Annotated in this window: 103 protein-coding genes and 1 pseudogene (2 of these 104 running past the window's edge); 45 read left to right on the top strand and 59 right to left on the bottom strand. The window is 44.2% G+C overall.

All coding sequences use genetic code 11. From position 1 onward, the window contains the following. On the top strand, positions 1-523 hold the 3' end of the coding sequence (gene rodA, locus VA249_RS21215; RefSeq protein ID WP_221071036.1) for a rod shape-determining protein RodA. Its footprint begins 560 nt before the window's first position; 523 of the gene's 1,083 nt are visible here — the last part of the coding sequence; its start codon lies beyond the left edge, outside the window; its stop codon occupies positions 521-523. Positions 524-605: 82 nt separating this feature from the next. Here the strand turns inward: rodA and VA249_RS21210 are convergent, their stop codons facing one another. The 3 genes from VA249_RS21210 to VA249_RS21200 all read right to left on the bottom strand — a co-directional run bounded on the left by VA249_RS21210 (position 606) and on the right by VA249_RS21200 (position 2,094). Beyond that, positions 606-1,322 carry a YebC/PmpR family DNA-binding transcriptional regulator gene (locus tag VA249_RS21210; RefSeq protein WP_211918280.1) on the bottom strand — a complete coding sequence of 239 codons (717 nt, stop codon included), beginning with the start codon at positions 1,320-1,322 and terminating at the stop codon, positions 606-608. Between the two features lie 137 nt (positions 1,323-1,459). Beyond that, positions 1,460-1,669 (bottom strand): DUF3283 family protein, encoded by a 210-nt coding sequence (locus VA249_RS21205; RefSeq protein ID WP_128812353.1) that lies wholly within the window; start codon positions 1,667-1,669, stop codon positions 1,460-1,462. A 227-nt stretch (positions 1,670-1,896) separates the two neighbouring features. After that, the gene (locus VA249_RS21200) at positions 1,897-2,094 is read right to left on the bottom strand and encodes a PA3496 family putative envelope integrity protein (protein WP_128812352.1); all 198 of its coding nucleotides are present in this window, start codon (positions 2,092-2,094) and stop codon (positions 1,897-1,899) included. 462 nt (positions 2,095-2,556) lie between these two features. Here VA249_RS21200 and VA249_RS21195 point away from each other — a divergent pair, with 462 nt between their 5' ends. Beyond that, the gene (locus VA249_RS21195) at positions 2,557-3,024 is read left to right on the top strand and encodes a transcriptional regulator (RefSeq protein ID WP_221071035.1); all 468 of its coding nucleotides are present in this window, start codon (positions 2,557-2,559) and stop codon (positions 3,022-3,024) included. Positions 3,025-3,346: 322 nt separating this feature from the next. Here the strand turns inward: VA249_RS21195 and VA249_RS21190 are convergent, their stop codons facing one another. Next, entirely contained in the window at positions 3,347-5,317 is a 1,971-nt protein-coding gene (locus VA249_RS21190) for a replication initiator protein RctB domain-containing protein (protein WP_221071033.1), read from the bottom strand. 1,241 nt (positions 5,318-6,558) lie between these two features. Between VA249_RS21190 and VA249_RS21185 the strand changes: the two genes are divergently transcribed. The 4 genes from VA249_RS21185 (at position 6,559) to VA249_RS21170 (ending at position 13,028) form a co-directional block, all read left to right on the top strand. Beyond that, positions 6,559-7,776, top strand: a complete 1,218-nt coding sequence (locus VA249_RS21185; protein WP_128813482.1) for an AAA family ATPase — start codon at positions 6,559-6,561, stop codon at positions 7,774-7,776. 7 nt (positions 7,777-7,783) lie between these two features. Further along, a complete protein-coding gene (locus tag VA249_RS21180; RefSeq protein ID WP_128813481.1) occupies positions 7,784-8,758 on the top strand; it encodes a ParB/RepB/Spo0J family partition protein in 975 nt (324 codons plus the stop codon). A 154-nt stretch (positions 8,759-8,912) separates the two neighbouring features. Continuing rightward, the gene (locus VA249_RS21175) at positions 8,913-10,934 is read left to right on the top strand and encodes a tRNA(Met) cytidine acetyltransferase TmcA (RefSeq protein ID WP_221071031.1); all 2,022 of its coding nucleotides are present in this window, start codon (positions 8,913-8,915) and stop codon (positions 10,932-10,934) included. Positions 10,935-11,351: 417 nt separating this feature from the next. Beyond that, a complete protein-coding gene (locus VA249_RS21170; protein WP_221071029.1) occupies positions 11,352-13,028 on the top strand; it encodes a FapA family protein in 1,677 nt (558 codons plus the stop codon). Between the two features lie 86 nt (positions 13,029-13,114). On the opposite strand, the gene VA249_RS21165 is transcribed toward VA249_RS21170, so the two are convergent. Then, positions 13,115-13,774: a CatB-related O-acetyltransferase gene (locus VA249_RS21165; protein ID WP_221071027.1), complete on the bottom strand. Its 660-nt coding sequence runs from the start codon at positions 13,772-13,774 to the stop codon at positions 13,115-13,117. Positions 13,775-14,044: 270 nt separating this feature from the next. On the opposite strand from VA249_RS21165, the gene VA249_RS21160 reads away from it, so the two are divergent. Next, positions 14,045-15,670, top strand: coding sequence for a peptide ABC transporter substrate-binding protein (locus VA249_RS21160; protein WP_221071025.1), 1,626 nt, complete (start codon positions 14,045-14,047; stop codon positions 15,668-15,670). 64 nt (positions 15,671-15,734) lie between these two features. Here the strand turns inward: VA249_RS21160 and VA249_RS21155 are convergent, their stop codons facing one another. The 7 genes from VA249_RS21155 to VA249_RS21125 all read right to left on the bottom strand — a co-directional run bounded on the left by VA249_RS21155 (position 15,735) and on the right by VA249_RS21125 (position 26,135). Beyond that, positions 15,735-16,334 (bottom strand): mechanosensitive ion channel family protein, encoded by a 600-nt coding sequence (locus tag VA249_RS21155; RefSeq protein WP_128813478.1) that lies wholly within the window; start codon positions 16,332-16,334, stop codon positions 15,735-15,737. Between the two features lie 407 nt (positions 16,335-16,741). Next, complete coding sequence (locus tag VA249_RS21150; protein ID WP_221071023.1) at positions 16,742-18,856, bottom strand: type I secretion system permease/ATPase; 2,115 nt, start codon at positions 18,854-18,856, stop codon at positions 16,742-16,744. A gap of 14 nt (positions 18,857-18,870) precedes the next feature. Beyond that, positions 18,871-20,784, bottom strand: a complete 1,914-nt coding sequence (locus VA249_RS21145; RefSeq protein WP_221071021.1) for a bifunctional diguanylate cyclase/phosphodiesterase — start codon at positions 20,782-20,784, stop codon at positions 18,871-18,873. Positions 20,785-20,789: 5 nt separating this feature from the next. After that, complete coding sequence (locus VA249_RS21140; protein WP_221071019.1) at positions 20,790-21,473, bottom strand: transglutaminase-like cysteine peptidase; 684 nt, start codon at positions 21,471-21,473, stop codon at positions 20,790-20,792. 94 nt (positions 21,474-21,567) lie between these two features. Further along, entirely contained in the window at positions 21,568-22,959 is a 1,392-nt protein-coding gene (locus VA249_RS21135) for an HlyD family type I secretion periplasmic adaptor subunit (RefSeq protein ID WP_128813475.1), read from the bottom strand. Positions 22,960-23,068: 109 nt separating this feature from the next. Then, complete coding sequence (locus VA249_RS21130) at positions 23,069-24,295, bottom strand: sigma-54-dependent transcriptional regulator (protein ID WP_221071016.1); 1,227 nt, start codon at positions 24,293-24,295, stop codon at positions 23,069-23,071. Then, a complete protein-coding gene (locus VA249_RS21125; RefSeq protein WP_225927159.1) occupies positions 24,288-26,135 on the bottom strand; it encodes an ATP-binding protein in 1,848 nt (615 codons plus the stop codon). Before VA249_RS21125 ends, VA249_RS21130 begins: the two co-directional genes overlap by 8 nt. A gap of 167 nt (positions 26,136-26,302) precedes the next feature. Here VA249_RS21125 and pdxH point away from each other — a divergent pair, with 167 nt between their 5' ends. Next, complete coding sequence (pdxH, locus tag VA249_RS21120; RefSeq protein WP_221071014.1) at positions 26,303-26,938, top strand: pyridoxamine 5'-phosphate oxidase; 636 nt, start codon at positions 26,303-26,305, stop codon at positions 26,936-26,938. Positions 26,939-27,024: 86 nt separating this feature from the next. On the opposite strand, the gene VA249_RS21115 is transcribed toward pdxH, so the two are convergent. After that, the gene (locus VA249_RS21115; RefSeq protein ID WP_221071013.1) at positions 27,025-27,744 is read right to left on the bottom strand and encodes a helix-turn-helix transcriptional regulator; all 720 of its coding nucleotides are present in this window, start codon (positions 27,742-27,744) and stop codon (positions 27,025-27,027) included. A gap of 912 nt (positions 27,745-28,656) precedes the next feature. On the opposite strand from VA249_RS21115, the gene VA249_RS21110 reads away from it, so the two are divergent. The 4 genes from VA249_RS21110 (at position 28,657) to putP (ending at position 35,396) form a co-directional block, all read left to right on the top strand. Then, positions 28,657-29,469: a helix-turn-helix transcriptional regulator gene (locus tag VA249_RS21110; RefSeq protein ID WP_221071012.1), complete on the top strand. Its 813-nt coding sequence runs from the start codon at positions 28,657-28,659 to the stop codon at positions 29,467-29,469. Between the two features lie 430 nt (positions 29,470-29,899). Continuing rightward, complete coding sequence (gene putA / locus VA249_RS21105) at positions 29,900-33,046, top strand: bifunctional proline dehydrogenase/L-glutamate gamma-semialdehyde dehydrogenase PutA (RefSeq protein WP_221071011.1); 3,147 nt, start codon at positions 29,900-29,902, stop codon at positions 33,044-33,046. Between the two features lie 11 nt (positions 33,047-33,057). After that, positions 33,058-33,765 (top strand): 1-pyrroline-5-carboxylate dehydrogenase, encoded by a 708-nt coding sequence (locus tag VA249_RS21100; RefSeq protein WP_221071010.1) that lies wholly within the window; start codon positions 33,058-33,060, stop codon positions 33,763-33,765. A gap of 137 nt (positions 33,766-33,902) precedes the next feature. Next, positions 33,903-35,396 (top strand): sodium/proline symporter PutP, encoded by a 1,494-nt coding sequence (gene putP, locus VA249_RS21095; RefSeq protein ID WP_221071009.1) that lies wholly within the window; start codon positions 33,903-33,905, stop codon positions 35,394-35,396. 43 nt (positions 35,397-35,439) lie between these two features. Here putP and VA249_RS21090 read toward each other — a convergent pair whose 3' ends face one another. Next, positions 35,440-35,970 (bottom strand): GNAT family N-acetyltransferase, encoded by a 531-nt coding sequence (locus tag VA249_RS21090; protein WP_221071008.1) that lies wholly within the window; start codon positions 35,968-35,970, stop codon positions 35,440-35,442. A gap of 130 nt (positions 35,971-36,100) precedes the next feature. Here VA249_RS21090 and VA249_RS21085 point away from each other — a divergent pair, with 130 nt between their 5' ends. Further along, positions 36,101-36,340 (top strand): RNA recognition motif domain-containing protein, encoded by a 240-nt coding sequence (locus tag VA249_RS21085; RefSeq protein ID WP_128813466.1) that lies wholly within the window; start codon positions 36,101-36,103, stop codon positions 36,338-36,340. 103 nt (positions 36,341-36,443) lie between these two features. Here VA249_RS21085 and VA249_RS21080 read toward each other — a convergent pair whose 3' ends face one another. After that, on the bottom strand, positions 36,444-36,887 hold the full coding sequence (locus tag VA249_RS21080) for a hypothetical protein (RefSeq protein WP_221071007.1): 444 nt from the start codon (positions 36,885-36,887) through the stop codon (positions 36,444-36,446). Positions 36,888-37,261: 374 nt separating this feature from the next. On the opposite strand from VA249_RS21080, the gene VA249_RS21075 reads away from it, so the two are divergent. Continuing rightward, positions 37,262-37,510 (top strand): hypothetical protein, encoded by a 249-nt coding sequence (locus VA249_RS21075; protein ID WP_128813465.1) that lies wholly within the window; start codon positions 37,262-37,264, stop codon positions 37,508-37,510. Between the two features lie 6 nt (positions 37,511-37,516). Here the strand turns inward: VA249_RS21075 and VA249_RS21070 are convergent, their stop codons facing one another. Further along, a complete protein-coding gene (locus VA249_RS21070; protein ID WP_211918322.1) occupies positions 37,517-37,684 on the bottom strand; it encodes a hypothetical protein in 168 nt (55 codons plus the stop codon). A gap of 321 nt (positions 37,685-38,005) precedes the next feature. On the opposite strand from VA249_RS21070, the gene VA249_RS21065 reads away from it, so the two are divergent. After that, positions 38,006-38,482 (top strand): Lrp/AsnC family transcriptional regulator, encoded by a 477-nt coding sequence (locus VA249_RS21065; protein WP_221071005.1) that lies wholly within the window; start codon positions 38,006-38,008, stop codon positions 38,480-38,482. A 121-nt stretch (positions 38,483-38,603) separates the two neighbouring features. Here VA249_RS21065 and VA249_RS21060 read toward each other — a convergent pair whose 3' ends face one another. Next, positions 38,604-39,311, bottom strand: coding sequence for a DUF445 domain-containing protein (locus tag VA249_RS21060; RefSeq protein WP_221071003.1), 708 nt, complete (start codon positions 39,309-39,311; stop codon positions 38,604-38,606). Between the two features lie 656 nt (positions 39,312-39,967). Further along, complete coding sequence (locus tag VA249_RS21055; protein ID WP_211918329.1) at positions 39,968-41,815, bottom strand: ABC transporter ATP-binding protein; 1,848 nt, start codon at positions 41,813-41,815, stop codon at positions 39,968-39,970. 433 nt (positions 41,816-42,248) lie between these two features. Between VA249_RS21055 and VA249_RS21050 the strand changes: the two genes are divergently transcribed. After that, positions 42,249-43,250 carry an arginine deiminase-related protein gene (locus VA249_RS21050; protein ID WP_221071001.1) on the top strand — a complete coding sequence of 334 codons (1,002 nt, stop codon included), beginning with the start codon at positions 42,249-42,251 and terminating at the stop codon, positions 43,248-43,250. Between the two features lie 114 nt (positions 43,251-43,364). Here VA249_RS21050 and VA249_RS21045 read toward each other — a convergent pair whose 3' ends face one another. Both VA249_RS21045 and VA249_RS21040 read right to left on the bottom strand, forming a co-directional pair. Next, positions 43,365-43,661 carry a hypothetical protein gene (locus VA249_RS21045; protein ID WP_128813460.1) on the bottom strand — a complete coding sequence of 99 codons (297 nt, stop codon included), beginning with the start codon at positions 43,659-43,661 and terminating at the stop codon, positions 43,365-43,367. Between the two features lie 117 nt (positions 43,662-43,778). Beyond that, positions 43,779-45,086 carry an OprD family outer membrane porin gene (locus VA249_RS21040; protein ID WP_221070999.1) on the bottom strand — a complete coding sequence of 436 codons (1,308 nt, stop codon included), beginning with the start codon at positions 45,084-45,086 and terminating at the stop codon, positions 43,779-43,781. 363 nt (positions 45,087-45,449) lie between these two features. Here VA249_RS21040 and VA249_RS21035 point away from each other — a divergent pair, with 363 nt between their 5' ends. Further along, complete coding sequence (locus VA249_RS21035) at positions 45,450-46,256, top strand: FCD domain-containing protein (protein ID WP_225923953.1); 807 nt, start codon at positions 45,450-45,452, stop codon at positions 46,254-46,256. Position 46,257: 1 nt separating this feature from the next. On the opposite strand, the gene VA249_RS21030 is transcribed toward VA249_RS21035, so the two are convergent. Beyond that, on the bottom strand, positions 46,258-46,788 hold the full coding sequence (locus VA249_RS21030; RefSeq protein WP_221070997.1) for a YgjV family protein: 531 nt from the start codon (positions 46,786-46,788) through the stop codon (positions 46,258-46,260). Between the two features lie 243 nt (positions 46,789-47,031). On the opposite strand from VA249_RS21030, the gene uidA reads away from it, so the two are divergent. The 3 genes from uidA to VA249_RS21015 all read left to right on the top strand — a co-directional run bounded on the left by uidA (position 47,032) and on the right by VA249_RS21015 (position 51,186). Further along, complete coding sequence (gene uidA / locus VA249_RS21025) at positions 47,032-48,870, top strand: beta-glucuronidase (protein ID WP_221070995.1); 1,839 nt, start codon at positions 47,032-47,034, stop codon at positions 48,868-48,870. Between the two features lie 453 nt (positions 48,871-49,323). Beyond that, the gene (locus VA249_RS21020) at positions 49,324-50,682 is read left to right on the top strand and encodes an MFS transporter (RefSeq protein ID WP_221070993.1); all 1,359 of its coding nucleotides are present in this window, start codon (positions 49,324-49,326) and stop codon (positions 50,680-50,682) included. 123 nt (positions 50,683-50,805) lie between these two features. Then, positions 50,806-51,186, top strand: a complete 381-nt coding sequence (locus VA249_RS21015) for a hypothetical protein (RefSeq protein ID WP_061896161.1) — start codon at positions 50,806-50,808, stop codon at positions 51,184-51,186. A 114-nt stretch (positions 51,187-51,300) separates the two neighbouring features. Here the strand turns inward: VA249_RS21015 and VA249_RS21010 are convergent, their stop codons facing one another. The 5 genes from VA249_RS21010 to VA249_RS20990 form a co-directional block, all read right to left on the bottom strand. Further along, positions 51,301-51,993 (bottom strand): hypothetical protein, encoded by a 693-nt coding sequence (locus tag VA249_RS21010; RefSeq protein WP_221070985.1) that lies wholly within the window; start codon positions 51,991-51,993, stop codon positions 51,301-51,303. 103 nt (positions 51,994-52,096) lie between these two features. Next, positions 52,097-52,723, bottom strand: a complete 627-nt coding sequence (locus VA249_RS21005; protein ID WP_221070983.1) for a bifunctional 4-hydroxy-2-oxoglutarate aldolase/2-dehydro-3-deoxy-phosphogluconate aldolase — start codon at positions 52,721-52,723, stop codon at positions 52,097-52,099. Between the two features lie 19 nt (positions 52,724-52,742). Continuing rightward, entirely contained in the window at positions 52,743-53,681 is a 939-nt protein-coding gene (locus VA249_RS21000; RefSeq protein WP_221070981.1) for a sugar kinase, read from the bottom strand. Continuing rightward, positions 53,678-55,099, bottom strand: a complete 1,422-nt coding sequence (gene uxaC / locus VA249_RS20995) for a glucuronate isomerase (protein ID WP_221070978.1) — start codon at positions 55,097-55,099, stop codon at positions 53,678-53,680. Before uxaC ends, VA249_RS21000 begins: the two co-directional genes overlap by 4 nt. 50 nt (positions 55,100-55,149) lie before the next feature. After that, complete coding sequence (locus VA249_RS20990) at positions 55,150-56,610, bottom strand: fructuronate reductase (RefSeq protein ID WP_221070976.1); 1,461 nt, start codon at positions 56,608-56,610, stop codon at positions 55,150-55,152. A gap of 424 nt (positions 56,611-57,034) precedes the next feature. On the opposite strand from VA249_RS20990, the gene uxuA reads away from it, so the two are divergent. Continuing rightward, complete coding sequence (uxuA, locus tag VA249_RS20985; RefSeq protein WP_221070974.1) at positions 57,035-58,222, top strand: mannonate dehydratase; 1,188 nt, start codon at positions 57,035-57,037, stop codon at positions 58,220-58,222. Between the two features lie 72 nt (positions 58,223-58,294). On the opposite strand, the gene VA249_RS20980 is transcribed toward uxuA, so the two are convergent. After that, positions 58,295-59,182 (bottom strand): LysR family transcriptional regulator, encoded by an 888-nt coding sequence (locus tag VA249_RS20980; RefSeq protein WP_221070972.1) that lies wholly within the window; start codon positions 59,180-59,182, stop codon positions 58,295-58,297. Between the two features lie 148 nt (positions 59,183-59,330). Between VA249_RS20980 and VA249_RS20975 the strand changes: the two genes are divergently transcribed. The 7 genes from VA249_RS20975 to VA249_RS20950 all read left to right on the top strand — a co-directional run bounded on the left by VA249_RS20975 (position 59,331) and on the right by VA249_RS20950 (position 65,287). Beyond that, positions 59,331-59,867 carry a nuclear transport factor 2 family protein gene (locus VA249_RS20975; protein ID WP_221070969.1) on the top strand — a complete coding sequence of 179 codons (537 nt, stop codon included), beginning with the start codon at positions 59,331-59,333 and terminating at the stop codon, positions 59,865-59,867. 132 nt (positions 59,868-59,999) lie between these two features. Then, the gene (locus VA249_RS20970) at positions 60,000-61,085 is read left to right on the top strand and encodes an alpha/beta hydrolase (RefSeq protein ID WP_221070968.1); all 1,086 of its coding nucleotides are present in this window, start codon (positions 60,000-60,002) and stop codon (positions 61,083-61,085) included. 13 nt (positions 61,086-61,098) lie between these two features. Beyond that, on the top strand, positions 61,099-61,641 hold the full coding sequence (locus VA249_RS20965; protein ID WP_221070966.1) for a peroxiredoxin-like family protein: 543 nt from the start codon (positions 61,099-61,101) through the stop codon (positions 61,639-61,641). Positions 61,642-61,771: 130 nt separating this feature from the next. Next, entirely contained in the window at positions 61,772-63,010 is a 1,239-nt protein-coding gene (locus VA249_RS20960) for a DEAD/DEAH box helicase (RefSeq protein ID WP_221070964.1), read from the top strand. A 149-nt stretch (positions 63,011-63,159) separates the two neighbouring features. Continuing rightward, complete coding sequence (locus tag VA249_RS24165; protein ID WP_225927137.1) at positions 63,160-63,378, top strand: hypothetical protein; 219 nt, start codon at positions 63,160-63,162, stop codon at positions 63,376-63,378. A gap of 69 nt (positions 63,379-63,447) precedes the next feature. After that, complete coding sequence (locus tag VA249_RS24160; RefSeq protein WP_225927136.1) at positions 63,448-63,642, top strand: helix-turn-helix domain-containing protein; 195 nt, start codon at positions 63,448-63,450, stop codon at positions 63,640-63,642. 544 nt (positions 63,643-64,186) lie between these two features. Next, positions 64,187-65,287 (top strand): RNA-guided endonuclease TnpB family protein, encoded by a 1,101-nt coding sequence (locus VA249_RS20950; protein WP_221070962.1) that lies wholly within the window; start codon positions 64,187-64,189, stop codon positions 65,285-65,287. A 115-nt stretch (positions 65,288-65,402) separates the two neighbouring features. Here the strand turns inward: VA249_RS20950 and VA249_RS20945 are convergent, their stop codons facing one another. Continuing rightward, positions 65,403-66,011, bottom strand: coding sequence for a hypothetical protein (locus VA249_RS20945; RefSeq protein ID WP_221070960.1), 609 nt, complete (start codon positions 66,009-66,011; stop codon positions 65,403-65,405). A 231-nt stretch (positions 66,012-66,242) separates the two neighbouring features. Between VA249_RS20945 and VA249_RS20940 the strand changes: the two genes are divergently transcribed. After that, positions 66,243-66,488, top strand: coding sequence for a hypothetical protein (locus VA249_RS20940; protein ID WP_221070958.1), 246 nt, complete (start codon positions 66,243-66,245; stop codon positions 66,486-66,488). Here the strand turns inward: VA249_RS20940 and VA249_RS20935 are convergent, their stop codons facing one another. Next, on the bottom strand, positions 66,489-66,764 hold the full coding sequence (locus VA249_RS20935) for a hypothetical protein (RefSeq protein WP_221070956.1): 276 nt from the start codon (positions 66,762-66,764) through the stop codon (positions 66,489-66,491). Positions 66,765-66,940: 176 nt separating this feature from the next. Here VA249_RS20935 and VA249_RS20930 point away from each other — a divergent pair, with 176 nt between their 5' ends. Then, positions 66,941-67,276, top strand: a complete 336-nt coding sequence (locus VA249_RS20930; protein ID WP_221070955.1) for a hypothetical protein — start codon at positions 66,941-66,943, stop codon at positions 67,274-67,276. Between the two features lie 84 nt (positions 67,277-67,360). After that, the gene (locus VA249_RS24285; RefSeq protein WP_225927158.1) at positions 67,361-67,480 is read left to right on the top strand and encodes an AraC family transcriptional regulator; all 120 of its coding nucleotides are present in this window, start codon (positions 67,361-67,363) and stop codon (positions 67,478-67,480) included. 301 nt (positions 67,481-67,781) lie between these two features. Here VA249_RS24285 and VA249_RS20920 read toward each other — a convergent pair whose 3' ends face one another. After that, entirely contained in the window at positions 67,782-68,954 is a 1,173-nt protein-coding gene (locus tag VA249_RS20920; RefSeq protein WP_221070953.1) for an epoxide hydrolase family protein, read from the bottom strand. A gap of 97 nt (positions 68,955-69,051) precedes the next feature. Between VA249_RS20920 and VA249_RS20915 the strand changes: the two genes are divergently transcribed. Then, the gene (locus VA249_RS20915) at positions 69,052-69,996 is read left to right on the top strand and encodes a helix-turn-helix domain-containing protein (RefSeq protein ID WP_221070951.1); all 945 of its coding nucleotides are present in this window, start codon (positions 69,052-69,054) and stop codon (positions 69,994-69,996) included. Positions 69,997-70,154: 158 nt separating this feature from the next. On the opposite strand, the gene VA249_RS20910 is transcribed toward VA249_RS20915, so the two are convergent. Continuing rightward, complete coding sequence (locus VA249_RS20910) at positions 70,155-70,382, bottom strand: hypothetical protein (RefSeq protein WP_221070949.1); 228 nt, start codon at positions 70,380-70,382, stop codon at positions 70,155-70,157. A gap of 398 nt (positions 70,383-70,780) precedes the next feature. Here VA249_RS20910 and VA249_RS20905 point away from each other — a divergent pair, with 398 nt between their 5' ends. The 6 genes from VA249_RS20905 to cspE all read left to right on the top strand — a co-directional run bounded on the left by VA249_RS20905 (position 70,781) and on the right by cspE (position 76,375). Continuing rightward, positions 70,781-71,101, top strand: coding sequence for a PEP-CTERM sorting domain-containing protein (locus tag VA249_RS20905; protein WP_221070947.1), 321 nt, complete (start codon positions 70,781-70,783; stop codon positions 71,099-71,101). Positions 71,102-71,249: 148 nt separating this feature from the next. Next, the gene (locus VA249_RS20900) at positions 71,250-71,924 is read left to right on the top strand and encodes a tRNA (adenine(22)-N(1))-methyltransferase (protein WP_221070945.1); all 675 of its coding nucleotides are present in this window, start codon (positions 71,250-71,252) and stop codon (positions 71,922-71,924) included. Positions 71,925-72,319: 395 nt separating this feature from the next. After that, positions 72,320-73,507, top strand: a complete 1,188-nt coding sequence (gene doeA, locus VA249_RS20895; RefSeq protein ID WP_128813438.1) for an ectoine hydrolase DoeA — start codon at positions 72,320-72,322, stop codon at positions 73,505-73,507. A gap of 61 nt (positions 73,508-73,568) precedes the next feature. Next, positions 73,569-74,057 carry an Lrp/AsnC family transcriptional regulator gene (locus VA249_RS20890; RefSeq protein WP_221070943.1) on the top strand — a complete coding sequence of 163 codons (489 nt, stop codon included), beginning with the start codon at positions 73,569-73,571 and terminating at the stop codon, positions 74,055-74,057. Between the two features lie 246 nt (positions 74,058-74,303). After that, a complete protein-coding gene (locus tag VA249_RS20885) occupies positions 74,304-75,710 on the top strand; it encodes an aspartate aminotransferase family protein (RefSeq protein WP_221070942.1) in 1,407 nt (468 codons plus the stop codon). Positions 75,711-76,162: 452 nt separating this feature from the next. Then, the gene (gene cspE / locus VA249_RS20880) at positions 76,163-76,375 is read left to right on the top strand and encodes a transcription antiterminator/RNA stability regulator CspE (RefSeq protein WP_128813435.1); all 213 of its coding nucleotides are present in this window, start codon (positions 76,163-76,165) and stop codon (positions 76,373-76,375) included. A gap of 574 nt (positions 76,376-76,949) precedes the next feature. Here cspE and ahpF read toward each other — a convergent pair. The 11 genes from ahpF to VA249_RS20825 form a co-directional block, all read right to left on the bottom strand. Further along, positions 76,950-78,518, bottom strand: a complete 1,569-nt coding sequence (gene ahpF / locus VA249_RS20875; protein ID WP_221070925.1) for an alkyl hydroperoxide reductase subunit F — start codon at positions 78,516-78,518, stop codon at positions 76,950-76,952. 161 nt (positions 78,519-78,679) lie between these two features. After that, positions 78,680-79,237, bottom strand: coding sequence for an alkyl hydroperoxide reductase subunit C (gene ahpC / locus VA249_RS20870; RefSeq protein WP_128813433.1), 558 nt, complete (start codon positions 79,235-79,237; stop codon positions 78,680-78,682). A 272-nt stretch (positions 79,238-79,509) separates the two neighbouring features. Continuing rightward, positions 79,510-79,782 carry a DUF2999 family protein gene (locus VA249_RS20865; RefSeq protein WP_221070921.1) on the bottom strand — a complete coding sequence of 91 codons (273 nt, stop codon included), beginning with the start codon at positions 79,780-79,782 and terminating at the stop codon, positions 79,510-79,512. A gap of 63 nt (positions 79,783-79,845) precedes the next feature. Then, on the bottom strand, positions 79,846-81,198 hold the full coding sequence (locus VA249_RS20860; protein WP_221070920.1) for an MATE family efflux transporter: 1,353 nt from the start codon (positions 81,196-81,198) through the stop codon (positions 79,846-79,848). An 83-nt stretch (positions 81,199-81,281) separates the two neighbouring features. Then, on the bottom strand, positions 81,282-82,145 hold the full coding sequence (locus VA249_RS20855) for a helix-turn-helix domain-containing protein (RefSeq protein WP_221070919.1): 864 nt from the start codon (positions 82,143-82,145) through the stop codon (positions 81,282-81,284). Between the two features lie 96 nt (positions 82,146-82,241). Continuing rightward, entirely contained in the window at positions 82,242-83,366 is a 1,125-nt protein-coding gene (locus VA249_RS20850; RefSeq protein WP_221070918.1) for a lipocalin-like domain-containing protein, read from the bottom strand. Then, positions 83,366-85,897 carry an ABC transporter permease gene (locus VA249_RS20845; protein ID WP_221070917.1) on the bottom strand — a complete coding sequence of 844 codons (2,532 nt, stop codon included), beginning with the start codon at positions 85,895-85,897 and terminating at the stop codon, positions 83,366-83,368. The genes VA249_RS20850 and VA249_RS20845 overlap by 1 nt, the downstream gene beginning before the upstream one ends. Further along, entirely contained in the window at positions 85,884-86,618 is a 735-nt protein-coding gene (locus VA249_RS20840) for an ABC transporter ATP-binding protein (RefSeq protein WP_221070916.1), read from the bottom strand. Before VA249_RS20840 ends, VA249_RS20845 begins: the two co-directional genes overlap by 14 nt. Positions 86,619-86,844: 226 nt before the next feature. Continuing rightward, entirely contained in the window at positions 86,845-87,090 is a 246-nt protein-coding gene (locus VA249_RS20835; RefSeq protein ID WP_128813426.1) for a DUF3297 family protein, read from the bottom strand. A gap of 121 nt (positions 87,091-87,211) precedes the next feature. Beyond that, positions 87,212-87,598, bottom strand: coding sequence for a hypothetical protein (locus VA249_RS20830; protein ID WP_221070915.1), 387 nt, complete (start codon positions 87,596-87,598; stop codon positions 87,212-87,214). A gap of 44 nt (positions 87,599-87,642) precedes the next feature. Further along, a complete protein-coding gene (locus VA249_RS20825) occupies positions 87,643-89,634 on the bottom strand; it encodes a peptidase U32 family protein (protein ID WP_221070914.1) in 1,992 nt (663 codons plus the stop codon). 156 nt (positions 89,635-89,790) lie between these two features. Between VA249_RS20825 and VA249_RS20820 the strand changes: the two genes are divergently transcribed. Then, positions 89,791-90,237 (top strand): DUF302 domain-containing protein, encoded by a 447-nt coding sequence (locus tag VA249_RS20820; RefSeq protein WP_221070912.1) that lies wholly within the window; start codon positions 89,791-89,793, stop codon positions 90,235-90,237. Positions 90,238-90,743: 506 nt separating this feature from the next. Here VA249_RS20820 and VA249_RS20815 read toward each other — a convergent pair. From VA249_RS20815 to VA249_RS20775, 9 genes are all read right to left on the bottom strand, one after another. Further along, positions 90,744-91,991, bottom strand: coding sequence for a cytosine permease (locus VA249_RS20815; protein WP_221070910.1), 1,248 nt, complete (start codon positions 91,989-91,991; stop codon positions 90,744-90,746). A gap of 102 nt (positions 91,992-92,093) precedes the next feature. Next, entirely contained in the window at positions 92,094-92,483 is a 390-nt protein-coding gene (locus VA249_RS20810) for an allophanate hydrolase-related protein (RefSeq protein ID WP_221070907.1), read from the bottom strand. 43 nt (positions 92,484-92,526) lie between these two features. Next, positions 92,527-93,477 carry a carbamate kinase gene (locus tag VA249_RS20805; RefSeq protein ID WP_221070905.1) on the bottom strand — a complete coding sequence of 317 codons (951 nt, stop codon included), beginning with the start codon at positions 93,475-93,477 and terminating at the stop codon, positions 92,527-92,529. Further along, on the bottom strand, positions 93,474-94,901 hold the full coding sequence (locus tag VA249_RS20800; protein WP_221070903.1) for a YlbE family protein: 1,428 nt from the start codon (positions 94,899-94,901) through the stop codon (positions 93,474-93,476). Before VA249_RS20800 ends, VA249_RS20805 begins: the two co-directional genes overlap by 4 nt. 11 nt (positions 94,902-94,912) lie before the next feature. After that, entirely contained in the window at positions 94,913-96,457 is a 1,545-nt protein-coding gene (gene fdrA, locus VA249_RS20795) for an acyl-CoA synthetase FdrA (protein ID WP_225927135.1), read from the bottom strand. Positions 96,458-96,520: 63 nt separating this feature from the next. Next, a complete protein-coding gene (locus VA249_RS20790) occupies positions 96,521-97,393 on the bottom strand; it encodes an oxamate carbamoyltransferase subunit AllH family protein (protein WP_221070899.1) in 873 nt (290 codons plus the stop codon). Positions 97,394-97,407: 14 nt separating this feature from the next. Continuing rightward, complete coding sequence (locus tag VA249_RS20785; RefSeq protein ID WP_065546087.1) at positions 97,408-98,070, bottom strand: cysteine hydrolase family protein; 663 nt, start codon at positions 98,068-98,070, stop codon at positions 97,408-97,410. Positions 98,071-98,414: 344 nt separating this feature from the next. Then, positions 98,415-99,317 (bottom strand): LysR substrate-binding domain-containing protein, encoded by a 903-nt coding sequence (locus tag VA249_RS20780; protein WP_221070897.1) that lies wholly within the window; start codon positions 99,315-99,317, stop codon positions 98,415-98,417. Between the two features lie 612 nt (positions 99,318-99,929). Continuing rightward, the gene (locus tag VA249_RS20775) at positions 99,930-101,438 is read right to left on the bottom strand and encodes a DUF3360 domain-containing protein (protein WP_221070895.1); all 1,509 of its coding nucleotides are present in this window, start codon (positions 101,436-101,438) and stop codon (positions 99,930-99,932) included. A gap of 280 nt (positions 101,439-101,718) precedes the next feature. Here VA249_RS20775 and VA249_RS24155 point away from each other — a divergent pair. Further along, positions 101,719-101,851, top strand: a pseudogene (locus VA249_RS24155) (IS5/IS1182 family transposase); the annotation flags it as partial. Positions 101,852-101,979: 128 nt separating this feature from the next. Here VA249_RS24155 and VA249_RS20770 read toward each other — a convergent pair. Next, on the bottom strand, positions 101,980-102,366 hold the full coding sequence (locus VA249_RS20770; RefSeq protein WP_128813418.1) for a DUF2541 family protein: 387 nt from the start codon (positions 102,364-102,366) through the stop codon (positions 101,980-101,982). A 332-nt stretch (positions 102,367-102,698) separates the two neighbouring features. On the opposite strand from VA249_RS20770, the gene VA249_RS20765 reads away from it, so the two are divergent. Together VA249_RS20765 and VA249_RS20760 are read left to right on the top strand one after the other, a co-directional pair. Then, the gene (locus tag VA249_RS20765; RefSeq protein ID WP_221070893.1) at positions 102,699-103,712 is read left to right on the top strand and encodes an HlyD family secretion protein; all 1,014 of its coding nucleotides are present in this window, start codon (positions 102,699-102,701) and stop codon (positions 103,710-103,712) included. Positions 103,713-103,717: 5 nt separating this feature from the next. Further along, on the top strand, positions 103,718-105,250 hold the full coding sequence (locus tag VA249_RS20760) for an MFS transporter (protein ID WP_221070891.1): 1,533 nt from the start codon (positions 103,718-103,720) through the stop codon (positions 105,248-105,250). A gap of 95 nt (positions 105,251-105,345) precedes the next feature. On the opposite strand, the gene VA249_RS20755 is transcribed toward VA249_RS20760, so the two are convergent. From VA249_RS20755 to VA249_RS20735, 5 genes are all read right to left on the bottom strand, one after another. Beyond that, complete coding sequence (locus VA249_RS20755) at positions 105,346-105,948, bottom strand: TetR/AcrR family transcriptional regulator (RefSeq protein ID WP_221070889.1); 603 nt, start codon at positions 105,946-105,948, stop codon at positions 105,346-105,348. A gap of 161 nt (positions 105,949-106,109) precedes the next feature. Next, complete coding sequence (locus VA249_RS20750; RefSeq protein ID WP_221070887.1) at positions 106,110-106,871, bottom strand: iron ABC transporter ATP-binding protein; 762 nt, start codon at positions 106,869-106,871, stop codon at positions 106,110-106,112. 11 nt (positions 106,872-106,882) lie between these two features. Next, complete coding sequence (locus VA249_RS20745) at positions 106,883-107,833, bottom strand: iron chelate uptake ABC transporter family permease subunit (RefSeq protein ID WP_128813413.1); 951 nt, start codon at positions 107,831-107,833, stop codon at positions 106,883-106,885. Further along, positions 107,826-108,782, bottom strand: a complete 957-nt coding sequence (locus tag VA249_RS20740) for an ABC transporter permease (protein WP_128813412.1) — start codon at positions 108,780-108,782, stop codon at positions 107,826-107,828. Before VA249_RS20740 ends, VA249_RS20745 begins: the two co-directional genes overlap by 8 nt. A gap of 91 nt (positions 108,783-108,873) precedes the next feature. Continuing rightward, the gene (locus VA249_RS20735) at positions 108,874-109,794 is read right to left on the bottom strand and encodes a siderophore ABC transporter substrate-binding protein (protein WP_221070885.1); all 921 of its coding nucleotides are present in this window, start codon (positions 109,792-109,794) and stop codon (positions 108,874-108,876) included. Between the two features lie 234 nt (positions 109,795-110,028). Here VA249_RS20735 and VA249_RS20730 point away from each other — a divergent pair, with 234 nt between their 5' ends. The 3 genes from VA249_RS20730 to VA249_RS20720 all read left to right on the top strand — a co-directional run bounded on the left by VA249_RS20730 (position 110,029) and on the right by VA249_RS20720 (position 113,673). After that, positions 110,029-110,967, top strand: coding sequence for a LysR family transcriptional regulator (locus VA249_RS20730; RefSeq protein ID WP_128813410.1), 939 nt, complete (start codon positions 110,029-110,031; stop codon positions 110,965-110,967). A gap of 137 nt (positions 110,968-111,104) precedes the next feature. Next, complete coding sequence (locus VA249_RS20725) at positions 111,105-113,141, top strand: TonB-dependent receptor domain-containing protein (protein ID WP_221070883.1); 2,037 nt, start codon at positions 111,105-111,107, stop codon at positions 113,139-113,141. A 97-nt stretch (positions 113,142-113,238) separates the two neighbouring features. After that, a complete protein-coding gene (locus VA249_RS20720; protein ID WP_221070880.1) occupies positions 113,239-113,673 on the top strand; it encodes an EamA family transporter in 435 nt (144 codons plus the stop codon). 106 nt (positions 113,674-113,779) lie between these two features. Here the strand turns inward: VA249_RS20720 and VA249_RS20715 are convergent, their stop codons facing one another. Both VA249_RS20715 and VA249_RS20710 read right to left on the bottom strand, forming a co-directional pair. Next, a complete protein-coding gene (locus tag VA249_RS20715) occupies positions 113,780-114,964 on the bottom strand; it encodes a multidrug effflux MFS transporter (protein ID WP_221070879.1) in 1,185 nt (394 codons plus the stop codon). Next, positions 114,961-115,343 carry the 3' portion of a recombinase family protein gene (locus tag VA249_RS20710; RefSeq protein ID WP_221070878.1) on the bottom strand. It continues 247 nt past the right edge of the window, so only the last 383 of its 630 coding nucleotides appear in the window; its start codon lies beyond the right edge, outside the window — the gene reads right to left on this strand; it ends in the stop codon at positions 114,961-114,963. The genes VA249_RS20715 and VA249_RS20710 overlap by 4 nt, the downstream gene beginning before the upstream one ends.

Below are 115,343 nucleotides of genomic sequence, written 5' to 3'. Positions count from 1 at the left end.
TGTACCGATTTTATGGTTTTTTGTGATGGAGTCTTATCAGAAGAGTCGTGTCACCCAATTCTTAAATCCAGAATCAGATCCACTAGGTTCAGGTTACCAGATCATTCAATCACTGATTGCAATTGGTTCCGGTGGTATGAAGGGCAAAGGCTGGATGAATGCCACCCAAGGCACATTAGGCTTTATTCCAGAAAGTCATACTGACTTCATTTTTTCGACGTATGCGGAAGAATGGGGCTTTATTGGTTGTGTAGTGCTATTGGCCCTGTATTTGTTCATTACAGCGCGTGTGATGCTGTTAGCATGCCAATCTGAGCACTTCTTTGGCCGTCTAGTTAGCGGCGCACTCGCAATGAGCTTCTTTTTGTATGCCTTTATCAATACAGGCATGGTCAGCGGTTTGTTGCCAGTAATGGGCAGTCCACTACCGTTCTTTAGCTACGGTGGTACGGCGATGCTGACTCAAGGCATTTGTTTTGGTGTGATCATGTCGCTATGTTATTCCAAGTACCGAAACACCTAAACGCTAGTCACATAAAAAAGACAAACAACACGATCAAAAAAGGCTTCCCTCGGGAAGCCTTTTTTACAACTGGAGAACCGAATTATAGTTCGCCGTTGTGGTATACCTGTTGAACGTCGTCACAGTCATCTAGAAGGTCAAGGAACTTCTGGAATTTTTCTGCGTCTTCGCCTGTTACTGGCGTGTTCGTTTGCGGTACGAATGTGATTTCTTCAACGTCGATCGTTAGATCTGGGAATGCAGCGTTAAGCGCCGTTTTTGTTTTGAAGAACTCAGTGTGAGGTGCGAATACAGTGATAACACCGTCTTCTAGCTCAACGTCAGTAACGTCCACGTCTTCCATCATTAGCGTTTCTAGGATGATTTCATCATCTTCGCCTTTGAACTGGAATACCGCTTGGTGATCGAACATGTGAGAAACAGAACCTTCAACACCAATTTTCGCACCCACTTTAACAAAGCATTGGCGAACGTCTTGGAATGTGCGGTTACCGTTGTCTGTTAGACAGTCTACGATCACGCTTGTGCCGCCAGGGCCAAAGCCTTCGTAACGTGCTGGAGTGTAGTCTTCACCACCGCCGCCGTTCGCTTTGTCGATCGCTTTTTCGATAACGTGTGCTGGTACTTGGTCTTTTTTCGCTTTTGCGATCAGGTGCTTTAGAGACAAGTTCATGTCTGGATCGCCGCCACCGTTTTTCGCACACACGTAAATTTCTTTACCGTATTTGGAATAAACTTTAATTTTCGCGCCTGCTGTTTTCGCCATAGAGGCTTTGCGCACTTCAAAACTTCTTCCCATCGGGATGTCTCTCTAAATTTAATTTTAATGCGAAGGATTTTAGCAAAAAGCGAAACCTTTTCAATTTTCACTTCCGCAAAGGAATGAGGAGGAAACCTCAATCATCGCAATAGTGTTCGCTATTGCGATGGTTCGCTTTACGCGACACCCATTACTCGTTTGTACTTTTCGACTGACTGTTGAAAAACAACTTTTTCATCAGCATCGTTAATCATAGACAACTGTTCTTGGATCGCCTCAGGGCCACATTTAGCCTCTTTGAGTTTCCAAACCAAAAACGACGCTTGTTTATCAAGCTCGATCTTGTTTTTCTCGTTAGGCGGTAACAGGGAAAGATTAAACGACATTCACAGCCTCAAGGTACCTAAAATTACTAGCCGCGCACTATAACACATGGAGTCGAGTTAACAGAAGTGAAACGCACTGATCTTGATCAAAATCGAGCCGTTTCAAGCGAGCAAGCTGCAATTTCCTCCTTTGGAAGTGAACGGTATCTCAAAAATAGTGATGACAACCAACTAAAAAATAAAAAGGGTAGCCAACAGACTACCCAATGTTTTTCTCTCTAGTGAAATTAGTGAATCAAGCCAAGCTCCCTTGCTTCTTCCATACTCAAACCGCTTTCACGGATCTCGCGTAGCGCTTCTATGCGTCTTCTTGCTTCTGCTGATTTCACTGTCTTTTCAGGCTTCACAACGATTTCTTCTTCAGGAAGTTCCCACTTGTGAGCAATGTTAGTCATCTCTTCATGGTTGATAGAATTAATGGACATATTTCCTCCGAACACACCATGTTTTCGATGAGTAATCTATAGCAAACCCTAATTGCGGAAGTAAGCAAAACTGTAGCGAAATGTGACCACTCCCGACCTTTCATCAACTCGTTAATAGATTCATCATTTAAGTTTTGCAAACCCCGTGATGAGCGATTAAATTTGAGAGATTCCCCCTAAAAAAAGTGAGCTGATCCAGCTCTCATTTTTCCATTCACAATTTACTTTTCTCGAACGAAAACTTACTCGTCTCAACCTATTATTTTGCAATCCGTTCTTTTACAGCGACTGATGTCCCCATCACTTTCACCATGATTCATCCACTCGCGAAGCCAATCCACAGTTGAAGATAAAGCTCAACCTTAATTACGTTTAGATAATAACAACCTGTGATTTGGAAACTTAATAAAAAGTGATCCAGACTATTTAAATAACGTCATAACAACGGAATAAGGCTACCTCATGGATTTGATAACATGGCAAGATCGTCTTTCTGGTTGGCATAGCAAGCGGAAGCATGATCAAGTAGAAGAGTTAGAAATGATCTTATATCAGGTTCCATCATCGGTTTTTGGTCCGGATCTTACTGATGCACAAAGTAAAGCCCTAGCGTGTTGGCTTGATGGTTGTCTGCGCCTCTTTCAACAAACAAGGTACCAACACCATCACAAGGCATTTCAAACTCTGCAATACACCTGCGCCAAACTCGAACAAGCCGCCATTCGGCCGACGAACAATTTGCATATTCGAGATTGGTGTTTAAGGCGTTTACAACACTTAACGGTTTTAGCCTTAGAGTTTTGCAGTCAACAAGATGATAAAACCGTTTGGAAGCAACAGGCAACAAAGGTGATCCAATCCCATATCGCGCTCATGCGATCGTTAAACTGGAATGAATCTGGGAAGCATGATCATGGTTTATGCCATTAGTCCGAAAGAATGATCAAGGTAAGGTGCCATCATCCTGAGCAGACTAATTCAAATGACTGGAATTTTAGACAAAAAAAAGCGAGTTCCTTAAGGAGAAACTCGCAAAATCTATTCAGAATGAATGTAACAATATGAGCCAATCTATTTAGTCATCAGAAAGGACAAAAAGGTTGTCTATTCGAGATAAATACTACCGAGCCCCTACCTGTTAAATGTCAGTGATTTGTAAGAGTTAAGTCTGATTTCCATCAGTGCAAACCCTTGTTACATCCTGAATTAATTCGCCACACTTTTCTTTCAAAAACCATTGAAACAATAAATATTAAATTGCCATTTCATCAAGTGCACGAAATACCATTTCATCCATATGCCCTTCAAAGATTTGTCGACACACTTTTCGGCGAACCGCCAAACCCGCGATCAATCGTTCGATTGTCAAATGTTTCACATTATTTTGACCATTAAACAACTCGACTGTCTTACTTAGGGTTTCGTACGGGATAGGATCATCTTCAACTCTTAACCAATCAAGCTTATCAATGAACTCAGAACACTCCTCTTTGATTGAGGCATAGGAATGCCCTGTCATCGCTGATAAAGCCGTTATACTGCGTTCTAGAGCCTCTGGAGAGGTATATTTAGACAAGGTTATGGTTATCTCGTCTGCGTTGATCTCAACCAGGTGTTTTTTCTGTTTAACCCTACGACCCAAATTGCCACGCGGAGACGGTGCTTTGCGTTGAATAGGCTCAAATTCGCCGTCTATGATGCCTGACAGCTCGTCTAACTGTTGTCTGGTGACCAACTCATTACGCAGAGGGTTTGGCAACGTAGGCGCCATATTGCGCTTACCCGCATTGGTTGTACGCGCGCGTGAATAACGAAGAACCTCTTCAACATCACATTTGATATCCACTTGGTAATCCATCACTTTGCCATTTTCGATTATTGTTTCGATCGTCAGGTGATAACCCCACAAATTGACGACGAAAAGATCCTCTGTCCCTTTACCATCCGATAACCGTTTGAGTTCACGGATCAAATCCATAGAAAAACGTCGCCATTCAATGTTTCGGGCTAATTTTTGGTTCAACTCACTTAATAACATGCAATCTGTATGTCTACGAACCATCCGACTTCGGAAATACGAATACAGCTGGAAGACAAGCGTGTGTTGTTTCAAGATTTCTGGAGGAAACAAGAAGAAATAATCACGAGTAAGCAGCTCTTCGTAGAATGATGGCTCCCAAACCAAAATATACAGATTTGGCTTAATACGAATTTCACCATCCGCCCCCTCTACTGGGGCTTCTTCTGAAGCAGTAATGGTGCGCGCAATAAATCGGAACCGATCACTCTTAAATCCCTCAGGCATATTTTCACTTAACCAACGACCTGTCAGCTCGTGCAATTGAAAATCCGTAAATTCGATACGATCAATGCTGTCTCGAATGGAGTCACGTGCCGGGCCACTGTCTTTCTTGCCACGTAATGACAAAATATCCGTGATGTACAGTGGCGTTTTATTTGGTACATGAACAGAATCCATTTGATATTGATCTTTGTGATGATCGTGATATTGAACCGTCAATGTAAACAAGGCAAACAACGTCATGAGATCATCAACCGTCATGATGTTTTTTGACGATCGTGTTTCTATCACCGCTTTGGTGCCAGAGATCGAGACCATGGATTTTTGATAACTTTTACGCGTTCGTGGTGGCGCAAGTGCTTGATCAATGATCCCGGCCCAATTGGTTGGTGAGACAATAAATTGATCCGCTTCATCTTTCATCATTGGCGGCGTATTAAGGCCGTGCTCATTGAGCAAGCGTTTATTCACTTGCGTTTGAGCGAGTGCTTTAGAGCGTTTTTGTTTTTCGCTTTGACGTACTTTTTCGGTGACGAGACTCGTAGCACCAAGAACGGAGATGAGTTGGTTTGGATTGACAAACTTGTGTAGCATGGTTTTTCCCGCCAAGCCCTCTTCGAAGCGAACAGGCGTTTGCGTAAATAACCCGATATTAACCGCTGCTCGTAGCCGTTGTTGCAATGCTGCTCGAGTTAATTGACCATCTGTCGCTCCCACAATTTCAGTGGTTGAAACGAGACCATCTTTGCTACTGAATCCGCGGAGTGAAATTAAATTCAGCAATTCCAAAATGCTTTTAGTGACCCCTTTGAAGTGCTGATATTGTTCTACCCAATCGGCAGAAGATTCACTTACCTCAAAAAGGTGGCCATCCTTATGGCTTCTTGGCGCTTTAATCAGAATTTTTTCATTGCCTGTCATTTTAGATCCAGATCACACTAACCGTAGTTTTGCTATAGTTCCGAAGAATAAAGAAAAACAGATCATAAATAAAGAAAAAATCTTTGTTTTTTAAATAACTGATCTTTTTGATTAAACTGATCTTAATTGATTATATGATCTAATGATCTGGTTGATTTTGTCGGCGTAAGTTGTTGTTTTTATGGTGCATTTTGTGAGCGCCTCTCGGAACCATGATCATGTAAATACTGAAACGATGATCAAATGATTCGAGAAAGCATGATCATAAAACGCCGTAAGCATGATCATTAAGTTCATGAAAAGATGATCAAAACAGCGTTGAAACGATGATCATCATGTTTATACAACTTATCCACAGATATGGATGAGTGAAGTGATAAAACGTTTCGTCATGATCGTGACAGCCTATTATTTTACACCCGGATCGATGATCAAGTGAGAAGAATTTTGGTTTATATTCATGAAATCTGTTCGGAAATTCATCGGGTGGTGAAAGTTTATCCATAATAGGTTGTTTTCACTCACGTCACGCGATGATTTGTAAAGTGGCGGAAGCATGATCATCAATCGACAGATGTCATTTTAATTTTTGATGGTTTCATCGTTCCGATGGCATGCGCTGTTTTCTTCCCTCAATGCCCCAGTCTATCTGCATTCTCCCGTAAGTTACTCATCAAAAAGCATGCTTCCGAGAGATATTATCACTTGATCATTTTTCCGTGAAATGGATCGAGTGGCAATCAACGTTTTGGAGAGTGCTTTTTCATTGTTCTCCCTTGATCATGCTTTCCTATTTTAGTTTTAAGCGGAAGAATGATCAGGGAACGCTCTTGATCATTCTTCCGAGAGTATTATGCCTTTTTTGAGAATATCTTACCGGATGCATGATCATGGTTACTGATTCGCAACTTATATCCTCTTGTCATTTACGCAAGAAATTTATTCTAGATTGAACTCACACTTTCCGTAATTTAGTGATGTTTTATAATCGTTCCGCAAATATTGCTAATTTACATTGTAAATGCGTGACGCTGTAACTCTTAAAATGTGTTTAAGTTTTTGGAGTGTTGTTCAAAGAAAAATGAACTGATTTTGATATGTTTTGACCAATTATTCATAAAACTGGAGTTTGTCGCTGTTTTTTATGTGATGGCTATTCAAAATGTATGTTCACCTTTTTGTTGTTTTAGAATTGCAGTGCTGTACAATTGAAAGTAGATATCCTTCCAACGGAATGTGGCATGAAAAGAGAAAAAACGATTGAAAATCTCCAAGAGTTAGCAGAACTGACACAGCAGGTTCAAGCTGACCGTATCGAGATTGTTTTGGAAGAGCGCAGTGATAACTACTTCCCACCAATGTCTAAAGCAATGATGGAAACCCGCTCTGGATTAACGCGTCGTAAACTCGACGATGCGATTGGCAAGATGGAAGCGCAAGGCCATCAATTTACAAAGAATAACGCCAACCATTATTCGATTACGCTTGAAGAAGCACACATGCTAATGGATGCGGCAGAAGTGCCTAAGTTCCATGAACGTAAGAAAAACTCTGAAAACAAACCGTGGATCATCAACGTACAAAACCAAAAAGGCGGTACGGGAAAATCGATGACTGCAGTACATTTGGCTGCTTGCTTGGCGCTAAATTTGGATAAACGTTACCGCATTTGTTTGATTGACCTTGACCCTCAAGGTTCTTTACGTTTATTCCTAAACCCACAAATCAGTGTAGCAGAACATGACAACATCTATTCAGCGGTTGATATCATGTTGGGCAACGTACCTGATGGTGTAGAGATCGATCGCGAATTCCTACATAAAAATGTATTGCTTCCAACACAATATCCGAACTTGAAGTCGATTTCTGCATTCCCAGAAGACGCAATGTTCAATGCAGAAGCGTGGCAAACATTGTCTGAAGACCCATCGCTTGACATCGTTCGTCTGCTTAAAGAGCAGTTGATTGACAAGATTGCGAATGACTTCGACGTTATTATGATAGATACCGGTCCACACGTAGACCCGCTAGTATGGAATGCCATGTATGCATCTAATGCGTTACTTATTCCTTGTGCTGCGAAGCGTCTAGACTGGGCGTCAACAGTCAACTTCTTCCAGCATCTGCCAACGGTTTACGAGATGTTCCCTGAAGATTGGAATGGTCTTGAATTTGTTCGTCTGATGCCAACCATGTTTGAAGACGATAACAAGAAGCAAGTTTCTGTTCTGACTGAAATGAACTATCTTCTAGGTGACCAAGTTATGATGGCGACCATTCCTCGTAGTCGCGCATTCGAAACCTGTGCTGACACCTACAGCACGGTGTTTGACTTGACAGTTGGCGACTTTGAAGGTGGTAAGAAAACGCTCGCAACTGCACAAGATGCGGTACACAAGAGCGCACTAGAATTAGAGCGCGTATTGCACTCAAACTGGCCGTCATTGAATCAGGGGTAATGAATAAATGGCATTGAAAACGTCTGAATTAAACGCGAAATTATTTGGTAAAACTAATAAGCGTCGTGTTGCGACACCTCAAGAAGCGCAAACGGCAGTAAAAGATAAAGCACAAACCATCGAACTTGCCGTCGCGGGCGAGAACACGGTGCAATTTGAATTGGTTCGTATCCCAGCGGCTAAAGTTGTAACGGACACCACGGTCTTTGCAGAAAATGCTCGCGAACAGTCTTTCCTAAATGAGCACGCCTTATCGGATGTGTTGGTGACGTTGAAAGAACGTGGTCAGCAATATCCAGCAGTGGGTCGCCGCACTGAAGATGGCAAGATTGAAGTGTTAGATGGCAGTCGCCGTCGCATGTCTTGTATCTTAGCCGGACAGGATTTCTTGGTTTATGTTGGTGATGGCATCAACACGAACCATGCAAAGTTCTTGTCTGACGTAGCAAATGCGCATAAACCTTTATCTCTTTATGAGAAAGGTAAAGAGATGCAAGCAAAGCTGGAAAGTGGTGAAGCGGAAGATCAAAAAGCACTAGCAAAAATGTTTCAGTGCAGTGAGGCGCTAGTCAGTGGCGCACTAAAAGCGGCGGCTTTGCCTCTTGAATTGTTACAAGCATACCCGAATGTTGGCGATCTAGGACGTCCAACCATCGTAAAACTGCACAAACAATTTTCATCTTTGAGCGCAGATCACAAACAAAATCTACTGGATAAATGCCGTACTTCTGAGGGCTATTTGTGGCAACGCAGTAACGCGCAAGGGGTAGCTCGTTTAACAAAAGAAGTAACGGAAAGCCTTGAAAGTTGGATTGAAGAACTGGCACCGGCAAAACCCGCGAATAAAGTAGAAAAAGTGGATTTGGTAAAAGGTCGAGCAAGTTACAGCCGTAAAGGGAGCAATCTAGCGTTGAACCTTAAGAAAGTCGACGATGCATTGATGGAAGAAATCCTCGCTTTTGTTGAAAGTAAAATGCACTAATTATCGCATTTTCTATAAACCGCCTCCGGGCGGTTTTTTTATTTGTGATAGCAGGCTATTGAGCGCTTGCCTTATTCAACGATCATTAACCGCTTCAGATAACCTACTTTAGAGATATGGTAATATAGTGTTAGTTCAACATTGGATAGACACAATGCACATACATTCTCAGTTTCTTTCTCAAATCCAAACTCAATCTCAACTAACGTTTCAACGTACAGGGGTCGTTGTGTACGGAGATACGTCTTGGCAAGACACATTGATTTCTGACTTTTATCATAGTCAAACGAAACAAACTTGGTTTTGTGTTGGCGAATGGTCACTAGATAATGCGCATTGTGTGTTGGCCAAACAAGGACATCGTTTGTTAGGTCGTGAGTGTGATGTGTTGCTGTTTGATGCTAGGAAAGACTTCGATGCCAATAGCTTCACCGCCGCACTTGGGGCATTAGTTGGCGGCGGGATCCTTATCGTAGTGGCTGACAAAACCAAACGCAATAACGCAGCAGAACAATGGATGCAGACCCAGTGGCAAAAATTGGTCGTTGTTGAACATAATAAAGCTTTGCCTGAACTTCCCGAATTATCAATTGCCGATAAAAACGCACGATTTTCTGAGCAAAGTGATGCGATTGAACTCATTGAAAAAGTCGTAACTGGTCATCGCAAGCGCCCACTTGTACTCACCGCAGATCGTGGTCGGGGAAAGAGCAGCGCTTTGGGCATTGGGAGTGCACAGTTGATGTTAGATAGACCGTTGCGTATTTTGTTAACTGCACCATCTATAAATGCAGTAGAGCCTGTTTTCCAACACGCATTACGTTTGTTGAGTGACGCACAGCGTGTCAGAAAAGATAGGTTAGATTTAGGGGACGGTTATATTCAATTTATTGCGCCCGACGAATTGCTTTCTTCTCTGCCAACCTGCGATTTGCTGTTGGTTGATGAAGCGGCGGCAATACCGGTTCCTATGCTCAAGCAGATCACTGAGCACTATCACCGTTTGGTATTTGCTAGCACAGTTCACGGTTATGAGGGCTGTGGCCGGGGCTTTACGCTGAAGTTTGTTGAATGGCTGAACAAGCAAAGGCCAGGGATGAAAACATGTCATCTGAAACAACCAATCCGCTGGGGAAATCAGGATAACTTGGAAACGTGGCTGTATGACGCATTTGTATTAAACACAGACCTTGTGGACATTGACTCTATCGAACTCGGTAATGTTACCTTGGTTAAACTTGATAAGTTAGAACTCATTTCTCAGCCGTCTGTTTTGAAATCGTGTTTCTCGTTGCTGGTCAATGCACATTATCAAACTTCGCCTAACGATTTATTACATCTTCTTCAGGACACGAGTAGTGACGTTTATATTGCACAACATAACAATGACATTGTCGGCGTCCTTCTGACAGTCGAAGAGGGGGCGTTAGACGATGGATTGATCAAGGATGTGCAACTTGGCAAGCGTCGTCCTCGGGGACATCTGACCCCAGTTACGATCGTTAGTCAGCTTGGCTTTCCAAACATCGCTAAATTGTCATCGCTACGAATTATGCGAATTGCGGTTCACCCATCAGTGCAGGGGCAGGGGATTGGCCAGAAAATGTTGGAGCAACTTCATCAGTCTGTTGCTCCACAAATTTCTTATTTGTCTACAAGCTTTGGTGCGACAAATGAGCTGGTTCAATTTTGGGGGTATTCAGGGTTCCAATCTATTCGTTTAGGCACCATGCGTGATGCGGCAAGTGGGAGTTATTCCTTGTTGATGGTTCGGCCGTGTGGGATAAACGCCCAACCATGGATAGGTGAGCTGCAATCTTTATTTGAAGAGATGCTCTCCCTTAGCGTCAGTCACGTTTATCCTAAACTTGAACCATCACTCTTACGCACATTGTTACAGCAAGTCAGTGTTACGCGAACGTTCAATCTAGCGAAGCTCGAATTAATAAAGTGTTATTCGCAAGGCGGCTCTAGTTACGAGTCCGTGAGTCTGTGGATTCAACAATGGTTACTAAACATTGGTATGATTGGTGTATCCGACTTCGTGGTGAGTAAAGTGTTCCTTAATTTGAGTTGGAATGAATGCGCTATGCAATATGGTTTCACTGGCCGCAAACAAATCGAAGCTCAACTTAGAAAAGAACTTCAAATGTTAGTCGGCCAATTTACAGTGTAAAGAAAGAATCTAGACACGATTTACACTGTAAAGTGACAGTATTAGAAAGGGATAGTTTACACTGTAAATTCTCCCTTTTTTTTTGGTTCAACGTTTATCAAGCGTGTTGAAATGATTTACCCCAACCAGACAAGCTTTTGATGACGCAATTTACACTGTAAAGGCAAATAATGACTAAATGATAAAAGGTGAACGCATCTGGTTAGAATGGGGCACTGACGGTGCACGACGGTTGTAGCACGAGACAATAGGGCACGCCACGATAAGGATAATCGAGAACGCAAGTGAAGAGTGAGATGTGTCCGGTTGTGAAGCGTTGTTTAGTGATGAGTAGCGGATTCTTAGATTGGTCAGGTTTGTTCAATCGACATCTTTATATAGACTGAGTCAAATGGCGATTATTGAGATGGTCTATATATGTGGAAGTTGTGTCTTGAGTGGTCCGAAGACAAAAAAATGGTCTATGCTCGAATTCCAGGAGATATTGAGCTGGGTGTTGAGCTTGAGGCAAAAGAGCTCTCTGAGCAACTGACGGAAATGAATGCCGAGGACGCATTTGTTGAACAAAGCGAAGTCCTAAGATTCATCAATTGTGCTCGAGACCGAAAAGCTGAAGCATACGAGGGGATAGCGATAGCGCGGATAAAAAATGCGTGCGTTGACGTTGAGCTCTCAGACAATGATATGCTCGCCACCATGCACGTAACGGGAGCCTATGGCGGAAGAGGCGTTCGTGGCCCGGAAATTATTCAAGCTCTTACACAAGCCCGAGTGTCGAAAGGCATCAATAAGTTGGCGTTAAAAAAAGTGCTCGTTGTGAGTTGTCAACTCAAACCTGGTGAAGTTTTTTCTCAACCCGTTGCAATTGGCAAGGCGCCTATTAAAGGTTGTGATGCGATATTCACGCCTTTAGTTAAAGACATCACTAAACGTATCTTAAGGCCCCAAGGTGGGCAGTCACCAAGCGACAAAATTGATCTCCGTAATTTAGGCGAAACTATTGCGGTCAATGTTGGGGACGAACTCATGCGTCGCACTCCTGCTACAAAAGGAATTTCAGGTTATACCGTCCAGGGACGAGTTATCCCTCCTCAGGCAGGTAAAGATAGTGCGCTCAAGGTTGGGAAAGGGACGCAAATTAGTACATCAGATCCAAACCTGCTTGTTGCAGCGCAATCAGGCACGCCGCTCATTAAAGATAAAACAATTGAAGTAGACAATGCGCTGTGTCTGAATAACGTAGGCGTAAATACCGGCCATATCAAATTTAAAGGTAATGTGATTATTGGTGGGAACATTGAGTCGGGTATGGTTGTTAAGGCTACGGGTTCAATTACAGTTGGCGGTTTCATTGAATCAGCCGATGTACAGGCGGAGGGAGATATTCAGGTCGGCAAAGGCATCATCGGCCATACTGTGAGTGATGGTCAACCAAAGAGTTGCCATGTTCGCACTAAAGGAGTTATTCACGCGAGCTACGCTCAATACAGTGAGTTGGTATCTTGCCAAGACATTTTGCTGTCGGTGCATAGCATGAACAACGATATTAAATGTGGTCGAAACTTAATGGTACTTGATGCCAGCGGAAGAAATGGGACACTCAGTGGTGGTGAGGCAAAGGTTGGTGGGAAAGTGATTTGTTCGCAACTTGGCGTGGAGGGCGACACGGCGACAAAAATTGAAGCGTTTAGTCGCTATGCTGCCTACCGACATCGCATTGCAGAGCTAAAAAATGCGTACAAATTAGCGCAAGAAGAGACGATGAGTGTCATCCGTAAAGAGCTAGAATTTAAAAAGCGACCAAAAGAAGAGCGAACGAATGAAGAACAAGCCCAAATTGATTCGCTCAAGCTTCAAAATAACAAGCAGCTAGAAGATGGTAAGCACAAGCTCGAACTCATTGAGAATGAGTTTCAGGTAGCGCTAGAGGAAAACATCGTTGAAGTGAAAGAGCGTATCTATTCTCGTGTTACCGTCCAATTTGCTGACGATTGTATTACGACAAAACGCTCTCATGGTAACTGCACATTTCGCTTTAATCAGTATGAGATTAAGTTTTCTGCTGGACTTGAAGAGAAAGACATTGCTGTTTAGAAGAATCCAGAAATTAAAGCATGGGCATGTGACAGATTGACCACCAGTACACACGAGGTTGCTGGAGGTCGGAGTGTTTGGCGGCCTTAGTTTTTTAAAATGTGGTTCTGGTAGTAATTGCCAAGTGAAGCAATATCACCACTGCACATGATGGAAACCGCTTGTTTTATGTCTTCAAGTGGCCAATCCCACCATTTTATTCTTAATAGCACGTCGATAGACTCTTCATCAAACCGGCGACGGACGATATGGTTATGTCCAACAACGATACAGTACGCAGGGACATCTTTGGTTATAACCGCTCGTGCGCCAATTACCGCCCCATCAGCGATGTTCACGCCTGGCATAATCATTGCTTCTGTACCAATCCAAACATCATTACCAATGACGGTATCACCTGAGCGCTCAAAACCGCTTTTTACGCCCTCACCAAACTGTTCTGGAGAGAAAGGAAACGTCGAGATCCAATCGACCCGATGGCCCTGATTGCCTGCCATCATAAAAGTGGCACCAGATGCGATAGAACAAAATTTTCCTATGATAAGTTTATCGACTTCGCCGAATACGCCACTTTGCCAAGCATCTTGCGTCACGTTATCACCGAGTAAGTAACGAACGGCTTGATCTTCAAAGGACTTACCGTGGTAAAAGCCGGAATAATAGCTGTATTCACCCACTACAATATTTGGGTTAGTCACGTTGTCCTTAATAGTTTGCCCTTCAAGCCAAGTATGAAAAGGATTCATTGGTATTTGCCTTACATTTACTGTTTTTGCAATTGTAACTTGTTTCTATGTTTTGTGTTGGTGAGTTTGGAATGGAGCGCTTAGCTTTTGTCAAATACAGCTTAACTTCATGCATTTTGGTGAGCTATTTACAGTGTAAACCGATGATAAGCAGACGTGGGCGTCATTCATTATGAAAACCAACTGCTATAATCGTCTGATTAAAAAAGATTTGCAGATAAGATTACTTGGCATTGATGCCTTTGTTCATGAAGGAGATCGAAACGTACAATGAATTTGAAAACATACTCAGTGATAGTCTTGGCATCATCCATTACACCCTCTTTATTCTCTCCAATAGTGAACGCAGATACTTTACCTGTTGGTGTTGAGCTCGCAAAAGAGCAGCATTTAGTTAGAGCTAATGATGCTGAGGCCGCAACGCTCGACCCAGCAAAAGCGGAAGGGCTTCCTGAAATGCATGTGATCCGCGATCTTTATGAGGGGCTAGTGATTCAAGACCGAGAGGGCAATATCGTACCGGGTGTTGCTCACTCGTGGGAAACAAAAGACAACCAAACGTTTATTTTTCATCTACGTAAAGATGCCAAATGGTCAAATGGCGATGCCGTTACTGCTGATGATTTTGTTTACTCGCTCCGCAGAGCCATTGATCCTAAACTGGGATCGCCCAATGTTTGGTATTTAAAACTGACAAAGATTAAAAACTTATCTGACGTTGCTAAAGGGAAGTTGCCGGTTGAAGAATTAGGTGTAACGGCAATAGATGCGCATACTCTTCGTTTTGAGCTTGATAGTAAAGTACCTTACTTTGTTGCAATGACGGGACATACGTCGATGATGCCCGTTCACAAAGCAACGCTAGATAATCAAGTTAAACCGTGGAGTGATCCCAAACAATTTGTCGGTAAAGGTGCCTTTGTACTTGAACGATGGGTGGTCAACGAGCGTATTGAACTGGTGAAAAACCCGAACTATTGGAATAACACTAACACCTACCTTAATCACGTGACCTACATACCGTTTGAAAATCAAAATGCGGCCATTCATCGCTATGAATCGGGCGAAGTGGACATGACCTCCGATGTTCCCTCTCACCAGGCGAAAAAACTTAAGACAGCCCATCCACAGGCTTATACATCGGTGCCTTTACTATGTACGTACTACTATGCTTTTAACACGACCCGTGCGCCATTTAATGATGTAAGAGTTCGTCAAGCGGTGTCGTATTCAATGATGCGTGATGTGATTACTAATGGGGTTACAAACGTTGGACACATACCTGCCTATACGTTTGCACATCAATATACCGCAGGATTTGATGCAGAGCGCCCAGAGTATAGCGAATGGACGCAGAAACACCGTGATGAAAAAGCCCGTCAGCTTTTACAGCAAGCAGGTTACGATCAGAGTAATCCGTTGAGTTTCACCTTGCTTTACAATACGAGTGAAGCAAACAAATCGATTGCCGTTGCGATTGCATCCATGTTGAAAAACAATCTGGGCGCAAAAGTGGCGCTTGAAAATCAAGAGTGGAAGTCGTATTTGGTCGCACGTAAACAAGGCGACTTTGACGTGATGCGCGCATCTTGGTGCGGTGATTACAATGAAGCATCAACGTTTTTGAGTTTGCTTCGTTCAGAATCGTCCGGCAACTTTGCGCGTTATCAAAGTGACGCTTACGATGACGTAATGAATCGTGCATTGGCTGCGATAAACCAAGAAGATCGTCAAAGTTTGTACAATAAAGCAGAACAATTGTTAGCGGTAGACATGCCCATTGCTCCAATCTACTACTTCATGCAAGCACGTTTAGTTCGGCCGAATATTGGCGGTTTTGCCAAAAATAATGTGGAAGGTCGAATTTATTCGAAAGATCTTTATATGAAGAAATAAAACACGCAAATAAAAAGCCGATGGTAAGCATCGGCTTTGGTAATGACTATTTTTTCTGCGAGTATTATTTTTTTCTGCGAGTATAGAGTCGCGCTGTCGTTTTGGGTTGTTCAGGTTTGGCTTCTTGTTCTGCTAGTTTTAACACCGCTTTTTGTAGCATCAAGTTGTTTGGGTAAGTGATCAAGTTGCCATTGTCGTGTTTGATCATTACGTGGAACATCCGGATCTCTTGGATTTCACCACTGATGTCTTCGTCTTTATCTACGACTTTAATGCGGTCACCAACACGATATGGGAAGACAAAGAAAATTAAGAAGCTGGCGGTAATGTTGCTTAAAATCGACCACTGAGCAATAAAGGCTACGCCTAATACGGCAAAGATTGACGATAAGAACAGTGATACATCGCCATAGCCAATACCGGTTGTAATCGCGAAAAGAGAGATGAACAAAAATAAAAATGCAACGTTAAAGCAGCGTTGAATAAAACTTAAACGCGCTTTATTCACACCTTTTGACTCCGCCAAATTGAGAATGGCGCGATCAGCGATCTTCTTCAGCATACGATAAGCGATAAAAATGACGATGCCCATCAGCACCTTGTAACCGAATGACCCTGCAGTGAAATATGGACTAATTTGATCTAAGTGGATCCAGTGATTCATGTATTCTACTCAAGAAAACGAAGAGGGCGCGATTTATAGCGGATTTTGAATATAATGCAATAAGATCTTTGACTCACTTCTCAACTACGAACTTGCGCCAGACGAAGTCTGCTCTCCTTGTGACTCTCTCCTGCTAATCTATGATTGGAATGGAAACCAAATGAGAGGGAAGAGATGGAAGAAGATGAAAGAGCCATTATGGGGCTTGTTGCGATCGTGGGCTTTGTATTGTTATGGATATTACTTGAGGAATTCAGCTATTTGGGATTGCTCGAACTCAATAAATAAGCCCCGTAAACAGGTCGTTTAGCGGGGCTTATTTGCTGTAGTGTTAACTGGTTAGTTTGTTTTACAAGATGGAGCCAGTTTTGGTCGACTTGGTTTTGAAAGACTTGGTTTTGACCAACTTAGCTTGCCGCTCTCACTTTCCCTTGCTTCAAGTCTTTTAGCACTTCCACTTTAGGACCATCTGCGATGATGCTGCCTTTTTCCATTACAATCACACGATCAACCACGTCGAGCATGGATGTTTTATGCGTGATAAGTATCAGCGTCTCACTTGGTTTTAATTGCGCTAATTGATGCTTGATTTGCATTTCTGAGCGATTGTCCATAGCACTTGTTGGCTCATCCATCAGGAGAACGGGTGGACGACCTAGAAACGCTCGCGCAATCGATACCGCTTGGCGTTGACCGCCAGATAGCATTGACCCCCCCTCACCAACTTGACGTTCTAGGCCTGCGGGATCCGATTGTGTAAAAGCGGTCACCCCAGCACGGTTTGCCGCATCCATAACATCTCGATCGTCCGTCAGAGGACGACCTAAGGTAATGTTGTCTCGGATAGAGCCAAAGAATAGGCTGGAATCTTGCGGTACACAGCCTATATTGCGCCGTACGTCGACATGATGAAGCTGGTCTATGTCGGTATCATCAACACGAACATGCCCCTCTGTCGGCTTGTATAGACCCATAATGAGACGTTCTAATGTTGTTTTACCCGAACCAATACGGCCAATAATCGCCACTTTTTCACCAGGGTTGATGGTTAAACTTAGATTCCTAATAGAAGCGACTGGTGCGTCTGGGTAGTGGAACGTTACGCGATCAATTTCTACTTTGCCTTGGACGATTGGTCGGTGGATATAGCGCTTACCTTCTTCTTGTTCATCAGGCATCTCCATCACTTGGTTAATGATGGTCATGGAAGATTTCGCTTGGTTGTAACGGGTTGAGAGTAACGAGAGTTGAACTAATGGCCCGATAGCACGTCCACTTAACATGGTTGCCGCGATCAAGCCACCCATGGTGAGATCCCCATTGGCAATTAAGTACACACCAAGAATGATCATCCCAACGTTGCTACTTTGTTGCACGAAGCCTGCTGCGTTTTGAATGCTGTCCGTGATGCGTCGGCTCTTGATGTTCCAGTTTGCCATATGCGCCACCGCCTCTTCCCAACGGTATTGGAATTGGCTTTGTGCACTGAGCATTTTTACAGTTTCAAGCCCAGCCAAGCTTTCGATTAAGTTGGCGTATTTTTGGGAGGCTAAGCGAGAACCCTCTTCGATAGATCGACGTAAAGGGCCTTGTATCAAATAGGAGTGAATCACTAATATCAGCACGCCAACCATTGGAACGAAAACAAGATCGCCAGCCATCAGCCAGATGATGATTAAGAACAAAATAGCGAATGGTAAATCGATCAGTGCACTGACGGTTGCGGAGGTGAAAAATTCGCGTATAGATTCGAATTCTTGCAAGTGACGAGCAAAGGCTCCGACAGAGGGTGGTTTAGACTCCATCCGAATCCCCATCACCTTACTGAAGAGCTTCGATGAGATCAAAATATCGGACTTTTTACCCGCCACATCAATAAAGTAATTGCGCAGAGACTTTAATAAAAAATCAAAAAGAAACACGACAAAAATACCGCTGGCGAGTACCCACAAGGTTTCAAACGCGAGATTCGGTACGACCTTGTCGTAAACCAAGCGAGTGAACATCGGTGCGGCGATGGCAAAGATATTGATTAGGATAGAGGCAATGAGAACGTCACGATAAATGCGTTTCGACTGCCACAAGGTTGACCAGAACCAATGGCCTTCATTCGTCTTGAGCACTTCTGGAGAACGTTCGTCATATCGAAATTGCTTTTTGACTAAAAAGTAACGACCTGTGTATTGCTCCAGTAGATCTTCAAGAGGAATGGATATTGGCACCATTCCGCTCTCAAGTGTGGTGACTTCTGCTTCTTGATTCTCGGTATCAATGCTATTGAGAACACAAGAATCTCCCCCTTTGAGGAGTAAGATTGCCGGCAGAATTAAGCTCGAGATATTCTCCAGATCTGCACGGTTTTCTTTTGCTACCAAGCCCGCTCTTTCTGCGGCCCTTGGTAGTAGAAATGGCGTAAGCTTGCCCTCCGAGAGAGGAAGCCCGTTAATCAGGGCTTCCGGTGAGTTCGCTAACCCGAAATAACGGCTAACGTAAATAAGCGAATTCAGTAAAGGGTCTTTCATCCGTAGTAAACCTTTTAATTCTTGTCAACGATGAAACCTTGGAAAACCTCAACAAAGTGTTCTGTGAGGAAGTCCAACTGAATTTGCGTCTCAACGCGCGATGCAATCGTTGTAACACCAAGGTTATGGGCGGTACGAGATATCGAGGTTAAGGTGAACTTCTGTTTTTCGTCGTGTAAATTGTGGGTGAATAAGTAGTCCAGTTTGACGTAATTCGGGCGGAATTCCTGAATATACTCAAGGGATTGGAAGTTACGTCCGTAGTTGTCTACACCAAACTCTGCACCTGACTGACGCAGAGCATTACATAGCAGTGCGGTATGGTGTGGGTGCTCGATGTAGCACTCTTCTGGGATCTCAAAGTGCAGCATTGGTGCGACTTTCACGTGTTTTTCCAACATGTGTGTCGTCCAGCGAATGAATGAGGGTTGAGCTAAACTGCTTTGGGCAATATTGATCGCAACTGGCTCATTGAGCTCACCACTTTCTAGCATTTTGATCATCGACTCAATGACAAATTGGTCGAAAATATTGGTCGCTTCAAGCTGTTCAAGAGCGAAGAGGTATTGGTTCGCGCGATACGTCTCACCATCTTTTTCAATGCTTGAGAACACCTCGTTGTGGAACACTTTGCCCCAGGTATTCTTCGCAGACTGAAAACGGAATTTTACCCAACCGCTATGAATGGCTTCTTCAACGAGCGCTTTCCATTGCTGTTTACCCATTAAGCTCGATGGGCTGTCACTACCAATAAATCCGTAAGATTTTTCTGGTTGTGCTTTCGCTTTCGACAGGGCGTTGTCTACCAATGACAGCACTTCTGATCGCATTTTTACGTCTTTACTGTGTGCCACACCCAATGCCGCTTTTGGTTTTGCCAACCCTGTTGGGTCCGTATTTAGACCATTCACACAGCTCACAATACTTTCGGCAATGATGCGCAATTCGCTTTCATCCATATGCGGGAATAGTAGACCAAACTCATCACTAGATAGACGCGCGATGGTCACTCCTGGAACATCGACGGTATTTTTAAGGCGCTGAGAAAGCTCTTTTACATGCGCATCTGCGCGTTGGTAGTCTTTCGTTTCGTAAATATCACCAATGTATTCTGCATGGAGCAGGGCAATACCACCTTGGGTTTGTTCTGCTAACCATTGATCGACTTGAGTAATATAGAAAGAGCGGTTACCAAGCCCAGAAATCGGGTCTAAGTAAGCTTGTGCTCGCAGACGCTGCGCTTCTTTCGCTTGTTCTTTAAAAGAGAGCTCAATTTGTGCCGACATCATGTTAATGCCATCGACAACGGCGATAAGGTCTTTGGTTTTTGGACGAGTTAGCGGATCACCAAATTGGTTGTTCGCAATGTCGTGCATTTTCTTCACAATGGCGGCCAATGGCTTGAGCGAACGACGAAGAATGTAGGAAATCGATACTAAACCTGCAATAAAGATGACCCCAAATGCGGTTAGTAAGCGTATGAAGCCTTTCCAAAGTTGCTCATAGGCGGCACCTGGATGGCTAATGATTTCCACTTCAGCTAATTGCATCCAACCACTGGTCACGATACGAGTATCGTGAATAGGTTTGAAAAGATTCAGATCAATAAACCATTGTGGTACATCGCTTGGCTTTACTGGATAAGAGCGTACCACTTGATAGTCAGAATCGAGAGCGGTCAATCGAACGACAGAGTAGGTACTGCCATCAAATAAGGCATTAATCACTGATTCAACCGCCACCTTATCTTTGTCTTTCAAGTAAGGCGCAAGCGCTAAACCGACGGTATTAATGGTGTTGTTGACCTCTGAACGTTGCTGTTGTTCCAAGCTGTTCCGAGTAGTATTGAATTCGATTACGAATACTGATGTCATCAAGAGTATAAAGACCGTAACCATTCCCACTACAAGCTTTTTATATAGGGTCATGTTTTTCACTCGTCATAGTTAATTTTAGGTTTATTTAACTGCAACTTACGTTCGCGCGAGCGTAAGTCATTCCAAAGGCTCAAACGTGATGATTTTCCTGCTAATTCTCCGCTACTAGCCGCGGATTTCATTAACCAGAGGTTTGAACCATTAAAACTGTATATCGGTAGCAAATCGCTACGCTTGGAGGCCAAAACAATCCTCGGATTTAAGTTGTCGAGGATCAGAGGTTCTGAGCTAGGGGTTGGGTAGTAGGCTAAAACCATGTGAAACTGATTAAGCTCAATGGCTTTAACGTAAACTAAGCGCATTTTTGAGTCAGGCACGCCAAGCTCTAATAATGAAAAATACTTGGCAATGGTGAAGTCTTCGCAGTCGCCTCCGTTACTGCCTAAAAACTCCAATGGTGTCGCCCAATAGTCCTTTTTTCCCCACAATTTAATGTCGTCAACGAAATACAACTGATTGAAAAAGTCGTTGACGGCTTTCAGTTTTTCTTGAGATCCAAACGATTGATAGGTGTCAAGGTTTGAGCGCCAAGTCATGACTCGCTTGCCGGCTCGTTCACCGTACACGGATGTGACGGCGTCTACCCATCTCTGTTCATCGCTATTTAACGCACCAATTTGAAACGAAAAGCAACTTAAACATGCAATTAACGTTACTTTACGCTTCAAATCTGAGGGCATATTAGACTCATATCACAACTGTTCTCTTCCATAAGAATTCACCTTGAGAAATGTGTGTTGAATGATTGGCTCAATCAACTTATGACAATGTTCATTACTCTTTTAAAGCGTTAGTTTTTGCACTCAAAATGGGCTTCAATAGATATTCTAGAACGGTTCGTTTACCGGTAATAATATCGACAGATGCAGTCATACCCGGAATGATGGGTAAATCCGCATTTTGACCGAAATTGGTTTTATCGGTTCGTACTCGTACAATGTAAAAACTGTTACCCTCTTCATCTTGAGTAGTGTCGGCACTGATGTGCTCTAATTCACCCTCGAGGCCGCCATATTTGGTGAAGTCATAAGCGGTAAATTTCACAATGGCATGCAAGTGAGGGCGTAAAAACGCGATGTCTTGAGGCGCGATTTTCGCTTCCACTAACAGCGTGTCTTCGGTTGGGACAATCTCGACGATATCCATACCAGGTTGGATTACGCCGCCAACGGTGTTTACATTCAATGTCTTAATTGTACCAGTTACTGGCGAGACCACGACAGTGCGGTTTACGCGGTCCTCTAAGCCAACGGCAGATTCAACTAAAGCAGATAGTTGGTCTTGGGTATTATTAAGCTTTTCTTGTTGCTCTGAGCGGAAATTCAATGCGGCATTGATACGATTAAGCATTGATTCTCGGATAGACGAGCGAATCATTGGGATTTTCAATTCGCTTGAGGTGAGTTCTCGTCGAGTATCGTTTACTTGGCGTTGTAATTTGAGCAATTCGATTCGTGGAACCACACCCTCATCCGCTAACGGTTTTGTTATATCGAGCTCTTTTTGTGCAAATTGATAGCTTTGACGCAAGTTGTTTACACGGGCTTGGATTTCGATTAAATCTTGTTGTTTCTGTTTTACTTGCTGATCCAGTACGGAAAGTTGGTTTCTTAGATTGTCGAGATCTTCGCGGTATTCGGCTTTTTGGCGCAGTGTCAGCCTAGGTTGGTTTTCTTCTAAGCTTGGTGGGAAAGTCAGTTTCCCATAGTCAAGAACCACGCTCTTTTCCCAGTTTTTGTCATCAAAATCTCGATTTACTTCGACGCTGTTGATCGAAGCTGAAAGTTGCAGAACAGAGGCGGTTAAGTTGGCGACTTGCTGTTCGCGTTCGCGATAATCAGAGCGAAATCTTGTGTCATCTATCAATAAAAGTTGTTGATCTTTTTTTACTTGTTGCCCTTCTTTTACCAAGATTTCTTTCACCAATCCCCCCTCGAGGTTTTGCACCACTTGGATTTGTGAAGAGGGAATCACTTTACCTTGCCCTACGGTGACTTTGTCAATTTGTGCCCACGATGCCCAACCGATCGCGGCAATAAAGAACAGAACCATAACCCAGAGCATAATACGGGCATTTGTCGGGGTATTGAGGAGTAAGGCCGCTGTTTTATCATCGACAAAATCCAACTCCTCACTACTTAACTTGTTGTAATTGTTGCGGCTCATTACGTTCCTTGCTTGTTGATTTTAATTATCTTCTTGATTTTATTATTATTAGCTTAGTCTGTCAGCATGCTTTTTGAACAAAATAGGTAAACAATCGCAACATGATGAGTCAGAACATTTTGAACTGTGACTTATCCAATTGATGCTTTTTTAGTTTGTCATAAAGAGTTTTTCTCGATATTTGTAATTCTAGCTGAATCTCTTTTAGTCTACCCTGATGACGCTGGAGTGCATCAAATAATAAACAATACTCAAAATATTCTAAGCGTTGCTGCATGCTCTGTATTTCTAAGCCTTTCTGGCTGTCCCACTCCTGAATATGGAATCCATCTGGTTTTAGTGCTCGCCACTCAGCGAATTGGCGCAATTGTTTGATGTTTTCTGGCCAGCTCATTTGAGTTAAATGTTGGATCTCATCCTGAGTAATATGAGGAGGCTGAATTTGATGTCGACTGGCTGCGTGACGAACAAAGTGTTTGTAAAGTGGCGCAATATCTTCTTTCCGCTGATCTAAGTTAGGCAATGTAATCACGTTAGCACTGAGATCAAACTCTGTCGGCGATTGAGTTAACGATCCAAATACGCGCTGCAATCTGGGGTGTGAAAACAGCAGCATCCACTGTTTTTCTGATAGATTTTCAGCGCTGAAAATATATAAGCTGCATTGTGTTTTCCCCTCGGTTAGATGATGAATAGCGGTGTCTAAAGGGCCTTGTGAAAGTTGGCATAAATCCTCACCAGATACAGCGAGTAATTCACTGTCTGGAGCCGCATGAAGATCATGAGCAAATTGCGCGGCGATTCTTCTTCCTGTGCCATCCTGACCAACAAAAATAAGTGGCTGAGTGGGTGCTGTGCTGATCAGCATTCGGCGCAGTTTAACAATGGCTTGGCTATGCCCGATCATCTTGGGGCCAACATGCGTTTGCATGGCGAGTTCTTTTTTCAGCCAGACATTTTCTTGAAGTAAGGAAAGTCGTTCTTTGGCTTTATTGAGAGACTTTAGTAAACGCTCGGTCGAAAAGGGCTTTTCTAGAAAGTCGTAAGCACCACTTTTCATCGCTTCTACGGCCGTCTTCACATCACCATGTCCCGTTAACACGATAAATTGAAAGTGTTGATTGCTATTGAGCAGTGTTTGCATGAATTCTAAGCCATTCATGACTGGCATATGGATATCAGTGATGATGATTGCGGGGGTATCCGGTTCAATCATTCGTAATGCTTCGACTGCATTTGGGAAACAAATGACATCTATTTCTTCAATGATCAATGCTTGGCTTACCGCATCACGGATGTGGGGGTCATCATCAACAAAGTAAATTGGGCTATGCATGTCGGTTTTCCTCTTTGTTGATGTTAATCGCACAAGGCACCGTCACAATGAAAGTCATGCCCTTTGATTGACTAATGCTATCTATCTCTTTGTTTTGATAAGCCGCCAGTGTGCCTTGGTAACTTTCTAAGATGCGTTTGGAAATGGTCAACCCTAAACCTAATCCCTCGGGTTTAGTGGTAAAAAATGGGTCAAATACTTTCGTAAGGGCGTCATGTGACATCCCTGGACCATTGTCTGAAATCAGAATATCGCATTGTGAACCATGATATTGAACGGTGATGGATATCTGTGGATCAATACCATGCCCCTCCATGGCTTGCGCAGCATTATGGAGTAGGTTGATCAGCACTTGTTCGAGCTCAACATTGTGAATCGCAAGAATGACGTCACGTCCAATCGATGGCACTTTTAATGTCACACCTTGCTTGATCAGCTTATTGCTAAGAATGCTGGAGGCATTGTGCACGGCATCGTGAAGGTGCGAGACTTCATTGTGCTGGTGCTGTCCGCTCTTTCTGGTAAAGACTTTCAAGCGCGCAATGACTTCTGCAATCGTGTCATTGAGAGCAAGCATTTTGTTGAGGTTGTCTTGAACCATTGGATAGCGTTCCTTTGCCATTAAACGCTGTGAATTTTCTGTATAGGTTTTGAGAGCAGCCAGGGGTTGATTTATTTCGTGATTGATACTGGCAGAGAGCTCTCCTAATAGCGCAAGCTTCGCTGCTTGAGTGAGTTCTTGTTGTGTTTGCTTGAGCTCTTGCTGGCTTTGCTCATATTGGCGTACCGTTTGTTGTAACTTGTCATTGGCTTGGCTGAGAATTAAGGTTCTTTCCTGTACCTTTACTTCTAAGTTGGCATTCACATTTGCAAGACGTGCCTTGTTGACCAGCATTTGAAACCACGCCAATGCAATCAAACTTACTAACGCATACAGCAGCAGATACACCATATCGGCTTGCAATACGGCTGTGGAGACTTCTTGTTGATGAATAAATGCAATGACGCGAAAGCCTTTATCAAACATATTTGTTGTGTAGGCGAGGTAGTTGGGCGATACCAATAGCTGATGGTTTTCAAATTGACTAACGCCACTCTGCTTGGTGAGTTCGCCATAATATAAGGGTAGTGTTTCACCATATTGTTGAGTTTGATTAAGCTCTTGCTGTGCTTGTTTAGAAAGCGGGAACAAAGCACGATAACGCCAATCGGGCAAGTTACTCATGAAAACCACATTGTGAACACCAGTTACTAATAAATCCCCATTGTTTTGCGCGAGGCGTTGTTCTAATTGCTCCAAGTTAACTTTTACCGTAACCACACCTTTCACTTTACCATCGACCCAAAGTGGCGAAGAAAAGAAGTAGCCACGTTTGTTAGAACGAACACCAAGTGCGACGTATTGTGCTGTGTGTCCTTTGAGTGCATTTTGAAAATAGGGGCGAAAAGCAAAGTTAGCACCAATGAAACTGTCGTCTTGTTGATAGTTGCTTGAGGCAATGACGACCCCGCTTTTATCATGAACGTAAATGGTATCGGCAAGGCTTTGATCAAGCCAATCAGACAACAAAAGATTAAGCGAATGAGAAGGGGAGCCTACTTTGACGGCTGCAAGCAATCTTGGGTCGTGACTCAGTAGGTTTGGTACTTGTTCAAATTTGGCAAGCTCATACTCAATTTCTTGGCCTGTTTGAATGGCTTGGCTTTTGAGTTTGTCTTGCCATTGATCTTGTTGGTATTGCGTTGCGTAGTGATGAGTCAAAACAAGCCCAAACACACCGATAGCGAACAAGACCGACAAAAAATGGCGTAAAGCGTTAATGTTAAGTAGGTTCACGATTCACTCACTTGTTTTTAACGCTATGTTATCAAAAGGCATTTCACCTTGCTGTGAGGTGCAGCGATAACGTGACAAAATACGGCTTTGTCATTTGTGCTGTCGCGTTCTGGTCTTGTATTTACTATTTATCGGGCGCACAATCGAAAAAAACGAGTGAAGGAGTGAAGATGGAACTTGCTGATATTCGTCGTGAGTACACAAAAGGTGGCCTGCGTCGTAAAGATTTGAAAGCAGATCCGGTTGATCAATTTAATCTTTGGTTGGAGCAAGCGGTGGCGGCGGGGTTGACCGATCCTACGGCAATGACGGTCGCAACGGTGGATGAAAACGGCATGCCGTTTCAACGTATTGTCTTGCTCAAAAACGTGGATAAAGATGGCTTTGTGTTTTACACCAACTTGGGCAGTCGAAAAGCACAGCAACTTGAACACAATAGCAATATCAGCCTACATTTCCCTTGGCACCCGCTTGAGCGTCAGGTTCACATCACGGGCGTGGCCGAAAAGCTTACCGCGATGGAAAACATGAAATATTTCACTTCTCGTCCTAAAGAAAGCCAGCTTGCTGCGATCGCGAGTAAACAAAGCAGTCGTATTTCAGCACGTGGCGTCTTAGAGGGTAAATTTCTGGAGTTGAAGCAGAAGTTTGCCAAAGGTGAGATCCCTGTACCCACGTTTTGGGGTGGCTTTCGAGTTAAAGTGCAGAGTATTGAATTTTGGCAAGGTGGCGAACACCGCCTTCACGATCGTTTCTTATTTTCGAATCAAGACGGCACATGGGATATTGATCGTCTAGCGCCGTAGAGAAACGTCATATTCTAAATTGATAAAGCACCGCCAAGCTCTTTAAGCCAGAGGTTGGCGGTGTTTGTGTTTTGTGGGTAATGCCTTTAACGTTCCCCATTAAGAACAACAGAAAGTTGATGTTTCAACAAACTTCTTGGCACAATAGACCCATAACCGGCTTCCATCGCTTTATCTATTAACTCGTTTTTACTGTTTGCTTCAAACTTAGCTCGCAAGCGAGCGACATGTCCTTCCACGGTTTTTGTGGAAATCCCCATCGCCTGCGCAATGAACTGCGGCTTTTTCCCATAAAGTAATAAAAATAACGTTTCTTGCTCCCGACAGGTGAGTTTGTCTGGTTCTGGTTTGACGTTCGAGAAGCGAAAAATTGATTGTTTATTCGGATTGACGCCTATCGCGCGACACACCCAGTACCCAACTTCGATCACGGCAGTGTCGGTGAGTTCTCTACCATAGAATATGGTGCCGAGAACGTTGCCAGTGTCATCACGCCAAGGTGTTTTGGTAAAGATATGTGCTCGCCAGTGACCGTCTGGGTATGGATGAATATCGAGGATCTTAAGTGACTCGCCGGTTTCAATCACATATTGGTCTTGGCGTTGAAATTCTTGAGCACACTCAATGGTCGGACTGAGCATTTCAAAATCCGTCTTCCCAATGCACTCCTCAGGAGAAGAGTGCCCCATGAGTTCGGCGTATTCCTGATTGACATAGCGGAATACAGACTCTCTATCTTTGCACCCCCAACAACCCGGTAGCTGTCGAAGGAGCGACTGTTCTATGGTATTGACTGGAATATTCAAAAGGGGGCTCACTACTGCTATTTATGGTCTGCGTGATTGCGGATCAATGTCATCCTAATCCAAATCAATACGTTCCGAGATTGGTTTAAGGCGACCTTTTCGGAGCAAAGCGCGCAATTATTCAACAATGATTCAAATTGATATCACTCGCTGGATCCATGGTTGTTCATCGCAAGAGTGCACCTTGATCATGCTTTCGATAATCGTGTCAGGTTGAACTGGAAGATTGGAAGAATGATCAAGGTAACTCAGCGTAATGATTAACGTTAGGATACGTTGAGACAACGCTATGATACCAGTTTATACCATTGTTTTCATTGGGATTAGATAAAAAAAAGGCCAGCCTGAAGACGGGCTGGCAACACAAGATATAATCTTGTCGACGTGTAGAAGAGGTTCTAAATTACATAGCGAGGGTCTGCTAAGTAAGTTAGAGGTATCAAGTAGATACCGTGAGTACTAGGATCGTATGCATCCTAGCGCTCTGGGCTTAATGTATTGAATTTAAGGAATAAAGGTAAGGGGGGAAATCCCTCTATCTTGCTGGATTCTAGATCCTTTTCCTATCGAATGTTAGCGGCTTTTACTTTTCTAACTCTGGATTGAGCTAAATTCCAAGGCCGACAAGCGCTGTGCCTTACATGGCGGTGTGTTTCGATATCAAAGATCGTTTTAAGACGAAAGGTAAAATGGGTTAGATTTCGCTATCTTGCGGTTTTTGTTAATAAAATTGGGTGTACATTGACCGTAGGTTATACGCGCATGATCATCGTTCCGGAACTATGATCATGTGAAGGTTCATGATCATATTGATAGGATCTTGTGCAATTGGAACGGTGATGATTTGCAAGCCAATAGAGAAAGTATATGATGCCAAGGTGTAAGCCTACCGTGTAAAGACAACTGTTCGAAATGAGTACTTCAGATAACCCGAAAGTCCCGCCATATAAAGAGATCATGCTGCCAAAGCCAGCAGAGTTGATCACGCTTCCGTCTTATATGGCTTGTCATGATCATGCATACACACAAATTGTGATTGGTCTAAAGGGACAGGCAGAATTTGAAGTTCGTGGGCAGGGTAATTTGGTTGGGCCAGGACAAGGTTGTGTTGTGACAGCATGCTCTGATCATGCTTTCGGTGGTGTGATTCATCAGTCCGATATTTTGGTGTTAAACTTACCTAAGCCCAGTAATGATGACCCAAATATGTTGCAAAAAATCAACAGTTTGGAGCAGTCTCATCTGTATTTTCAACTCGATGGTCAAATCCAAAAATTGATTCAAATGTTGGTTCAAGAAATGCGTAGTTCTCCTGATGACTTGCTACTCAGTCGAGCGTGCAACGATACCGTGATCGCGCTTATGCAGCGCCATATTTCTGCATTTGAAACCAGTAAGAAAGAATCACGCTTCGATCTTGAGGCGATTGATCGTTATATCGAGCAGCATCTTAGCCACAAAATCAGCGTGGCACAGTTGGCAGGTAGCGTATTCTTGGGTGAGAGCCAATTTCACAGCTTGTTTAAAGATCAAATGGGCATCACTCCACATCAGTATGTACTGGGTAAACGGATCGATATGGCACGTGACTTGATAGAGAAAGGTCATTTAACACTAGGTCAAATTGCCGAGTTTACGGGATTCTCCAGTCAAAGTACGTTCACTCATACTTTTACTCGCTTACAGGGTTTATCGCCATCTCAATATAAGAAACAGGTTGGATAGTCCGGTTTTATTTGCCCAATAACGTTTTCAGTTTTTTGAGATCATGAGTTAAGCCGCGAATCACTCGCGGCTTTTTTGCGCTTGAAATTTGAGCAATCAAACGTGATTCACGCAATTTTTTTGATGGAAATGATTAATATTTAATGCGTTTGGGCTTTCTCTTATTCAAAAAGTAATCTAAATCACTCTTATTTAAGCAAAATATGCCTCATATTTGCTTTGTTTTGTTGTAAAAAAAGGTTGGAGATTAATATTTGCCATACAAAATATTGAGCATTTGCGTGTGACTATGTAGTTATATTGTTATAAAAGCGAGTTTTTGACAAAAAACTCGGAGCTTTTGACAAGTATTCTTCTCGGCCTCAAAATACACTGCTAGCCATTGATGATCCTCGAAGCGGTTTTCGAGGAGAGAGATTGAGGAAAACGCATGTTTACTGCAACAAACGTGTTAACACCGGAATTTATCGAGCAGCCGCTTGATAAGTTGTGGTCACTGATCTCGCCATTGTACATGGTGGACGAGTCTCAATGGTTAGAGCAATTATTGCCGCTAGCAACGCCGACAACGGAAGAAAAATCGGCAATCACGACCCAAACAACCCAGCTTATCGAAGCCATTCGTGCAGATAAAAAATCAATTCAAATGATTGATGCACTGCTGCTGGAATACAGCCTAGATACCCAAGAGGGTATTTTGCTTATGTGTCTAGCAGAAGCCTTGATGCGTATTCCCGATTCAGCAACGGCCGATGCCTTAATTAAAGACAAGTTAAGTGTGGCTGACTGGAAATCTCACCTTAAGAGTTCCGATTCAGTATTCGTTAACGCATCAACTTGGGGATTAATGTTAACGGGTAAAGTGATTGGTCTTGGTGAGCAAGAAACCCAGAGCCCAGGTCAGGCTGTAAACCGTCTGGTAAACAAATTCTCAGAACCTGTGATCCGCAAAGCCATGTATCAGGCAATGAAAGTCATGGGTCATCAGTTTGTTCGTGGCCGTACGATTGAAGAAGCGCAAAAGAACGGTCGTTCAATGCGCGATAAAGGTTTCACTTACTCATTTGATATGTTGGGTGAGGCGGCGCTGACCACGGCAGACGCAAGCAAGTACTTCAAAGACTACTTAATGGCGATTGAAGCTGTTGGTCGTGAAATTACTCTTAGCAAGGATGGGGGTAGTGATACAAGCCCTGCACCCTCTGTTTCTATTAAGCTTTCTGCGCTTCACCCACGTTACGAAGTGGCGAATGAAGAGCGCGTGATGACAGAGCTTTACGACACGTTAACGCAACTGCTTAAACGTGCTATCGAAGTGGATGTTGCCATCACGATTGACGCAGAAGAAGCGGACCGCTTAGAGCTATCGCTAAAACTGTTTGAAAAACTGTACCGAAGTGATCTAGTCAAAGGCTGGGGTAAGTTTGGTTTGGTCGTTCAGGCGTACTCGAAACGTGCACTGCCAGTATTGGTATGGCTAAACGGTCTGGCGAAAGAGCAGGGCGACCTTATCCCGCTTCGACTAGTGAAAGGTGCGTACTGGGACAGCGAAATTAAGTGGTCACAACAAGCAGGTTACGATAACTACCCGGTTTATACGCGCAAAGAAGCGACCGATGTTGCTTATCTCGCGTGCGCGCGTTTCCTATTGAGCGACGGTGTCCGTGGTAATATCTTCCCTCAATTTGCTAGTCACAATGCACACACCGTGACAGCGATTGCGGTGATGGCAGCGCATAGAGATTACGAATTCCAACGTCTGCATGGTATGGGCGATTCACTTTATAACCATGTGATGGAGACTTACGGTCAAACCGTTCGTATTTATGCACCAGTAGGTAGCCATGCGGATCTCCTTCCTTACTTGGTTCGCCGCTTACTAGAAAACGGCGCGAACAGCTCGTTTGTCCACCGTTTAGTGGATGCCCGTTGCCCTATTTCAGAATTGACACATCACCCAGTGGATGTGCTGATGTCCTTTGATACGCTGAACAATCGCCAAATCCCAATGCCAACGAACATCTTCCCTGAGCGCAAAAACTCATACGGTGTGAACGTTGATATCGATAGTGAAGTGAAACCATTTGAAGCGCAGGTTGAAAGCTTTCTAACACAGAAATGGACAGCAGGTCCGATCATCAATGGTGTGAAACATGCCGAAAGCATGATCAAGGGAAATGCTGCAGAGATCATTACCGCACCTTATGATCGTCGTATCGAAGTCGGTCAGGTGGCTTTTGCTAGCCTTGATCATGTTTCCGCTGCGATCGAAGCCGCTGATGCTGCATTCCCTGCGTGGAAAGGCACCGACATTGAGAAAAAAGCCGCATGCTTAGACAGGCTTGCGGATCTGATGGAAGAAAACTTGGCGGAGCTGGTGGCGATTTGTCACCAAGAGGCGGGTAAGACGATTCATGACAGCATCGATGAAGTGCGTGAAGCGGTCGACTTCTGTCGTTACTACGCGAAACAAGCGCAAAATCTTCAGCCGTTTGAGTTGGAAGGTTTTGATGGCGTGAAGCGTATCTCTAGCCGTGAGGGTTTAGGCGTATTCGTTTGTATCAGCCCTTGGAACTTCCCGTTGGCGATCTTCCTCGGTCAGGTAACGGCGGCGTTGGTGGCGGGTAATACGGTTGTGGCCAAGCCAGCAGAGCAAACCAGCTTGATTGCAGCACGTGCGGTTGAATTGATGTTAGAAGCCGGATTCCCAGCGGGTGCGATTCAATTCTTGACTGGTCGCGGAGCTGAAATCGGCCATGCGTTAACATCGCATAATGCGATTGCAGGTGTGGCGTTCACCGGTTCAACCGCTACGGCGCAGCGCATCAACGTGACGCTTGCCGAGCGCAGCGCGAAGCCAGTACCGTTTATCGCTGAAACTGGCGGTCAAAACGCCATGATTGTGGATAGTACCGCACTGCCAGAGCAGGTTGTGCGTGACGTTATTCGTTCTGCTTTCGCTTCGGCTGGTCAACGCTGTTCTGCCTTGCGCGTTCTGTTTGTTCAAGAAGATGTGGCCGATCGCATCATCAACCTTATCCAAGGGGCGATGAATGAACTGCATGTTGGTATTCCTTATCTACACAAAACCGATGTTGGTCCGGTTATCGACAGCAACGCAAAAAACAAGCTCCTTGCTCACCTTGATCACATGGCGAGTACGCAAACCAAAGTCGCGCAGCTGCAACTGGATGAAACGTGTGAGCACGGTGATTTTGTGTCACCGAGTGCATTCGAAATTTCAGGTATTGATGTACTGAAAGAAGAACAATTCGGTCCTATCTTGCACATTGTTCGCTTTAAAGCGTCAGAACTACCAAACGTAGTTGAGCAAATCAACCAAACGGGGTTTGGTCTGACAATGGGTATCCATAGCCGTAATGAGACCACTTATCGTTGGATTGAAAAACACGCTCGAGTGGGTAACTGCTACATCAACCGCGATCAAGTGGGTGCGGTGGTTGGGGTTCAACCATTCGGTGGTCAAGGCTTGTCTGGCACTGGTCCAAAGGCAGGCGGTCCTCACTACCTATACCGCTTTACGAAACATCTTTTCGCTCATGTTGAGAATGCATAAGGAGTCGCATTATGGTTCATCAGATCACCTATTTTAAAGATGCATTCTCTGCATGGGAGCAGTGGAATCTGACCGATTTTGATTATAAATGTGAGCACTTACTTGCATTTAAATCTGCTGCTGAAGAGCAACACGCTGTGGTTGGTAAAGTTATCGCTTACCACTTGCAACAAGCGTCAAGCTTATTAGCAGAGACACATCAGTTAGTGGGACCGACAGGCGAAACTAACGAGTTGTACGCGGCTGGGCGCGGTGTGGCTTTGATCATTTGTGAAAATGATCTAACGAACACTGAGAACGCGTTGTACAGCACTTTTGCAATGATCACTTGTGCCCTAATTGCGGGTAACAGTGTGGTGATTTGCAGTGACAATACAGAGTTTAATCAATTGGTTAATCACGCTGTGGCGTCAGCAACTTTCCCATCTAACCTAGTCCAAGTGGTTGCGTACGATGCGTCTTCCCCGCTGTTAGACAGTGACGTGCGCAGTGTTGGTTATGTTGGGTATTCACAGGTTGAGCATGCGCTTAACTTACAACTGGCTAAACGTGACGGTGCCATCGTCGGTTTAGTGTCTGAAACGGATTTGGAGTCACCGACGGTGGCTCACGATCCTCATTTGTCGTTACGCTTTATTACCGAGCGTACTCGAACGATAAATATTACAGCGGTGGGTGGTAACGCGACTCTACTCGAGTTGGGAAGCGACGCCCACTAACCTGACTTGTGATGCCAACCTAACAACAAAGAGCCGAAGAGCTAACTTGGGTTGGTATCTCTTGTTCTGGTGTATTGCTGAGACGGCAAAATACCAGAAGAAACAAGGAAGGAAATAATTATAACGAGGACTATCTAATGATAGAAAATGGTTTTGCTATCACGACCACATTCGTGGCGTATTTGTTAATTATGGTTGCCATTGGCGTTTATGCGTATAAGAGGACTTCCAATTCATCGGACTACTTTCTAGGTGGTCGTAGCCTTGGCCCTTGGCCAGCGGCACTTTCTGCAGGCGCATCAGACATGAGTGGTTGGTTGCTACTTGGTCTGCCGGGGTATGCGTATGCGGCAGGTATTGAAGCGTTTTGGCTAGCGGGTGGTCTATTGCTGGGTACATGGGCCAACTGGCTAATTAACGCCAAGCGTCTTCGTACGTTCAGCATTCAAACGGATTCGCTAACACTGCCAGAATTTTTATCGCGTCGTTTTAACGATAAGTCGAAACTGATCCAGACAATCTCTGCGTTTTTCATTCTTTTGTTTTTCCTTTTCTACACCAGCTCAGGTTTGGTAGCAGGGGGTAAATTGTTTGAAACCGTATTCGGCTTGGATTACAGCATCGCGGTTGTGATCGGCACAGTATGTGTGGTGTCGTACACACTATTTGGTGGCTTCTTAGCGGTATCTTGGACGGACTTAGTGCAAGGCTTGCTCATGGCGGCGGCATTGATGATTGTACCTGTAGCCGTGATGGATGGTGGATTAGGTCAACTTGCAACTGATATGCGCGAGATTAACCCAGAGTTGCTAACGCTTTGGAACGACGTGAATGGTGAGCCATTATCGGCAATTGCGATTATCTCACTCGCGGCTTGGGGTCTAGGTTACTTTGGTCAGCCACATATTTTAGCCCGTTTCAAAGCATCACGTTCAAATAAAGACCTTACGACTGCACGCCGTATCGCAGTAGGTTGGACCGCACTTTCTATGACTGGTGCGTTGTTGATCGGCTTAGTGGGTTTGGTATGGGTAACAAACCACCCAGGTACGCAGCTCGATGACGGTGAAAAAATCTTTATGCTATTGGTGAACACCGTATTCCACCCTGTGATTGCAGGTATCTTACTTGCGGCCATTCTAGCAGCAGTAATGAGTACCGCGGACTCTCAGCTTCTTGTTTCGTCATCTGCACTTGCAGAAGATTTCTACAAGCAAGTGATTAAACCTAATGCTTCTTCTGAAGAAGTGGTGATGATTGGTCGTGTCGGCGTTATCGTTATTTCTCTGATTGCTCTATTCCTTGCAATGACACCAGATAGCTCAGTATTAGGACTTGTGTCTTACGCGTGGGCTGGTTTTGGTGCTGCATTTGGTCCTGCTGTGGTACTGAGTCTATACTGGAACGGCATGAACCGTAACGGTGCACTAGCAGGTATCTTAGTCGGCGGTATCACTATCGTGGTATGGAAACAACTGACAGGTGGTTGGTTTGATGTGTATGAAATCGTCCCAGGAATCATCTTCTCTACCATCGCTATCGTGCTGGTGAGTAAGATGACTGGCGGTGCAACACAAGATGTGATTGATCAATACAAAGCGTATGAGAAGAAACTGGTAGAACTCGATTAATTCTTCTTACCGTAAACCAAAACCCGCGACCATCGCGGGTTTTTTAGTTGCTGATTTTGGCATAAACCACCGTATTACTGATTTCTCCGGAAGCATTGAGACGTTCGTTTCTCAGCTCACCCTCAAACTCGTATCCACAACGCTCGGCGACTGCTCGGCTTTTGAGGTTGGTGGAGTCCGCCGTGATGGCAATTCGTCTTGCGCCTAAATTCTCAAACGCATGACGTTCTAGTTCGAGTAGGGCTTCAGACGCATAACCTTTTCCTACGGCAGTATCGTCAAGCCAATAGCCAATCTCAAACGAGGGAACTTTCTTATCTCGGATCATGAGACCAATAGCACCAATCATACGATCACTTTGCTTTTCGATAATGAAGTAACGTAGTTCTTCTTCGAAATTCTCAAAGTTGGTGATGGCTTTTTGGGTGCCATCAATCATGGCTTCAAGTGTCAGTGCATATGGGATCCAAGGAAGAAAGACTTCGAGAGTCTTCCGGCTATGCATCACAGCGTGGTGGGCCTCTTCTGCCCGCTCCAAGCATGCAGGTATCAGTTTTAGACGTGTTGTTTCCATACTGTTGCTCCTTGGAGGTAATAAAAACTTATTTAAACAGAAGCGGTTAGTGATTGCGAAAGATTATTCACTTGGTTTGCTAGAGATAACCTGAGAGAATCGAGCCGTTATCCAACCAACTAGGTTTATTATGAAACTTTTAGTAAGAAACTTGGCTCGTGAAACCACTGAGCAAGATCTCCGCGCACTATTCTCAAATTACGGCAAAGTAGAGCTTTGTACCTTGGTTCTTGATCAAGAAACGGGTCTGTCGAAAGGCTTTGGTTTTGTTATTATGCCGGATGAAGCGGAAGCCATTTGTGCGTTGGATGCGTTAAATCTATCCAATGTAGCAAAAAGCAAAATCCGAGTGAAAGTCGCGCAAGACTAATTGCCGCACAAGACTATCTTTGAGAGAAGCCAGCATAGATTGCTGGCTTCTTTGTTTATTGCCAACTTTTTTGTTTATTGATCGTTACTATGTTTATAGATCGCTACTTTGTGCGTGTGTGTATCATTCGGTTTAGTATGCTTATCAGTTTATCTAACTCACGTTGATCAAAATTATCTGAATTGGGTATTTGGTATGAATCAGAGGAAGTAAACAACATTAAGCAGTTACCAGAATAGCTTTCTTTTTGGATACCAACTTGCGTGATTTCCTTGAGTGGTATCCGAAAATAAACGGTCGATTGCTGATGATACGTTATGGTCTGTGACGTTTCGTTAATTGTGATGCTTTTGGGAGTAAAGCGGAGTGTGCCGCGAGGAAAAAACTTGAACAGCATCATGACTAGGAATGCGCTAATAATCGTCAATCCAAGTTCGAATAATTTATCGAGTTTGAATGCAAAAAAAGAAAGAGATAATAAAGAAAACACGACTAAATAGGGACTATTTTGGGGCAATCTCTGCGATTTCTCATGAATGGCGTCCATGTTTTGTCTCCTTGAGTGAGCGTTGATAAACACAAACTTCTCGCTTATGGCCATTCATGTACAACGTTCTATTTTCAACATAATGAAATGGCCTAAGCACGAGCCGCTGCGTGGTTAATTTCGGTTGAACATTCATCTCATTTCCCTGATCTATTCATTCAAATACTGATTCAGAATAATGTGTTTTTTGCATGAATTGAAAGAGTGAGACCCGTATTGGCCCCTGGTCCGACCAACCTCTCATTTTTACGTTGTTTTATTTAGTTTTTTGAATCTAGGACACAAAAAAGCAAGCACACTTTTTAATTACGGAATTATTTTGAACAGAATATGTCAATTGTCAGTAGTACTGTAAGAAATTAGGGAGAGATGTAATGCCGGATATTTATTGCTCAACGTGCAGAAAACCAACGCAACACAAAGTGATCATGAAGCGTAGTGAACCTGAGCAAACGGAAACACTAACTGGCAAGGTAGTGAGTTTTACCCAACTAATGGCGAAATTTGTAACGGGTGAACATTACTATGAAATGGAACCACATTACTTTTGTCGTTGTTGTAATCATCGCGCCATCGGTGAAGTTATTCCACATCCAGCGCGACAAACATCAGCAGTACTGTAGTTTAAATTAAGCTAATTGCTCTTCTTCAATTGAAAAAGGGGAGCCATTGAGCATGACTGGCCAGCCGTAAGACGCGTACTCTGATGCCAGTGATTTTGCGACTTCGTGAGATACTGTCGTATAGGTCCATTCTCCAACACCAAATGGCTTGTACGCCAGTTGAAACGTTATCATTGCTTTCTCCTAATAATTATTTTTCCGTATTATTGCCTTACTGTTTGTCTCAGTACTTTCCTATAAAGCTCAGTTTTTTCTCTGCAAAGGTCATCGCTTCATTTTTTTATGGCCTAAAAAAAGCGAGTTATAAATTACTTGCTTTCAGCATTTAATTTATAAAAGTGTGTTTCTTGGTTAGTCGTTTTACTTGGCATCGCTGTTTTGTTTGGCGAATTAGCTAAATTCATGCGCAATTCACAGCTTGTCGAATTGTGGATTTGCAAACGACTCATTAAAGATTAATGTATTGATTTTTTCGTTGTTTCAGGGATGTAGTGAATGAGTGAACAACTGGATCGGATCGATTTACAAATATTGCGGCTTTTACACTCGAAAGGAAGACTTCCAATTGTCGAATTGGCGAAGCAAGTTAATTTGACCACATCCCCTTGTTCTGAACGTGTAAAGAGGTTGGAGCGTGAGGGGTACATCAATGGTTATCATGCTGAGATAAATGCAGAAAAACTGGGTTTAGACGTTCAAGTGTTTATCCACATTCGCCTTGATCAAACCAGTTTCTCTATTTTCGAAAAATTTGCTCAAGCGGTCGAACTATTGCCAGAAGTTGAGGAGTGTTACTCGCTATCCGGTGATTTCGACACCATGATAAAAGTTCGTGTTAAGAACATGAAAGCGTATCAAGAATTTATGTCGAGTAAGATGGGGACACTACCGGGAGTGATTCAAACTCGCAGTGAAGTCGTCATTGAAGAGCACAAAACGGGATACGGGGTGAACCCAGAATTAATAAGTTAGGGTGGTGACGTTCTAGGACCTGCATCCTGTTATGACAATGACTTAGAACTTGGATTGGCCCACAAAAAAAGGAGCCATATAGGCTCCTCTACATTGACTCTGCAAATGACTTGAGCGCTTACTATGCGCTGACGAAAGTCGTCAATATACCGATTAAACCGCCAAACACACCGCCCCAAACGACGAGCCAGCCTAGGTGTTCTTTAATCATTTTCTGCACGATTTCTTTTACAAGCGCAGGCGTTAGCTCGCTAAGACGCTGATCAATGATGCTCTCAATATTTTGTTTAATTTCATCCATCATTGCCGGAGATTCTAGTTGTTCTTTGAGCGCCTCTTTTATGGTGTCACTCTTGCTCAGTTCAACAATAGATTCTTGCATTTTTTCAACAAAAGGTTGTCGCATTGGTTGTAGTGCTTCAGCACCGCCAAACATTGCGAGCATTGCACCAAACTGCGATGCTTCGATCACTTCGACCAAAGAATCAAACGCCGGATTTAAATCGACTTTCTCAATGACGGGTTGGAGGTTGATGTTCACTCCGCCAGCCATTTCTTTATTTAGGAAACGGTCGATGTTTGCCTCGGTGAAGAATTGCTCCATCATCAAGTTTTTGATCGCAAGTTTGAATTCTTCAAAACGTGCAGGAATAACGCCAGAGCCATATAAGCCAGGGACTTTCTCAAACAACATGTGGATAGCTAGCCAGTTAGTGATTGCACCTGAAAAGGCGAATAGACCCGCGTACCACATATAATCATTGTGGATGTAATATCCCGCTGCCATTAATACGATGGCAAGAATATTCGTCAGCAAACTTTTGTTCATAGTGACCGATTTTGTAATGTGAAAGAATTGAAATAAGTGGGCATGATTTTATACCTAACCAACATCTTGATGCTAGGAGGAGAAAAGTTAGGGGTAATTAAGGGAAATGCTGAAAGTCTATAAAAATGAAAACCCGACATAGACTGCCGGGTCACTGCTTTTTCTTAGAAATTCTAAGGTACTGTAATTTTTATGGTTAGATTTTGCTTTTCTAGACGCGACAGCTAGAAGCGAAAGATCTTACAGCAAAGTTGGCATTTCCAACGTTCTGAGTAGCCGAATAGTTTGTCAGCCCAGCTCGGTTTAACTTGTACGATCTGCATTGAACCACATTTACACATAAGCTAATTACCTTATTATTAGTTTAATTACTCAGCCATTTATTGAGTATAGCTGTTTCTCAAAAAGTGAAGTAACAAATGAATTCAGCTAGAGTTTTTGGCGTTGTGTCCACTGCTTTTAGATACGCAACGGGGTGCTATATTACCAAAATAAGTGTGACTTTCATCACTTTATTTGTTTCATTGTTGAAATTTTTTGTGAGAGTGGTTCAAATAAGACGGCCCGTGAGACGAGGAATAGCGGAAGTGGTTATAGCCAAATGATATAAAAAAACGGCGCATCACGCGCCGTTATTGTTTGAGTTGGAGTGCTGCTTACGTGCTTTTGTCATCGATCTCTTCAGCAATGAAACCACCGGTTTGGTGTGCCCATAGTTGAGCGTAAATGCCATTACTTGCGATGAGTTCTTTGTGTGTACCTTGCTCAACGATACTGCCTTTATCGAGAACAATTAGGCGATCCATCTGAGCAATCGTCGATAAGCGGTGTGCGATGGCAATGACTGTTTTGCCTTGCATTAGCTCATTTAGACTCTCTTGAATTGCCGCTTCGACTTCCGAGTCTAAAGCTGATGTTGCTTCGTCAAGTACCAAAAGAGGGGCATCTTTTAACAATACTCTTGAAATTGCGATGCGTTGACGTTGACCACCGGAGAGCTTCACGCCACGTTCGCCAACTTGTGCATCATAACCGATGTTTCCAAATGGGTCGGTAAGGTTTTCAATAAACTCATGCGCGTGTGCCTGCTGAGTCGCTTTGATCAGCTCATCCTCCGAGGCATCTGGATTTCCGTACAAGATATTGTCACGAATCGAACGGTGGAGTAATGACGTATCTTGAGTGACCATGCCTATTTGGGCGCGCAGAGAGTCTTGGGTAACACGAGAGATCTCCTGACCATCAATTTTGATGCAACCCTCTTCGACATCATGAAATCTAAGTAACAAGTTGACCAGCGTTGATTTACCCGCGCCAGAGCGTCCGACCAATCCCACTTTTTCCCCTGGTTTTATGTTTAGGTTTAGATTGTTGAGTACGCCTTTTTTCTCACCATAATGGAAGCTGACATTGTCGAAGTGGATACCACCATCTGTCACGACAAGTTCTTTTGCATTTGGCTCATCTTTTATATCGATCGGTTTAGAAAGGGTTTTCATCCCATCGACTACCGTGCCCATGTTTTCGAACAATGCGCCGACTTCCCACATTATCCACATCGACATACCATTCACGCGCAAAGCCAAACTGATCGCGATAGCAATCGCACCGACACTGATAGCGCTGTCTAGCCATAGGAAAATAGACAGTGCCGCGACGGAGAACACCAAAAGGTAGTTTGAAATCTCAACAGCGATGTCAAAGCCAGTCACTAGGCGCATTTGGCGATACACAGTATCAAGAAACCCTTTCATGCCTTGTTCTGCGTATTCCGTTTCCCGTTTACTGTGAGAGAAGAGTTTCACTGTTTGGATATTGGTATAACTGTCTACGATACGACCTGTCATGGTTGAGCGGGCATCGGCTTGTTCGGAGGCGACATCCTTGAGTTTCGGGACAAAGTGAATTTGGATGGCGATGTAAGCCAATAGCCAGACAATCATTGGGATCATCAAACGCCAATCGGCAGCGGCTAACATGACGATCATACTGGTAAAGTAAACCGACACGTAAACAAACACATCCATGGTTTTCATGACGGTTTCACGAACAGCCAATGAGGTTTGCATAACCTTGGTCGCAACACGGCCTGCGAAATCGTCTTGGTAGAAGTTGAGACTTTGATTGAGCAAGTAGCGATGGGCTAACCAACGGATTGACATTGGGTAGTTACCAAGCAAGGTTTGATGAATCAATAGAGAATAAACCACGACAAGAATTGGCATGACAACAAGCAGCAATGATCCATAGAAAATCAATTCGGTTTTGTTGTCTTGCAAAAACGTTTCAGGGTTGCTGGTGGAAAGCCAGTCAACGAGTTGGCCCATCGCACCAAATAGAGAAACCTCTACAATGGCAACAATAGTCGACATGATTGACATGATGATCAACGGCTTTTCGAAGCCTTTTGTATAGTGGCGAAGGAAAGCAAAAATCCCAGTAGGGGGTTGATCGGGTTGTGATTTGGGGAACGGTTCAGTAAAACCTTCAAATCGTTTAAACATAACTCATCCTAAAATTAAAACACGTCCATTTCTGTATAGGAATTCGTCAATTCTGACATCCAATTTGCCGGTTTATATACAGATCATGGAAAAAAGAAATAAAGTGGTCTGCTAGCCAGAAAAGCAGACGAGTTCATGCGTGAGGCGAAAAAATAGTCTAACGGATTGCATTTTAAATGTAACCACTAAGTAATTCATATCTTTAATGGTTTATCAAATATGACTCAAATGATTGAGTGGTTGTATGGGGTGTTAAAGCCTCAGGCGTGCCTTATTTACTGAGGCCTCTCTTAGTTGCAATAAAAAGTCGCGACATCCGGATACTAATCAGGAATTATTGCTTCTTGGTGCGCAATTTACTCATGAAAACAGCAAAACTTTTCTTAACATTAATTTTACAATCGTTTCATTCTAGTGAGAAGGAATGTATCGGATGCTATTAAACGAATCAGTGCCTCAGAATGCACAAGGAAAAGAAGAAAGTACGCAAAGTACTCTACGCCATACCGCTAACTGTGTGGTAATGGTTCCGCCCAAAGAATTCCGATTTAATGAGGAAACCGCCCAAGACAATGAGTTTCAACACCATGTGTCGTTAAGTCAGGATGAAATCACTCACCGCACCATGGCTGAGTTTGCCGCAATGGTTCAGTCTTTACGTAAAGAGGGTGTGCAAGTTGTCGAATTTGACTATCCATATACTGAGGTCGCGACACCTGATGCCGTATTTCCCAACAATTGGTTTAGCACCACCCCTGACGGTACGCTGTACACTTTTCCGATGGCGTGTGAAAACCGCCAACATGAAGTACGTCCGAAAGCATTAGCGGCAAGTTTGATTCAGTCTGGTCGTGAAGTGTACCAGCAAGATTCATTGACCGAGTATCTTGACGAGCAAGCGTATCTAGAAAGCACCGGCGTGATGGTGTTTGATCATTTAAACCAAACCGTTTATGCCGCGTTGTCTCAGCGATGTGATCGTTTAGTACTAGAAGATTACGCAAAACGTATAGGGTATGATCGTGTGATTTCTTTTCAAACCCGTTTGCCGTCGGGGGCACCGGTGTATCACACCAACGTTATGATGGCAGTCGGCGAGCAGTTTTGTGTGATATGCGATGAGGTGATCCCAGAGTTTGAGCGTCGTTTTGTTTTGAAATCTCTAGCCAAAGATAAACAAGTCATCTCGATTTCCATTGATCAAATGAACCAGTTTTGCGGCAACATTTTACAACTGGAAACCGTGCGAGGCGATAAGGTCATCGCCATGTCTCAATCGGCTTACGATGCATTCTCTCCAGCACAAAGAAATCAGCTAGCGACACACGGTAAATTACTGCCATTTGATGTTTCGACCATCGAATCTATTGGTGGTGGTTCGGTACGCTGTATGCTTGGAGAGGTATTTTTACCAAGTAGAAAGCCTGTATTGTAAGCTAGCCTAGCCGTTAAATAGAAATGCCACTTTATAGATAAAGTGGCATTGCTTCGAGTTGTAAGATTATAGCGTAGTTGCAAGCCATTAGCGTAGTAGTCGACTCTTGGCGTGTTAGCGGTATTTAATGGCGGTATACATGCTGCTCCACTCTCGCATCATCACTAAATAGTTTGGGTCATTGATGCATTGTTCAGGAGACCCTAAGCCTGTTACGGCCATCTCCCAACCTTTTCTTGCACTACAAATGATGTCTGTTGTCATGTTTTCTGTGTTATCTATGGGATGTTCGCTTGCATAGGATTGCAATTGAGTTACTGAGAATATGGCTTGATCCGCATCCGTTGCATGAGAGACTGAACTGACGGTGAATGCTAGAACTGCGGTACTGACGAGAATGATATTTTTCATAAACCCTCCTTGTTTCATGCTAAATCTTGTTTCTTGCTAAATATAGCAGAGAGGGTTGTAGAAAAAGAAAAAGTGGCAATAGGAGATTGCCACTTGGAGTATATTGAGCAGAGACAGTTAGAACAAACTGAAGTCGTAATGAGCGGTGAGTTTAATGTCGTAGTAATCTAATTTGTCACCAAGCGAGCTACCATCTCTATATTCTTGTGCTTTATTTAAGATTGCCGATGTTTTAAAGCCTTTCATAGGTCCTTCTTGAACGGTATGGCTCAAAATTAGGTTTGCTCCAAGACCTTCAATATTCACATCATGATCTCGGTCTTCATAACCATCGGTCACCACGAGAGCTAAGCCCATATCGAATGATGGTGAAACTTTGTAAAAGCCCCCAAGTTGCCATGAGAACATGTCATAGTGGTTACGGTCGATACTTTGGTCAAATGGGAAACCAATATCAGTATCAATCTCTGGGTTTCCAGGCAGTCTTTTACCGACTTGGCCAAATGATCCCATCACAGTGACGCGTTCTTTGTTCCACAATAATTGTCCCGATACTGCGTATGTATCATCATCAACGTTATTATCTTGAGACCATCCAATTGGTTGCGCATAAAAACCGACATATTCTGCTTTGAAGAAACCTTTTTCAGGGTCGATCCATGTGTGGCTACCACGGCTCATGACTTGCCATGACATTTCTTCTTGATAGCTTGCACCGAGTGATAACATGGTTTTTTCGTTATCCCAAACGCCTGCAATGGCATAGTTTGGTTTTTTATCTACTTCAATTAAGTACTTATCGCCCGATGGTGCCAGTTTAATGTCGGTTCTGAACCCCTCATCTGTCCATTCTTGATAGTAACCGCCCGCATATTTTTGACTGTACATCCCGTATAAATGAAAGTTATCGAATGTCCCCTCGTAGAAAACGCCCTCATTTAGAGATGGCACAGTACGAACTGAAGAGTATTCAATTAAAGGAATTTGGTATTCAAGTGAACCATATCGGTAATCAGTACCAAATTGACCGATCTTAATATTGGCCCAATCACCAAAATCTAAACTGAGGTTGGCGTAGTTAATCGTGAAACTTTCATGGCCATCTAGATAAAAGCGCGATGATTTCTCTGGGTCTGCGCGTAGTTTTTCAATGTGGTATGTACCTGCTTGGATGCTTACGGTATCCATGATCTGACCGGATTCAAAATCAAACAAGAAACCTTGGACCCAAGCATCAATTTTAGGTCCGTAAACCCCATCACTAGCACTTGGTCTTTCTGCATTACGATATTCATTTCTCAATTTAACGTCGAGTGATGAATCTTCGATAAAACTAGCAAATACAGGTGTTGCAAATAATTGGCATCCAAGAGCCACTGCGATGCAATTGGATATTGTCGTTTTTTGGATTAGGCATTTTTTCATTGTTATATTCCGGCGTAGGGTGTTTTTATGTATGCCAATATATAGGCTGACTATTTACGACCCAATATTGGTATGCCATTTTGTTGATCGATAACACATGGAAATAGTTTTCGAGTGACCGAGATCACTTGCATATGCACGATTTTTACGGAATTTTGAACTCAACAAACTTTTAGTAGTTCATTTTGGTATTCCGAATGATAGAATGTTGTCTTAAAGCATGACTACTTTGCGTTGGTGTACAGAACGCCGAGCGTATATGGTTTACCATATCAACCATTCAATAAGGTATGTGTTCAGAATGAACGATATGGATGGTTCTTCGTGAGAAAACGCAAGCGAATGAATAGGATGAAAGTGACAATGTCTAACGAAAATAAAACAACACAAAATAGCCGTCGCTATGTTTCCATTGGTTTGGATTTGCTTAAGCAGCTAGAAAAAGGTGCGTATGCGATAGGTGAAAGGTTACCTACTGAAAGGGAAATTGCTGAGCAATATGACGTAAGCCGTACGGTTATTCGTGAAGCGATTATCATGCTGGAGCTGGAAGGGTTGGTTGAGGTTCGTAAAGGATCTGGCGTCTATGTCGTCGCACTTCCAAACCAGAATCGCTCAGAAGCTTCTGGTTCAGCGCAACCTTTATCATCGGTGCAATGTTTGGATGGTACCGATATTGGTCCGTTCGAAATGTTACAAGGAAGACAGTTGATTGAAAGTAACATTGCCGAATTTGCAGCAACGCAGATCACCAAAGCTGAAATCATGAAGATGCGTAAAGTGCTAAGTCTAGAGAAACAAGCACTTGAATCTGGTGAATACGCAGAAGATCACGATAAAGAATTTCACCTGTTGATCGCAAAAGCGAGTAAGAACACATTCCTGATTGAAGTGTCGGAATTGATGTGGAGAAAGCGTGCTGAAAGTAAAATGTGGGCTCAATTACACAGCCACATTGATACTTCGGAATACCGTTTAAAATGGTTAGAAGATCACGCAAAAATCCTATCAGCTTTGCAACGTAAAGATCCACAAGCTGCAAAGCTGGCGATGTGGCAACATTTAGAAAGTGTGAAGAATACCCTGCTCGATCTTTCAGATGTTGAAGATGAGAGCTTTGATGGCTACCTCTTTGATTCCTACCCTATTTTTAACGCGAGCAATGGATAAGTTAAGCTTCATTACTGCTTGAGATATCGCAAAGGTGTTTGCGGCGATGAGATAAGTACATTGTCGCAATAACCTTTATATTCAATAGAATAAAAAGCCCTTCTGTTATTGTCCCCCCAATTGAACCAATAAGTAAGTTATTGGTAAACCAGCAAGTTGAGTTAACCAGAATTAGCAGTCGCATTTGCATTCCATCACATCGATATAGCGCATATGTACCGATACTTGCACCAATCATAGTGAGGATTTCACTTTGGTATTGAAGTGTGGCTAAACCGGTAACCCAAATTAGGATAATAAATAGTGTTGCGACCGCAGGCGATCGAGTCTTGGTAGAGAAGTAACTCCGCAACGCTGCAATGAATGTGACTGCGGCTGAAGCTAAACTCCCGAGCAGAATAAAGTGAACGAGTATCGCTAATTGAAACCAAGTGAGTCGTCTTTTGAACTTCTCACCATTTGGGTTCCAGAATGCTGTTGCGCCTAAAAACAGAGCGATAAAACCAACCCATTGTGCAAAATCAATCGTCATATATTCACTATTTTAAACGGTATCTACGTTGCGGGCGACCTTATCATAGTTTATTTGGTATACAGGTTAAGGCGGTTTGTTTTGTGATTTGGTGCACCAATTGGTTATAAATCTATACTTGCGTGATCTGTGTCGCGGAATTGTCTGGGTTTGATCTCTATATTGGTATTCCAGTTGCCGAGGAATGTTTTCTCGAACAATATTTACAATAATATAACTCTACTGATAAAGATCGGAGCATTTATGACTGCGTTTTTGTACCCTCAAGAAACAATGACTCGTCGCGTTAAAGATATTAGCGGCATTTGGCGCTTTAAGTTGGATACACGTAACGAAGGTCGCGTTAACGACTGGAAAGATGGTCTAACTGACACAACAGATATGGCAGTGCCGTCAAGCTACAACGACATCTTTACTGAAAAAGAGATGCGCGACCATTGTGGTGATGTGTGGTACGAAACAGAAGTGATGATCCCATCTGAGTGGAAAGACAAAGATGTATTCGTTCGCTTTGGCTCTGCAACCCACCAAGCAATTGTATGGGTAAACGGTGTCGAAGTCGCGAGCCATGTTGGTGGTTACATGCCGTTCGCTGGTCTGCTAAATGATTGCATTAAGTTTGATCAAAAGAACAAAGTTGTTGTGGTTGTGAATAATGAGCTTTCACGTACAACCATTCCATGTGGTCATGTTGCTGAGTACGAAGATGGTGTGCGAGAAGTTAAACCTTGGTTCGACTTCTTTAACTATGCGGGTATTCACCGCCCAGTTAAGCTAATGGCACTACCAAAGCATCGTTTAAGTGATATCACAGTCATTACTGACTTTGAGGGTACGGTTGGTAAAGTTGACTATACGCTAGAAGCGAATCTTCCGGTCGGCGCACAGGTCAGCGTAAAACTTTATGATGCACAAGGCACTCCAGTTGCAGAGCATACTGGTGTAAAAGGTCAATTAAAGGTTGAGAATGTTAACCTGTGGAAACCTGGTGAAGGGTACCTATACACATTAGAAACGTCGATTGAAGTGGATGGTGCGATTGTCGACCAATACCCACTAGAAGTTGGTATTCGTACTGTGAAAGTTGAGGGGACTAAGTTCCTAATTAACAATGAACCTTTCTACTTCAAAGGCTTTGGCAAACACGAAGATTCAGACCATCGCGGTCGTGGTTACGATCCAGTTGTAAACCTACGTGATATGGAACTGATGGATTGGATCAACGCAAACTCCATGCGTACATCGCATTACCCTTACGCTGAAGAGTTCATGCAGTTAGCGAACCGTCGTGGTTTGGTTGTCATTGATGAGACACCAGCAGTTGGTCAATGGGACATGATGATCAGTGGTGGTGGTATTGCAGGTGCTGGCGCGGGTGCTGGTGGCTCTGAAAAACTGAAATTCTTCGACAACGAAGACGTGAAAACAGAAGGTTTAGCGGCTCAAAAACATGCGATTGAAGAGTTGTTTAAGCGTGACAAAAACCATCCATGTGTTGTGATGTGGTCATTATCAAATGAACCGGATACATCACAAGAAAGCTCGAACGAATACTTCCGTCAAGTATTTGAATATGCACGTACTCAAGATCCACAAAATCGCCCACTGACATTCGTAAACTTTATGATGGCTCCGTATGGCAAATGTCATGCACATCAGCATGCCGATGTTATCTGTCTAAACCGTTACTACGGTTGGTACATCATGGGCGGCATTGAGATGCGTGATGCTGGTAAAGCATTTGCGAAAGAGCTAGCAGGTTGGGCTACCGAGGGTAAGCCAATCATCATCACTGAATACGGTGCAGATACGACGGCTGGTGTACACAAACTGCCAAGTGTTCAATGGTCAGAAGAGTACCAAGTTGAATACCTAGACCAACAGCACTTTGCATTTGATAGCTGTGATGCGGTTGTCGGTGAGCAAATGTGGAACTTTGCCGATTTCCAAACATGGGAAGGCATTATTCGTATGGATGGTAACAAGAAAGGCGCATTTACTCGTAACCGTCAACCTAAGATGGCTGCCCACCACTTACGTAAACGCTGGGCAAAAATTCCAGATTTCAAATACAAGAAATAATCGCAGAAAGTCACGTTAACTGACATTCCTTTGTTAAGGGGCCCTTGTGGCCCCTTTTTTGTTATATGGGCACCCACAAGGCATTTTGCCTTAAATGTACTGGCATCGGATTCAATTGGGTAGCGATTAATAAATGGAAGCGGCACACCAATTATTTGAGAGTTAAATAAAATTACTGAACCTTAATCACAAGTACATCACTCCTTTTAGCCATGAACAAAGGGCAGTTTTATACTGCTCTTCGTTGTATTTGTCGTGAGTAGTTGGATTCTTGAAGACAAGTGCGATATTGGGATGTGGTTCACCATTTTTCCATATTTGTCTTTTTGGTATGCAAAGGGTGAGTTTGAGCACTTATTGGTATTCCAATGTTTTGTATAATTAGTCGCATATAAAGCAAGTAGCACTACTACTGCATTAACTCAAAATACAACGTGAACGTAAGGGAATAAGATGAAAACGATATCCGTATCAAACAAAGTTGGCTATGCCCTTGGGGATTTAGCTAACTCACTGACTTTTGGTATGAGCTCCATGTTTTTGCTGGCTTACTATACTGATGTTCTTGGTATTTCGGCCGCTGCGGCTGGTACGCTATTTTTGGTTGCTCGTGTTTGGGATGCGATAAACGATCCTATGATGGGGGCGTTGTGTGACAAATTGTTTGCTAAACGTCGTGGTGAAAAATTCCGTCCTTTCTTACTAAAAGGCAGTTGGCCGGTCATCATTGCCGCCATTCTTGTATTTTGGGCGCCTGAGGGACTGACCGATGTTCAGAAACTGATTTGGGCTTATGTCACTTATATTGTATTTGGTATGGCATATACCTTTATCAATATTCCTTACGGTTCACTTGCTACCGTAATGACTAACGATCCCGCTGAGCGTGCAGGTCTATCGGGTGCTCGCGCGTTTGGAGGCATGATGGGCATGGTTAGCTGTAACATGATTATGCCTTTCTTACTTTCGTTCTTTGCTGATGACTTATCGAAAGCCTATTTGTATGGCGTAACTGCTCTTGGTGTTGTTTCTTTTATTTGTTATTTGCTGGCATACCGCATGACAGAAGAGCACATCAAACATGAGCCGACTGATAATGCAGACTTTGGCTTTAAAGACACCATCAAAACATTAGGCAAAAACGTTCCGTTTCTTTGTGTGAGCGTGGCATCAATGCTGATGTTAACCGCAATGTTGGGCCAAGGCAGTGTGCTTTACTACTACTTATCGCTAAACCTCGATGGTGCACTTTGGTTTATTTCTTTGACGGCGGTTGTACAAGTTGTGACAACCATTGTTGTTGCGCCAAGTGTGGGTAAATTGTCAGCCCGATTTGGAACCAAAAAGCTAATGCTAACGGGCTTTGCTGGTGCCGGTATTGCTTCTATGGTCAGCTTCGTATTACCAACCAGTATCTATGGCGCGATGGTGTTCTATATTGTTGGTATGCCATTTATGCTGCTTCCAAACATTCTTATCTGGGCAAACGTAGCTGACTGTATCGACTACAACTATGAAATTTCTGGTCAGCGTCAAGAGGGTATTATTTACTCCAGTTACTCTTTCATGCGCAAAATGGGTCAAGCAATAGCCGGATTTATTGCTGGTATGGGGTTAAGCATGGTTGGTTACAATGCGGCTTTAGACGTTCAAGCGGACTCTACTCTGATGGGCATTAAAGCATTTATGTTTGCGATGCCAAGTATCGCAATGGCGGGTTGTTTTGTTCTTTACTACTTTTTCTGGAACTTAGAGCCAAAAGCGGAAGAACCTACCGAGAAACCAAAAGAAGCGGATGCGCAAATCGCATAAACGGTCATAAAGGCACTGACTTGCAATTCCAGTCAGTGCCTTTTTTCTTTATGGCATTCGGGAAATTCTAGGTACGAGCGTGGCGAGGTAAGCCTGATGTACCTAGCACTGATGAGACTGAATATGAATACTTACATGAATGTATTAAATTGGACGGATGAACAGATCCCACATCGATTGTGGATTGAGAAACAAGAAGACGATACCACTCGCTTGTGTATGAAGATTGTTAAAGATAGTGAGCCAGAAATGCTCTACCTGAACTTAGACGCAAGCCAAACCTGTATTCTTAATGCATGGCAGGGAAGCGCATTTCCTGTCACTGATGCTTTTGATGATGGCTGTGTCTATAGCCAAGTAAGAAGTTTGCTTAATTTACCTCAAGGTTGCGTTTTATGGTCTTTGACGCACGTATTGCTCCCTGATGGTAAGAAAATATCGACCGATAAATTGGGATTTATTCCCGGAATGCGTCAACATAATGGACATCTTATTTCTGTTTAAATTGCCATTAAGTACACAAGTTTCAGAGAGTACGCTTAATTCGGGATAAGACAACAGAGTAAAAGCCCCTTTATTGTTCGGTTCAATAAAGGGGCTTTTGGTGTCTGTATAATTTTACTTTATATATCTTAATAACGATTGAATACCATCAATAGGGCTAGTAAGAATAGGGATGAATGGGTGACTGAACGTTGCGGCAGGCGCCATGGATGCTTGGGCAAGGATAATGACACTGTTTGAGGGAGCGTTTTCCAATGTGGATTCGATGGCCTTGGATATTGATGTAATATACGCCGAATGGTCACCGTTACTGTAGTGCTGCCATGCGTGAGGCACAATAGTGACATGAATCATCTCGCAGACTGATAATGGCGTTTTCTCTGCACTTTGGCACACCAATTTATAAGTGGGAGACACCGTACTCTCTGCTGCTGCCAAAATATAGAGATGACGAAATCTGACGGCCTTTTCTGCCATTGCTCTATCAATTCGGACAACCTTAGAGGAAAGTCCTGATGTCGTTTCTGCGTATTCCCCGATGCTAGAGCACGTACAAACTATCAGATCAAAGCCTTGCCTTGCGATGTTTTTGATGCAGGCGTGCACCACGCTTTCTATGCTTTGGGCGCATGTTATGTTTTGCGAGTTATTTACGGCTTGCGATGGCGTGCTCTCTATCGCCTGATCCAATAAAGACTCTTCAAGGAAATGAGAGATTTGTATGTTGGAAGTTGGAAGTAAATCGTCGATATAGGGTTGAAATAGAGCGATGTTGCTACGAACGGTATGTAAAAAAGCGATTTTCATGTGTTTTCTTTTACAAGAAAGGCCTCCTGCATGAGGAAGCCTTGGAATTGAAAGGAAAGTATAAAATCAAATAGAACGAGATTAACTTGGTTATCTATGCGGATTAAGCAACTAAATCTGCTGCCTCACGAGTGAGTCGGGCAATCTCATCCCAGCGGCCTTCATTGATCAGCACTTTGTCCACCATCCACGTACCACCACAAGCTACGACACGTTCAAGGCTAAGGTAATCATTGACGTTGTTAGGATTAATCCCGCCTGTAGGCATCACTTGAATTTGCGTGTAAGGCGCTAAAAGCGATTTCAGCATATTGATGCCGCCAGATGCCTCCGCAGGGAAGAACTTAATCGTAGTAAGGCCGAGTTCTAGCGCTGCTTCAACCGCACTTGGGTTGTTTACGCCCGGGACGATGTCAATGCCGATTTCTTGACATGCTTTCACTGTATTTGGGTTTAAACCCGGAGAAACAACAAAAGTCGCGCCTGCTTCTTTGGCTGCAATGGCTTGTTCTTTATTGAGCACGGTACCTGCACCAATTAACATGTCAGGTTGCACCTCTCTGAGTAGGCGAATAGCTTCTGCCGCGGCATCTGAGCGAAAGGTGATTTCTGCCGCAGGTAGGCCATTTTCAGCCAGTGCTTTACCCAGTGGGATGATGTCTTCTGCACGGTCAATGGCAATAACAGGAATCACTTTTATCTCTGCAAGTTGCTCTGCGATGGTTTTCATTGTTTAAATCCTATTAATATCAAAGAGAAAACTGAATATGTTTCATGGTGTCAGTTGGAATAATAGCGCCCTTATGCTGAATCACGAGTCCAGCAAGCAGATGCCCTTGCTTTGAACATATACTTGGTGATTGGTTTAGTAGCCAACCAGCCAAGAAGCCAGCATTAAATGAGTCACCGGCGGACGTCGTATCGACCACTTGTTTCACAGGCTGAGTCGGAATTTCTAACGTTTCATTGGTCTTGAAATTGCAGTAAATATTGCCTTTCGCACCCATTTTAAGAGCGACCTGCTTTACGCCTTGTTGCTTCAATCGTTGTAGTGAAGCATTTTCATCGCTGTCGCCCCAAAGTGCTTGTTCATCGTCGTTTGTGACTAAAGCAAGGTCGGTGATAGCGAAGATTTGGCGATAGAAATATCGAGCCTCTTCCGCATTCTCCCAAAGGGCTGGTCGATAATTGGTGTCAAAGGCGATTTCGATGCCCTGTGACTGAAGTTGAGTCAACAAGCCAATCAAACGAGTGCGATCATCACGTGGTAAAATCGCCAAACTGATGCCACTTAAGTACACCATATCGACGTGAGAGAGTGCTTGCTCAACTTTTGAAAAATCTGGATGTTGGAGTAAGTGTCGAGCCGCCGACTGATTGCGCCAGTAAAGGAAAGTTCTCTCTCCCTTGCTGTCGAGTTGAATCAGGTATAGTCCTGGTTGGCGTTTATCATCACGCAAGACCAAATCAGTATTGATGTTTTCGCTTTTCCAGCGCTCTAGCATTCCTTGACTTACGGCATCCTGTCCAAGTGCTGAAACATATTGAATGTCGATCTGCTTGTTTGTGGTTCGGGCCAAGTAAACGGCAGTGTTGAGTGAGTCTCCGCCGTAGGACTGCAGCATAGAGCCAAATGGTTCACCATTTAACTCGATCATGCACTCTCCTATAATCGCGATGCGTTTCATGCTTGCTCTCCTGGTAACGTAAAGTAACGTTTCGCATTGAAATAACAAACATTTTCAACCATTTGGCTAAGAAGTTGGGCATCGTTTGGCGCTTCGCCTTTTGCGACCCACTGACCAATCATATTACACAGAATACGGCGGAAGTATTCATGGCGCGTGTACGATAAAAATGAACGGGAGTCTGTCAGCATACCAACGAATTGGCTAAGCAATCCTAGTTGAGACAGCTGCTGCATTTGTCTCTCCATGCCGTCTTTTTGATCGTTAAACCACCAGCCAGAGCCAAACTGCACTTTTCCTGCAATGCCACCCCCTTGGAAATTACCAATCATGGTCGCCATCATTTCATTATCGCGTGGGTTTAAGCAGTACAGGATAGTTTTAGGCAGTTCATTAGTTTGATCCATGTCATCGAGAATGTGTGCCAGTTCGAATGCAAAAGGGCGATCACCGATAGAATCAAACCCAGCGTCAGCGCCAAGTAACTGAAACATGCGGGAGCTGTTGTTGCGCTGAGCACCAATGTGTAATTGCATCACCCAGCCGCGTTTTGCGTACTGTTTTCCTAGCCAGACTTGAACGGCAGTTGTGAACTGGTCGACTTCCTGCTCTGTCAGCGTTTGCTCGTTGAGGCGACGGCTCAAAATAGTGTCGAGAGTACTTTCACTAGGAATCGAAGCGTAACGAACCACTTCTATGCCATGATCGGCAGCGCGACAGCCATGATGAGCAAAGTAATCTAGTCGAACTTCAAGTGCTTTCAGTAGATCAGAAAAGCGTTGGATCTCAATATCAGCACTCTCACCTAGTAATGCCATGTATTCATTGAACCCTGCCAATTCAATTTTGAATGCGCGGTCTGGACGCCAACTTGGTGCAACTTCCACGTCAAAGGTCGTATCTGCTGCGATGGCTTTATGGTGCTCCAAGGTATGGATTGGGTCGTCGGTCGTGCCCGCCATGACGACGTTCATTTGCTTCATGATGCCACGAGCTGAGAAGTCAGAGGATTGCAGCAACTCATTACCATGATGCCAAATTGAATCAGCGCTTTCTGGGCCGAACAAAACACCAGAGATGCCAAAAGGACGTCTAAGTTCAAGGTGAGTCCAGTGATATAAAGGGTTACCTAAGGTTTGTGGAACCGTTTTAGCCCATGCTTGAAACTTGTCTAAATCTGACGCATCACCGGTGATCAGAGATTCTGATACACCTGCCGCTCGCATTGCACGCCATTTGTAGTGATCGCCCTCTAACCAAATTTGGCTAAGGTTCTCAAATTGGCGGTTTTCAGCCACATCTTTTGGGTTTAGATGACAATGGTAATCATAAATTGGCAGGTGTTTGGCATGGTTGTGGTAAAGATCACGTGCGACGTCTGTATCTAGTAGAAAGTCTTCACATAAAAAGGTTTTCATATTGGGGCTCCAGGCCAAGCGAAATAAGGCTTCCGCTTGGGCTTATTGAATTAAAGAGAAGCAACGGCAGCACGTGCGCCTTTGGTTAGGATCAGTTGGAACGCTTTGGTAACCTCTTTGACGAAGTTTTCATTTTGAATGAGATCCGTACCGAAGATTGACTCAATAGCCAGAAGCTCTTTTACTGCGCCAGTTTCAATGCCATGCTGTGTGAAAATCGCTTTGAATCTGTCACTCATTGGGTCTCTAACATCGATCTCTTGACCTTTTTCATCGACACCCGCGATGTAACGCATCCATCCTGCTATACCCATTGCAAGCCAGCGATAGTCGCTATGGTTTGCAAGGTGGACACGCAATGAACCGCCCATACGCTGAGGAATTTTTTGGCTCCCGTCCATGGCGATTTGCCAAGTTTGATGTTTTAAACTTGGGTTAGTAAATCGCTCAATCAATAGTTTTGCGTAAGCGGTTAAGTCCGTTCCCTCTGGCATAGATAGTGTCGGTGCTTGTGCTTTTAGCATCATATCGAGCGCCGCTTTGCGATAGTTATCATTGGTCATCGTATCAGAGATATGCTCGTAACCACCTAAGTAGCCTAGATATGCCAAAAACGAATGGCTACCATTAAGCATGCGAAGTTTCATTTCTTCAAAAGGCACGACATCAGTAACGAACTCTGCACCTGCCACGTTCCAAGCTGGACGTCCATTTACAAAATTGTCTTCGATAACCCATTGACGGAACGGCTCACAAGCAATGCCACATGGATCTTCGTGACCAACAAGATGGGCGATTTCTTTGAGGGTTTCTGGCGTAGCCGCAGGAACAATACGGTCTACCATCGTGCATGGAAACGTTACGTTTGCTTCAATCCAGCCTGCTAAGTCTGTATCGATTAGGTAGGCGAAATCTAGGATTGCGGCTCTTGCGACGTGTCCGTTCTCTTGAACGTTATCGCATGACATGACAGTAAATGGTTTGAGCCCTGCTTGCTTGCGCAATCTTAACGCTTCGACGATGTAACCAATTGCTGAACTCGGAGAGTGAGGCGTTTCTAAATCCTGTTGGATGAGGGCATTTGTTTTATCTAATCGACCTGTTGCAGGGTCTGCACAATAACCTTTTTCAGTGATGGTCATTGATACGATAGCAACTTGCTCTTCGACCATTTTATTCAAAACGGCTTCTTTGCCATCAAGTGCCGGGTGTAGGGACTCTGTTACCGCTCCAATCAATTTTACTTCTGTTGATTTTGCGCCTTTTTCTGCAACGGTGTATAGGTGGTCTTGTGCTCTTAGCTGTGTGATGAGGTCTTCACCACCAAATAAGTTGATCTCACAAATCCCCCAATCACTGCCAGTTTTTTCGAGCATTTCATTAGTGAACAGCGCTTGGTGTGCTCGATGGAATGCACCAAAACCTAAATGAACGATACGACTCTTGAGCTGAGAACGTGAGTACGTAGGCTGAGGTAATTGAGTAAAACGGTCGGTAGAAAGCGTGGTCATTGTGTTCTCCATCTAAGCACGGCAAGCAGTTAACGGTGCCAAAGTGCCCTAAATCTGTTTGTTAAGCGCCTTTTTAATAATTGGTTTACCAAAAAATGAGTTGAAACCAGTATCTGTCATTAGGGCTATAAGTAGTGTCATCTTTGATTGTGCAGGTTTTGCGCAACAAAATCAGTCATCGCTATTATAAGTTTAAATTGATTTTGGTATGCGTGATTGTGATCACAAATGCTTTGGTATACCAAAATTGGGGTGTTTTTCGTGATTTTGGTCAATCAATTGTATGTTGGTGTTTGACTCAATGTAGGTCAAGCATCAGTATTTGCTTCATGTTTTGGGGATGTTGTTATTGGTATACCATTATCAACTATGCGGTAGGCATAACTCTTCTCCATGTTGAATAGTAATAAGAAAAGGTATCGATATGGAACAAACTTGGCGTTGGTACGGCCCGAATGACCCTGTGTCGCTAGACGATATTCGTCAAGCTGGCGCAACTGGCATTGTGAATGCTTTGCACCACATTCCAAATGGTGAAGTGTGGTCAAAAGAAGAGATTTTAAAACGTAAAGCCATCATTGAAGAGAAAGGCTTAACGTGGTCAGTGGTTGAAAGTGTTCCTGTTCACGAAGAAATTAAAACTCAGACGGGCAACTTCCAACAATGGATCGATAACTACAAGCAAACGCTACGTAACCTAGCTGAATGTGGTATCGACACAGTATGCTATAACTTTATGCCTGTACTGGACTGGACGCGCACGGACCTAGAATTTGAAATGCCAGATGGTTCACGAGCGCTACGCTTTGACCAAATTGCATTTGCGGCATTTGAGCTACACATTCTCAAGCGCCCTGGCGCACAAGCGGATTACACCGAAGCTGAACAAGCGCAGGCGCTGGAATACTTTAACAACATGACGGCGGAGCAAATCCAGCAGCTGACAAGCAACATTATTGCGGGTTTGCCGGGTGCAGAAGAGGGGTACACGCTAGAAGAGTTCCAAGCGCAACTTGATCGCTACGCTGGTATCAGTAAAGATAAGCTGCGTGAACATATGGCACATTTCTTGGCAGAATTGATGCCAGTGTGTGAAGCGCATGGCTTGAAGTTGGCAGTACACCCAGACGATCCACCGCGTCCAATTCTTGGCTTGCCGCGCATTGTTTCAACCATCGAAGACATCGACTGGTTGACAGAAAAAGTGCCAAGCAAGATGAATGGTTTGACCATGTGTACCGGTTCTTACGGTGTGCGTGGTGATAACGACTTAGTTAAGATGATTAAAAAGCACGGTGACCGTGTTTACTTCACTCACTTGCGTTCGACCAAGCGTGAAGAAAGCAACCCGATGACATTCCACGAAGCGGCGCACCTTGATGGCGATGTGGATATGTACAATGTGGTGATGGCGATTCTGGATGAAGAACAACGCCGCGCAGAAGTAGGTGATCACCGTTTGATCCCAATGCGTCCTGACCATGGTCACCAAATGCTGGATGACTTGAAGAAGAAAACCAACCCAGGTTACTCAGCCATTGGCCGCTTGAAAGGCCTTGCTGAAGTGCGTGGTTTAGAAATGGCACTGAAGCGTGCTTTCTACACCAAGTAACGATTTACAATGTAAAATCTCTTTTAAAAGCGCAGAGTTTCGGCTCTGCGCTTTTTTATGTTAAGAGAGCCGTTAAGTGTTGGGCAGTTTGTCTTTCAGATAATCAATCAAGCTGCGAACCTTAAGAGGCGTATATCGGCTTTGTAAGTACACGGCATTGAAAGGCAAGTTTTGCCCTAAATAATCACTCATGACTTGCTTGAGTCGGCCTGCTTTAATGTGCGATTCCACCATCCAAATTGGTAGTATTACTATACCCATTCCCGTGAGTGCGACTTCTAACAGTACATCGCCGTTGTCACTTTGAAAGTTACCACTAACCGCTACGGAGTGTTCTTTATCTTCTTTTGTAAAACGCCAAATATTGATCTCTTGCATGCCAGAATAGATCAAACAGTTGTGTTGTGTTAGATCATCTGGCTTTTTCGGGGTTCCATTTCTGTCTAAATAACTCGGAGCCGCTAAGGCTAACATCGGGTTATCAAATAAATGGCGTGCAACCAGCGTTGAATCCTCTAATTGTCTTGCTCGAATCGCCACATCAATGCCATCGCTGATCAAGTCGGTGTGTCGATCACTGAGCCGTAAATCCACTTTGATATCAGGATAGCGCTGGAAAAACTCGGCCATAATGGGTGCAAGCAGAATGCGACCAAACGCAACGGGTGCAGAGATACGCACTGTTCCTTGCGGAGAAGCTGTCTCCGATCTTGCCGCAGTTTCGGCTTCATCCAGTTCACCTAAAATATCAACGCAAGTTTGATAATACCTCGCCCCTGCTGGCGTTAAAGCATGATCGCGACTGCTTCGAGCAAGAAGTTTGACGCCGATTTTCTTCTCTAACGCTGCCACTTTTTTGCTGATCGTCGTTTGTGAGGTCTTCATCTCACGGCCCGTGGCAGAAAAGCTGCCCGTTTGTACCACTCGAACAAATGCACGCATTGCGCTTAGTTGATCCATTAGTGTTCTCAATTATTCCAAATACGAATAGATGCTAGTCATTTTAGCTTAGTTTTAGTCGCTTTTGTTTAGTTCTATTATCCCTACCAAGCCGCAAGACAACGCTGCACTAAGAATTACTAAGATTAGATAGCCACTGGAGGCACTCATGGATATGCAACAAAAATTACAACAACTACTTGATAAACAAGATATTACAGAAGTTATTTTTCGTCATGCTCGTTCTTTAGATCGTATGGACGCAGAGCTGATGAAATCCACTTATTGGGAAGATGCCATTGAAGACCATCAAGACCCTATTTTCCCAGACTTATTTTTCTACAACGATAATGCTCACGCTTTTGTAGAACCAGCAATGAAAGGTTTTGAAGCGATTAAGGTCACTCAGCACCGTATCAGCAACGTTCTCATCGAAGTGGATGGTGATACTGCAACAGCAGAGAGCTATGTGTGGGCGTATCACGTGCACGAAGAAGATGGTGTCGACAAAGAGGGCATTTTAGGTGGCCGTCACTTGTACCGCTTTGAACGCCGTGATGGTGTTTGGAAAATGGTGCATCGCTTTACTGTTTTCGATTGGAACCAAAACCAAAATGCGAGCGCAGTATGGTCTCCTGATTTTGAGAACAAATACGTTGGTAAACGTGACGAGGCAGATGAGAGCTATAAGTACATCAGTCGTTGATTTCATCCTATAGCATGTAGACCGCTCAAGCTATGAGCTGATCGCTTATATTTACCCTTGCGTTTAAACGACTTGGCGCAAGGTTTGCCGCTTCAAAATCGATACTAGTTATTGTATCGGGAGGAAACTTCCATGAAATACCAAAATATGATGCTCCCTTTTGTAACCGCATTATTAGGCTTAAGCACCTTAACATCGGGATTTGCATATGCTGATGATGCATCTCAAGGTAGCGCATCGCACCAGACTAACCCTTTGATTGAGAGTCAATCATCAACAGGAATACGTAGTCGGATTGATCCTGCGCTAACCGCACCGTTATCTATGTTACCTCCCCAGTTGAGTGACATTACCCGAGACTCTGTTGACGAAGTTCGAGAACTGATGGCACCAATGCTGAAAGCCAAAGGTGTTGCAGGCGTTACCGTGACAAAACGTCAAATAGAGACAAAAGATGGAAAGGTTAATATTTATATCTATCAACCTGATGGGATACTAAGTACCGCTAAATCTGGCTTGTTTTGGATCCATGGTGGTGGCTTCATCTTTGGTAGTGCTGAAACTGATTTTGCCGGCATGTTTGCTAAAGCAGTCAATGCGACCGTTGTTTCAGTTGAATACCGATTAGCACCTGAGCACCCATTTCCAGCTGGCCATAATGACAGCTACGCGGCTTTCTTATGGATGGTCAGCCACGCACAAGAGTTGGGCGTTGATCCACAACGTATAGCAATTGGAGGCGAGAGCGCTGGCGCTGGCATGGCGGCTAGTTTGGCTTTGCGTAATCGTGATGAACACGGACCAAAAATTGCCCTGCAGCTATTGTTGTACCCGATGCTAGATAACTTGCATGCAACACCATCAGGATCAGTCGAGGACTATCCAGTTTGGAATCGCCAAACCTCTTTTAATGCGTGGGAGATGTATTTAAATGGCACGCCTGGTGAAGATGCCTCTCCGTATGCGGCCGCCGCAAGAGCAAAAGATGTCAGTGGGCTACCAAAAACTTACATTACGGTGGGTACGGTTGACTTGTTCCGTGACGAAGTGATTGACTATGCTCAAAGGCTCATGGATGCAGGTGTGTCGACTGAGCTTGCCGTATTCCCTGGCGTATATCACGGTGGTCAGATGTTTGTGCCAGATGCTTCGGTATCTAAGCAGATGTCTAAAAGTTATATCAATGCCTTACAGAATGCACTTAAAGATGATCGATAGAGCAAAAGGAAAAATGATAATGAACAAATTCAGCGCAGGTGATTTATTTCCGTCTATTTCTTTGCCAACCTTTGATGGCAATACTATTGAGGTGGGTCAGCCATCTGAACCAGCTACTTGGCGATTAGTGGTGGTGTATCGAGGCAAACATTGCCCATTATGTACACGCTACTTGAACGAGTTAGAAGGGCTTAAAGCGAAGTTCTTAGAAATTGGTGTTGATATTGTGGCGGTATCAGCGGACAGCAAAGAGCAGGTCGCGAAACATATGGAGCAGATCTCAGTGAACTTTCCTATTGCTTACGGCTTGAGTGTAGAACAGATGCAAACCCTTGGTCTGTATATCTCAGAGCCGCGTTCAGAAAAAGAAACGGACCATTTGTTTGCTGAGCCGGGTTTGTTTGTGGTTAATGATCAAGGTCGAGTGCAAATTATTGATATCTCGAACGGTCCATTTGTTCGTCCAGATCTAAATGTGCTGCTTTCCGGCATAGCATTCATTCGCGATCCTGAGAACAACTACCCAATCCGAGGTACTTACCAACCATCGAAATAGTGTTTCATGTCGAAGGGGCTGGTATAAAATTGGATGGTTCCTAAAAAGATTGTGGTAAAGTCCGCGCCTGCGATTTACTGCATCTATATTGTTTTACTGCCTCTTCAACCAAAAGCACAAGGTTAAGCTAATGCCATTTTCTACTCTTTCACTGAGTTCAGAGCTGATTCACGCACTGCCAAAAGACTTCAAGAAGCCAACCGATATTCAAGCTTTGGCCATTCCTGAGCTACTCAGTGGTAAAGATGTATTGGCATTAGCGAATACAGGCAGCGGAAAAACCCTTGCTTATGGTTTGCCTTTGTTAGAAAAACTAAGTGTAAATCCAGAGCAAAAAGCGCTGATTCTAGTACCAACGCGCGAGTTGGCGACACAAGTGAGCGAGGCGATTAATCAAGTTGGTCAATCTCTTGGTCTTAACGCGGTGTGTTTGTGTGGTGGCGTTGATAAAGATCTTCAACTACAAGCACTTGCGGCAAATCCTCACATTTTGGTGGCGACAACAGGTCGATTAGTTGATTTGGCAAACAACGGTTTGGAGCTGAGAAATATCCATTACCTTGTGTTGGATGAAGCCGATCGCTTGCTGGATATGGGCTTTTGGCGAGACGTGCAAAATATCGCTGGGCTGATTTCAAACCAGCGTCAAACGGCGATGTTCTCAGCAACGTTTTCAGATGAGTTGAAAAGTAAAGCACAGTTGCTTATGCACGCACCAAAGCAAGTCGCAGCGCATCAAGAAAACAGCACCAATCAAGATATTGCTGAAACGCTGTATCTCGTCAACAAAGGCAGCAAAACCAAAGCGTTGATTGAACTGATCAAGCAAAATACATGGGCGCAGGTACTGGTATTTATTGGCGCGAAAGAGAACGCTGATGGTTTGGCGAAGAAGCTGAATAAAGCGGGTATCACAACCAATGCGCTGCACGGTAATAAGAGCCAAGCAGAGCGAGAAGAAGCATTGGCGCAGTTTAAATCTGGGCAAACACAGGTGCTAATTGCCACCGATCTATTGGCGCGCGGTATTCACATAGAGCAGTTGCCAGTCGTGATTAACTTTGAGTTGCCAATGCACGCAGAGACTTACGTTCATCGAGTTGGACGTACAGCACGAGCGGGTGAACAAGGTGTTGCTATCTCATTGGTATGTCATGGCGAAATAGATGCGCTTACGGCTATTCGCAACCTGACTCAACGTGCATTACCTGTACAAGATCTAGACGGGTTTCCTGTGACGGATAAGCCATCAACAGGCGAAAGCAAACGTGCGCCACGTGATAAAAAAGCGAATCGTCGCACGCAAGGCAAAAACAGTATTAAACAGTTTAAAAGTAAGCCGAAGCATAATACATCACGGTCAAATTGATTTATTGTGGCTGGAACCACATGGTTCTAGCCACAATAGTGATGCATTACTATAGCTGACAAGTCGCGCCATCTTCTGGGACTAAGACAAAGTCCGAAATATTATTCATCATCGATGAATTCGTTTAGCTCAGTTCTGGTCAGCGTTGCATGGCTCGCCGGCTTGAAAGCGACTTCACTAACCGTTTTCCAGCCATCAACGTTGATCACAATGCTCTGTATGTTGAGGAAGATAACATCATCACATCGGCAGGCATTGCGGCAAATATTGACTGTAGCTTACATGTTTTCCGACAATGTTATGGAAGCAAAGAAGCAAATCAATTAGCAAGGAAAATGGTTGTCTCACCGCATAGAGAGGGTGGATAGGCCCAGTTTATTGACTGGCCTGTACCGTTAAACACAGCAGACAGCAGAATCAATGAGCTATTAGATGTTGTGAGAAATAACATCACGGCCTCTTACACATTAGATGAACTTGCCGATTCCGTTATGCTTACCAGACGAACATTTACGCGTAAGTTCAACAAAGCAACGGGAATGTCATTTGGGCAATGGCTTATGACTGAACGTTTACATCAAGCGCAGGAACTACTGGAAGAAACGGACCTTTCTATATTAGCGTTTAAATAATTAAAAAATGGGCTCACGATTCGAACAGGGTGAACTCGTGCAAAAGGCACTTGCTTCACTGTCAAATTAAAAATCAAGGCTACAATTCAGGCTCAATATCGATATTGCAACCAAGCCTTTCTAGACTAGACCTTTCCCTTGAAAACTACACAACAACCCTGAGGACTAACCGAACTGAACCACTCTAACACATAGCATTAGCAGAACCTCCCCACCAGCAGCCAACTATTATCTATCTGTGTTGCTTGAACTTTTATCAGTTACTCACAATTTCAGTGCATAATTTGTTCACAAATTGCACTGGTGAGGCAAGGCCATGAATTTAAAGACAAAGAGAAACAATTTTCTCGCTAACAAAATTTCATACCTCCCATATAGGCCAAAAAAACTGTTCTATTTAAGCTTTAGATTTATCACTTTTGCCGAAAAACCATGTCGTTCAGGGCATGGATGAAAGGCATAGCAACGTGGTCGTAAATGGTGTTAATTAGTCTGCCATCCTTGTTTAATACTGCTATTATATACAGTATTAGAGTGCCTAGAGATGACCATCCAAAGAGCCTACAAATACAGGTTTTACCCGAACAATGAGCAAGCGAGACTGCTTGCTCATACGTTTGGCTGTGTCCGTTTTGCGTTCAACAATGCCTTGGCTTTTTCAAAAGAGCAGTACGAACAAGGCAATAAAACCTACCTCGCAGACTGGAGCAAGCAGTTAACTGCGCTCAAAAAGCAGTCTGAGTTTAGCTGGCTAAAGTCGGTCTCTAGCGTTGCGCTACAGCAATCACTAAGTCACTTGGACAAGGCATTTAAATCGTTCTTTGAGTCGGGGTTTGGATACCCAAGATTCAAGAGCAAGCGTAACAAGCAATCCGCTTGTTTCATGGCGAATGCGTTTAAGTGGGACGCTGACAAGCAAGCATTAACACTCGCCAAGATGAAATCGCCCCTGAACATTAAGTGGTCGAGACCATTCCATGGAACGCCGTCCTCCTGCTATGTCAGTAAAACACCGACAGGTAAATATTTCATTTCCATTCTTGTTGAGGAAGAGGTGGCGGCATTGCCCAATCTCAATAAGAGTGTTGGCGTGGACGTTGGGATTAAATCGCTCGCCGTTTGCTCTGACGGCTTAGTTTTTAAAAATCCGAAATCGACGAAGAAATACGAACGCAAGTTAGCTAAAGCTCAACGTAAACTTTCCAAGAAGACGAAAGGTTCTAATAATTTTAATAAGCAACGCATCATCGTGGCAAAGATCCACGAGAAGATTGCAAACTGTCGTGTTGATTTCACGCATAAAATGACAACGAAACTGATAAACGAAAACCAAGTGATCTGTACCGAGTCATTGCGAGTTAAAAACATGGTGAAAAACAAAAAACTAGCAAAAGCAATTAGTGACGCAAACTTTGGCGAAATCGTCAGGCAGCTAGAATACAAAGCTGCTTGGTATGGTCGAACCGTGTCTAAGATTGACCAGTGGTTCCCAAGCTCTAAATTGTGTGCTTGTTGTGGGGCTGTATATCAGGGCAAATGGTCACTTGCTATTCGTGAATGGCGATGCGACTGCGGTTCTGTAAACGACAGGGATTTGAATGCCGCTAACAATATCCACATAGAGGGGTTACGGTTAGCAGCTTAAGTATTTGTGGTGGTAGGGACTACCAACACGTTAAACGCCTGTAAGAGACAATGTAAGCCGACTCGATTTTAGTAATGGAGCGCAAATGTCGCCGATGACAGGAATCCACACTCCTTTAGGGGTGTGGTAGTTCAATGTTACCTTTACCTTTACGGAAAGCTAAGCCAGCAAGAACTAGCGCCCAGAGACCCAGAACTGAAGACTCAGGAACGTCAACAGATGCAATCGGACTCACGGTAAAGGATGCGTCAAAGTCCCATTCACCACCGCTTCCATTTCGACCGGCATCATAACCAAAAAATAGAACGCCACTAAAGTCTAGAGCATCTTCATCGATAGACTTCGTATAGTCACCACCCTCTAACCAATTTGTGTAATCGAAAATTCCTACACTTAAAAAGCCATCATATAAAATGAAATTACCACTCCAGCTAGTTGTTAAGGGATCACCAGCTAATTCGATATTGGCCCATGAATAAGATACGGATGAAATATAAGTATCTTCTGGTAACATTAATCTCCAAGCGGGATCAAAGCATGACAAGAGGCCTATCCAGCAGGAATCGCCGGTTATAGAATTTTCACCCAGGCCTAGCTCAAAGGTTTGACCTGAAACTATTTGACCGTCTACATCCTCATCATAAATCAACCCTGCACTGGTATTTACAGAGAACAATAGAGCAGAATAAGAAAAAGCCTGAGTTAATTGCTGTTTGAGTTCCATTTTAAGCCCTTTTGATTTTGTGTTAATGGAATTAATAAAAAGGCAAAAATGATACCAATAGAAATAGTTTAATTTATTTAATGAGTTACTGGGAACAACTACACATTTGAACGTATTTTTGTAAATTATTTCGACACTAAACTCAAATCGTGACCTTAAACAGGCTGGTGGCTTTTTGAGCTAGGGCTAATTGGTACAATATCCACATCTCAACAACGATAGGAATTTATCATGCCTAAGCAGGATTTCTTTGGGATTCGAAAAGTAGGTATTTATGAAGAGTTTACCGAAGCTGAAAATTTCGAATCACTGAAAAAACTAATAGACGAACGTGATTACGACCGTTTCGTAGTTAGAATCACCCACAAACGCAATAGACTCGACGTCGTAATGGCCTCAAGCGTTTACTTTAGCGCAGGCATTGGAGGCCATCACCCAAGCCTTGCGAGCATTAAACGCCAGTGCGAGAACGCCTAACTAAGACATAAATGGAATACCAACGCGCATTAGATCTTGCCAAGTGATTGGTTCCCCATTTTGTTTAACAGGCGTCTCAAATACCTCATTAGCAAACTCTGACCAAAACATAGCGCGTTTTTTGCAAAGAAAATCAAGCGCAAGCTCCCCACCAGGACACACAATAAACTCTAAGTGAAACTCTGGATGGGGCTGCTGAGGCCAGGCGTACGCCTCACTCACAATGCCACTCAATCGCATTGCCACCTCTTTCAGGCACAAGATTTCCGTACTCATTGCCACAATCTCCCGTGTAAAAACAGCACCATACTACATCGCCCTGCATGGTCACCTAAGCCATTTTACGTCTTGTCGTTCGATCACAATAATAACCCTACGTCGTAATTATCTCCCCCACTTGACCTACCTCATGCTCAAGTAACTAAGGCCAAAGGCCACTAAGGAGAGCAGCAATGCAAAGACCAATGACTCAAGACCACCTTAAAATGGCACAAAAGCTACAAATCAAAGTAGCACAGGCTATTAATTGGCAAAACAGGGACATCATTGCGCAAGAAAATCGAAGCGCATTGAGCCTACTGACCTTTGACTATGTCAGAAAAAACAAAGGATCACCCTTTGCAAACAAGGTGAGGCAAGCCATTGAAAACTTCGACCTTGAAGTGTCTGGGATCACCCAAGACGCTCAAGAGACGGATGCTAATGGACACGATGTCCATGCGGTTAATCTTCGCATAGGAGATATTCACGCGGAGGTTCAGTTTAGATATGGGCAACTAGACGGCTGAGAGACGCACTCAGAAACGTTTTGGGTGCACGGGAGCGAGACCAACGACGATCTGCGCAAGCTACAACAGGCAGTAAGCCCTGAGATGGCGGCTGAGTCAGTATCCGATCGAGTCGGGTTCAGCTCTGTATTTGTGATGCGAGACAAATTTAAGAAAAAATTCCAAGTGACGCCTAGTGAATGGCGCAAAACGTTTAGGTATTAGGTGGATTATTGAAAAGTACTAACGGTAAATCGAAGTTGCCTAAAACCAAGCACAATGATTGAAGTTGAAAGCCGTGTTTTGAATAGGCTCTACCAATTCTAATTTGTGATTTGTGATTTGTGATTTGTGAAAGTGAGTTATTTCTTATGTTCTCATATAGGTTGCCTCCTCTTTCTTTTGCGTAACAAAGAAGAGGCATAGACCGTTGCTACGGTCATACCTATGTGAGTTACTGTTCACATTGCGTGGGTTTATCGACGTCTAATTGCATTATTCACACTATATGTTTTTTGACTGACGACTATTTACACTCAGGAAGTTCGCGGAAGAAAGCACGAATGTCATCGACGAGCAGTTGTGGTTCTTCGAGTGCAGCAAAATGGCCACCATTTGGCATTTCTGTCCAACGAACAAGGTGATAAGTCGCTTCGACCCAATCACGTTGTGGTGTCCTTATTTCTGATGGGAATAAAGCACAGGCTGTTGGCACGGTAACATTTGGCTTCGGTTTACATTCAGTATGTCTTTGTTCGTAATAGATCCGTGATGAAGATGATGCTGTCTGTGTAAACCAATAAAGTGAAATATTGGTGAGCAATTCATCTTTTGTGAAGCTCTTTTCAATGTAGCCCTCACAGTCACTCCAACTTTGAAACTTTTCAATCATCCATGCTGCTAAGCCTGTCGGTGAATCATTCATGGCGTAATTTACGGTCTGTGGTTTTGTTGACAATAGTCCAAAATACGCACTTCCTTCGCTTGTAAAAGCATTGCTTGCTGCTAAGCGCTTTAATTCAAGTGGAGTTAAGTCCTTAATTTCAGTTGCTGTATTTTGCGCATTCGCTGGTGGAGTCGCCTCACAAAAGTTTAAGTGCAGGCCTGTCACGTGCTCTGAATAATTGGTAGCAATATAGCGACTAACTGTACTTCCCCAATCTCCACCTTGAAGCCCGTAATGTTCATAACCTAATCGATCCATGAGCGATGCAATGGTATCAGCCATGCGTTCAGGAGTGTAACCTCGCTTAGTTGGGCGATCTGAAAACCCAAACCCCGGTAGAGATACCGCGACAATATTAAAGGAGTCTTCAACCTGACCTCCGTAGCGAACAGGGTCGGTTAGGGGACCAATCACTTTTTTAAACTCGACAAAAGAGCCAGGCCAACCATGGATCAGTACGAGGGTTTTTGCGTTTTTGTAGTTTGATTTTTGATGAATAAAGTGTAAATCGAGCCCGTCGATATTTGTCTTATATTGATCGAATTCATTGAGTGCTTTTTCTTCGCTTCGCCAGTCAAAATCGGTCAACCAGTACTGAACTAACTGTTTCAGATAGCCAAGGTTAGTGCCGTAATCCCAGCCAGCATTATCAATTTCATCGGTAAAACGAGTCTGCTCTAGACGTCTTTTCAAATCGGCAATGTCTTCTTCAGGTATATTAATCTCAAATGGTACGATGGCTTCATTTTTCATTTTTTGCGCCTTTATTATTGCTTTGGTAAGTGGTCACTTGTATGAGCACAGTTTCTATTGAATTGTGAGAATACAACAGGTATAAACACGTCAATTAATGGTAAAAAACGGACAAGTTATGAGAGGGATAAATGCCAAAGCTGTTCTTGATGTGACCTTTAATCCCCAGCCTGACTATTTGCTTCCAATTGAAATTTGTCATTTCAGCGACATCAAACAGCGGGGTAAAAAATCACATTTACGGTCGGTCCAGCGACTGGACTTTTATCTTTTGTTGGGAGTCACGCAAGGGAAATGCACACATAACCTAGATTTTGTTTTGCACCAGTGTTGTCCAGGAGACTGGCTGCTTGTTACACCAAGCCAAGTGCAGCAGTTTGATCTGGAATCTAAGTGGGATGCTTGGATAATCATGTTCAGGCCGGAGGTGTTATTGCCAAAATTGGCCAGCAAAGTGATACCTGATTTGAGCAATATGGTTCAGTTAGATGATTTGGGTGAACGTGTATCTTTAGCGGCCGATGAACATGCAGTCTGTGTGGCTCTTGTTGCTCAAATGGAAAATGATGCGAGTCAGGGTAATAAAGAGACACTGGCACTGCTCCAACTGCAATTGCAGACTTTGCTGGTTAGACTGTCCAATTCACGATCGGTATCTCTTCCTGACCTCCCAGTGTCAGCTTCAGCGATAGAGCGAGTTGATAGATTTAAACTTGCTGTTGAGCGCAACTATAAGATGTCTCACCAGTCAAAAATTTATGCTCAGCAACTTGGATATACGGACAAAACCTTATCCCGTGCCACGGCAGAAGTGCTTGGTATTTCGCCGAAACAATACTTGTCGAATCGTCTGGCACTAGAAGCGAAACGGATGCTTGCCCATACAGCAGAGCAGATAACTCGAATTGGTGATGAATTGGGATTTGATGAAACCACTAATTTTGTGAAATTTTTCAAGCGACATACAGGACTCACTCCACGTGAATTTCGACAGCAGTATCGAGGGGGAAGTAGCGTTCTTTCCATGCTATTCATAATTTAAACGTTATAGATTTAAGCAGAACCTTCAGTGTGCCTCATTCAAAAGTATCGCGGGTATGACTCCATCTGGAAGTGCCGCGAAAGTCAATTCATGACCAAATTATCCGACTCATATAAAAAGCCACGCTTTAGAAATAGAGGTGGCTTTTCAATATCGTTCTATCGAGACGATTGCTCTAGTTTGTGATTACGGTTGATGAACTTCATCACTTTGCCTTGCTTCCACATCATCACACCAGTAATGGCAACAAGTGGAACAAGGATAAAGAGCACTAATGTCATGAATGCTTCGTTGGTCTTCAAAGGTGAGTAAAGTGCCGCCCCTACTAATAATGCGCAAAGAATATGTATCCATCTTAAAACTTGTCTCATTAATTGTCCGTTCATTGCCTTTCTCCTATGTATTGATTGCTTTAAAGATTATCGACATCAGTGGGTATTATCCGGACTTTGAGATAAAGCGTCTTATCGCGTTATGAATGGTCGTATAGGCAGATAAAAGGGGTGTAGATATTGCGCTCGATCCAATATCTAGTGCTTTATATGGCGTTTCGGGTAACGGTAATCTCTACGAAATTAATCAGACGGATGCTTCGACAACATTAGTTGGAGACACTAATCGTTTCATTAATGGTCTGACGTTTGGTAGTGATGGCACGTTGTACGGGAGTGGTGGCGGCAACTTATTTAGTATAAATACCTCGAATGCCGCGACGAGTGTGATTGGTTCGGGGAGTTATTCTTCATCTGGGGATATTGCATTTGATGATATGGGGAATTTATTCTTGTCATCAACGACGGGGCCAAACAACAGCTTGTGGTTAATTGATGAAATGACAGGGAGTGGGACTGAGATCGGTGATATTGGTTTTGATAATGTCTATGGCCTCAATTATACCGATGGCACGCTTTATGGTTTCACCTTAGGAGCAGAAACGATCGCCATCGATACGAGTACAGGGGAAGGGTCACTTTTATTCACGAACCAGATCAGAGCCTATGGTGCCGATGGGGCCGGTGGTGTTGAGATTCCCGAGCCGTCGACGTTAGTTTTACTCGGGCTGGGTGTGTTAGGGCTTGGTGCATGGCGACGTAAGCGTAAATAGAAATACTTAAAGGCTTGCACTGCTTCTTAACTACGTTGGGTTACTAAATATTCCAGTCGTCAAGTTTGCGGTTATTTGCCGTTTAGCATTCACAATTTGCGTAAAGTGATTACAATACGCCGGTTTTTATTTTCCGGCGTATACACCCTTGAAACTCAGTAAACGACTACAGCAAATTGTACAATTGGTAGAATCGCACTATACCCACATTTGGGATTGCTGCTGCGATCATGGGTTGCTCGGTACTGCATTACTTGAGGAACAGGCCGCGCCCAATATCCATTTTGTCGATATCGTGGAGCCATTGGTTGTCGCGGTTGAGAGCAAACTACAGCAATTTTATTCGGAATCCATATCGGCTTGGCATGTCCACTGTCTGGATGTCGCTCAGTTACCGCTTGATAAACATGCAGGGAAACACTTAGTGATCATTGCTGGAGTTGGTGGTGATTTGATCGCTGAGTTTGTGCAATCCATTCATGATCAGTTCCCGCAATTAGATATCGACTTCATACTGTGTCCGGTTCACCATCAATTTAAGCTGCGTCAGGTCTTGAATCAGCGTAATTTTGGTTTGAAAGACGAAATATTGGTGAAAGAGAACCATCGCTTTTATGAGGTGATTTTCGTTTCCTCTCAACCTAACCTCAATGCAAAAGTCAGTTTAGTTGGGGAGAAATTATGGCAAGCGGACTCCCCTGAGCAGGCGTTTGTCATTAAAGATTACCTAGATAAAACGCTTAATCATTACAAGCGAATCCAGCAAGGCAATAAAAAAGACGTCACTCAGATTGTCGAGTGCTATCAATCCATCGCATTGTGAATGTTAGCCCACTCGCGTTTGGTGAGTGGGCGAATACTGTATTACTCTTCTCTTTAGCTCTTTAGCTCTTTAGCTCTTTAGCTCTTTAGCTTTTTCACCTCTTCATCTCGTTTATTGGTCGCTCTGCTTTTTTGTTGTTTTTAATATTTGCAAACGAGTTGTATCCCAAGTGTGGGACGATTTTTCTGTCTGTTTCAGTGCAATCTGAAAAAATGCACCATAATTGGAATGAACAGTGTCTTTTGATAGGGCACTTTCCTTTAACTTAGCTTCACGATAGAGCAGTGGTAAGTGACATGAGTAGGATCGGCGGGTTAAACGGCCTAGCCTGAAGGTAGGAATACCTCAACGTCTCCGGGAGCCTCAAGGCGTCGGACTTTTAGTAAGGAGAAAGCATGAGAGGCGTTGCTTTGCATTTTTCACTGGAAGAGTTCCAGGAGCGATTAACGAAAGTTCGATTATCAATGGAAGAGCGAGAGTTGGACGTCCTGATTATTCATGATCCGTCCAATATGGCATGGTTAACAGGGTATGATGGCTGGTCATTTTATGTTCCTCAATGTGTCGTGGTAGGTACAGAGGGGGAACCCGTTTGGTTTGGACGATGCCAAGATGCGAATGGCGCTTATCGCACGGCCTACATGTCAGCAGATAACATCACTTATTACCCCGATCACTATGTAATGAACCCACCATTGCATCCGATGGATTTCCTCGTTGAAAGAGTATTAGAACCAAGGTTATGGGACCGTGGGCGAATTGGCGTAGAGAAAGACAACTATTACTTTAGTGCGACCGCTTATGAATCATTGATGACGCACTTACCGAAAGCGCAATTATTGGATGCAACGGGTTTAGTCAATTGGTGTCGTGCCGTTAAATCGGAACAAGAACTTGCTTATATGTATCGCGCTGCACGAATTGTAGAAAACATGCACCGAGTCGCGTTTGACATGATTGAACCTGGCTTACCCAAGCATCATCTCGTTGCAGAGATAAACCGTCAGGCGGTACTTGGGCATGAGGAGCATTTTGGAGACTACACCGCGATTGTTCCACTTTTACCCTCTGGATCAGATGCCTCAGCGCCTCATCTAACATGGGACGATAGGCCGTTTCAAAAAGGTGAGGGCACGTTTTTTGAGATCGCAGGAGCGCATCGTCGTTATCACTGCCCGCTGTCACGAACGATTTTTCTTGGTGAACCTGACGACAAGTTTAAGCGCGCAGATGAAGCGCTCACTCGTGGTATTGAAGCAGGGTTAGAAATGGCTCGACCGGGTAATACTTGTGCGGATATTGCCAATGCGTTGAATCAAGTATTAGACAACGCAGGGTTCTCTCGTGAGGGGGCTCGCTGTGGTTATCCCATTGGCTTGAGTTATCCTCCGGATTGGGGAGAGCGAACCATGAGCCTACGGGAAAGTGATAAAACGTGTCTTGAAGAGGGCATGACATTCCACTTTATGCCCGGACTCTGGTTTGAGGACTGGGGATTAGAAACCACTGAAAGTATCGTCATTACGAGTAATGGCGCAAAAACCTTGTGTGATTTTCCACGTCACCTGTTTGTAAAACATTGAATTTGAGCGTCGGACGTTTTTTAAAGATAGAAAAAGAAAGAATAACTGAGGGAGGGAAGCCATGCGTCTGGATCGCTACGACGTGAAAATATTACAGATCTTACATAAGAATGGTCGTATTACTAAATCTCACCTTGCTCAGGCGATAAACCTATCGGTAAGCCCTTGTTGGGAGCGCGTTAAAAAGCTGGAAGAAGCGGGAATCATTGAGGGATATGGAGCAAAAGTAAATACAGACATCCTCTTCAAGCGCACATCTGTTTTGGTGGAGATGACACTCAAAGAACACAGTGCTCAGTCATTTCGCCGCTTTGAGAAAATGATCCAGCAAACCCCAGAAGTAACGGACTGTTATGCGACGGGTGGCGGCATCGATTACATCTTAAAAGTTCAGACTGAAGACATTGATCAATACCAAGGATTAATAGATGGTTGGTTAGAGTCTGATCTTGGCATTGAACGCTACTTTACTTACATCGTGACGAAAACCATCAAAAGCCATGTACCCTCTTTAGACATCAATCAAAACTCGATCATTTTTAATGGTTAGCTTTGTGTAAGGGCGTGCAGAAAAAAACACATGTTTAACCCTTTCAAACAGAAAGTTTTGCCCTCCTTTTCAGCATCATCAGAAATATTTGAAATCTCTCCTCCTCTACAGTGTAACTATGTGTCGGATTTTTATGACGTTGAGTCGTCGTTCATATGGGTATAGATACACATAATGATTGACACGTCTGAGTATTTAAAAAGATCGAACGCTCTCACATCCGCGTGAATGCTTAAGGGGAAAATCATGAATGATAAAACGCAACGCTTATTGGACATCGATCGTCAACGTGTATTTCACGCCTCTACGCATCTCAAACAGTATGCTCATGGTGAACTGCCAGGCAGAGTCATTACTGGTGGTCATGGCATCCGTATCATGGATTCAAAGGGCATTGAATTAATTGACGGATTTGCAGGGCTGTATTGCGTCAATATTGGCTATGGGCGCACAGAAATGGCGGATGCAATTTATGAGCAGGCAAAACAACTCGCTTATTATCACACTTACGTTGGGCATACGAATGAAGCGCTGGTGACGCTTTCTGATCGCATTATAAGAATGGCACCAGAGGGGATGAGCAAAGTGTATTATGGGATGTCAGGGAGTGATGCTAATGAAACTCAGTTAAAACTCGTTTGGTATTACAACAATGTCCGCGGTTTACCAGACAAAAAGAAAATCATCTCGCGCGAGCGTGGCTACCACGGCTCAAGTATTGCTTCCGGATCGCTAACGGGCTTGCCGCTGTTTCATGCTCACTTTGATCTTCCACTCGAACGTATTAAACACACTATCGCTCCTTACTATTATCGCCGTGAGGACAGCAGCTTATCTGAGCAGGCATTTTCTCAATATTGCGCCGAACAACTTGAAGCCATGATTCTTGCTGAGGGGCCAGATACAGTTGCAGCCATGATTGCTGAACCTGTGTTAGGGACCGGAGGGATCGTCCCGCCCCCTCAAGGCTATTGGTCAGCCATTCGCAAAGTGTTGGATAAATACGATGTGTTATTGATTGCTGATGAAGTGGTGTGCGGGTTTGGTCGTCTTGGTACTGCGTTTGGCTCGATACTTTACGACATGAAACCCGATTTAATCACAATAGCAAAAGGGCTGACATCGGCGTACCAACCCCTTTCTGGAGTGATCGTCGGAGAGAGAGTATGGAATGTGCTTGAAGACGGTACGGATGATTGGGGACCATTTGGGCATGGATATACCTACTCTGGTCACCCTTTAGGTGCAGCGGCGGCAAACTGTAATCTAGACATCATTGAGCGTGAGGGGTTGGTTCAGAATGCGGCTGAGGTTGGTGGGTATTTACAACAGCGTATGGCGGAAACTTTTTCTGAGCATCCTATAGTAGGGGACACGCGTGGTATCGGTATGCTGCATGCGTTGGAGTTTTCCTCAGATAAAGAACGACGCACTCATTTTGATCCCAACTTGAAAGTGGGGCCACAGATCGCCGCCGCATGTTTAGAGCAAGGTTTAATCGCCCGAGCGATGCCCCATGGGGATATTCTTGGTTTTGCACCGCCACTCATTGCTAAGCGCAGTGATATTGATTTGATGGTGGATAAAGCCCATCAAGCGATCAATAACGTCATGGATAAGTTAGTGACTTCTCATCAATGGCAATCCAAGTAAATGGCAGCCAAAGTGAATGGCAATCTATGTCAATCTCCACCCAAAGTAGAGTTATGATCATGCATTGACAGAAGTCTCAATGTTGAGACTTCTGTGCATAATGATTCTCAGACCGAGATTTTGGATAAATAGTGTACATAATTCTTTATTATTGATTTATAAATGAAATCAAACGCGCCTAATTTGAACGGTATTTAAACAAGTAAAAAAAAACTTAAAAAAAAGTAAGAAAGTTCTGTACAAAAAAACGGCTTCTGGTAGTATGCGGCCCAGTTGTTCAAAGAGTTATTAAATGCAGCACCAAGTACAAGTTAAGCTTCCACTACGAAAATTAGTTTTTTGTAGCTAGACGTTTCCCTTTTATTTTCGCGTATCATGACATAATTCAATACATTAACACTGTCGTTAATGATGAACTTTTACTCAAAAAATAAACACATAAGGGGCATAACATGTCTAACAAAAATACTGGTATCGTAAAATGGTTCAACGAAGAGAAAGGCTTCGGTTTCATCACTCAAGATAACGGCGGCGCGGACGTATTCGTACACTTCCGTTCAATCGTTTCTGAAGGTTTCAAAACACTGAAAGAAGGCCAAAAAGTGTCTTTCGAAGTTGAACAAGGTCAAAAAGGCCCACAAGCTAGCAACGTTACAACTCTTTAATTAGAAGTAACAGCGTAAGCTAAAGATTATATGAAAGGCCGCTCTTAGAGCGGCCTTTTTTGTGCTTGTCATTCACACCTCCCTCTCTTCGCTTTTTTGCCTCTTTGCTTTTTCGCTTAGCCTTTTACCTCCAACATACTTTTCATCACGCAACCTCAACTCAAGTTAAGTAAGTCACCATTTGCTATCAACATGTATGTCGTGTGGACTTCTTTCGTTCGAATTTGTGGTGAATAGATTCCCAGTCTCACTTAGGTTCGCGGGAATGACGGAAAGAGAGAGCTAAATGAACCGCGTCATTCTGAAAGAGCCTAAGCGATTATTCAGAATCTACTTTCAGCGTGTTTTGGTGCTGGTGGTTTGAATTGAATTAACCGCGCTCTCGGAACGAGTTTCTTTCATCCTCTTTCGCCCAAAACCAAAAAAGCCAGCAGTTAATACCTGCTGGCAAAGTCTTTGGGCTTCTAGGATTTTTGATTTTATTCCTTGTTACTCATCGCTGTCACGGTGCCCCGATTGGTTTTCCGGGGAAGAAAACACAGCACCGTGCGCTTTGTGCTCAAGAAATTGGAGATTAACCTTGCTTACGGATTAGGTAGTCAAATGCGCCTAAGCTTGCTTTTGCACCTTCACCCATCGCAATGATGATCTGTTTGTAAGGAACGGTGGTTGCGTCACCGGCTGCGAACACACCTTCTAGGCTGGTTTCGCCACGGCTACCGATTTCAATTTCGCCGCGCTCAGATAGGGCTACTTCTGAATCTTTTAGCCATTCTGTGTTTGGTACTAGACCGATTTGAACAAAGATACCTGACAGTTCAATCTCTTTGATTTCATCTGTGTTGCGATCTTTGTACTTCAAGCTTGTTACGCGAGTACCGTCACCCACGACTTCTGTGGTTTGTGCCATCGTAATGATATCGATATTTGGTAGCGAGTTCGCTTTGTCGATAAGCACTTGGTCTGCGCGAAGTACGTCTGCAAATTCAAGAACGGTCACGTGTTCTACGATACCTGCAAGGTCGATAGCGGCTTCGATGCCTGAGTTACCGCCACCGATAACCGCGGTTTTCTTGCCTTTGAACAGTGGACCGTCACAGTGTGGGCAGTACGCGACGCCTTTGTTGCGGTACTCTTGCTCGCCAGGGACGTTCATTTCACGCCAGCGTGCACCAGGGCTTAGGATGACACTCTTACTCTTCAGCGTTGCGCCGCTTTCAAGTTGAATGTGAATCAAACCATCTTCTGTGTGTGCTGCGCCCATTAGCTTCTCAGCTTGTTGCTCAGTCACGACGTCAACGTCGTATTCTTTTAGATGTTCAGCTAGATCAGTCGCCAGTTTTGGACCTTCAGTGCGTTTTACCGAAATGAAGTTCTCGATTGCCATGGTGTCCATAACCTGACCACCAAAGCGTTTAGCGACAACGCCAGTACGAATACCTTTACGAGCGGCGTATAGAGCAGCTGCGCTACCACCAGGGCCACCACCGACAACAAGAACATCGTATGGGTCTTTTTCGCTCAGTGCTTTTGCTGCTTTCTCGCTCGCGCTGTCATCCACTTTGTTTAGGATTTCAGTCAGAGACATACGGCCTTGACCGAATAGCTCACCGTTCACGAATACGCTTGGTACAGCCATGATGTCGCGTTGTTTCACTTCATCTTGGAACAAACCACCGTCGATCATGGTTGCTTTCACTTTCGGGTTGATCGCTGCCATCATGTTGAACGCTTGAACCACGTCCGGGCAGTTTTGACACGACAGTGAAATGAAAATCTCTACGTCTAGATCTTTGTCTAGTGCGGCGATTTGCTCAATCACTTCTGGTTCTAATTTGATTGGGTGACCGCCAGAGTGAAGCAGTGCCAATACTAGAGAGGTAAATTCGTGACCCATTGGCAAGCCTGCAAAGCGTAGTGCAGTGCCTTTTGCTGGGTTAGTTACCGCCATCACGGGTTTACGTGCGCTTGCGTTGTCGTCACGTTCAACCGTGATGAGGTTGCTCATCTCTGCAATTTGGTTCGCAAGAGACAGAATATCATTAGATGCTTTGCTCTCATCTAGACTAACCACTAATCGAACTTCTTCTTTTACATTAGCCAGATATTGTTTGAGTTGTTGTTGGATTGCTTGGTCTAACATAGTTGTTACTACCTTAATAAAATGGTTACTCTGGATAAAATCTTGGGGGGAGAGCAATCCAAGCCGATGGTCGTCAAGGTATCTAACTTGAATTGCTCTCTCATTCAGTTCTAATCAGAAAAAGGAAATCGGTAACTGATTAGAACTTAAATTTCAGTGGTTTAGATTTTACCAACTAGGTCTAGAGATGGTGCTAGTGTCTCTTCACCCTCTTTCCATTTAGCTGGGCAAACTTCACCTGGGTGCGCTGCTACGTATTGAGCTGCTTTTACTTTGCGTAGTAGGTCTTCTGCGTCACGACCGATACCTTCAGCAGTGATTTCCATTGCTTGGATAGTACCTTGTGGGTCGATTAGGAACGTTGCACGGTCTGCAAGACCTTCACCTTCACGCATTACACCGAAGTTGTTTGTGATGTTGCCAGCTTGGTCGCCAAGCATGTAGTACTGGATTTTGCCGATAGTATCTGAGCTGTCGTGCCATGCTTTGTGAGTGAAGTGTGTATCTGTTGATACTGAGTACACTTCTACGCCGCGTTTTTGTAGTTCTTCATAATGATCTGCTAGGTCACCCAGTTCAGTTGGACAAACAAATGTAAAGTCTGCTGGGTAGAAGAAGAATACTGCCCATTTACCTAGAACGTCTTGCTCTGTAACTTCTACGAATTCGCCGTTTTTGAATGCTGTTGCTGCAAATGGTTTGATTTGAGTATTAATCATAATTTACTTTCCTTTGAATGTTTTAAGCTGAGCTGTTGTTGCTTTCGGAAAGTATATTCTCACCGGACAAGGTTTTAGGAAAATCGCTTGTAGCTATCCTATTGATAGTTACTTCCTATTTCACTTGATAGGTAATTTCGATGTATGGAGAGCCTTTTGAACGGTTTGTCATGTTCTAACACCCAGGTTTAAGATGTTTCGGCGGTAGAATGACAAAGGCCGCGATCACCTTAAACGACGGTGATTGCGGCCTTTACTTAAGGAAGGGAAACTTAGTTGCCTTGGTTTTGGTTTTGGTTTTGAAGTTTCTCTTTTGCTTCTTCAACTTTTGAGAAATCCAATCCTAACTCTTCCACGGCTTCTTTGATTAGCGTAGGGTTTTGCATCACTTGCGCCATCAGCATTTGCAGTTTGTCTTGCGGTAAACCAAGTTGGCTGATTGTTGCCATTGCTGCAAAGGGATTTTGCGTCAGAGTTTGGAAAATCTCATGGATTTTCTCGTCGCTGATATTGTTCTCTTTCAACAGCGCAATAATCGGGTTCATTACATTTCCTTTTTTGTCTCTGGATAATGAGCCAAGTTTATCACTAGGCTCGATTTGGTTGAACTAAGAAGTGTGAACGGCCAAGTTGCCTGGATCTATCGAGCGGCGTCGGTAGGTCAGTAACATACTTAAACTGATTGCTGCAGTGACGGCTTCGGCAAACACAATGCTTGCCCAAATACCATCTTGAGGGAACAGTTTTGGCAATAGCAATACACCAAGAGCGACGAACACGAATCCACGACTTAATGAGATGAATGTCGCTTGCTGTGGTTTCGCAATGGCTTGAAATAAGTTTGCCACCACCATGTTAAAGCCCATCAATGGCACGCCTAAGAAGAAGAAACTCACAGCGGTAGACGCTAATGGAATCAGTTCATTGTTGCTACCAAGGTAAGCGCCGGCAATAGTAGGAGCGAACATCCACACGATCACCAAGAATACAGTGCCACTACCAATGGCCGCTTTTAACCCCAGTTTTAGGATGTCGTTAATGCGTTCAGGACGGTTGGCACCATGGTTGAAGCTAATGATTGGCTGACATGCTTGCGCAATGCCGACCATAACAAACAGTGCTAAGACGCCAACGTTGGTTGTGAGTCCGTAGGCGATGATGTGGCTTTCACCAAACTGTGTGAGCAGTACATAGTTAAACAGTACAATTGTCATTGCAGACGTGATTTCAATGAAGAATGTTGGTGTACCAATACTCAAGATCTCTTTGGTTTTATTTAAACCAATGCCTTTTAAACTCAGCTCTAGTGAGCCTTTTTTATGCGAAAAATGACTCACTAGGATCAGTGCGATCATCACTTGAGAAATAGCCGTTGCCCAAGCAGCTCCTTCCATTCCCATACCCATTTCAAGAATGAAAATGTAATCCAACACAAGGTTGGTTACTGCGCCAATAGACATCGCATAAGTGGCGAGTTTCGGATTAGCATCATTGCGGACAAAACAAGACAGAACCCATGCTAGCGAGTACACAACAAAGAATGGCAGCAGTACGATCAGGTAGTCGTGGGCAAGCTGTGCCATGTTGCCAGACGCCCCCATAAAAGCGATCAATTCTTCTAACCAAATCATGGCGATCACGACCGCAATCGTAGAGAGTATGGTCGTAAGTAACATGGATTGGCTAAACCAAGTTTGACTGCTTTTTGTGTTGCCTTTTCCTATCTCAATCGACATTTTTGCTGCGCCACCGATGCCGACCATCATGGCGATAGCTGTAAAAATGGAAAAAGGTGGAATGATCAATGCGATTGCGCCAAGGCCATCTGGCCCTACACCCATACCAATAAAAAAGGCATCGCCCATGATAAAGAGTGACTTTATCACCATGCCTGTTAGTGCTGGCCACAGATACTGATAAAAGGATTTTGAAATAGGGTCAGTTTTTAGATTGATAGCCATAAGATACAAAAATACCCGAATGAGATGAATTAATGGTCGGGTATTATCAGTACATTCATGTGGGTCTAAAAGGGATTATCCGCCTATAATGTTGCACTATCTACACATCGGAGGCGAAATTCTGCGGGTGACTCCCCCATTTGCTTGCGATAAAATCGACTAAAATAGGCAGGATCTTCAAACCCCAGTTCTAAAGCGATAGTTTTGACGGTTTTGGTGGAAAATATGAGGTCACGATTGGCTTCGAGTATAATGCGATCATGGATTAACTGAGTCACGGTTTTCCCGCGTTCCGCTTTAACGATCTCATTAAGGCGTTTACTGGTTAGGGCCAGTTCTGAAGCATAGAACTCACACTTTTTCTCTTCATGATAGTGTTTGTCGATTAGCTCGATGAGTTGCCCAACTCGGGCGTCGCGTTGCCCTCCCTTGAGCTTGGATGTTTTTGCATATCGTAGCATGTAACGCAAAAAACAATTGATCAGCGACTCCACAAGCCCCCAATCACAATCATCAATGTCACGTTCACACTCTTCTTTGAGCATGGTGAAAATCGAATCGAGGTAATACAGGCCTTCGTCGCTACAATCGATATAAGGGGGACGAACCGCGTGTGTCGAGAACACACTTTCAACCAGCTGGGTACTGCGCTTGTTGGTTTCTACAAAACCAGGTGTAAAGACGAGCAGCCGCACATCTTGGCCCATGTATTCAGATAAATGTACTTGCCCCGGAGCAATGGTGAATAAACGGTTGGCGCGGTTTTCGTATTCGATAAAATCAATGCTCTGACTGCCGGTGTCTTCTTTGCACCACACGATTTCCCAATACTGATGACGATGAGGTTCGATGAACGGTTCTTCTTGCTCGGAAGAAAGCTCAATCGCTCGACAAGGTTGCCCGAGAATGAGTCGAACGTTAGGAATGATCATTTTTGTATCGCTCATAGTGAATACAGTGCTTGGCTCGGTAGCGGATAAACCTGATCATTATGAATCGATTGGCGCAGTTTCTGCACGCGTTTTTTGTTTGCTATGTCCGCGTTAGTACCCGGTTAGTTCCATATACCCCATTCCTGAATGGCTCCCCTCTATAGAGACTGGCCCTTCCCAATAAGGCACGGAGAGTGGCATTTTAGCATTTGGATTAAGTGCAGAAACCGTCAGTTCGATTTGCTGATTAGGAATCGATACTTGCCACTGGGTTGGATAATCGCGACCGTTGATGTCTGTTTGCTTGGTCGCCTCTAACTGAATGTCTGTTTGTGAGATAGCAATACCAGAACCATCTTGCTGCATCAGTTTTGCGTTGGAGTAACTGGCTTGTCCGGTTTTGGAATCTCGCAATTGGAACACCACCAAACTGGTTTCGTCACTCAATCGTAGGGCAAACCAGTCCCAGCCTTGTTGTGAGTCGAGTAAGAACTGCGAACTCCACTCTCGGTCTATCCAACCTTTGCCCGACACTTGATGGGTTTTGCCGTCGATCGTGACTTCACCGGAGACATCAATAAACGGTTGGCTGTAATAATACGAAGCCACCTGACCATCGGCACTTTTGGTGCTGTAACCTTGCTCGCCTTGCTTTTGATAAGGCGCATTGCTGGTAAGCGCCAGCGAATAGCCAAACTGTTCGGAGTTCGCCTTCAATGTGGCAGGGAAGAGGTCGTTGGTTAAAGAAGTCCACTGCCAATTATCGAGGTAAACTCGAAATGGTGAAGTGTCGACGCCAGCGAGAGAGGCTTGATCGCGTGACCATTTTTCATCGGCGTAGTGTTTGTCCGTTGTCGTGACCGCGCTGTGCGCCATGTAGATTTGCTGAGTTTGCCACTCGGTTTTCTTCACGTCATTTTCGCTTGTTGGCGGCGCAGCAGCAAAGCGAAATTGTGTCCATTGAACGCCAAGTGGGTTGCCGTCTTCATCGGTTAAGTTGGCGGTTAAGTACCACCATTCATGACGAAAATTCGGGTGCGCTTGATGATCGGCAGGAAAGGTAAGTTCAACGCCTTTTTCCACAGGTGAGAATGGGTTGCTCTCACTTAGCGTATCTCCACTGCCCAGCAACGTGCCCATATTTTGCGTGCCCATATTTTTTGGTTGGGGATCTTCACAACCGAACAGGAACAAGCTGCTTATGAGTAGAGTAAGTTTGCTTGCTAATCGAACCATCACAACACCTCGCTTTGCAAACTGGACACGACGGGCTTGCTGACCAATCGCCACAGCGGAATCAAGGTTGCAATTACCGCCACCAAGATGGTGATCGCCGCAATACTGAGGGCATCACTCCAATTCCACAGGTAACTTAAGCTCCAACCAAAAGCGCGCAAGGTGACGATGTCTGTCAGTACATAACCCACCATCGCACCGAGGGGCAGGGCGATAACCAGAGTAAAACTGACCAAAGCGACGATCTGTCCGACCATCATGGTCATTAATTTACGACGACTAACACCAAGTGCATACAGCCTTGCAATGGCGGCTTTGCGCGCGTCGAGTAACATGAAACAAGCACTGAACAAACCAATCACGGCGACCATCAAAGTCACGCCGTTGAGCGCGCGTGTAATGGCGAAAGTCTGCGAGAAAATGTCCAACGCGATGGATTTGATTTGCGCCTGATCGTAGAGTTGACTTGGATGCAGATTCAATTGCTCGCGCAGTTCCTCGTAGACGATTTGTGGGTCCCCCGAGACTTTAATGCCAAGGCTTGTCGGCAAGTCGGTAAATCCGCTCTCTTTCCATAACTTTGGTGCTAATAAGACTTCACCATTGGGTGAGCCGTAATCATGAAATATCGCACCCACAAGCAGCTTCTTATTTGGAACAGCATCAAGCGTGAGCTCGCTACCTAGTGATAAACCCAGTTTGACCGCGGTTGGTTCACTGATGGCGACTAACTCACCTTGGTAAAAACGCTGCCAGAAGTTCTCCAAATACGATTTGAACACCATGGTTTGTTCTAAGGTGTCTTTGTCTTTGGTACCAAGCAAAATCGGTAAGCCTTGCAGGTTATCGTCGACGTAGTATTGCTTGTAGACGGTCTCAACCTTGTCGAACTGTCCTAATGCGCGCTCCACATCTGCGATTTCCCCTTGGGCAGGGCTGACGTAAATATCGGCGTGCAGCCTTTGTTCTAACCACTGTTTTAGGGTGGATTCAAAGCTGCCCACTAAGGTGTTCATCCCCATATTGGCTGTAACGGCGAGCAGCAGCGCCATCATGGCGAGAGAAAGCGGAGAAATCAGCTCGCGCAGCTCAGCAAACAGATACTGCAGCAAACCGGAACTGGTGCGCTTCTCACACCAATTGGCTAACACGCTGAGTGTTTTGGGTAGATACAAAGGAATCGACACCACAAGCACGCCGAGCCACGCCATGGTAAATCGGTGGTGCTCACTCAGCCATAACCCTGCAAGTGCGAAAGCCGTCAACGCAGCACCTATCACGAACAATTGATTTTCGTTAGAGGCTTCAGGTGCTTGATAAAAACCACCATGAGAGGAAAGCGGCTGGCGCACTCGCTGTTTAAAGTGCTGCCAACACGCCAATAGGGTGGCGGCTAACGTGAGCAGTAGCGCTTGCGCCCACCATTGCCACTGCCAAGTTCCGGGCAGAAGTGTCGCGCCATAAAGTTGTTCTAAAGTCAGTGCTACAGTCGGATGCAACCAATGGCTAAGCTGCATGCCCAATACAAAACCGAGTGAAGCACCGATGGTAACCAGAATAGTGAGTTCAACTAACAGCGCAGAGAACACAATGCTCGGTGCAACACCCGCCTGTTGGATCTGCACTAACAGTCGATTACGTTTCAGCAAGCTGTACTTAACACCGTTGTAAGCGATGAAAAGCCCGACTAAAAAGGCGAGTAAGCTCATCGCGGTGAGGTTGAGGTGAAAGCTGTCGGTCAGCGAACCAAGATCTGTACTTTGATTATTGGAAATCCATTGTCCTTGCTCACCAATGATGCTTTGCCATTTTGCTTGCGTGTCTTTATTCCCTTTATCACCCGAATGGAAAACCGCAATGTAACTCAGCTGTCCTTGCTTATTGAGCAACTGCTGGGCAAAGCCAATGTCCATCAACATTCGGCTACCTAACTGCCATTCGTCAGGTAGCACCACCACTTGGGTTAGAATGTCGTCCAGAGTTAGGGTTTCCACCTCTCCAAGGCTTTGATGTTGTGATTGACTCATCATCACGATCGGCTTCCCAGCTAAAAGCTCAGGCAAAGGTAAGGCACTGTCGAACAAAGACACGTTCTGTTGGTTACTTGATGGATCTTCCTCTTTATGTGTTGAATAGCGAGAACGTGAGGAGATGGCGGCAATCAACTCGCTACCTTGCACAGACCAGCGACGACCTTGTTCATCTCTCACTCGTCCTTCGATCACCGGTAGTGTTGCACTGAGTCCGTTTTGTCTAAGGGTGAAGTAGAGCGATTCAGGTAGGTAGTTTTGCCCCGCGGGTGGAATAATTAGGTTCTGAGCTTGTGCGCTGAGCTGCTCTGTGGATTCGGCATAGCTGCGCTTGGCATTGAGGTTAATCGCTTGGACAGCCACAAATAACGTCACTGCCAACACGATACCAACCAGAATTGCGGCGGCTTGCAGTGGCGCTTGGCGATAGTGCGCCGCAAACAGATTCAGGGCGAGTCGAGTATGCGTGAATCTGGCGTTTGAGAGCTTAGCTTGCTTCATGATGTTGCTCATTTACACCGCGCTGATTTTGCGTCAGTCCGTTTTGCAAACGATCATCTTTCAAGCGACCATCCTTTAAACGTAGCTGGGTTTGCATAAACTCGGCGCAGTCAGGACTATGGGTCACCAAGAGCACCGCTGTATTACCTTGTGTGGTGATTTCACTGAGCAGTTTCATCACTTCTAAGCCTGCTTTTTGGTCAAGGTTGCCTGTGGGTTCATCGGCAAGCAGAAGTTTGGGTTTGTGAGCCAATGCGCGCGCAATTGCGACCCGTTGTTGTTGACCGCCGGAAAGAGCAGAAACATGCCTGTCGAGAAGCTGGCTGATGCCCAGCGTTTCGACCAAATAATCGCACCAGTCGTTCCATTTCTGCTGATTCAAATGCAGAGGGAAAGCGATGTTTTGCTTTACGTTGAGCGGCGTTAATAGATTGTATTGCTGGAAGATAACACCGAGTTTTTGGTGTCGAAATCGGCTCCATTGTGGGTCTTTCCAAGCCGCCGTGTTATCGCTATCTAACAACAACTCACCACTGGAAAGGGGCTCGAAGCCTGCGATGACATTGAGTAAGGTACTTTTGCCGCTGCCACTTGCGCCCGTCAGCGCGACACTCGCTCCCGTGTTCAGCGTGAAGTCGACGCCTTCCAATACGCGATGTGTCTCTTTGCCATCGACAAAGCTTTTGCTGGCGTTATTGAGTGTGACAAGTGGGCTTTCCATTTCCTCTCCCTGCATTCAAATGGTGTCGTTTCTTTTGGCAATAGTTATTGCAGTAAGTTCTATAGAAACTTTAGACAACAATCAGATAAAAACAGCGATTTACATCGATTTCTTAATAACTTGTACTGGATAGAGGAGGGAATAGATTAATCGGAAAATAGATATGACAGGTATTAAAAAAGCCCGAGTCAAACTCGAGCTTTCAAATACATTCAGCGTGGTCAGCTTACGCGTAGTAAGCTTCTACTTCGCCTTTTAGTTTGATAAGCATTGGGTTACCGAAACGGTCTTTTGCTTTAGGTGAAGCAATTTTTACCCAACCTTCGCTGATGCAGTATTCTTCTACGTCAGTGCGCTCTTTGCCGTTGAAACGGATACCGATTTGGTGATCGAAACATTCTTTGATGAAGAATGGGCTACGTGGGTTACCCGCTAGGCGATCTGGTAGAGCTGGTTTAGCTGTATCTGTCATTTTGTGTGACCTTGAAGTCCGTTAAAAAAAGTGCGCCATTGTAGTCAGTGCAAGGCAAGTGTTCAAGAAGAGTCCGTCGTAGTTTGAGGTTTAAATACCTCATTAACGACAAAAAGGCTCGTTAAGAACGATAAAACTTGCTGTCGTTGAACACATCACGATCGCGTGGATCGTTTGATAGAAACATCCACATCTCTTTCATGCTTTGCTCAAAGAACTCAGGCTCATATACGACCATAGAACAATGTTCCTCAAGTGCAATAGCAAAAGGTTCTAATACCTCAAAACCGATTCTCTCAATATCGCTGATATCAAGGAAGTACAGTTTCTTATCCGTTTTTTGTGTCCGTGGTTCAGGGAGCTTTCCGCTACCAAGTACAGAGAAGTCGAGTTCGACGGTTAAGCCTGTTCGGTTCTGCTTTAGCGCATAAACGTCATCAGTTCGCGAGATAATACTGTAATTCAAATCATCGAAATAGCTCAACGTTTCTTGCTTCATTGGGTGCATAGTTTATCCGTAAATTGTGCTGTGTGGCTTACGTGAAAATCCGCTTATAAGCCTTTCAAGTATTGAGCGTTTGCCGTAGGTTGAATCATCGTATTGAGCGCTTGCTCACCTTGTTCACACGGTTTTTCTAACAATAGCAAAAATGCATCAATCAATTCTGATTTAGTGGCTGATACTTTAGTCTCAGTTTGAATATCGCGTAGGTCAATCAGCACATCGGTAAACAGTTGCGGTAGATCTTGCAGCACTTGCAGGTTCAATACATTGTGTTCGCTGTATATCGAGTTGTGACTGCCTTTTTGCTTTTGCACTACGTATGGGTTGTCTTTCAAATTAATGATGGAAGTACGTTTATCACAGCGCTTCAAACACCCTTTATTAACCTTGATTTTACGGCAGCCCTCCGTTTGTTGGAACAAACATTGACGGCTAGTGAGCAGGGTATTTGGGTGGTAGATACTGTAGTAACTGCGCATGTTTTGCGGACGCTTAATGTGGCGCATCTGCTTCATGTTTAACTCGTTAGAGATAAACGCGCCGCTCGCTGCAAACTCTTCTTGCAAACATTTGAATGAGTATGAGTTGACGGTGTTCATTTGTGGGCCCGCTACCCAACCCAAACCCAGTTGTTGAGCGATGATGCCAACGCCTGAGTTATTGGTGATCGACAAATCCGGCTTCACGGCTTCTAAGAATGTGCGTGCCGCTTGGTAATCGTCCCCAATTAGTATCGCAGGGAACCAAGGTTTCAGTGTCGGATTTGCTTGGAATAGTTCTATCATGGCCGGCAGTTCGCCTGCTAAGCCCATTGGCAGTTGATAGTAGACATCTGCATTAGTGTATTCGCACAGTGACACGTCTTGCATTGCTGAGATCAGTACCGACAGTTTTGGTGCGCCTAAACGTGGTTCTGACGCGGGTAATGCGGGTAGGCTCGGTACATCAATCGCCCCTTTTAAGCTGCTGTTGGACGCATTGGCTGAACTCACATCAAAGGTCTGTGTTTTTTCTGCAACGGTTTCGATAATCGCTGTTTTATCGTCGTACAGTTTCTTCTTCACTGCTTGAACATCATCAACCGACTGACACTGATAGATCTTTGAAAAGTGTTTTACCGCATGGTCACGAGGGTTATCAATGTACATTGCCTTACCGAAATCACCTTGCAAAAATGCGTTAGAAAAATCTCGGTTAAATACGGTGTAAAGTTCAGTGGTGTCGTTGGATAGCTCAACCCCATCACATAAACGGTCAATCTGCTTACGCCAGTTATCGACAACCGTATACACGTAATGCGATTTTTTGATGCGTCCTTCGACTTTGAGCGAGTAAACGCCTGCGTCTGCGAGGGCGGCTAAATCGCCAAACGCGGAGTTGTCTTTCATGTTGAGTGGGTAATTGTTGCCTGTTTTTGTCGTTTCGTATTGTTCACGACAGGGTTGGCTGCAACGGCCACGGTTACCCGATGCTCCGTTACGAGCAGAGCTGATATAGCAAATCCCAGAAAACCCAATACAGTAAGAGCCATGAACGAAGACTTCCATCATGACGTTATGCTCGCGACCAAATTGAGCCAGATGTTTTATCTCGTTGATGTTCAGTTCACGAGAAAGGTTGACGCGACTTGCCGTGAGTTGGTTAAGGAACAGAATTTGCCCCTCATTGTGCGTATTCAACTGGGTTGAGGCGTGCACGTCTAAATCAGGGAAATGGTTCTTGAGAATATAAGCAAGGCCAAGGTCTTGTACGATCACGCCATCTATCGCGGTGGTGTTCAGTTGGCTAAGCAGACGCACAATCGCGGGAATTTCGCTCTCTAAAATCAGTACGTTAAGCGTCAAAAAGATCTTACAGTTGTGCTGATGCGCTAGGGTTAACACCCCATTTAAGTTATCCAATGTTAGGTTGGTTGCACGGTTGCGCGCATTAAAGCGGTCAAGCCCACAATAGATGGCGTCGGCACCTGCAGCAATCGCCGCTTTGATGGAATCTAGATCGCCACCCGGCGCTAATAACTCAAATTGATCGCGTGTCACTCGTTTACTCTTACTCAGCAATAAAATAAGCACGTATTCTATGGGTTTCAAAAATGTGATCTAGCGCTAGTTAACAGTTTATTAATCTGAATCAATTAATCTGAACATCCGGTCTATATTTGAGTGACTAACTGATAACGAAAAAGGAAGGGCTGTATGAGATGGGTGATCGTTGGATTAGCGGTGTTATTGGCTTCGTATACTACGCAGGCTGAAGAGAGTGTCGTGCGTGTTGGTAGTCAGCATTCCGTGACAGATACTGCCGATAAGTTCGTTGAGATTGCCCAAGAGAAAGGGCTGAATGTGTTCGCAAGGGTTAACCATCAAGCCAATGCGGCGAAAGTCGATATGGCGCTCAGACCAACCGAGGTCATTGTTTTTGGCAATCCTAAGGTGGGGACCCCGTTAATGGTTTGCGCACAAGAAGTAGCGATTGATCTTCCACAAAAAGTCTTGGTCTATGAAGATGCCGAGGGTAAAACTTGGTTAGCTTACAATGACCCATCTTACTTAAAAGAGCGCCACGATATAAAGGGATGTGATGGAGTCTTGAATAAAGTCAGCGGCGTGCTGGGAACCTTGGTCAAGGCAGCTGCGCAGTGATAATAGCAGTGGGACGGAAGTAAAAGTGGGATCGACATAATGATCAGTGGTTAATCTTTACTGGCTCGTACTCAGCCTGACAAAGTTGGTGGTTTGTTAATCATAAACACACCACCAAGCTCATTTTTGGACAGAAATGAGTCAATGACTTTTCTAAATTAGAAAATCATGGATAACTAAATGTATGGAAAGCCACTCTACTTGGTATCCAGTATTGATGGTGCGAATCAGGGTGAGATTGCCCAACATCGCTTCATGAGACCTGAGTTAAAAGTATGTGCTGCAGTTAAGGAATTGCTTACATTGATTTTGTAGAGAGAGAATCGTCATCGGCTTTATTCATGTCCTGATGCATTTGTTTTGTGAACAACATCAAATCACGACCAAAGCTATTTTTGTTGAAAAATAAGGAGTTTAGTCTTTGAGTTCCTGTCTATGAATGAAGTTTAAACCACCGCTTTTGGCGGTGGTTAAAAATGAACAATATGAAAATTTGGCAAAATAATTTATTTGCTCAAAACCTCCACTGGCGGTTTTGTTCGACACAATAGCGCGTAACCAAAAGAGGCAACCAGAATTGAATCTACTGAAGGAATACCCGTTAGGGTAAACATATCATTTACAGTCGCAAACCCCACCAATGAGCCAATACCCCAAGCCACGAATGTCATCGGTTTTGCCGCAGCTTCTTTCTCTAGTAATGATTCATCGTAGCCTTGACGGCGATTAATAAAGAAGTCAGCAATGTAAATGCCAGCAATTGGCGGTGTAGCAATACCCAAGAATAATAGGAATGGAATAAACCAACCCATAATGTCCATGCTACCTAGAATCGTCGCTAGAATACCCAGCGCGACGGTGATCTTCCATTTCGCAATGTTAGTAAACAGTGTCGAGACGGCTAACGTACCTTGGAACATGTTACCTGCGTTACCAGTGATACACGCAAAGATCAGCAAAATAGCGGCTGGTAGCGTGGTACCAATTAAAGCCATCGCACCAAGCAATGAACCTTCTGACGTCAGAGAACTAGGAACTGTGCCAACAAAAAACAACACAGGATAAGCCAAACCAAACGTTAATGCGCCAGCAATCATTGCGTGTTTGCGATTGTGCACGAAACTGCCAAAATCAGGAGAGGTTGCCACTAACACTATGATCGTACCTACAACCGATGAAACCGCAGTACCAAATGGCAATTGTTGCAACTTCTCAGTTGAAGCAACATCAGCACCTGTTGCCACAAATAGCACCACAAACATAAGTACCACAATTACAGGCACCGCCATTTTAGACACTTTGCCCAGCATCTCGAAACCAGCTGCGGTAGAAGCGACAAAAATCACACAGCCGATAGCAACTAACACTGGCACAGGAATCGATAAGCCAAAACCAGACAACAAGTCATGGACACTGTGACCAAACATATTTGCCGTAACAGCAATCCAGCCGAAAAGACTGATCGCCATGATCACGTTGATTGCAATCGCGCCTTGCTTACCAAAAGAGAATTTAACAATACCATAGGTAGGTAAACGAGCTTGCTCGCCAATTGAAATGTTGATTACCGCTAGAACGGTAAGAATCAAACTACCGACAGCAATAATCATCGCCGCATTGCCCAGCTCCAGTTGGCTACCTAAACTTGATGAAGCCAAAAGAACCGGAGTAACCAGAATACCAAGGAGGATCATGGCAATCTGAAAACCTGATGCCGTATTCGGTGCATCATTGCTTTTTCTATTATTAGACATAATTCAAACCCTTTATCTCGATTGTTATTATTGTTTCCAGCCATCTCGGTGTAGGGTATAGCAATCAAGCTAATGAGATGACTGGAATAAAAATCTAGAACATTAGCTCAACGCTTCGGTGTATTTACGCCATCCGCCAGTATGAGAGATCTCTTTTTGGCCTTCGACTAAACAAGGCTCACCGAGTACACCAAGTATCTCGCTACCATTAGCCAGCTTAACTTTGCCAATTGAAAGGCCTGCTGGCTCATTGCTTAATACCGTGGCAAATGCAGCCATTGGCAATGCCCATATTTCTAGATCAACAGAGTTGCTCTCTTCAATGGTGCGAATCATCGCTGGGTGATCATCATTGATCGACCATAAGCGGTAGTGCTTGTCTGTCACATCCTCTCGTACAAACTCAGCACCCACATTAATTAAGTTGTGGTTTAATTTAAGGCCGCGCATCAATGTGCCATTCACGGCTAGTAGTGTTGTCTCAGTAGACATAAAACATCTCCAATAACGGCCCAACGAGTGGGCCAAAATAAAATTAATTGCGAATCCAAGTGCCTGTGTTGCCATCAAGTGCTTGTAACAGTGTGTTTGCTTGAGTAATGAGGCCCGCTCCGTTAGGGTTTGCGGCGACAAACTGCAACAAGGCTTCGACTTTCGGTTTCATAGAACCTTCACCAAATTGACCTTCATCGCAAAGTCGCTTCGCCTCAGCTGGCGTGAGATCATCAAGCCATTGCTGATTTGGCTGGCCAAAGTTGATCGCCACTTTCTCTACGCCTGTCGGAATAATTAGCATGTCAGCCTGAAGCTTCTCGGCGAGTAATGCTGATGCAACATCTTTATCAATGACCGCTTCCACACCAATCAAATTGCCTTGTGGATCGCGCTCAACGGGAATACCACCGCCACCACAGGCAATCACCAAAGTGCCGCTAGCAATTAAGTTTTCTATACTCGGTAATTCGACGATTTCTAGAGGCTTAGGGCTCGCTACACAGCGGCGCCAGCCACGACCTGAGTCTTCCATGATGCTCCAACCCAAATTGTCAGCACATTGCTGTGCAACTTCTTGAGTCATAAATGAGCCAATTGGTTTATTTGGTTTCACAAAAGCTTCATCATTTGCATCAACGCAAGTCTGTGTCACCAGTGACACCACAGGTCGAGCAATCGCTCTTCGATTTAACTCATTGGTTAATGCTTTTTGGAACATGTAACCAATTGCGCCTTGAGTATCACCTACTGCGTAATCCACTGGGACAGGTGCAACTTCATGCTCTGCCAACTCTGAACGTCGCAAAATAAAGCCAACTTGAGGACCGTTACCATGAGTAATCACTAAGTCCCAACCACGTTCGATTAGGTCTACTAGGTAGCCAACGTTGTTTTCTACCGTGCGATATTGATCTCGAATTGAGCAATGGTCGTTATCATCAACTAATGCGTTACCACCAAAGGCGACAACGGCGAGTGGACGCTTACTCATGCGATCACCTCACTGCGACGCTGCGCATCAAGTGCGCACAACGCATCAACAAAACACTGCATTGGCGCAGTCGTAATGCCAGCACCAATCTGGCCGACACCCGCTTGTTTATGGGCAATACCCGTATTAATGATGGGTAGCACGCCATTATCAGCCACCTTACGCGCATCAATGCCCGCCGCTGTTGGCGCAAAGTTTAATGCTGGTAACGTGAAGGCCGGGTTACCTCCTAGCGTAATAGTCTGCATTGCACGGCTATTGTTAGTGGCATCATTTGGTGTACCGCCAACAAACTTAACAATCGCTGGAGAAGAAGCCATCGCAAAACCGCCCACGCCGGCTGTTTCTGTAATCGCACTGTCACCAAGATCGGCTGCTGCGTCTTCAACACCATAACCAGGGAAGAACAAGCCATTGACAGGGTTGGCTGGCGCCTGGAACCACTGCTTACCAGTACCAGATAGCTGAATGCCAAAGTTGACACCATTGCGCGCCATCACCGTGACCATAGTGCTATTTTCAACCCCTTCAGCAGCTTTAAGCATGCTCTTACACGCCGCCATAGAAAGGTTCAAAAAGAAGTGATCATTGCCAGTAATAAAGCTGATCACTCGCTTTAGCTGACCTTGCTCTAACTGAGTAGAAAGTAACGCTGGAATTAATTGTTTTAACAATAAACCCGTGGCGGCCGCATTGCGGTTATGAACTTCATCCCCCATATGCAGCGCTTGCGCCATAATTGGTTTCAGCTCCAAGCCATTTATTTCACGCACAGCCGCTTTCATCGCTTGTGCTAGCTCAGTCCCCATCCATTCAAGACGTTCAATCACATCACTATTGTTAGCGCCAAAACGCAGAACTTTCCCTAAACCTTCATTGAAGTTAGAAAAGACACGTTGAACACCAGATGCAGTTTGGTTCTCCACCACCCATACTGGCATTGAACGACTAATAATTCCGGCCATTGGGCCGACCGCATCGTAGTGATGGCAAGGTTCAAACTGCACTTCACCGCAATCAATCATCACTTGCGCTTGTTCAACAGTTTTCGCCCACTTTTCATAAATGATCGCACCAAGAATCGCGCCTTGTACCGGGCCACACATATTTGCCCAAGCAATCGGCGGCCCCGCGTGAAGAATCAGTTTTCGTTCAGCAAGTACAGGGATAGCCTCACCCGCTAACATCACATCAACTAACGTTGGTTGGGCAGCCAAATAACGATTCATTGCAACTTGGTTCGCTTGCTCGATATCCAGCTGGTTGGTCAGATCAGCCAGTGCGATACCACCTTGTTTATCGCCATTGGCTGGCGGCTGCCAATTCATGGCAATCGCACTACCACCCGCACGTTCAATATTGGTTGCAAAACTGGCTAAACCCGCATTTAGAACTGACAGTTTTTGACTAAATAAAGCTTTCATTCTGTAGCTCCTTATCGACTTTGCTGATTAATGATTAGAGCGGCAAACTCAGCAGCTTGTGCATTGCAGTCTGCAACGATGACACCTTGATCACTTAACGCTTGTTTAATGAGATCACGCGACTGAGGGTCATTGTCTGTGCCGCATACATGAGCAATAAACACTGGCAATTGAGCTTGCTCTTGTTTCAACTGCTCTAATACCGCCAGTAGTTCTGCCAAAGGCTGCTCAGATGCACCATAACCAAGCACCACATCAAAGAGAATGACAGCCGTTTGCGGGTCACGCGCATCTTGTAAAATGCGTTGATTACGTAATGTTGGATCAATCATTGGATGAGGACGACCTTGAGTGAAGGCATCATCACCTAGATCAACAATGGTATTTCCTTGGCTTTGCCATACATCATCTAGCATGCTGTAGGTCGAAATTGGCGTATTGGAATAACCCGTAATGCCTGCTTGATGACAAATAAGCTGAGCTTCAAAACAGAATGTACCGCCAGCAAAAACGCCGCGAACGAATTTCTGAGTCGCCACTAACGCGTGTGCATGCTCTAATATTGACGTTGTCATCTCAGCGGTAACCGTTTGAGGTGGCGTGATAGTTTGTCCATTCAACAACGCCACAGCGACTTCGGCTGAATGCGCTAAGCTTGCTGCTGGGTAAATACCTTCACGCTCGATACTGTCAGTCGGCGCACCGAGGAAATGCACGACCACTGGCTTTTCTGTTGATTGCGCCACCTGCAAAATACGCTCTGCGATTTGTTGTGCTGGTGGTTTTGAAATCAACACAATAATTTTGGTTTGCTCATCTTCAATTAAGGCCTCAAGACCCGTCAGCATCGAAATACCACCAATGTTTTGGTGTAAGTCGTGGCCACCGGTTCCTAAAGCTTGTGATATGCCTGCACCTAGTTGATGTACACGACATGTCGCCTCTTGCAGCCCCGTGCCCGACGCCGCCACAATACCAATGTCACCTTGACGAACCACATTGGCAAAACCCAGCGGAATACCATTGATTATCGCGGTGCCGCAATCGGGGCCCATCACCATAAGCTGTTTCGCTTGGGCCAATTGTTTTATTTTTAGTTCATCTTCTAGTGAGACATTATCGCTAAACATCATCACGTTAAGGCCAAGATTCAGTGCTTTCATAGCTTCTGCCGCGGCATACTCACCTGGCACAGAAATCAATGCGAGATTCGCCTCTGGGTGCTGCTCTAAACCCAATGCAAAACTCGTTAATGGCTGTACATAGTCACTCGCTGTACTTGCCTCGCTTTTACGCGACGTTAATTGCTCTTGAGCCAGAGTAATGGCTTGTTCGCACGCTTGTTCTTCCCCTTTCACTGCAATAACCAAATCATTAGGCTTGGCGCAGATATCTGAGCCAAAGCCCGCATCTACCATACGTGTCAGGTTCGCCTCGGTCCCCATTGCGACTGAAGCTTCCTCTATCCCATCAAGTTTATTTAGTTGTGCCGACAACTGCATCAAAGACACAGAGTCCTGATACAAGTTTTCAAATGCTTTATATTTTATTGCCATAGTAAGAACCATTTTTTTGGCATTATTTACAACCGTTAAATTCAATAGATATAACCTTGCAAGTTAATTTATTTCTCGTTGTAAATAATGAGCGCCAAATAATATACCTGAAACGATGTCAATTCCTGAACTAGAACCAATTTCAAGTACGTTGTTAATTATTTCTTCCACTTCATTAAAACAAATGGAATTAAATATTGAATACACCAACCAAGAAACTGGCTGGGAGAAATCACCTGCACATGCCTGCTGTAAATAGTGGCGGCTGACATCCGTCGTCTTATGCCATTGCAAACTACATGCATCGGTTATCCTTGCTTGCACTGCGCGATAAGAGCACAGTGCGGAGCCAGAACATTGAGTCACATAGTTCAGTAGAGCTAATAATCCACAAATAAAATCATCACCAGAAGGAGTAAGACCTTGGCCTCTTCCCAAATTATCAACTATGGATTCAGGCATGCTCACTAAATCAAAATCAACATCAATCGAAATGTAATTTAAATAGTCACTATATGTAGTGATATATAGCTTGGGGTTATTTCGACCATTTACATATTTAATAAAATAGTTTTCTATATGATGAATGTTATTTTTCAATTGACTCAACGAATATTCGTTTACTTGTGGTGGATATTTCCAATTTATTGCTGAACGACTATCTACGCTCAATCTGGCATCCGTCGAAAAACGTAAAATACCACCACGAAGATACACCTTGTCACCTACTTGGCATTGGTTAAATAGCGGCTCACTAGCCAGAGCCAAAGATAAACCACAAGGTGTATTGGGTAGAGAGAGGTCGAGTAAAGAAACCCACGTTTTAGTCATTGGATCATCACTGATGATATTGATGGCATGACTAAAAACGCTATGAATTCGACCATCAAATGCCTGTTCTGGAAATCGGCATCCTTTCTCTACCGCAAGTAACATGGCTCTAGACCCTGTTACTTAATCGCTTCGATAATGTCTTTTGAGTGCGAAACCCAACCAAAAATACCACCTTGAGCTTTAATCATCTCAAGTGCGTATTTTTGAAACTCTGGGAAGTAAGAACCAACACAATCTTCAGGCACGATACACTCATAACCGCGGTCATTTGCTTCACGTACTGTGGTAGTTACACACACTTCCGTCGTCACGCCACATACGATCAGTGTTTTGATATTACGCGTTTGTAGAATTAGGTGTAGATCCGTTTGATAAAAGGCACCTTTACCTGGTTTATCGATAATTGGTTCACCCGCAATTGGGTACAGCTCAGGAATGATGTCATGGCCTTCTTCGCCACGAATAAGGATGCGACCTTTTGGCCCCATCTCACCGATGAACGTTTTGCCGCCACGCGTCAGTTTTGCCGCTGGGCAGTCAGTGAGATCCGCACGATGACCTTCACGGGTATGAATCACAGTAAGACCTGCTTGACGAGCCGCCTCAAGAACGGCAACACAAGGTTCAATAGCAGTGCGTACTAGTGATACATCGTTACCAAGCGCTTCGCCAAAACCACCTGGTTCGACAAAGTCGCGCTGCATATCGATCATAACCAGCGCAGTAGTTGTAGGATCAAATTCTAGGGCAAAGGGTTCAGCATTAAATGACTTAATCATAACTATCATACCTTTTTTGTTATTAGTGTTTGTTGACGCTCTTTAGCGTTCGTTATGGAGTGTAGATCTACGCTAAGTACAAAAAAAGTGAGAAAATTAAGCCTCATTCATCAAAGAATTTGAATTAAGAAAAGATAAACAGGATCGCCATCACAACAATAACCGATTCGTTACTAATAAAAGAGTAAACAATAAAATTTAGTGACAAAATCGCGAACTTTTTGCATGAAAGCATCAAATTTTTGCGCGCTTAAAGTGTAGAAAGTGAGATCTGAACGACCCTATAACAATGCTGCAAGCACATAACTAAAAAAAGCGAGCCTAAAGCTCGCTTTCCAATCCGACTAGTTGTGCCAGTTGAACTTATGTTCATTTTTAATCAAGTAGTTAACGCACCACTCTAAAACCGGACTTTGCCTCTGTGCATGCCATGCATAAAACAGCTGTGTTGGTTGCTTGTGCTCAACAATCGCTTTTTTCAGCACTGTGCCTCGATTCAACTGATCTTTAATACGATGATGAGGAATGTAACCAATGCCAATCCCATGCTCAATCATACGAATTGCGGTCGTCAATTCAGGCGCATAAATCACCTTTTGTCCCGTTAATGACCATGAATCTTGCGGTGAAATATGTTGTGAGGTATCCCGTACTACGATAACTGGATAGCGGCGCAGTTCTTCAGTGGTCAAAATATCAATATGGGCTGCCAGCGGGTGACTTCGGCCAACGATAAAATCCCATTCAACCTTGCCAAGAGTGTGGTAAACAATCCCTTCTAGCTTTGGAGCAGAATGCGGCGCGCCAATCACTAAATCTGCACGACGTGAATAAATAGCATCCCAGCAGCCGTTATAAACTTCTGTTTTAACCGCAATTTGGGTAGAAGGAAACTGCTGGTTAAGTTGACTAACTAACTCGATAACACCATCACGGTTAACGATGTTATTAATCGCAATATCAAAGGAAATATCAACACCGCTACTGATTAGAGTACTGTTGCGAACCAATTCCTCAAACGAGTCTAACATCCAACTGCTTTGCTCAATGAAGTATTGCCCTGCTGGAGTTAACTTAACTTGACGTCCTGAGCGATCAAACAAGTCGAATCCAAGCTCTTCCTCTAACTTCTTAACCGTGTAACTCACCGCAGATGGTACGCGGTTTAATCTTTCTGCTGCGACGGCGAAATTAGCTGAACTCGCAATGATATGTATCGTTTTTAGCGACTCTTTTGATAAAGGCATGGTAATAATCACAACTAGGAAAACGCAAACATAATACCAGATTCATTGGTCATTAGCTCTATTGTCAGTCAGCGGGACCGCATAGGCCTCTGGCCCCTAGTTTTTAATCGCTTGAAGAAAGCCAACGTCAAATACAAATAGAGCCTCAAACACCGATGCATTCATCATGCACCATTTTCGTTATCTCAATCGGCTAGTTAGACACAACATATACCTGTGGCCAAACGCATGAAATACTGATCCGTTACTTGAAATCTAAACTCAAGTTGAAGTAGTGCAACAACATCAAGAGAGCTAAAGATGATACTTCAAGTAGGGCGTCATGTGCTGAATAACTTTCTGAGTAAACAGTTTTCTATCGATTTTCTCTTATCGGCACCACGCCTTGCTGTACATGAAGGGCCGTTCATTAGATATGAGGAAAAGTAAGGAAAATAGAGTACAAACTATCCATGTAGAGCTTGTGTTCTAAATGATTTAGGGGCAAAAACGGTTTAGCTCCACTGAACTAAACCGTTTCTATCAGGTAGCAAAAAATATCTTCAAACCCTAAACTCGTATTACGAGCCTATGAACGTAAGTGCTAGACCGTCTTTGGGGCTGACTTAAAGGTTAACGAAAACTTGGAATAATCGCGGGTATCCCTGGTAGTAGACCCACCAACGCCATTACGCTTGTTAGCACAATAAACATAATGCCAGGCAACACCCAACGGCTCATTTTACTCAGTTCCCCACTACGTTCTTTACAGCCGACCAAGCCTAAATTGTCCAGCAGCATGGTGAGAGACCAACCAAATGCAGGGTTAACGAGCGCTGAAGAAAAGACAACAATCGCTGCCGATTGTGTGGTTTTCCCCTCACGCGTCATTTCCATTCCTGCTTCTAGCAAAGGAACAAATACCCCAACAATGAGCGCAACACAGAGTACAGGCTGCCAGATCGCTAAATCCATTGGATAACCCCAAACTGCGGCGATGATACAGAACAATGCGGTCAGCAACGCGCCGGCCGGAATAGGACGTTTAGCAATAGCCGCCGGAACGATATAAGTCCCCCACGAAGACGTAAAGTTAGTACCACCGAGCAGAGAGCCGAATGTCTGACGAATGGAAGCGGTGGTCATGGTATCGTCAATGTTCATATGGACTTTTTCTGTACGTTTCGGATAGCTGATTTTTTGAAACACTTGATGCCCTAAAAAATCTGGCGACCACATCGCTACGGCCAAAATAGCAAAAGGCAGTACGACCATGAAATGTTCAACCGTCGGTAACCCTAGCATCCAGCCTGTATCTTCCCCCCACCAATACATTGGGTTCATATTGGGTAAACCGGGCTCGGTTTGAAAAGAAAACGGGGCGCCCATGGCAAAAGCTAAACTACCGCCTAGCAAGCAACTAAGAGGGACGGCTAGCCAACGCTTACGAAAATGTTCCAATAAGGCATACAAAATAATGGTGCAAAAGATCACAACAAAAGCAATGTGGCTCATACCAATTCCCTCAGCCCAAGCGAACAGCTTTTTCACTTGCGAGACGGTTCCAACAAAGCCAAGGTAGAGTAATAGACCGCCACACACGCCTTTACTCGTGAGATTTGCCAGCATGCTGCCCCCTTTACTGATGGCCAACAGTATGCCAAAAGCGCCGATCAGCAAACCAAAGGCCATAGGGTGGCCGCCTGCTGCAACGACAATAGGAATTAAAGGGATGAGTGGGCCGTGTGTACCTGCGAGGTTTGCGGTAGGTAATAAAAAGCCTGAGAAAAGAATAATGAAAACAGAGGCGATGAGTAATTCATAACGGACATTTTCTAAAATAAAGCCTTCATTTAACCCTAGTGCCCCAGCAAAGGTTGCTGCAATGGCGCCCACCATTACCACTTTACCAATGGTCGCGGCCATCGCTGGAATGGTATCTTCTATCTCAAATCGATAATCTTTAAATGGCAAATTGGGACGCCAGCGTTTAGGCGCCATAATTTGCAACTCGTGCTCCAAATATTGTTCTCGGGAATCAAATTCCGATCTTGGTTTATGCTGCTGTTCATAAGTGAGTTCATCCTCATTGGCTTGAGGCTTATCTGTTTGTATATGTACGGACTCTAAAGTACTGCTCATTGTGATTCCTTTCGTTCACACTCTAAGGTGTGTTTTTCCAACCAACGTTGTTTGCTCACTAAACGAAGATTAAGCGAGTCGTTGTCTCTATAAGTCTCTGCTACAAGAACTCGATAACTGACGTTTATGAACCCTTTAAATTCAGTTGCTAGTACCTTATACCAAACCAAAAAGCACAAATAGTCTCAGACGGTTAGACATTAGTCGTAGGGTATGGGCTACCAGCATGGGCGTTGTGATGGAATTTGATAGGACTAGCTTCAAGGGCTTTAGCTAAAGCGAATGGGAAGTTAAGAAGCGCGGAACTGACGGGAAGCGTAGCGTCTGGGAGAAAGTTGCATTGGGTGGTGGATACCAATACTCACGTAATAGTTGGAGTAGAGTTGAGTCTTGACAGGTTAAGTCCAGATGAATTTAGTTATAAAAATAGGCGACATATTCGTCGCCCATTTAGCTTGGATTCGTTTTAGCTTAGATTTGTTTAAGCTAGATTCGTTTCGAGTTTCAAACGCTGCCAAAACGAAAACGATAGTTTCGCGAATTAGTCGTTTTTCTCTTTACCGTAAACACGAACGCCTGCTTTAGAGCCTTCTGAGTTACCGTAAACTTCGATGTTTTTCACACAACGGCGGTAACCAAAGTAACGCCAGTCGGTTGTTTTATCTTTCTTAAGATCGCGGTGAAAACGGATCGTTTTTTCTTCACCGTTTTGGAATCTCACCACGACTTTTCTCAATTCTAAGTCTTTCTCTGCTTTTACTTTGATCGCATTCGTGTTGCGGCAAACCACCATTGGGATTTTTGCTGCTAAGTTGCCGTGCTCAAGCAAAATGGTACGACCTAAAGTGAATTTGTCATCTGCGTGTGCAGGCGTTGCAAGTAGTGTTGCAGCAACGGCTGCGCTTAGAAGAGTCGTTAGTAATTTCATTTACGTTTAAAACTAGATTAAGGGGCGCGAATCATAATCGAGGGGAATGAGTTCGCGCTAGTATTATTTTTCGTTGAGAAATAAGTTTTACATCACTCTGACATTGCTCTGAAAAAGGAATACCTGTAAGTGCAAGGTCTTTTCTTCATGCGACTTTGAGCAACCTGAGTTTCTAATGTTCCGGCGAGAAAATAACCAATAAAGAATAGCAAATGGAAACAAGCACTTTAGCCATCCCTAATGATCTTTTTATGCTCAGAGGATCAATTGATCTTTACTAAAACTGTACGGTACAGTACAGTTTGTAAAAGTCATTAAGTCAGGTTTTAAAAATGAAGAAGAAAGTCATCGCATTGGCGCTTATTGTAGGTTCGTTGTTTGCTGCGGGTTGTGCGTTGTACCAACCCAATACAGTTACAACGGATAACGCTTATGTTCACTCGGATGTGACGGCGATTTCCCCAGAAGTCGGTGGGCAGGTAAGCCAACTTTTTGTCGAAGATAATCAGTGGGTAGCCAAAGGCACGCCACTGTTTTCAATTGATGATGAAGACTTTATTGCCAATCAAGAGATCGCAAAAGCAGCGCTAGATGTGGCGAATGCAGGACTGAGTGCAAACCAAACCAAGACGGAAATGCAGTTAGTGAAGATCGAGCAGGCGAAGCAAGGTATTCACAGTGCGAGTGCAAACGCGGAGCACCAAGCAGCAGAATTCAAACGTCTTTCACGCTTGGTGCAAAAGCAGTCGGTGAGTAAAAATCAATTTGAAGCGCAAAGAACGCGCTCTATTGAAGCAAGTAGCAACCTAGAAACGGCCAAGCTTGCACTGACGGCAGAACAGAAGCAACTTGATGCGTTAGTCACAGAAAAGATGCAATTGACCGCGCAACGTAAGCAAGCGGAAGCGAATCTTAGGTTAGTGAATATCGCGCTTGAAAGAACCATCGTTCGCGCGCCATTTGATGGGTATGTGGCAGACAGACAAGTTCAAGTAGGTAAGTTTGTTCAACCGGGCATGGGCTTGATCGTTATGGTGCCAGATTACGTTTGGATTGAAGCCAACTTCAAAGAGACTCAATTGGAGAACGTCCGCCAAGGGCAAGAAGTGGAAGTGGTGCTAGACATGTTCCCGGATCATCCGCTGCACGGTCGAGTGTCTTCCATTACTCCGGCTACAGGGGCGCAATTTAGCTTGCTGCCACCACAAAATGCGACCGGTAACTTCGTGAAAGTCGTGCAGCGTGTTCCCGTGCGTATTGAGTTGGATATCCCTAACGAACTCAAACAGCGCATTTACCCTGGTTTGTCGGCTGAAGTGTCGATTGAGACGGCAACACAAGGTTAACCGCCATGAAAACACGTTCACCATTGCTGATTTTTGCGCTGTTTGCCATTGCGGCTTTTGGGATTAATTCTGTGATGTTTACCGAATTGTCTCATGAGATGGCGGCAGCATCTGGCTTGTCCGGAGATGAAGTCGAATTGGTTAAAATCGGTTTTATGATCACTCAAGTCTTGGGGTTTATGTTTGCCCCACTCTTGGTGCGTAAACTTGGCACCTCATTGCCATTGCATGCCGCTTTGTTAGTGGGGTTGGGGACGAACCTTACGCTGTATTGGACAGATCAGCATGCGCTAGTGTTCACGTTAACTTGGCTTGTGAGTGGATTTTTCATGAGCATGTTATTGGTGGTGGTAAATCTCTATCTACTCAACACATTTGAACAACGATGGTTGCCAGCCATTATTGCGCTAACACTCATTTTTTCGACGCTGCTACCAATGGGTGCTTACCCTTGGCTGGTGGCAGAGATCGTCGAGGTGTTTGATTGGACATTGCTCTGTGCAGCGTCAGCTTGGTTGTATTTCTCTGCCTTGGTGATGGTCAGTTTATATAAACCTCAAGCGGTTAAGATAGAAGCTAAGGCAAAATCGGCGGGTTCGGTGTACCTCGTGCTCGCGTTAACAATGAGTTTGGTGGTGTTCCTCTTGATGCGCGGCAGTTACTACAACTGGTTGGATTCAAACTGGTTCGTACAGGCTTCTTCGGTTGCGGCGGCACTTGTTTTGTTCGCGGTGTACCAGTTGGTGAAAACACGTCACTTGAATACAGCATCAATGCAATTGCATGGCAAACTGAAAACTAACGTGTTTATGTACAACGCGTTTCTGGCAGGGTTCGCCGTGATGGCCAGTACGGTGCTGTTTGCTAACTTCCTAAAAATGGCAATGCACTATAACAGCCTTAATGCGGGTTTTGCGCAATTGCCATCGTTTTACGCCATGTTAGTCGGTATGCTGGTGAGTGTTTTGGTGTATTACTTTCGTCGTCCACTTGCGGATGCGGTGGTGCCCTTTGGCGTGCTGATGATTCTGCTGTCGGTCTACGAGTTCAGCCAACTGCCGAGCTTTGTTGGTACCGAGTCATTACCCATTCCAATGCTACTGCGCGGTTTTGGTGTGGGCTTGTTGAATGTGTCGGTTACGATTGCCGTGTTGATGTATTTCCAAGTGGGGCAGCGTTTAGAGGGCATTGCCAATTTCTATCTGTTCCGAACCATGGGCGGGGTGATTGGTGGTGCATTTTTCTCTCGTGTGATCCAAAACCACAGCGCGCAAGCATCGGGCGAAATCGGGCGTACACTGGATGGTTCTAACCATGTGTTTGCGGCTTACGAACAGGCATTAAGTAACGCCATTCTCACTCACGGACGTTTACCTAATCCGGGTCTAGGTATGAGTCAAATTAGTGCGGTCGTGAAAGAACAGGCGACGACATTAGCACTGAATAATTCGCTATTGATGTTTATTGTTTCTATTTTTGCTTTAGCGCCAATCCTATTGATTGGTAAGAAGCTAGCAGCAAAGCAAGAAGCACACTGATACTACGTAAAACACTCATAATAGCTAAAATAAGCAAGGGAGCCGATGTGCTCCCTTGTTTGTTTTTGTATATTTTGATTCTGTATGTGATGCGTTTATCGTGTGTAAATCTTAAGGAATGCCGCCACCGCCTTTTGGGTGTGCGCTTCTAATTTCTCGTCGCTTAAGAATTCAAAGCCCATTAACGCCATGTTCTGGTAATCCATTTTGATCAACGCGAGTAGCTGATCACACGCTAAATCGGCATCGTCGATGATAAGTTGCTGGCTGATCCTGTCGGTTTTTAGAAACTCTATTAAGTATTGGTGAATGCGCTGTGGTCCGGTTTGCCAAAACTGATTAGGTATCAAATCGTGTTTGTTAAAGTCAGCTGATACGATGCGATAAAGCGATAAGAGCGGATTGGAACAAATGCCGCGTAGATACTTTTTAGCGAAGTCTTCTAAGGTTTCCTTTAACGGCTCATTTTGTTTATCGGCAAGTTGAAAAACCGACTCCAAGCTGGTCTTGGTATTATGTGCGAGTACGGCAATAAAAAGCCCCTCTTTGTTAGAAAAATAGCGATATAAGGTTTGCTTTGAACCACCACAAATCGCAACGATTTGATCGAGAGAGGTGTCCTTGTACCCCTGCTCAATAAACAGTTCGGTAGCGACTTCAATGATCCGAGTTCTTTTCTTTTCTGTCGATGCGCGCATAACTTTATCCACTAAATGATACTGTCCAACTAAGTAATACTGTCCTGTACAGTATCATTATAAAAGATTCGAAAGTTTGATTTTCTGACTTATATTGTGAAATAGCGAAATAAAAACAAAAAAGGCGACACAAGGCCGCCTTTGAAATCAGATTGGGTGATCTAACGTCGGTAGTACAACGAAATACGATTGCCATTAATTTCTTGCACGATGAATGGGATTTCGTAGATGTCGCTCAGTACATCGGCATCAATCACTTCTTCAACGGTGCCTGCTTTGATGACTTCACCGAGCTTCATTGCAACGATGTGATCGGAATAACATGACGCGAAGTTGATGTCGTGAATCACAATCACGATGGCTTTGTTCTTCATCTCGGCGAGCTTGCGCAGCGTGCTCATGATGTCGACTGAGTGTTTGATGTCGAGGTTGTTCAGTGGTTCATCCAAGAAGATGTAGTCAGTATCTTGTGCCACCACCATTGCAATAAACGCCATTTGACGTTGTCCGCCAGACAGTTGGTCGATAAAGCGATCTTTCAAATGGTCGATCTCTAGATGCTGCATTGATTCTTCAATGATGCGATGGTCATCTTCTGTCAGACGACCTTGTGAGTATGGAAAGCGACCAAATGCCACTAAGTCACGCACAGTAAAGCGCATGTTGATGTTGTTCGATTGACGCAGCACCGAGAGGCGTTTTGCCAAATCTTCACTGTTCCATTGGTCAAGAGGCTTGTCACCAATCACCACGGTACCAGCATCACTTTCGGTGAGTCGGCTTGCCATAGATAGTAGGGTACTTTTGCCTGCACCGTTAGGACCGATAATGCTGGTTACTTTACCAAGTGGGAAAAGGGCATCCGCGTTTTTTACCACGTATTTTTCGTTGTATTTTTTGCTAAGACCTTGAATACGGATCATGTGATAAACCCTTAATCGAATTTGTTTTTCATAAGCAGAAGCAAGAAGTAGCCGCCGCCGATAAAGTTAATGATAACGCTGATGGTGGTGTCGAAATCGAACAGGTTTTCTACCACCCATTGACCGCCTGATAGCAGTACAACCGATAACACAGAGCTTGCAACGATCAATAAGCGGTGCTGAAAGCCAGTGAAAATTTGACGAGTCAGTGCGACAACGATCAAACCAAAAAATAGGATTGGGCCAATCAAAGCTGTCGAGATAGACACCATCAAAGTGATGATGAACATGACTTGCATGGTCAGCTTATGCGTATCTACGCCAAGGCTTTTTGCGTTGTCGACACCAAGCCACATGACGTCTAATTTGTGAGCGATACGCATGAGGTATGCACCACACAACAGCATTGGCACCACGCACCAGTACACCAATTCACTGTTGATGTTATTGAAGCTCGCAAACATTGAGCTTTGGATGAAAGTGAATTCATCTGGGTCAGTGATCATGGTGAAAAAACCGGTCACACTGTTGAACAAACTGCTCAGTACGATACCAATCAATAACAGGGTGAAAATGTTACGCTGACGCCCTCGGAAGTAGAAGCTGAACAGCGTCATCGCACACACAATCATGATGCCTGTCGACAGCGCAAAATTGAGTTTGCTATTGATGACAAGTGCACTTAAGCCACCAAATGTTACGACAAGCAGCACTTGAATCATTACGTACATCGAATCAAAACCCAGAATCGATGGAGTTAAAATTCGGTTGTTGGTGATGGTTTGGAAAATCAACGATGACGAAGCTATCGCCATGGCTGCCAACACAATCGCCAGTACTTTCGGAATGCGTCGCGACAAGAAGAACTGGTAATTATCTGGTGTTAAGCCCTTGCCAATAAACACGGCACAAATCAAAACTGCTGCGATTGCGAGCAGAATAACTTTCATAGAATCACGCATTCGATTTGTCTCTCAGAACTAGGTAAATGAAGATTGAACCACCCAAGATGCTGATGATCATCGAAATTGGAATCTCGTAAGGGAAGATGATAAGACGACCTAAGATGTCACAAGCGAGCACCAAAATAACACCGGCGTACGCTGTCCAAGGTAGGTTGCGTCGCATGTTATCTCCGATAAAGAGAGAGACGAGGTTAGGTACGATCAAACCTAGGAATGGAATCATACCGACGATCATCACGACTGATGATGACAGCACGGCCACAAGAATGACGCCGATCAGCACGATACGTTGGTAGTTCAGGCCAATGTTTTTCGCGAAGCTCTCACCCACACTCGCGGCACTAAAGCGGTTAGCGTAAGCGTAAGCCAAAACCGAAACTGGCAGAGCGAGGTACAAGAACTCGTAGTTACCACGCAAAACAGACGCAAAGTTCGCAACCGTCCAAGAGCCAAGAGTTTGTACGAGATCGTATTTGTAGGCGACAAACGTTGTCATGGAGGACACCACGTTGCCGTACATAATGCCTATCAGCGGGACGAGTACCGTGTTCTTAAACTTTAAGCGTTGTAGAAAGCGAACGAAGATGACGGTGCCCAAAACAGAGAAGCCGAAGATAGTCAGTAAGTGTACCCAACTGCTCATGTCAGAAAACAAAATCAGCGCCATGATATAGCCAAACATCGCCCAATCGACCGTACCGGTAGTGGAGGGTGCGGCGAAACGGTTTTGTACAATCTGCTGCATGATCAGACCAGCAATACTCAGCCCTGCACCGGCCAAAATAATGGCAAGTAAACGCGGCAAGCGGCTGACTAATAAGATGTTCAAACTGTGGCTATCACCAGCCAAAATCTGCGAGAGGGAGACGTTCGCGACCCCTACCAGCAAAGAGGCGCTAGCGAGGATGACGAGCAATAAAAAAGCCAAGATATGATGTAATTTCATGGTGTGGTTACAGCTAGATAAAAACAACAATGACCTTTCGCGCCGTGAAGCGGGAAAGGTCATCTTTCAGTATGAGATTGAACCGTGCCTATTAGTTTGCAATGACTTGGTTCAGCTCTTTGATCATGGTTTGTGTCGACTGGTAACCACCAGAGGTTAAGTACCAAGCTGCCGGGTCTATAAACAACATGCGGTTGTTTTTCGCTGCCGGCGTCGATTTCACAAGGTCATTGTCGAATAACGCTTTTGCTTTGCCGTTGCTTTGGCCAATTGCCTGTTCGCGGTCTAGGATTAGCAGGACTTCTGGCTGTGCATCTGCAATGTATTCGAAAGAGATTAAATTGCCATGAGTGCGTGCGACAGATTTTACGTTCTCTGATGTAGAAGTCTTAAAGCCTGCTTCTTCGTAGATGAATGAAAAGCGGCTGTTAGTGCCAAACATCGCTAGGCTATTGCCGCTGTTTGATACGGTCAGTGCGCGTGGTGGCTGTGCTTCCACTTTGGCATGCAGGTGATCAATTTGGTCTTGAACATTTTCAATTAGCTGCTCTGCTTGTTCTTCTTTATCAAAGATATCGCCTAGAGTACGCCAGTGTTCTTGTGTGGTTTTCCAGTAATCTGTGGTGTCGATACGGAACATGTATGTCGGCGCGATGTCACTGAGATCTTTATAGATGTCTGCCATGCGGCCTTCAGCGATGATCAAATCCGGCTTTAATGTGAATAGCGTTTCGAAATTCACTTCTTTCACGCTGCCCGTATTTACAAAGGAGTCGACGTTGAATTTTTCTAGTGACTTTGGAAGCAGTGATTTAGGCATACCAACTGGTGTAATGCCTAATGCATCCACATAATCTAAGCTGCCGTAACCAAGTACAACAACACGCTGTGGTACGCCGTCGATGTCTACTGTGCCTAGGCTGTGTTGGTAGGTTTTAGCCATGGCTCCCATCGGAGCGAGAGTCAGCAGCAAGGTTCCTGTTGCTGCACGAAGAAAAGTTTTACCAAACATAGAAAATTCCAAAAGGTCTTTCGGGAAGTATTACCCATTCGAGAGAATCGTCTCGATAGCTGCGTATTCTTAACTCGCGAAATTGTCTTCAAAAATGATAGAGCGCGAGAATAGTGTGTTGCAGTCTAACTTATTTTGATTGAAATCAAAATAAGAATGATTATTGATTGCAGGCACATTACCAGATACTCTATATGCAGCAACAGAATTTACAGAATAGTGAGTATTCAAAAAATGAATTTAGCTCAAGTCGACTTGAACTTGTTGTTTATCCTTAAACATCTATTGGAAGAAAAACACGTTTCCAATACCGCGGTGTCTCTCGATATGAGTCAGCCGTCCGTCAGCCGCTCTTTGCAGAAGCTAAGAAATTTATTCAACGATGAGCTGTTAGTGAGAACGGCACATGGGTATGAATTGACCCCAAAAGCAGAAGTGATCAAACAAGATTTAAATACGGTTCTTACTGGGCTTGAAAAGTTAATGTACGGGCAATCTTTTGTGCCAGAGAAGAGCAACGGCACCATTCGCTTTTACGGCTTGGTTCCTCAAGTGATCTTCCTACTGCCAAGCATTGTGTCGCGGATACGTGAAGAAGCGCCAAGCATGATCGTCGATATTGATTCAGTACCTAAAAGGCATTTTGATGGGCTAATAGCAGGGGATGTGCATTTTGTGCTCTCAACGGCCGAGCCACCTAGCTCTGAACAAAATTTGTACCGTATGAAAATTGCCAATCGCGACTATCGATTCTTGATGAGTGAGGCACACCCACTTGCGCATGTGGATGAGCTAACGGTGGAAATGCTGCTTGATTGCAACTTTGGTCAAATCTCTTTGCAAGGCGGAAAAACGCTGTCGATTTATCATCGTTTTGTTGAGCTTGGTGTCGTGGATAAAAAACGCCAATTGTCGATCCCTGTTCAACTTTCAAACTTCAATGCAGCGCCGGCGATTGCTGAACAAACGGATGTTATTTTTCATTTACCTACACCGTTCGCTGAGGATGCGTGTCAGGGACGCAAACTGATCACGAAAACCGTGCCTAAAGCAATTCGTATGAATGAGGAGGCGGTGTATTTATATTGGCATAAACGTTATCACAACGATCCAATGTGCAACTGGGTTAAATCACTTTTTAAAGAAATTTATGGTTCAGTTGAGCCTGAATGATCAATAAATCAAGTATTCACTTTTCGTATAGTGGTAATAACGCAAGTGAATGTTTGGTTGCTTGTCTTTACCAGACAAAGAATATTTAATGCGAACCATTATCATTATAAATCACATTAAAGCTTTGTAGGATCTCCATGTCGAAGACAACTCCATTTGCACGCAAACCATTAGCAGTGGTTATCGGTGCGCTATGTACTTCTTTTTCTGTCTTTGCTGATACAGCGCCTATCGAAACCGATGAGCAGCTGGTGGTAACGGCAACTCGTACTCAAATGGAGTTGAAAGACGCTCCAGCTTCAATTTCGGTTATCACAGCTGAAGATATTGAAAATGACCCAGGTATCACGTTGGCCGATATCGTATCGAACGCAACCAGCGTAGAGTCAGATTTCGATAGCACTCGTGCGGGCCGTCAACAAATCTCGATTCGTGGTATGGATTCAAAATACACGCTGATCATGGTGAATGGTCGTCGTATGAGTTCGGCAAGCGCCATCGTACGCGGTAACGATTTCGACCTTTCTGCAATCCCAATGGATTCGATTGAGCGCGTAGAGATCATCCGTGGTCCTATGTCGGCACTTTACGGCTCTGATGGTATGGGCGGTACGATCAACATCATCACTAAGTCACCAAGCAACGATTGGAGCTCGCAACTTAGCTTAGACAACACCACGCCAAACGATGGCAACGGTGGTCAAGAGTATACGGTTGGTTTAACGACCTCTGGTGCGTTGATTGAAGATACGTTATTCGCTCGATTCTCGGCATCACAAACCAGTCGCAACGCGTGGCAACCTTACTCAGGGATTAAGAGTGTAAAAGGTAAGGAGTTTGATCGCTCAGATGTGACGGCGTTAGAGGGCCGCGATAGTTTGGCTTTGTTTGGTAGTCTTTCATGGCATCTTGCTGACAATCAGTTCATCGACTTGGATTTAGGTTATAGCGATGATGAACGTGATACTGCGGCAGAAAGTGCGACGACAGTGCTTTATTCAGAATCGCGTGTAAAACGTAACAGTCAGGCACTTTCTCATACAGGCATGTGGGCTTGGGGTGATACGCAAGTTCGTTACTCACGTGAAAACGTAGAGAACAAAGAAGCTGCAAACAATGGTGCAGATTCGATTGAAGAATTGACTCAAATTATTGAAGCATCTGCGACGACTTACCTTGGCGATAGCCATACCGTCACATTCGGTGTGGATTACCAAACAAGTGAACTTAAAAATCCTGAAAACCTAGCGACAGGAAAAGCCGATGCATATCAAGGCGCGGTATTTGTTCAAGATCAATGGGAAATGACAGATACACTAATGGCAACCATCGGTGGTCGCTTAGATAAGCATGAGCAATTTGGTGAAGAGTTCAGTCCGCGCGTATATTTAGTACACCAAACGACTGATGATTTAGTGCTGAAAGGTGGCGTGGGTAAGGCATTTAAAGCCCCAACGCTAACTCAAAACCGCTCAGACTTTAGTTTAAGTAGTTGTAAAGGTGACTGCGTTATTTTAGGTAACGAAGATCTGGAAGCAGAAACCAGCATTAACTACGAGTTATCTGCCCTATACAGTGGCCGCAACTGGAATATTGAAAGTGCAGTATTCCGTAATGAAATTGAGAATCTAATCGAGCAGACAGAAGTAATTTGCCCAATTCCTGGGCAGACATGGTCTAGCAAAGATAGAACGTGTGTTGATGAAGCTGGGAACGATGTTGCTCAGAGCATTGCTAATCCATACAAAACATACCAAAACGTGTCTAAAGCCGTGATTCAAGGTGTGGAATTATCGGGTAATGTTCAACTTACAGAAGCATGGGAACTATCGGGTAACTATACATTCTTAGATACCGAAGATAAGTCTACCGGTGAAGAGCTTAACGAGCGTTACAAGCACTCTGCGTTTGCACGAGTAAACTGGTATGCGACGCAAGATCTAAATCTATTTGCGAGTGCTCGATACCGTGGTGACCGCAAGATTGATTCTGAACTGACACAAGATGCTTACACGACGATGGATCTTGGTACGGTTTACCATGTGAACGATGCGCTACGTATTCGTGCTGGTATCACGAACTTAACGGATGAACGTGTTTCAAAAGAGCTTGAGAACATTGGTTATGTTGAAGCGCCACGTACGTACTATGTAGGTATGACAGCAGACTTCTAAGTTCTGGTGAGATAGTAATTTGAAAGCTGGCGTTGCAGTGCATTCTGCAACGCCTTTTTTGTTTTTTAAATACCTTTTTAATGAATGAGGAAAGCGCGTGTTACAAACCTCTTGGCTATTTTGGGCACTTCTGTCCGCTATTTTTGCCGCACTAACTGCGGTGTTAACCAAGCTCGGCGTGGCAAACATTAATTCAGATTTGGCAACGTTCATTCGTACTTGTGTTATTTTGGTGTTGGTCGGCTTGATTGCTTATGCGACCAAACAATTTAGCGCAATTGGCGAGATTTCCGGTAAAACGCTCGCATTTTTAGTGCTGTCTGGTTTAGCGACAGGTGCATCATGGCTTTGTTATTTTCGGGCAATGTCTCTTGGGCAAGCGTCTCAAGTTGCGCCTATCGATAAGCTCAGTGTCGTATTAGTCGCCATTTTTAGTGTGGTGTTACTCGGTGAAAAACTCAGTTTGATCAATTGGGCTGGAATAGGGCTAATTACGGTTGGCGTTATTCTTGTGAGCTTACAAAACTCGTAAAACACAGCATAAAAAATGCCCACTAAAATGAGTGGGCATTTTTTTACTCTTTTTTTGGAGAAAATCGAAAAGCTCTGATGATTGAGCGTGTATTCGATAACAAATATTACTGCTCGACGGGTTGCTCCGCAGAAAAACCACGCAGAATATTAGCCAAAGTGACCGCTGCAAAGAGCACGATAACAATAGATAGATGCCATGCTTCACTAAGCCCCAATTGAACCAGCGCCATACTGACCATGGATGAAACCACCATTTGTCCTCCGCCTGACATCGCTGCAGCTGCGCCCGCTTGTTTTTTATAAGGCTGCATGACCATCGCTTGAGCACACGGTAGGGCGATGCCGTTGCCCAATATCATCAGTAATTGTCCTAGCATTAAATACAGTGGTTCAACAGGGCATAAAAACAACCAAATTGCTGCAATCAAGTGTAAAACAGGCGTGACTAACAACATCTTCTTGCTACCGATGATCGGACGTACGCGATTGCAAAGGCTAGTACCTGCTAACATTCCTAGAGCTGGGATGATCGCCCACATTGCGTATTCATCGGACGTCATGCCGATTTGGTTTTGCATGATAAAGGGCATGACGGAAACGGTTGTGATCATCAAGCTGAAGTTAAGCCAACTGATACTGGCAAAGCTCATAAAGTAGCGTGATGTTAGCAAGTCACGATAATGCAGAAGCATTTTTTTAGGCGAAGGGATTGAGCTAGATTGAGCAACCGTTTCTTGAAAGCGCAGAGCAATGATTACCCATGCCAATGAGACGTAGCCCAACAGTGAAATAAACACCATACTCCAGCCAAAATGGAAGTTGATAAAACCACCTAAAACGGGAGCAACAAGCGGAGTAATCGATGCTGCCATCGCAATATAAGACATAGCGATGGGTAGCTCTGGGCCGCTAAAGCGATCTCGAGTAGAAGCCCTAGCCAGTACCGCGCAACAGCCCGTTCCTAAGCCTTGCAGGAATCGTCCCATCACCATGCCAGTAAAAGTTTGGCTGAAAAATATGATCACCAATAAACCCGACATGGCAATTAACAGCCCTGCGAGTAATACTTTTTTACGCCCTAGCGCATCAGACACGGGACCGTAAATAAACTGAGATGGGCCAAATCCAAGTAAGTAAATACTCACTAACAATTGAGCTTGATCCAGTGAAATATGGAAATCTTTGGCTATCCAAGGCAGCGAAGGAAACACCAGTCCCATACTCAGTTGCCCGACGCTGATAATTAAACAAGCCAGCAAAATGGTCTTAAAGTCGATAGGGCGGCTCATGATTTTTCACCTTCACCACGACGGCGTAGGCTTCCCTCATCATCGTATTCATTCAATTTCGTTTTGACTCGCTTAACGGTTGATAGGCTGACGTCGCATTGTTCTGCCACGCTTTTTAACGTGTGTCCTTCAAGAAGCAGTGTGGCGATCCGTTGATGTTTCGTTTTATCTGCAGGTCGACCTCTGAACTTTTTCTGCCACATATTTGGTTGTTCTTTTATGGCTTTTCGGCCTTGCTCCGCCGCGAATAATCGATGTTGGGTTTGTACTTGACCGTAGCCTGATAGCAACGCTAATAGGGTCTGAGTTTGTTCTGAATCGGGCTCAAAAGTGAGTGGTTCACAAACGGTTTTTAGCGTCACGCCTTTGTCTAGTAGGG

The sequence above is a fragment of the Vibrio alfacsensis genome (assembly GCF_019670485.1).
Lineage (GTDB): Bacteria > Pseudomonadota > Gammaproteobacteria > Enterobacterales > Vibrionaceae > Vibrio > Vibrio alfacsensis.
The sequence above is the reverse complement of the archived record's forward strand: the minus strand, read 5'-3'. Positions and strand labels throughout refer to the sequence as shown.

Excerpts from the sequence above, each read along its gene's own strand:
- VA249_RS21085 (WP_128813466.1), top strand. The coding sequence starts at position 36,101 with ATGAAACTTTTAGTAAGAAACTTGGCTCGTGAAACCACTGAGCAAGAT.
- VA249_RS20735 (WP_221070885.1), bottom strand. The coding sequence starts at position 109,794 with ATGTTTGGTAAAACTTTTCTTCGTGCAGCAACAGGAACCTTGCTGCTG.
- VA249_RS21020 (WP_221070993.1), top strand. The coding sequence starts at position 49,324 with ATGAAAACGATATCCGTATCAAACAAAGTTGGCTATGCCCTTGGGGAT.
- VA249_RS21155 (WP_128813478.1), bottom strand. The coding sequence starts at position 16,334 with ATGAATCACTGGATCCACTTAGATCAAATTAGTCCATATTTCACTGCA.
- VA249_RS20745 (WP_128813413.1), bottom strand. The coding sequence starts at position 107,833 with ATGCGTGATTCTATGAAAGTTATTCTGCTCGCAATCGCAGCAGTTTTG.
- VA249_RS21135 (WP_128813475.1), bottom strand. The coding sequence starts at position 22,959 with ATGAGCCGCAACAATTACAACAAGTTAAGTAGTGAGGAGTTGGATTTT.
- VA249_RS21145 (WP_221071021.1), bottom strand. The coding sequence starts at position 20,784 with ATGACCCTATATAAAAAGCTTGTAGTGGGAATGGTTACGGTCTTTATA.
- VA249_RS20845 (WP_221070917.1), bottom strand. The coding sequence starts at position 85,897 with ATGAAGCAAGCTAAGCTCTCAAACGCCAGATTCACGCATACTCGACTC.
- fdrA (WP_225927135.1), bottom strand. The coding sequence starts at position 96,457 with ATGGCAATAAAATATAAAGCATTTGAAAACTTGTATCAGGACTCTGTG.
- VA249_RS20790 (WP_221070899.1), bottom strand. The coding sequence starts at position 97,393 with ATGTTACTTGCGGTAGAGAAAGGATGCCGATTTCCAGAACAGGCATTT.
- VA249_RS20820 (WP_221070912.1), top strand. The coding sequence starts at position 89,791 with ATGAGATGGGTGATCGTTGGATTAGCGGTGTTATTGGCTTCGTATACT.
- putP (WP_221071009.1), top strand. The coding sequence starts at position 33,903 with ATGATAGAAAATGGTTTTGCTATCACGACCACATTCGTGGCGTATTTG.
- VA249_RS21065 (WP_221071005.1), top strand. The coding sequence starts at position 38,006 with ATGAGTGAACAACTGGATCGGATCGATTTACAAATATTGCGGCTTTTA.
- VA249_RS21045 (WP_128813460.1), bottom strand. The coding sequence starts at position 43,661 with ATGAAAAATATCATTCTCGTCAGTACCGCAGTTCTAGCATTCACCGTC.
- VA249_RS21180 (WP_128813481.1), top strand. The coding sequence starts at position 7,784 with ATGGCATTGAAAACGTCTGAATTAAACGCGAAATTATTTGGTAAAACT.
- VA249_RS21160 (WP_221071025.1), top strand. The coding sequence starts at position 14,045 with ATGAATTTGAAAACATACTCAGTGATAGTCTTGGCATCATCCATTACA.
- VA249_RS20770 (WP_128813418.1), bottom strand. The coding sequence starts at position 102,366 with ATGAAATTACTAACGACTCTTCTAAGCGCAGCCGTTGCTGCAACACTA.
- VA249_RS20800 (WP_221070903.1), bottom strand. The coding sequence starts at position 94,901 with ATGAAAGCTTTATTTAGTCAAAAACTGTCAGTTCTAAATGCGGGTTTA.
- cspE (WP_128813435.1), top strand. The coding sequence starts at position 76,163 with ATGTCTAACAAAAATACTGGTATCGTAAAATGGTTCAACGAAGAGAAA.
- VA249_RS20950 (WP_221070962.1), top strand. The coding sequence starts at position 64,187 with ATGACCATCCAAAGAGCCTACAAATACAGGTTTTACCCGAACAATGAG.
- VA249_RS20780 (WP_221070897.1), bottom strand. The coding sequence starts at position 99,317 with ATGCCTTTATCAAAAGAGTCGCTAAAAACGATACATATCATTGCGAGT.
- VA249_RS21150 (WP_221071023.1), bottom strand. The coding sequence starts at position 18,856 with ATGAAAGACCCTTTACTGAATTCGCTTATTTACGTTAGCCGTTATTTC.
- VA249_RS21140 (WP_221071019.1), bottom strand. The coding sequence starts at position 21,473 with ATGCCCTCAGATTTGAAGCGTAAAGTAACGTTAATTGCATGTTTAAGT.
- VA249_RS20750 (WP_221070887.1), bottom strand. The coding sequence starts at position 106,871 with ATGATCCGTATTCAAGGTCTTAGCAAAAAATACAACGAAAAATACGTG.
- VA249_RS21175 (WP_221071031.1), top strand. The coding sequence starts at position 8,913 with ATGCACATACATTCTCAGTTTCTTTCTCAAATCCAAACTCAATCTCAA.
- VA249_RS20830 (WP_221070915.1), bottom strand. The coding sequence starts at position 87,598 with ATGCACCCAATGAAGCAAGAAACGTTGAGCTATTTCGATGATTTGAAT.
- VA249_RS20755 (WP_221070889.1), bottom strand. The coding sequence starts at position 105,948 with ATGCGCGCATCGACAGAAAAGAAAAGAACTCGGATCATTGAAGTCGCT.
- VA249_RS21100 (WP_221071010.1), top strand. The coding sequence starts at position 33,058 with ATGGTTCATCAGATCACCTATTTTAAAGATGCATTCTCTGCATGGGAG.
- VA249_RS20865 (WP_221070921.1), bottom strand. The coding sequence starts at position 79,782 with ATGAACCCGATTATTGCGCTGTTGAAAGAGAACAATATCAGCGACGAG.
- VA249_RS20975 (WP_221070969.1), top strand. The coding sequence starts at position 59,331 with ATGGATATGCAACAAAAATTACAACAACTACTTGATAAACAAGATATT.
- VA249_RS21195 (WP_221071035.1), top strand. The coding sequence starts at position 2,557 with ATGGATTTGATAACATGGCAAGATCGTCTTTCTGGTTGGCATAGCAAG.
- VA249_RS21205 (WP_128812353.1), bottom strand. The coding sequence starts at position 1,669 with ATGTCGTTTAATCTTTCCCTGTTACCGCCTAACGAGAAAAACAAGATC.
- VA249_RS21005 (WP_221070983.1), bottom strand. The coding sequence starts at position 52,723 with ATGAAAACCATCGCAGAGCAACTTGCAGAGATAAAAGTGATTCCTGTT.
- VA249_RS21200 (WP_128812352.1), bottom strand. The coding sequence starts at position 2,094 with ATGTCCATTAATTCTATCAACCATGAAGAGATGACTAACATTGCTCAC.
- VA249_RS20990 (WP_221070976.1), bottom strand. The coding sequence starts at position 56,610 with ATGACCACGCTTTCTACCGACCGTTTTACTCAATTACCTCAGCCTACG.
- VA249_RS20775 (WP_221070895.1), bottom strand. The coding sequence starts at position 101,438 with ATGAGCAGTACTTTAGAGTCCGTACATATACAAACAGATAAGCCTCAA.
- doeA (WP_128813438.1), top strand. The coding sequence starts at position 72,320 with ATGAGAGGCGTTGCTTTGCATTTTTCACTGGAAGAGTTCCAGGAGCGA.
- uxuA (WP_221070974.1), top strand. The coding sequence starts at position 57,035 with ATGGAACAAACTTGGCGTTGGTACGGCCCGAATGACCCTGTGTCGCTA.
- VA249_RS21055 (WP_211918329.1), bottom strand. The coding sequence starts at position 41,815 with ATGTTTAAACGATTTGAAGGTTTTACTGAACCGTTCCCCAAATCACAA.
- VA249_RS21080 (WP_221071007.1), bottom strand. The coding sequence starts at position 36,887 with ATGGACGCCATTCATGAGAAATCGCAGAGATTGCCCCAAAATAGTCCC.
- VA249_RS21075 (WP_128813465.1), top strand. The coding sequence starts at position 37,262 with ATGCCGGATATTTATTGCTCAACGTGCAGAAAACCAACGCAACACAAA.
- VA249_RS24285 (WP_225927158.1), top strand. The coding sequence starts at position 67,361 with ATGGCGGCTGAGTCAGTATCCGATCGAGTCGGGTTCAGCTCTGTATTT.
- VA249_RS21060 (WP_221071003.1), bottom strand. The coding sequence starts at position 39,311 with ATGAACAAAAGTTTGCTGACGAATATTCTTGCCATCGTATTAATGGCA.
- VA249_RS21190 (WP_221071033.1), bottom strand. The coding sequence starts at position 5,317 with ATGACAGGCAATGAAAAAATTCTGATTAAAGCGCCAAGAAGCCATAAG.
- VA249_RS21170 (WP_221071029.1), top strand. The coding sequence starts at position 11,352 with ATGTGGAAGTTGTGTCTTGAGTGGTCCGAAGACAAAAAAATGGTCTAT.
- VA249_RS20960 (WP_221070964.1), top strand. The coding sequence starts at position 61,772 with ATGCCATTTTCTACTCTTTCACTGAGTTCAGAGCTGATTCACGCACTG.
- VA249_RS20715 (WP_221070879.1), bottom strand. The coding sequence starts at position 114,964 with ATGAGCCGCCCTATCGACTTTAAGACCATTTTGCTGGCTTGTTTAATT.
- VA249_RS24165 (WP_225927137.1), top strand. The coding sequence starts at position 63,160 with ATGGCTCGCCGGCTTGAAAGCGACTTCACTAACCGTTTTCCAGCCATC.
- VA249_RS20890 (WP_221070943.1), top strand. The coding sequence starts at position 73,569 with ATGCGTCTGGATCGCTACGACGTGAAAATATTACAGATCTTACATAAG.
- VA249_RS20785 (WP_065546087.1), bottom strand. The coding sequence starts at position 98,070 with ATGATTAAGTCATTTAATGCTGAACCCTTTGCCCTAGAATTTGATCCT.
- VA249_RS20815 (WP_221070910.1), bottom strand. The coding sequence starts at position 91,991 with ATGTCTAATAATAGAAAAAGCAATGATGCACCGAATACGGCATCAGGT.
- uxaC (WP_221070978.1), bottom strand. The coding sequence starts at position 55,099 with ATGAAAACCTTTTTATGTGAAGACTTTCTACTAGATACAGACGTCGCA.
- VA249_RS20760 (WP_221070891.1), top strand. The coding sequence starts at position 103,718 with ATGAAAACACGTTCACCATTGCTGATTTTTGCGCTGTTTGCCATTGCG.
- VA249_RS21165 (WP_221071027.1), bottom strand. The coding sequence starts at position 13,774 with ATGAATCCTTTTCATACTTGGCTTGAAGGGCAAACTATTAAGGACAAC.
- VA249_RS20740 (WP_128813412.1), bottom strand. The coding sequence starts at position 108,782 with ATGAAATTACATCATATCTTGGCTTTTTTATTGCTCGTCATCCTCGCT.
- ahpF (WP_221070925.1), bottom strand. The coding sequence starts at position 78,518 with ATGTTAGACCAAGCAATCCAACAACAACTCAAACAATATCTGGCTAAT.
- VA249_RS20935 (WP_221070956.1), bottom strand. The coding sequence starts at position 66,764 with ATGAGTACGGAAATCTTGTGCCTGAAAGAGGTGGCAATGCGATTGAGT.
- VA249_RS20980 (WP_221070972.1), bottom strand. The coding sequence starts at position 59,182 with ATGGATCAACTAAGCGCAATGCGTGCATTTGTTCGAGTGGTACAAACG.
- VA249_RS21030 (WP_221070997.1), bottom strand. The coding sequence starts at position 46,788 with ATGACGATTGATTTTGCACAATGGGTTGGTTTTATCGCTCTGTTTTTA.
- VA249_RS21070 (WP_211918322.1), bottom strand. The coding sequence starts at position 37,684 with ATGATAACGTTTCAACTGGCGTACAAGCCATTTGGTGTTGGAGAATGG.
- VA249_RS21035 (WP_225923953.1), top strand. The coding sequence starts at position 45,450 with ATGTCTAACGAAAATAAAACAACACAAAATAGCCGTCGCTATGTTTCC.
- VA249_RS20945 (WP_221070960.1), bottom strand. The coding sequence starts at position 66,011 with ATGGAACTCAAACAGCAATTAACTCAGGCTTTTTCTTATTCTGCTCTA.
- VA249_RS20965 (WP_221070966.1), top strand. The coding sequence starts at position 61,099 with ATGATAATGAACAAATTCAGCGCAGGTGATTTATTTCCGTCTATTTCT.
- VA249_RS21050 (WP_221071001.1), top strand. The coding sequence starts at position 42,249 with ATGCTATTAAACGAATCAGTGCCTCAGAATGCACAAGGAAAAGAAGAA.
- VA249_RS21010 (WP_221070985.1), bottom strand. The coding sequence starts at position 51,993 with ATGAAAATCGCTTTTTTACATACCGTTCGTAGCAACATCGCTCTATTT.
- VA249_RS21185 (WP_128813482.1), top strand. The coding sequence starts at position 6,559 with ATGAAAAGAGAAAAAACGATTGAAAATCTCCAAGAGTTAGCAGAACTG.
- VA249_RS20930 (WP_221070955.1), top strand. The coding sequence starts at position 66,941 with ATGCAAAGACCAATGACTCAAGACCACCTTAAAATGGCACAAAAGCTA.
- ahpC (WP_128813433.1), bottom strand. The coding sequence starts at position 79,237 with ATGATTAATACTCAAATCAAACCATTTGCAGCAACAGCATTCAAAAAC.
- VA249_RS21210 (WP_211918280.1), bottom strand. The coding sequence starts at position 1,322 with ATGGGAAGAAGTTTTGAAGTGCGCAAAGCCTCTATGGCGAAAACAGCA.
- VA249_RS21090 (WP_221071008.1), bottom strand. The coding sequence starts at position 35,970 with ATGGAAACAACACGTCTAAAACTGATACCTGCATGCTTGGAGCGGGCA.
- pdxH (WP_221071014.1), top strand. The coding sequence starts at position 26,303 with ATGGAACTTGCTGATATTCGTCGTGAGTACACAAAAGGTGGCCTGCGT.
- VA249_RS20810 (WP_221070907.1), bottom strand. The coding sequence starts at position 92,483 with ATGTCTACTGAGACAACACTACTAGCCGTGAATGGCACATTGATGCGC.
- VA249_RS20730 (WP_128813410.1), top strand. The coding sequence starts at position 110,029 with ATGAATTTAGCTCAAGTCGACTTGAACTTGTTGTTTATCCTTAAACAT.
- VA249_RS20855 (WP_221070919.1), bottom strand. The coding sequence starts at position 82,145 with ATGAGCGATACAAAAATGATCATTCCTAACGTTCGACTCATTCTCGGG.
- VA249_RS21040 (WP_221070999.1), bottom strand. The coding sequence starts at position 45,086 with ATGAAAAAATGCCTAATCCAAAAAACGACAATATCCAATTGCATCGCA.
- VA249_RS20920 (WP_221070953.1), bottom strand. The coding sequence starts at position 68,954 with ATGAAAAATGAAGCCATCGTACCATTTGAGATTAATATACCTGAAGAA.
- VA249_RS20835 (WP_128813426.1), bottom strand. The coding sequence starts at position 87,090 with ATGACAGATACAGCTAAACCAGCTCTACCAGATCGCCTAGCGGGTAAC.
- VA249_RS21000 (WP_221070981.1), bottom strand. The coding sequence starts at position 53,681 with ATGAAACGCATCGCGATTATAGGAGAGTGCATGATCGAGTTAAATGGT.
- VA249_RS20840 (WP_221070916.1), bottom strand. The coding sequence starts at position 86,618 with ATGGAAAGCCCACTTGTCACACTCAATAACGCCAGCAAAAGCTTTGTC.
- VA249_RS20885 (WP_221070942.1), top strand. The coding sequence starts at position 74,304 with ATGAATGATAAAACGCAACGCTTATTGGACATCGATCGTCAACGTGTA.
- putA (WP_221071011.1), top strand. The coding sequence starts at position 29,900 with ATGTTTACTGCAACAAACGTGTTAACACCGGAATTTATCGAGCAGCCG.
- VA249_RS21130 (WP_221071016.1), bottom strand. The coding sequence starts at position 24,295 with ATGCATAGCCCAATTTACTTTGTTGATGATGACCCCCACATCCGTGAT.
- VA249_RS20970 (WP_221070968.1), top strand. The coding sequence starts at position 60,000 with ATGAAATACCAAAATATGATGCTCCCTTTTGTAACCGCATTATTAGGC.
- VA249_RS20940 (WP_221070958.1), top strand. The coding sequence starts at position 66,243 with ATGCCTAAGCAGGATTTCTTTGGGATTCGAAAAGTAGGTATTTATGAA.
- VA249_RS20805 (WP_221070905.1), bottom strand. The coding sequence starts at position 93,477 with ATGAGTAAGCGTCCACTCGCCGTTGTCGCCTTTGGTGGTAACGCATTA.
- VA249_RS21110 (WP_221071012.1), top strand. The coding sequence starts at position 28,657 with ATGAGTACTTCAGATAACCCGAAAGTCCCGCCATATAAAGAGATCATG.
- VA249_RS20765 (WP_221070893.1), top strand. The coding sequence starts at position 102,699 with ATGAAGAAGAAAGTCATCGCATTGGCGCTTATTGTAGGTTCGTTGTTT.
- VA249_RS21015 (WP_061896161.1), top strand. The coding sequence starts at position 50,806 with ATGAATACTTACATGAATGTATTAAATTGGACGGATGAACAGATCCCA.
- uidA (WP_221070995.1), top strand. The coding sequence starts at position 47,032 with ATGACTGCGTTTTTGTACCCTCAAGAAACAATGACTCGTCGCGTTAAA.
- VA249_RS20860 (WP_221070920.1), bottom strand. The coding sequence starts at position 81,198 with ATGGCTATCAATCTAAAAACTGACCCTATTTCAAAATCCTTTTATCAG.
- VA249_RS20915 (WP_221070951.1), top strand. The coding sequence starts at position 69,052 with ATGGTAAAAAACGGACAAGTTATGAGAGGGATAAATGCCAAAGCTGTT.
- VA249_RS20725 (WP_221070883.1), top strand. The coding sequence starts at position 111,105 with ATGTCGAAGACAACTCCATTTGCACGCAAACCATTAGCAGTGGTTATC.
- VA249_RS20850 (WP_221070918.1), bottom strand. The coding sequence starts at position 83,366 with ATGGTTCGATTAGCAAGCAAACTTACTCTACTCATAAGCAGCTTGTTC.
- VA249_RS20910 (WP_221070949.1), bottom strand. The coding sequence starts at position 70,382 with ATGAACGGACAATTAATGAGACAAGTTTTAAGATGGATACATATTCTT.